67 protein-coding genes (1 of these 67 cut by a window edge) are annotated in these 115343 nt (G+C 73.3%); 34 read left to right on the top strand and 33 right to left on the bottom strand.

Going from position 1 to position 115343, the window contains the following annotated elements; translation table 11 throughout:
• From ACZ4QV_RS22045 to ACZ4QV_RS22060, 4 genes are all read right to left on the bottom strand, one after another.
• Nucleotides 1–5305: the 5' portion of an amino acid adenylation domain-containing protein gene (locus ACZ4QV_RS22045; protein ID WP_467763348.1), read on the bottom strand. 2246 nt of this gene lie to the left of the window's left edge; the window shows 5305 of its 7551 coding nt (coding positions 1–5305); its start codon is at nt 5303–5305; the stop codon falls past the left edge of the window.
• Between the two features lie 44 nt (nt 5306–5349).
• Nucleotides 5350–16254: a non-ribosomal peptide synthetase gene (locus tag ACZ4QV_RS22050; protein ID WP_467763295.1), complete on the bottom strand. Its 10905-nt coding sequence runs from the start codon at nt 16252–16254 to the stop codon at nt 5350–5352.
• A 215-nt stretch (nt 16255–16469) separates the two neighbouring features.
• The gene (locus tag ACZ4QV_RS22055) at nt 16470–17684 is read right to left on the bottom strand and encodes a sensor histidine kinase (RefSeq protein WP_467763296.1); all 1215 of its coding nucleotides are present in this window, start codon (nt 17682–17684) and stop codon (nt 16470–16472) included.
• A gap of 133 nt (nt 17685–17817) precedes the next feature.
• A complete protein-coding gene (locus tag ACZ4QV_RS22060; protein ID WP_361152491.1) occupies nt 17818–18471 on the bottom strand; it encodes a response regulator transcription factor in 654 nt (217 codons plus the stop codon).
• Nucleotides 18472–18640: 169 nt separating this feature from the next.
• Between ACZ4QV_RS22060 and ACZ4QV_RS22065 the strand changes: the two genes are divergently transcribed.
• Complete coding sequence (locus ACZ4QV_RS22065) at nt 18641–19168, top strand: hypothetical protein (protein WP_361152488.1); 528 nt, start codon at nt 18641–18643, stop codon at nt 19166–19168.
• 477 nt (nt 19169–19645) lie between these two features.
• Nucleotides 19646–21691, top strand: coding sequence for a transglycosylase domain-containing protein (locus ACZ4QV_RS22070; protein WP_467763297.1), 2046 nt, complete (start codon nt 19646–19648; stop codon nt 21689–21691).
• 102 nt (nt 21692–21793) lie between these two features.
• Here the strand turns inward: ACZ4QV_RS22070 and ACZ4QV_RS22075 are convergent, their stop codons facing one another.
• Both ACZ4QV_RS22075 and ACZ4QV_RS22080 read right to left on the bottom strand, forming a co-directional pair.
• Nucleotides 21794–23071: a polysaccharide deacetylase family protein gene (locus ACZ4QV_RS22075; RefSeq protein WP_361590983.1), complete on the bottom strand. Its 1278-nt coding sequence runs from the start codon at nt 23069–23071 to the stop codon at nt 21794–21796.
• 178 nt (nt 23072–23249) lie between these two features.
• The gene (locus tag ACZ4QV_RS22080) at nt 23250–24383 is read right to left on the bottom strand and encodes an amidase domain-containing protein (RefSeq protein WP_361590981.1); all 1134 of its coding nucleotides are present in this window, start codon (nt 24381–24383) and stop codon (nt 23250–23252) included.
• 245 nt (nt 24384–24628) lie between these two features.
• Here ACZ4QV_RS22080 and ACZ4QV_RS22085 point away from each other — a divergent pair, with 245 nt between their 5' ends.
• A complete protein-coding gene (locus tag ACZ4QV_RS22085; protein ID WP_361590987.1) occupies nt 24629–27019 on the top strand; it encodes an excinuclease ABC subunit UvrA in 2391 nt (796 codons plus the stop codon).
• Between the two features lie 112 nt (nt 27020–27131).
• Here ACZ4QV_RS22085 and ACZ4QV_RS22090 read toward each other — a convergent pair whose 3' ends face one another.
• The 4 genes from ACZ4QV_RS22090 to ACZ4QV_RS22105 form a co-directional block, all read right to left on the bottom strand.
• Complete coding sequence (locus ACZ4QV_RS22090; RefSeq protein WP_467763298.1) at nt 27132–28769, bottom strand: carboxylesterase/lipase family protein; 1638 nt, start codon at nt 28767–28769, stop codon at nt 27132–27134.
• 197 nt (nt 28770–28966) lie between these two features.
• Nucleotides 28967–30706: a glycoside hydrolase family 13 protein gene (locus tag ACZ4QV_RS22095; RefSeq protein WP_361590978.1), complete on the bottom strand. Its 1740-nt coding sequence runs from the start codon at nt 30704–30706 to the stop codon at nt 28967–28969.
• Nucleotides 30707–31009, bottom strand: coding sequence for a GNAT family N-acetyltransferase (locus ACZ4QV_RS22100; RefSeq protein WP_361590977.1), 303 nt, complete (start codon nt 31007–31009; stop codon nt 30707–30709).
• A 106-nt stretch (nt 31010–31115) separates the two neighbouring features.
• Nucleotides 31116–32066 carry a GlxA family transcriptional regulator gene (locus tag ACZ4QV_RS22105; protein ID WP_361590975.1) on the bottom strand — a complete coding sequence of 317 codons (951 nt, stop codon included), beginning with the start codon at nt 32064–32066 and terminating at the stop codon, nt 31116–31118.
• Between the two features lie 297 nt (nt 32067–32363).
• Here ACZ4QV_RS22105 and ACZ4QV_RS22110 point away from each other — a divergent pair, with 297 nt between their 5' ends.
• Both ACZ4QV_RS22110 and ACZ4QV_RS22115 read left to right on the top strand, forming a co-directional pair.
• Nucleotides 32364–32831 carry a hypothetical protein gene (locus ACZ4QV_RS22110; RefSeq protein ID WP_361590973.1) on the top strand — a complete coding sequence of 156 codons (468 nt, stop codon included), beginning with the start codon at nt 32364–32366 and terminating at the stop codon, nt 32829–32831.
• 2 nt (nt 32832–32833) lie between these two features.
• Nucleotides 32834–33142 (top strand): DUF3817 domain-containing protein, encoded by a 309-nt coding sequence (locus tag ACZ4QV_RS22115; protein ID WP_361152462.1) that lies wholly within the window; start codon nt 32834–32836, stop codon nt 33140–33142.
• A gap of 46 nt (nt 33143–33188) precedes the next feature.
• Here ACZ4QV_RS22115 and ACZ4QV_RS22120 read toward each other — a convergent pair whose 3' ends face one another.
• A complete protein-coding gene (locus ACZ4QV_RS22120; RefSeq protein ID WP_361590971.1) occupies nt 33189–33977 on the bottom strand; it encodes a phosphoribosyltransferase in 789 nt (262 codons plus the stop codon).
• A gap of 623 nt (nt 33978–34600) precedes the next feature.
• Here ACZ4QV_RS22120 and ACZ4QV_RS22125 point away from each other — a divergent pair.
• The 5 genes from ACZ4QV_RS22125 (at nt 34601) to ACZ4QV_RS22145 (ending at nt 38662) form a co-directional block, all read left to right on the top strand.
• Nucleotides 34601–35200 carry a hypothetical protein gene (locus ACZ4QV_RS22125; RefSeq protein WP_467763299.1) on the top strand — a complete coding sequence of 200 codons (600 nt, stop codon included), beginning with the start codon at nt 34601–34603 and terminating at the stop codon, nt 35198–35200.
• Between the two features lie 50 nt (nt 35201–35250).
• On the top strand, nt 35251–36087 hold the full coding sequence (locus ACZ4QV_RS22130; protein WP_361152454.1) for an AraC family transcriptional regulator: 837 nt from the start codon (nt 35251–35253) through the stop codon (nt 36085–36087).
• 97 nt (nt 36088–36184) lie between these two features.
• Entirely contained in the window at nt 36185–36874 is a 690-nt protein-coding gene (locus ACZ4QV_RS22135) for a class I SAM-dependent methyltransferase (protein ID WP_361152452.1), read from the top strand.
• A gap of 48 nt (nt 36875–36922) precedes the next feature.
• Complete coding sequence (locus ACZ4QV_RS22140; protein WP_361590966.1) at nt 36923–37915, top strand: GlxA family transcriptional regulator; 993 nt, start codon at nt 36923–36925, stop codon at nt 37913–37915.
• 123 nt (nt 37916–38038) lie between these two features.
• The gene (locus tag ACZ4QV_RS22145; RefSeq protein ID WP_361152447.1) at nt 38039–38662 is read left to right on the top strand and encodes a cysteine hydrolase family protein; all 624 of its coding nucleotides are present in this window, start codon (nt 38039–38041) and stop codon (nt 38660–38662) included.
• A gap of 129 nt (nt 38663–38791) precedes the next feature.
• Here ACZ4QV_RS22145 and ACZ4QV_RS22150 read toward each other — a convergent pair whose 3' ends face one another.
• On the bottom strand, nt 38792–39364 hold the full coding sequence (locus tag ACZ4QV_RS22150) for a class I SAM-dependent methyltransferase (protein WP_361152445.1): 573 nt from the start codon (nt 39362–39364) through the stop codon (nt 38792–38794).
• A 6-nt stretch (nt 39365–39370) separates the two neighbouring features.
• On the opposite strand from ACZ4QV_RS22150, the gene ACZ4QV_RS22155 reads away from it, so the two are divergent.
• Nucleotides 39371–40183 carry an AraC family transcriptional regulator gene (locus tag ACZ4QV_RS22155; protein ID WP_467763300.1) on the top strand — a complete coding sequence of 271 codons (813 nt, stop codon included), beginning with the start codon at nt 39371–39373 and terminating at the stop codon, nt 40181–40183.
• A 76-nt stretch (nt 40184–40259) separates the two neighbouring features.
• On the opposite strand, the gene ACZ4QV_RS22160 is transcribed toward ACZ4QV_RS22155, so the two are convergent.
• Complete coding sequence (locus ACZ4QV_RS22160; protein WP_361637687.1) at nt 40260–42899, bottom strand: SpoIIE family protein phosphatase; 2640 nt, start codon at nt 42897–42899, stop codon at nt 40260–40262.
• A gap of 158 nt (nt 42900–43057) precedes the next feature.
• Nucleotides 43058–43852, bottom strand: coding sequence for an ANTAR domain-containing protein (locus ACZ4QV_RS22165; protein WP_467763301.1), 795 nt, complete (start codon nt 43850–43852; stop codon nt 43058–43060).
• A gap of 267 nt (nt 43853–44119) precedes the next feature.
• On the opposite strand from ACZ4QV_RS22165, the gene ACZ4QV_RS22170 reads away from it, so the two are divergent.
• The gene (locus ACZ4QV_RS22170; protein WP_361637683.1) at nt 44120–44488 is read left to right on the top strand and encodes a helix-turn-helix transcriptional regulator; all 369 of its coding nucleotides are present in this window, start codon (nt 44120–44122) and stop codon (nt 44486–44488) included.
• Between the two features lie 130 nt (nt 44489–44618).
• Here the strand turns inward: ACZ4QV_RS22170 and ACZ4QV_RS22175 are convergent, their stop codons facing one another.
• Nucleotides 44619–45218 carry a TetR/AcrR family transcriptional regulator gene (locus ACZ4QV_RS22175; RefSeq protein ID WP_361637681.1) on the bottom strand — a complete coding sequence of 200 codons (600 nt, stop codon included), beginning with the start codon at nt 45216–45218 and terminating at the stop codon, nt 44619–44621.
• Between the two features lie 44 nt (nt 45219–45262).
• Nucleotides 45263–46225 carry a quinone oxidoreductase family protein gene (locus tag ACZ4QV_RS22180; protein WP_467763302.1) on the bottom strand — a complete coding sequence of 321 codons (963 nt, stop codon included), beginning with the start codon at nt 46223–46225 and terminating at the stop codon, nt 45263–45265.
• A gap of 442 nt (nt 46226–46667) precedes the next feature.
• Between ACZ4QV_RS22180 and abc-f the strand changes: the two genes are divergently transcribed.
• The 6 genes from abc-f to ACZ4QV_RS22210 all read left to right on the top strand — a co-directional run bounded on the left by abc-f (nt 46668) and on the right by ACZ4QV_RS22210 (nt 53113).
• Nucleotides 46668–48302, top strand: a complete 1635-nt coding sequence (gene abc-f / locus ACZ4QV_RS22185; protein WP_361637677.1) for a ribosomal protection-like ABC-F family protein — start codon at nt 46668–46670, stop codon at nt 48300–48302.
• Nucleotides 48303–48381: 79 nt separating this feature from the next.
• A complete protein-coding gene (locus ACZ4QV_RS22190) occupies nt 48382–50241 on the top strand; it encodes an ABC-F family ATP-binding cassette domain-containing protein (protein WP_467763303.1) in 1860 nt (619 codons plus the stop codon).
• A gap of 47 nt (nt 50242–50288) precedes the next feature.
• Nucleotides 50289–50852, top strand: coding sequence for a CGNR zinc finger domain-containing protein (locus tag ACZ4QV_RS22195; RefSeq protein WP_361152421.1), 564 nt, complete (start codon nt 50289–50291; stop codon nt 50850–50852).
• A gap of 184 nt (nt 50853–51036) precedes the next feature.
• Nucleotides 51037–51384 carry a hypothetical protein gene (locus tag ACZ4QV_RS22200; protein WP_361152419.1) on the top strand — a complete coding sequence of 116 codons (348 nt, stop codon included), beginning with the start codon at nt 51037–51039 and terminating at the stop codon, nt 51382–51384.
• A 419-nt stretch (nt 51385–51803) separates the two neighbouring features.
• On the top strand, nt 51804–51995 hold the full coding sequence (locus ACZ4QV_RS22205) for a hypothetical protein (protein ID WP_361152417.1): 192 nt from the start codon (nt 51804–51806) through the stop codon (nt 51993–51995).
• A 158-nt stretch (nt 51996–52153) separates the two neighbouring features.
• Nucleotides 52154–53113, top strand: a complete 960-nt coding sequence (locus tag ACZ4QV_RS22210) for an alpha/beta hydrolase family protein (RefSeq protein ID WP_361152414.1) — start codon at nt 52154–52156, stop codon at nt 53111–53113.
• Here the strand turns inward: ACZ4QV_RS22210 and ACZ4QV_RS22215 are convergent.
• From ACZ4QV_RS22215 to ACZ4QV_RS22225, 3 genes are read right to left on the bottom strand one after another with little or no spacing between them, the layout of a single operon-like run.
• On the bottom strand, nt 53029–53952 hold the full coding sequence (locus ACZ4QV_RS22215; protein ID WP_467763304.1) for a hypothetical protein: 924 nt from the start codon (nt 53950–53952) through the stop codon (nt 53029–53031). The genes ACZ4QV_RS22210 and ACZ4QV_RS22215 overlap by 85 nt on opposite strands.
• Nucleotides 53949–54749: a MerR family transcriptional regulator gene (locus tag ACZ4QV_RS22220; protein WP_467763305.1), complete on the bottom strand. Its 801-nt coding sequence runs from the start codon at nt 54747–54749 to the stop codon at nt 53949–53951. Before ACZ4QV_RS22220 ends, ACZ4QV_RS22215 begins: the two co-directional genes overlap by 4 nt.
• A 33-nt stretch (nt 54750–54782) precedes the next feature.
• Nucleotides 54783–55451, bottom strand: a complete 669-nt coding sequence (locus ACZ4QV_RS22225; RefSeq protein WP_467763306.1) for a 2'-5' RNA ligase family protein — start codon at nt 55449–55451, stop codon at nt 54783–54785.
• 134 nt (nt 55452–55585) lie between these two features.
• Between ACZ4QV_RS22225 and ACZ4QV_RS22230 the strand changes: the two genes are divergently transcribed.
• Both ACZ4QV_RS22230 and ACZ4QV_RS22235 read left to right on the top strand, forming a co-directional pair.
• On the top strand, nt 55586–55831 hold the full coding sequence (locus tag ACZ4QV_RS22230; RefSeq protein WP_467763307.1) for a YxD-tail cyclophane-containing RiPP peptide: 246 nt from the start codon (nt 55586–55588) through the stop codon (nt 55829–55831).
• A complete protein-coding gene (locus tag ACZ4QV_RS22235; protein ID WP_467763308.1) occupies nt 55828–57039 on the top strand; it encodes an FxsB family cyclophane-forming radical SAM/SPASM peptide maturase in 1212 nt (403 codons plus the stop codon). Before ACZ4QV_RS22230 ends, ACZ4QV_RS22235 begins: the two co-directional genes overlap by 4 nt.
• A gap of 6 nt (nt 57040–57045) precedes the next feature.
• Here ACZ4QV_RS22235 and ACZ4QV_RS22240 read toward each other — a convergent pair whose 3' ends face one another.
• The 4 genes from ACZ4QV_RS22240 to ACZ4QV_RS22255 all read right to left on the bottom strand — a co-directional run bounded on the left by ACZ4QV_RS22240 (nt 57046) and on the right by ACZ4QV_RS22255 (nt 61580).
• Nucleotides 57046–57804 carry an aminoglycoside adenylyltransferase family protein gene (locus ACZ4QV_RS22240; RefSeq protein ID WP_361637661.1) on the bottom strand — a complete coding sequence of 253 codons (759 nt, stop codon included), beginning with the start codon at nt 57802–57804 and terminating at the stop codon, nt 57046–57048.
• Between the two features lie 478 nt (nt 57805–58282).
• A complete protein-coding gene (locus ACZ4QV_RS22245) occupies nt 58283–59539 on the bottom strand; it encodes a multidrug effflux MFS transporter (protein WP_467763309.1) in 1257 nt (418 codons plus the stop codon).
• Nucleotides 59540–59832: 293 nt separating this feature from the next.
• Nucleotides 59833–60855 carry a helix-turn-helix domain-containing protein gene (locus ACZ4QV_RS22250; protein WP_361590936.1) on the bottom strand — a complete coding sequence of 341 codons (1023 nt, stop codon included), beginning with the start codon at nt 60853–60855 and terminating at the stop codon, nt 59833–59835.
• Nucleotides 60856–60917: 62 nt separating this feature from the next.
• Nucleotides 60918–61580, bottom strand: a complete 663-nt coding sequence (locus ACZ4QV_RS22255; RefSeq protein ID WP_467763310.1) for a DUF4328 domain-containing protein — start codon at nt 61578–61580, stop codon at nt 60918–60920.
• Between the two features lie 201 nt (nt 61581–61781).
• Between ACZ4QV_RS22255 and ACZ4QV_RS22260 the strand changes: the two genes are divergently transcribed.
• From ACZ4QV_RS22260 to ACZ4QV_RS22270, 3 genes are all read left to right on the top strand, one after another.
• On the top strand, nt 61782–62075 hold the full coding sequence (locus tag ACZ4QV_RS22260) for an ArsR/SmtB family transcription factor (RefSeq protein ID WP_361152387.1): 294 nt from the start codon (nt 61782–61784) through the stop codon (nt 62073–62075).
• Entirely contained in the window at nt 62072–62479 is a 408-nt protein-coding gene (locus ACZ4QV_RS22265) for a VOC family protein (protein WP_361152385.1), read from the top strand. The genes ACZ4QV_RS22260 and ACZ4QV_RS22265 overlap by 4 nt, the downstream gene beginning before the upstream one ends.
• 163 nt (nt 62480–62642) lie before the next feature.
• Nucleotides 62643–62987 (top strand): hypothetical protein, encoded by a 345-nt coding sequence (locus ACZ4QV_RS22270; RefSeq protein ID WP_467763311.1) that lies wholly within the window; start codon nt 62643–62645, stop codon nt 62985–62987.
• Nucleotides 62988–63040: 53 nt separating this feature from the next.
• Here ACZ4QV_RS22270 and ACZ4QV_RS22275 read toward each other — a convergent pair whose 3' ends face one another.
• From ACZ4QV_RS22275 to ACZ4QV_RS22300, 6 genes are all read right to left on the bottom strand, one after another.
• Nucleotides 63041–64039 carry a class I SAM-dependent methyltransferase gene (locus ACZ4QV_RS22275; RefSeq protein WP_361590928.1) on the bottom strand — a complete coding sequence of 333 codons (999 nt, stop codon included), beginning with the start codon at nt 64037–64039 and terminating at the stop codon, nt 63041–63043.
• A gap of 92 nt (nt 64040–64131) precedes the next feature.
• On the bottom strand, nt 64132–65202 hold the full coding sequence (locus ACZ4QV_RS22280) for a TauD/TfdA family dioxygenase (protein WP_467763312.1): 1071 nt from the start codon (nt 65200–65202) through the stop codon (nt 64132–64134).
• 28 nt (nt 65203–65230) lie between these two features.
• Entirely contained in the window at nt 65231–65461 is a 231-nt protein-coding gene (locus ACZ4QV_RS22285) for an MbtH family protein (RefSeq protein ID WP_361152375.1), read from the bottom strand.
• A gap of 102 nt (nt 65462–65563) precedes the next feature.
• Entirely contained in the window at nt 65564–72706 is a 7143-nt protein-coding gene (locus tag ACZ4QV_RS22290; RefSeq protein ID WP_467763313.1) for an amino acid adenylation domain-containing protein, read from the bottom strand.
• A complete protein-coding gene (locus tag ACZ4QV_RS22295) occupies nt 72688–95787 on the bottom strand; it encodes a non-ribosomal peptide synthase/polyketide synthase (protein WP_467763314.1) in 23100 nt (7699 codons plus the stop codon). The genes ACZ4QV_RS22290 and ACZ4QV_RS22295 overlap by 19 nt, the downstream gene beginning before the upstream one ends.
• Nucleotides 95788–96674: 887 nt before the next feature.
• A complete protein-coding gene (locus ACZ4QV_RS22300) occupies nt 96675–98129 on the bottom strand; it encodes an MFS transporter (RefSeq protein ID WP_361619917.1) in 1455 nt (484 codons plus the stop codon).
• Nucleotides 98130–98311: 182 nt separating this feature from the next.
• Here ACZ4QV_RS22300 and ACZ4QV_RS22305 point away from each other — a divergent pair, with 182 nt between their 5' ends.
• The gene (locus ACZ4QV_RS22305) at nt 98312–99148 is read left to right on the top strand and encodes a helix-turn-helix transcriptional regulator (protein ID WP_361152365.1); all 837 of its coding nucleotides are present in this window, start codon (nt 98312–98314) and stop codon (nt 99146–99148) included.
• A 101-nt stretch (nt 99149–99249) separates the two neighbouring features.
• Here the strand turns inward: ACZ4QV_RS22305 and ACZ4QV_RS22310 are convergent, their stop codons facing one another.
• The 3 genes from ACZ4QV_RS22310 to ACZ4QV_RS22320 all read right to left on the bottom strand — a co-directional run bounded on the left by ACZ4QV_RS22310 (nt 99250) and on the right by ACZ4QV_RS22320 (nt 101583).
• On the bottom strand, nt 99250–100023 hold the full coding sequence (locus ACZ4QV_RS22310; protein ID WP_361152362.1) for a phytanoyl-CoA dioxygenase family protein: 774 nt from the start codon (nt 100021–100023) through the stop codon (nt 99250–99252).
• A gap of 180 nt (nt 100024–100203) precedes the next feature.
• Nucleotides 100204–100818 (bottom strand): class I SAM-dependent methyltransferase, encoded by a 615-nt coding sequence (locus ACZ4QV_RS22315; protein WP_361590917.1) that lies wholly within the window; start codon nt 100816–100818, stop codon nt 100204–100206.
• A gap of 54 nt (nt 100819–100872) precedes the next feature.
• Complete coding sequence (locus ACZ4QV_RS22320; RefSeq protein WP_361590915.1) at nt 100873–101583, bottom strand: DUF5825 family protein; 711 nt, start codon at nt 101581–101583, stop codon at nt 100873–100875.
• A gap of 176 nt (nt 101584–101759) precedes the next feature.
• Here ACZ4QV_RS22320 and ACZ4QV_RS22325 point away from each other — a divergent pair, with 176 nt between their 5' ends.
• The 10 genes from ACZ4QV_RS22325 to ACZ4QV_RS22370 all read left to right on the top strand — a co-directional run bounded on the left by ACZ4QV_RS22325 (nt 101760) and on the right by ACZ4QV_RS22370 (nt 113653).
• The gene (locus ACZ4QV_RS22325) at nt 101760–102479 is read left to right on the top strand and encodes an SDR family oxidoreductase (RefSeq protein WP_361152714.1); all 720 of its coding nucleotides are present in this window, start codon (nt 101760–101762) and stop codon (nt 102477–102479) included.
• Nucleotides 102480–103035: 556 nt separating this feature from the next.
• Nucleotides 103036–104049: a DMT family transporter gene (locus ACZ4QV_RS22330; RefSeq protein ID WP_361620038.1), complete on the top strand. Its 1014-nt coding sequence runs from the start codon at nt 103036–103038 to the stop codon at nt 104047–104049.
• Nucleotides 104050–104302: 253 nt separating this feature from the next.
• Nucleotides 104303–105358: an iron-containing redox enzyme family protein gene (locus tag ACZ4QV_RS22335; RefSeq protein ID WP_361152352.1), complete on the top strand. Its 1056-nt coding sequence runs from the start codon at nt 104303–104305 to the stop codon at nt 105356–105358.
• Nucleotides 105359–105376: 18 nt separating this feature from the next.
• Nucleotides 105377–106078, top strand: coding sequence for a 2OG-Fe dioxygenase family protein (locus ACZ4QV_RS22340; protein ID WP_361152349.1), 702 nt, complete (start codon nt 105377–105379; stop codon nt 106076–106078).
• Between the two features lie 20 nt (nt 106079–106098).
• Complete coding sequence (gene dapF / locus ACZ4QV_RS22345; RefSeq protein ID WP_361152346.1) at nt 106099–107022, top strand: diaminopimelate epimerase; 924 nt, start codon at nt 106099–106101, stop codon at nt 107020–107022.
• Nucleotides 107019–109106, top strand: coding sequence for a molybdopterin-containing oxidoreductase family protein (locus ACZ4QV_RS22350; protein ID WP_467763315.1), 2088 nt, complete (start codon nt 107019–107021; stop codon nt 109104–109106). Before dapF ends, ACZ4QV_RS22350 begins: the two co-directional genes overlap by 4 nt.
• Entirely contained in the window at nt 109103–110092 is a 990-nt protein-coding gene (locus ACZ4QV_RS22355) for an aldo/keto reductase family protein (RefSeq protein WP_361589339.1), read from the top strand. Before ACZ4QV_RS22350 ends, ACZ4QV_RS22355 begins: the two co-directional genes overlap by 4 nt.
• Nucleotides 110093–110138: 46 nt before the next feature.
• The gene (locus ACZ4QV_RS22360) at nt 110139–111266 is read left to right on the top strand and encodes an aminotransferase class I/II-fold pyridoxal phosphate-dependent enzyme (protein ID WP_361152338.1); all 1128 of its coding nucleotides are present in this window, start codon (nt 110139–110141) and stop codon (nt 111264–111266) included.
• Nucleotides 111263–112195, top strand: coding sequence for an ornithine cyclodeaminase family protein (locus ACZ4QV_RS22365; protein ID WP_361152335.1), 933 nt, complete (start codon nt 111263–111265; stop codon nt 112193–112195). The genes ACZ4QV_RS22360 and ACZ4QV_RS22365 overlap by 4 nt, the downstream gene beginning before the upstream one ends.
• Nucleotides 112196–112504: 309 nt before the next feature.
• Nucleotides 112505–113653, top strand: coding sequence for a Glu/Leu/Phe/Val family dehydrogenase (locus tag ACZ4QV_RS22370; RefSeq protein WP_361639172.1), 1149 nt, complete (start codon nt 112505–112507; stop codon nt 113651–113653).
• Nucleotides 113654–113742: 89 nt separating this feature from the next.
• Here ACZ4QV_RS22370 and ACZ4QV_RS22375 read toward each other — a convergent pair whose 3' ends face one another.
• Nucleotides 113743–115317 carry an FMN-binding glutamate synthase family protein gene (locus ACZ4QV_RS22375; RefSeq protein ID WP_467763349.1) on the bottom strand — a complete coding sequence of 525 codons (1575 nt, stop codon included), beginning with the start codon at nt 115315–115317 and terminating at the stop codon, nt 113743–113745.
• Nucleotides 115318–115343 lie beyond the last annotated feature (26 nt).

Genomic DNA, 115343 nt, shown 5'->3' on the forward strand with positions numbered 1-115343 from the left:
ACGGGACCTGTGTGCCGGGTGCGACGGTGTGGGTGGTGGCGCACAGGGTGGTCTCCGTGGGCCCGTACAGGTGGTGCACCTCGGCCTGCGGGCAGGCGTCGGCCACCCGGGCGACCGCTTCGGCGGGCACCACGTCGCCGCCGGTCAGCACGTGCCGCAGCCCCGCGAAACACTCTGGGGTCTCCTGCGCCAGCGCCCGGAAGAGGCCGGCCGTCACGTGCACCGCCGTCACCGCGTGCTCCGCGACGAGCCCGGCGAGCGTCCCGCCGTCCATGTCCACGGCGGGCGCGACCACGACACAGCCCCCGTTCAGCAGCGGCACCCACAACTCGAAGACGGACGCGTCGAAGGCGTGCGGCGCGTGGAACAGCACCCGGCCCGTGCCGATGCCGCCCCAGCAGGTGTCGCGCGCGAGGGCCGCCGCACCGCCGTGGGTGACCAGCACGCCCTTGGGCGTCCCGGTCGAGCCGGAGGTGTACATCACGTACAGGCCGGACTCCGGTGCCACGCGCGCGGGAGCCGGGGACGCGGGGAAACCGTCGAGCGCTTCCCGCGTCCCGGCCTCGGTCACCACGAGCGCGGGAGCGGAGTCCTCCAGCAGGTGGCGCACCCGCTCGGCCGGATAGCTGGTGTCGACGGGGACGGACACCGCTCCCGCCTTGGCGATGCCGAGGAGGACGGTCACCAGCTCGGCGGTGCGCGGCAGCAGCACCGCCACCCGGTCCCCCGGGCCGACGCCCTGCGCGTGCAGGTGGTGCGCGTACCGGTTGGCGCGCGCGTCCAATTCCCGGTAGGTCAGGGTCAGCGCGCCGGACACGACGGCCGGCGCGTCCGGACGGCGGGCCGCGACCTCCTCGAACACGGTGGGAACCGTGCGGTCCGCGGCGCCGGTGCCCGGCCGCCCGATGTTCGCCCCCGAGACGAGGCGCTCCCGCTCCCCGGCCAGCAGGATGTCCAGATCACCCACCCGGACCCGGGCGTCGCCGGCGAGCCGGCCGAACACCTCCACCAGCCGGGTGGCCAGGGCCTGTGCGGTGGCGGGGTCGAAGAGGTCGGTGGCGTACTCCAGCAAGCCGTCGAGGCCGCCGCCGTCGGGGCGCTCGCGCAGCACCACCGACAGGTCGAACTTCGAGGAGGCCAGCCCGACCGGGACGGGCTCGGCGTCGAGCCCGGGTGCCGCGAACTCCGTGTCCGGGGCGCTCTGAAGGGCGAAGGCGACCTGGAAGAGCGGGTGCCTGGCCAGCGAGCGGACCGGGTTCAGGACGTCCACCAGGTGCTCGAAGGGCAGGTCCTGGTGGGCGTACGCGGCGAGGTCGGTCTCCCGTACGCGGCCGATCAGCTCGGTGAAGGAGGGGTTGCCGCCGACGTCCGTCCGCAGCACCAGCGTGTTGAGGAAGTTGCCCACGAGGCCGTCGAGGGATTCATCGGTACGTCCGGCGACGGGCGTGCCGAGCGGCACGTCCTCGGCGCCGCCGAGCCGGGACAGCAGCACGGCGACGGCGGCCTGCGCGACCATGAACAGCGTCGCGTCGCACTGCCGGGCGATCTCCATGAACCGCCGGTGCACGGCGGCGTCCACGGTGAACGGGAGCATCGCGCCCCGATGGCTGGCCGTGGCGGGGCGGGGCCGGTCGAAGGGCAGCGCCAACTGTTCGGGGAGGTCGGCGAGGGTGCGGGTCCAGAAGTCGAGCTGCTTGCCGAACAGGCCGTCCTCGGTGCCCCGGTCGAGCAGTTCGCGCTGCCACAGGGTGAAGTCGGCGTACTGGACGGGCAGCGGCGCCCAGCCGGGCGCGCGGCCCTCGGACCGTGCCGCGTACGCTGCCGACAGGTCCCGCATCAGGACGCCCATGGACCAGCCGTCGGCGGCGATGTGGTGCACCACGACCAGTAGGACGTGCTCGGCGGGCGCCACCTCGAACAGCGTGACCCGCCACGGCAGGTCCGTGTCGAGCCGGAACCCGTGGGCGGCCTCGGCGGCCAGCGCCGCGTCCACCGTCTCCGCGGCGACGGCGGTCACGGGTATCCGTGCCGGTACGGCTGCCAGGACTTCCTGGCGGGCGCTGCCGCCGTCCTCCGGGTAGCGGGTACGCAGCGTCTCGTGCCGGGCCACGACGTCGGCCCAGGCCGCCTCCAGCGCTGTGCCGTCCAGCTCTCCGTTCAGCCGGACGGCGAGGGGAATGTTGTTGGTGGCGCTCGGCCCTTCGAGGCTGTGCAGGAACCACATCCGCTGCTGCCCGAACGACAGCGGCAGCGGATCGGGCCGGTCGGCCCGGACCAGCGCCGGCCGTACGGCCTCGAACTCGTCCAGCCGCCCGGCCAGCCCGGCGACCGTCGGCGCCTCGAACAGCGCCCGCACGGAAATCTCCGCACCGAGCGCCCCCTTGACCCGGCTGGCCAGCCGCGTCGCCGACAACGAGTCCCCACCGAGATCGAAGAAGCCGTCGTCGATGCCGACCCGGGCCACCTCCAGCCCCAGCACCTCGGCGAACAACCGGCACAGGATCTGTTCCTGCGGCGTGCGGGGCGCGCGAGCCGATGCGTCTGCCGCCGCCGTGCAGTCGGGGGCGGGGAGGGCGGCCCGGTCGATCTTGCCGTTGACGGTGAGCGGCAGCACGTCCAGGACGACCGTCGCCGACGGCACCATGTGGTCCGGCAGCCGCTCGGCCGCGAACTCCCGTATGCGGGTGGCCTCGCCGACGACGTACGCGACCAGGCGCTTGTCGCCGGGCTGGTCCTCCCGCGCCAGCACCGCGACCTGCGCCACCCCGGGGCACTGCCCGAGGACGGTCTCGACCTCGGCCGGTTCGATGCGGAAGCCGCGGATCTTCACCTGGTCGTCGGCCCGGCCCAGGAAGAGGAGATGGCCGTCCTGGTCCCAGCGCACCAGGTCGCCCGTCCGGTACATCCGCCCACCGCCGTACGGGCACGCCACGAACCGCTCCGCGGTCAGCCCCGCACGCCCCAGATACCCTCGCGCAACGCCCCGCCCGGCCACGTACAACTCCCCGGCGACACCCACCGGAACCGGCCGCAGGAAACTGTCCAGGACGAACACCCGTACGCCGTCCCGCGGTCTTCCGACGGGGAGGGCGGAGGGCACCTTCGCGGCGGGTTCGACGGCGAGGGTGGTCGCGCAGAGGGTGGTCTCCGTGGGGCCGTAGAGGTGACGTACCGTCACTCCGGGGCAGGCGTCCAGGACGCTCGCCACGGTTTCGGCGGGCACCACGTCGCCGCCGGTCAGGACATGCCGCAGACCGGCGAAGCACTCGGGGGTCTCCTGCGCCAGCACCCGGAAGAGGCCGGCCGTCACATGGACGGCCGTCAGCGCATACTCCTCGACCAGACGGGACAAGGCGGCGCCGCCCAGGCCCATTTCGGGAGCCACCACCACACACCCGCCGTTCAGCAACGGCACCCACAGCTCGAACGTCGAAGCGTCGAAGGCATGCGGCGCATGGAACAGGACGCGGCCCGGCCCGATGTCACCCCAGCAGGAGTCCAGCGCCAGCCCCGCCACACCCCCGTGCGTAGCGACCACACCCTTGGGCACACCTGTCGACCCGGACGTGTACATCACATACAGCGCCGACTCCGGCGACACCCCCACCGGCAGCGGATCGGCCGAGAAGGACCCGAGCGCCGCCTCGCACACCTCCGACTCCCCCACCACCAGCACCGGAGCCGCATCCGCCAGCAACCACCGCACCCGCTCCACCGGATACGACAGATCCACCGGCACGAACACCGCCCCCGCCTTCGCCACACCCAGCAACACCACAACCAACTCCACCGACCGCGAAAGCACCACACCCACCCGGTCACCAGGAGCCACCCCCTTGGCACGCAGGTACCAGGCGAATCGATTCGCCCGGGCGTCCAGCTCCTCGTAGGTCAGGGTCTCCGCCGCGGACACCACCGCCGCTTCCCGCGCGCGCCGCCGCGCGGTCCGCTCGAAGAGGGCGGGGACGGTCGTCGGCGCGGGCCCCGGGGCGCCGGTGTTCACGCCGTGCAGCAGCCGGTCCCGTTCGCCGCCGACGAGGACGTCGAGGTCGCCGATCCGGGTGGCCGGGCCGGCGGCGAGCTGCCCGAGGACGCGCACGAGGCGGTCGGCGAGGAGCTGTGCGTCGGCGCGGGTGAAGAGGTCGGGGCGGTAGGTCAGCCGGAAACGTTCGGACATCGCGGTGAACGTCAGCGGATAGTGCGCGGCGTCCCGGCCGCCGACGCTCGCCAGGTCGAGGTCACCGGACACCGAGCGTGCGGTGGTCCCGGTCAGGTCGAGGAGGTCGACGGGGTAGTTCTGGAAGACGGTCAGGGTGTCGAACAGGGTCCGGGTCCCGGCGATGCTCTGCACCTCGGCCAGGCTCAGGTGTTCGTGCGGCAGCAGCGCCGCCTGTGCCTCCTGGAGGCGGGTGAGGAGCTGGGCGACGGTGTCGGTGGCCGACCAGCGGGCCCGTACCGGCAGGGTGTTGATGAACAGGCCGACGGTGGTGTCGATGCCCGGGATCTCCGGCGGGCGCCCGGCCGTGGTCCCGCCGAAGACCACGTCGTCGCGTCCGGTCAGCGTGCCGAGCAGCACGGCCCACGCGCCGCGCATCACGGTGCTCGGGGTCACCCCGTTGCGGCGGGCCAGCGCCGCGAGGTCCGTCACCAGCGGGGCGGGCAGTTCGACCCGTACCTCGTCGGGGTCGACCGGCGCGCGGTGGCCCGTCTCCGGTGCGACGAGGGTGGGCCGCGCCCCGTGCAGCTCCTGCCGCCATGCCGCGGCGGCGGCCGCGCCGTCGCGGCGGGCCAGCCAGGCGAGGTAGCTGCGGTACGGGGTGACCGGCGGGAGGGCGTGTTCGTCACCGCCGTTGCGGTACAGCTCGACCAGTTCGTTCGCGATGATCGACGTCGACCAGCCGTCGCAGAGGATGTGGTGGACGGTCAGCACGACGCGGGTGCGGGTGTCGCCGACACGGATGGCGGTCAGGCGCAGCAGGGGCGGTGCCGCGAGGTCGAAGCGCCGGGTCCACTCCGCGCGTACCGCCTCGTCCAGGGCGTCCGCACGCCGCCCGGCCGGGACGGGGCGCAGGTCCAGTTCCCGCCACGGGAGGTCCGCGCGCTGCGGGACGATCTGCACCGTGTCGCCGGACTTCAGGGTGCGGAACCCGGCCCTGAGGGTCGGGTGCCGGCGTAACAGCGCGTGTCCCGCCGACCTGAGGGCGTCCGTGTCGAGAGGGCCGTCCAGGTCCAGGACCACCTGGCCCCGGTAGATGTCCGTGGCCTCGGCGTCGTACAGGGCGTGGAACAACATGCCCTTCTGCATCGGCGCGAGCGGCCATATGTCGGCCAGTCCGGGCTTGCTCACGGCTACTTTCCCCATTCCGTTTCGAGCTGGTCGATGTCGTCCTGCGTCAGGGCGACGAGGTCGAGGTCCGACGGGGTACGGCCGCCCGCGTCCGCCTGCGCGGCGCACGCCACCAGGGCCTCGGCGGCCCGGAACCACGCATGGCCGAGACGCCGCATGTCGGCCTCCGAGACCATTGCCGGGTCCCAGGCCCAGTGGGCCGTCAGCCGGGGCCCGTCGTCGGTGTCCACGGTGCGGGCGTCGAGGTCGACCGGGTGGGTGCGTACGCCTTCGGGCGGGTGGGCGTCGCCGGTGGCGGTCCACGCGGTGGCGGCCGTCCGGCGCTCGTCCGCGGCGGGGACGCGGCCGAGGTAGTTGAACAGGAGCGGCGGGGTGGCGAGTCCGGCCAGGGCCGGGGCCGTCCGCGCGTTCAGGTGGCGCAGCAGTCCGTGGCCGATGCCGTGCTCGGGCAGTCCCCTGAGCTGCTCCTTGACGCGTTTGAGTACGGTCCCCGGGTCGGGGTCGCCGGAGCGGGCGCCGGGTTCGGTGCCGCCCGGGTCGAGCCGGACCGGGTGGACGCTGGTGAACCAGCCGACCGTACGGGACAGGTCGGTACCGGGTGCGAGGCCGCTTTCGCGGCCGTGCCGTTCGAGGTCCACCAGGACGGCTCCGGGACGGCCGCGCCAGTCGGCGACCGCGAGCACCAGCGCGGCGAGGAGCACTTCGGTGACCTCGGCGTGGAAGGCCGCCGGGACGGTGGTGAGCAGGGCTGCCGACGTGTCGGGGGCCAGGGTCATGCGCAGTTCCCCGGACCCGCCCGGCCCGGTGGGCGGGGTCGGCAGCAGCGGGGCGGCGGGCGCCCCGACCCGCTGCCAGAGCGGGAGTTCGGCGGTGCGGGCGGGGTCGTGGGCGGCCTGCCGCAGCAGTTCGGCCCAGCGGCGGAAGGACGTACGGACCGGTGGCAGGGCCGGGGTGGTGCCCGCCCGGACCGCCTCGCAGGCGAGCGCCAGGTCGTCGAGGAGGATGCGCCAGGAGGCGCTGTCCACGCACAGGTGGTGGGCGGCGAGGAACAGCCGTCCCGGCCGGTGCGAGCCCGCGTCGAACCGGACGGCTTGCAGGACGGTGCCCGAGCGTGGGTCGAGGCGGCCGGTCGCGGCGGCGCACTGCTCGCGGACGATCGTCGCCGTGATCTGCTCGGCCGGTCCGGGCAGCCGTACGGTCCGCAGCAGGTCCGCCGCCTGGACGGAACCCGGCGGCCGGATGTGCAGAGCGCCGGTGTCGTCGGGGCCGAGGCGGAGCCGCAGGGCGCCGTGGTGGTCCAGGACGGCTTGCAGGGCGGTGGTCAGGTCGGCGGCGGTCAGGCCGGTGGGGGTCCAGACCATGACGGTCTGGTGCAGCGGCCCGGCCAGGGCCTGCCGGTCGGCGAGCTGCCGCATGACCGGGGTGAGGGGGACGGGGCCGTCGCCGTCGTCGTGCCGGGTCTCCTCCTCCGTGACGGGGCGGGCGGCGAGGGCGAGGGCCTCCGGGGTCTTGTGCTGGAAGACGTCCGTCGCGCTGATCCGGTACCCGGCCCGGGCGGCGCGGGCGACGAGCTGCAAGGAGATGATGCTGTCGCCGCCGAGTTCGAAGAAGTTGGCGTCGGCGCCGACGGTCGGGGCCGGGGCTTCGGGCGCCGCCGGGGGCATGGGGGCTGCCGGGGGCCTCGGGACACCGGAGTCCGGGCCGGCCGGGCGCGGGACGACCGGTTCCGGCACGTCCGGACGGGGCACGTCCGGGGGCCGGACGTCCGGCCGCGGGACGGGCGGGCCGGTACGAGCGTCCGGCGTCACCAGCCCGAGGACGTCCGCGAAGAGGCCGCAGAAGAACGTTTCGAGCGGGGTGCGGGCCGCGCGCCTCCCGGACGCCGCCGCGTGGTCGGGTGCGGGCAGCGCGGCCCGGTCGACCTTGCCGTTGTCCGTGACGGGCAGCGCGTCGAGGGTGACGACGGCGCCGGGAAGCATGTAGTCCGGCAGCCGCTCGGCCGCGAACTCCCGTACGCCGTCTGCTTCTCCGACGACGTAGGCGACCAGGCGCTTGTCCCCGGGCCGGTCCTCCCGTACGACGACGGCGGCCTGGTCCACGCCGGGGCACTGGCCAAGGACGGCTTCGACCTCGGCCGGTTCGATGCGGAAGCCGCGGATCTTCACCTGGTCGTCGGCCCGCCCGAGGAAGACGAGGTTTCCGTCCCGGTCCCAGCGCACCAGGTCACCCGTCCGGTACATCCGCCCACCGCCGTACGGGCACGCCACGAACCGTCCGGCGGTCAGCGCCGCCCGGCCCAGGTACCCGCGCGCGACGCCCTCCCCGGCGACGTACAGTTCGCCCGCCACGTCCGTGGGCACCGGGCGCAGGAGCGGGTCCAGGACGAAGACGCTCACGCCGTCGCGTGGGCGTCCGATCGGCAGGACGGACGGTGCTGCCGTTCCGGGTGCGAGGGTGTGGGTGGTGGCGCACAGGGTGGTCTCGGTCGGCCCGTACAGGTGGTGGACGGTGACGCCGGGACAGGCTTCGGTGACCCGGGCGACCGCCTCGGCGGGCACCACGTCGCCGCCGGTCAGCACGTGCCGGAAGCCCTTGAAGCAGTCGGGCGTCTCCTGCGCCAGCACCCGGAACAGCCCGGCGGTGACGTGGACGGCCGACAGCGCGTGCGCGTCGGCCAGCCGGGCCACCGTCTCCCCGTCCAGGTCCAGCGGCGGCGCGACGACCACGCACCCGCCGTTGAGCAGCGGCACCCACAGCTCCAGGGTGGACGCGTCGAAGGTGTGCGGGGCGTGGAAGAGCGTCCGTCCGCCGCCGATGCCGTGCCAGCAGGGGTCGAGGGCGAGGGCGGTGACGTTCGCGTGCGTCGCGAGGACCCCTTTGGGCGTCCCGGTCGAGCCGGAGGTGTACATCACGTACAGCCCGGTGTCCGGCGTGACCTTCACGGGCGGCGGGACGGCCGGGAAGTACCGCAGCGCCTCGGCCACCTCGGCACGCGTCATGACCAGGACGGGTTCGGCGTCCTCCAGCAGGAACCGCACCCGTTCGACCGGGTACGCCGTGTCGACGGGCACGGCCGCCGCGCCCGCCTTGGCGATGCCGAGCAGTACGGTGACCAGCTCCGCCGAGCGGTCGAGCAGCACCGCGACCCGGTCGCCGGGGGTGACGCCCTTCGCGTACAGGTACTGGGCACAGCGGTCGGCCCGCGCGTCCAGTTCCCGGTAGGTCAGCGTGCCGTCGGCGGACTCCACCGCCACGGCGTCGCCGTGCCGGGCGACGACCCGTCCGAAGCGCTGGGGCACGGTCGTGTCCCGGGTGCCCGCCCGGTGTGCTGCTGCCGCCGCCGTGACGCGGTTCCGCTCGTCGGCACCGAGCACGTCCACCGCCCCGGCCCGTACGGCGGGGTCCGCGGTGACCTGGTCGAGGACCCGCAGCAGCCGGGCCACCAGCCGTTCCGCCGTGGCGGGGTCGAAGAGGTCGGTGGCGTACTCCAGGTAGCAGTCCAGGCCGGCGGGGGCGCCGTCGGGGTCCCGGCGTTCCCACATCAGGACCGACAGGTCGAATTTTGAAGTGGACATCTGCACCGGTACCGGACGGGACTCCAGCCCCGGGGCGTCGAAGTGCGTCTCGGGTGCGTTCTGGAGGGCGAAGGCGACCTGGAAGAGCGGGTGCCTGGCCAGCGAGCGGACCGGGTTCAGCACTTCCACCAGGTGTTCGAAGGGCAGGTCCTGGTGGGCGTACGCGGCGAGGTCGGTCTCCCGTACGCGGCCGACCAGTTCGGTGAAGGAGGGGTCACCGCCGACGTCCGTCCGCAGCACCAGCGTGTTGAGGAAGTTGCCGACCAGGTGGTCCACGGCCTCGTCCGTGCGGCCCGCGACGGGCGTGCCGAGCGGGATGTCCGCCCCGGCGCCGAGCCGGGACAGCAGCACGGCGACGGCGGCCTGCGCGACCATGAACAGCGTCGCGTCGCACTCACGGGCGATCTCCGCCAGGCGCCGGTGCGCCGTGGCGTCCACCGTGAAGGGCAGGAACGCTCCCCGGTGGGTCGCCACCGGCGGGCGGGGCCGGTCGAACGGCAGCTTCAGGTGTTCCGGCAGGCCCGCCAGGGTCTCGGACCAGAACGCGGCCTGCCTGCCGAACAGGCCGTCCGGGGTGTCCTGGGCGAGCAGGTCGCGCTGCCAGACGGTGAAGTCGGCGTACTGGACGGGCAGCGGCGTCCAGCCGGGCGCGCGGCCTGCGGCCCGTGCGGTGTAGGCGGTCGCCAGGTCGTCGGCCAGGACGCCCATGGACCAGCCGTCGGCGGCGATGTGGTGCACCACGATCAGCAGGATGTGCTCGGCGGGCGCCACCTCGAACAGCGTGACCCGCCACGGAAGTTCGTGTTCGATCCGGAAGCCCTGCGTGACACCGGCGGCCAGCGCCTGTTCCACCTCGTCCGCACCGATCCGGACGGTGGCGAGGTGTACGGGCACCTCGGCGGCGGCCACGATGTCCTGCCGGGCGCCGTCGCCGTGCTCGGGGTAGCGGGTGCGCAGCGTCTCGTGCCGGGCCACGACGTCGGCCCAGGCCGCCTCCAGCGCTGTGCCGTCCAGCTCTCCGTTCAGCCGGACGGCGAGGGGAATGTTGTTGGTGGCGCTCGGCCCTTCGAGGCTGTGCAGGAACCACATCCGCTGCTGCCCGAACGACAGCGGCAGCGGATCGGGCCGGTCGGCCCGGACCAGCGCCGGCCGTACGGCTTCGAACTCGTCCAGCCGCCCGGCCAGCCCGGCGACCGTCGGCGCCTCGAACAGCGCCCGCACCGGGATTTCCGCACCCAGCGCGCCCTTGACCCGGCTGGCCAGCCGCGTCGCCAGCAGAGAGTCCCCGCCCAGGTCGAAGAAGCCGTCGTCGATGCCGACCCGGGCCACCTCCAGCCCCAGCACCTCGGCGAACAGCCGGCACAGGATCTGTTCCTGCGGGGTGCGGGGCGCGCGAGCCGACGATTCCGTCGTTGCGTGATCGGGGGCGGGCAGCAGCGCCCGGTCGACCTTTCCGTTGGCCGTCAGCGGCAGCGCGTCCAGGACGACCGTGGCCGACGGAGTCATGTGGTCCGGCAGTCGCTCGGCCATGAAGTCCCGTGTCCCGGAGGCGTCCCCGACGACGTAGGCGACCAGACGCTTGTCCCCGGGCCGGTCCTCCCGCACGACGACGGCGGCCTGCTCGACGCCGGGGCACTGCCCGAGGACGGTCTCGACCTCGGCCGGTTCGATGCGGAAGCCGCGGATCTTCACCTGGTCGTCGGCCCGGCCCAGGAAGACGAGGTTGCCGTCCTGGTCCCAGCGCACCAGGTCGCCCGTCCGGTACATCCGCCCACCGCCGTACGGGCACGCCACGAACCGCTCCGCGGTCAGCCCCGCACGCCCCAGGTACCCCCGCGCAACGCCCCGCCCGGCCACGTACAACTCCCCGGCGACACCCACCGGAACCGGCCGCAGGAAGCCGTCCAGAACGAACACCCGCAGGCCGTCCCGGGGCGCGCCGATCGGCAGCACCGGCGGCACCTTCGCCCCCGGACCGATGACGTGTGCGGTGGCGCACAGGGTGGTCTCGGTCGGCCCGTACAGGTGGCGGATCTCGGCGCCGGGGCACGCCTCGGCCACCCGGGCGACGGCTTCGGCGGGCACCACGTCGCCGCCGGTCAGCACGTGCCGCAGACCGGCGAAGCACTCGGGAGTCTCCTGCGCCAGCACCCGGAAGAGGCCGGCCGTCACATGGACGGCCGTCAGCGCATACTCCTCGACCAGACGGGACAAGGCGGCGCCGCCCAGGCCCATTTCGGGAGCCACCACCACACACCCGCCGTTCAGCAACGGCACCCACAGCTCGAACGTCGAAGCGTCAAAGGCATGCGGCGCATGGAACAGGACGCGGCCCGGCCCGATGTCACCCCAGCAGGAGTCCAGCGCCAGCCCCGCCACACCCCCGTGCGTAGCGACCACGCCCTTGGGCACACCTGTCGACCCGGACGTGTACATCACATACAGCGCCGACTCCGGCGACACCCCCACCGGCAGCGGATCGGCCGAGAAGGACCCGAGCGCCGCCTCGCACACCTCCGACTCCCCCACCACCAGCACCGGAGCCGCATCCGCCAGCAACCACCGCACCCGCTCCACCGGATACGACAGATCCACCGGCACGAACACCGCCCCCGCCTTCGCCACACCCAGCAGAACGACCACCAGCTCCACCGACCGCGAAAGCACCACACCCACCCGGTCACCAGGAGCCACCCCCTTGGCACGCAGGTACCAGGCGAACCGGTTGGCCCGCGCGTCCAGTTCGCCGTACGTCAGCGAGGTGGCGCCCGCCGTCACGGCGGCGTCGGCACGGGACCGCAGCACGGTGGCGTCGAACTGGCCGAGGACCGTACGGCCGCCGGCGTCCGCCGCCCCGGCGTTGACGCCGGTGACGAGCCGTCGCCGCTCCTCCGGGGCCAGCAGTTCGACCTCGCCGACCCGCAGTCCCGGATCGGCGGCGACCTGGTCGAGCACCGCGAGCAGCCGGGTGACCAGGCTTCGCGCGCTGTCCGGGTCGAAGAGGTCGGTGGCGTACTCCAGGTAGCCGTCGAGGCCGGTGCCGTCAGGGCGTTCCCCCAGGCCGAAGACCAGGTCGAACTCGACCGTGGCCGGTGCGACCGGGACCGGTGCCGCACCGAGGCCGGGCAGGTCCCACGCGGGGTGCAGCTCGTCCTCCAGCACCAGCAGCACCTGGAACAGCGGGTGCCGGGCGGGCGAACGGGCGGGCTTCAGCGCCTCCACGAGGTGTTCGAACGGGAGGTCCTGGTGGGCGTAGGCGGCGAGGTCGGCGTCCCGGGCTCGTGCCACCAGTTCGGCGAAGGTCGGATCGCCGCCGGCGTCGGTCCGCAGCACCAGGGTGTTGAGGAAGAACCCGACGACGCCGTCCAGGGACTCGTCGGTGCGGTCCGTGACGGGGGTGCCGAGCGGGATGTCCTCGCCCGCGCCGAGCCGGGACAGCAGGAGGACGACCGCGGCCTGCGCGACGGTGAACAAGGTGGTGTCGCACGCGCGGGCGACGGCGCCGAGCCGCTGGTGCGTCCGGGCTTCGACGGTGAACGGCAGCGCGGCACCGCGGTGGCTCGCCGTGGCCGGGCGCGGCCGGTCGGTGGGCAGTTCGAGCTGGTCCGGCAGACCGGCCAGGGTCTCGGTCCAGTGGGCGAGCTGGGTGTCGAGCAGGCCGTTGCCGCTGTCGAGGAGTGCGTGCTGCCAGAGGGTGAAGTCGGCGTACTGGACGGGCAGGGGCGCCCAGTCGGGCGCGCGCCCCGCGCTCCGCGCCGTGTACGCCGTCGACAGGTCGCGGGCCAGAATGCCCATCGACCAGCCGTCGGCGGCGATGTGGTGCACGACCACCAGGAATACGTGGGCGTCGGCGGACAGGGCGAACAGGGTCGCCCGCCGGGGCGGCGCCGTGTCGAGGGCGAACCGGCGGCCGATGTGCTCGGCCAGTACGGTGTCGAGTGACGCCTCGTCGGCGGGGAGGACCGGCAGGTCCGGAGTGCCAGGTGAGTGTCCCGGCTCCGTCCGGTCACCGTCCAGGACCAGTTGGCGCGGTATGCCGTCCCGCTCGGGGAAGACCGTGCGCAGCGGCTCGTGGCGCGCGATCACGTCCGCCCAGGCGGCGCGCAGCGCGGGCAGGTCCAGGCTGCCGGTGAGCCGGACGGCCATGGCCATGTTGTAGGCGCCGGTGTCCTCCAGCCGGTTCGCGAACCACATGCGCTGCTGCCCGAACGACAGCGGCAGGATCTCCGGCCGCCGCGCCGCGACCACGCGCGGGCGCCCGGTGCCCAGTTCGCTCAGCAGCCCGGCCAGACCCGCGACCGTGGGCGACTCGAACAGCACGGTGAGGGGGATCTCGACGCCCAGGGCGGTACGGGCCCTGCTGATCAGCCGCATGGCCAGCAGGGAGTCGCCGCCCAGGTCGAAGAACCGGTCGTCGATGCCGGTCCGGTCCAGGCCCAGGACCTCGGCGAAGAGCCGGCACAGGGTCTGTTCCTGCGGGGTGCGGGGCGGGCGGTCCGAGATGGCGGCCGCGTGGTCGGGGGCGGGCAGCGCGGCCCGATCGACCTTGCCGTTGGCCGTCAGCGGCAGGGCGTCGAGGGGGACGACGGTGCCGGGGACCATGTGGTCGGGCAGGTGCTCGGCGGCGAAGTCCCGTACGCCCGACGCGTCACCGACGACGTAGGCGACGAGGCGTTTGTCGCCGGGCCGGTCCTCGCGGACGACGACGGCTGCCTGGTCCACGCCGGGGCACCGGCCGAGGACGGCCTCGACCTCGGCCGGCTCGATCCGGAAGCCCCGGACCTTCACCTGGTCGTCGGCGCGGCGCAGGAAGACCAGGCGGCCGTGGCGGTCCCAGCGGACCAGGTCGCCGGTGCGGTACATCCGCCCGCCGCCGTACGGGCAGGCGACGAAGCGTTCCGCGGTGCGCGCGGGGCGGTTCAGGTAGCCGGGGGCGACGCCCCGCCCCGCGACGTACAGTTCACCGGCGACGCCGGGTGGTACCGGGCGCAGGACCCGGTCCAGGACGAAGACCCGTACACCGTCGCGCGGGCCGCCGATCGGGAGCACCGCAGGCGCCCGCGCTCCCGGGGGGACGGTGTACGTGGTGGCGCACAGGGTGATTTCCGTCGGCCCGTACAGGTGGTGCAGCGTGACGTCCGGGCACGCTTCGGCGACGCGGACGACGGCTTCGGCGGGGACCACGTCGCCGCCGGTCAGGACGTTCCGGAGGCCAGTGAAGCAGTCGGGGGTCTCCTGGGCCAGCAGCCGGAACAGCCCGGCGGTGACGTGCACGGCCGTCAGCGCGTGGGCGGCGACCAGCCGGGCCAGAGTGCTCCCGGTCAGCTCCGTCTCCGGTGCCACCACGACGCACCCGCCGTTGAGCAGCGGCACCCACAGTTCGAACGTGGCGGCGTCGAAGGCGTGCGGGGCGTGGAAGAGGACGCGCCCGGTGCCGATGTCGCCCCAGCACGTGTCCAGGGCGAGCGCCGTGACGTTGCCGTGGGTGGCCGTGACGCCCTTGGGTGTGCCCGTCGATCCGGAGGTGTACATCACGTACAGGCCCGATTCCGTCGGTATCCGCACCGGGAGCGGCGCGGCCGAGAAGTCCCGGAGGAGGGGTTCCCGCGGCGCCTCCTCCCCGCTCACGACCAGCGTGGGGGCGGAGTCCTCCAGCAGGTACCGCACCCGCTCGGCCGGGTAGGACGGGTCCACCGGTACGGCCAGCGCTCCGGCCTTGGCGATGCCCAGCAGGGCGACGACCAGTCCGGCGGAGCGGGGCAGCACGACGCCGACGCGGTGGCCCGGCGCCACTCCCCCGGCGCGCAGGTACCGGGCGAACCGGTTCGCCTGTGCGTCGAGTTCCGCGTACGTGAGGGTGTCCGCGTCCGAGACGATCGCGGCCGCGTCCGGGAAGCGGGCGGCGACCTCCGCGAACCGTGCGGGGACGGTCGTGTCCGGGGCGGCCGCCCGGCCGGTGTTCACCTCGGTGAGCAGCCGCGCTTCCTCGCCGTCGAGCAGGACGCCGGTCTCGCTCACCCGCAGCGCCGGGTCCGCGGTGAGCCGGGCGAGGACCGCGGTCAGCCGGGCGGCCAGCAGGGCGGCCGTCTCCCGGTCGAAGAGTGCCGCGTTGTGCCAGAGCCCGCCGTCGATGCCGCCGGGCCGGCCGTCCGCGTCGTGGCGTTCGGTGAGGTTGAGGTAGAGGTCGAAGAGGCCGAACGTCAGGTCGTCGCGCGCCGCCTCGATGCCGACCCGCTCCGGTACGGCGGTCAGGCCGGGCAGGTCCCAGGCGGAGCCGGGCGAGTCCTCCATCACCAGCAGGACTTGGAACAGCGGGTGGCGGGCCAGCGAGCGGTCCGGGTTGAGCACGCCGACGAGGTGTTCGAAGGGCAGGTCCTGGTGGGCCTCGGCGGCCCGGCCGGTGGCGCGGACCCGCCGCACCAGGTCGGTGAAGGCGGGGTCTCCGGTGAGGTCCGTCCGCAGGACCAGGGTGTTGGCCACGAACCCGACCAGGTCTTCGAGCGTCGCGTCGGTCCGTCCGTCGACCGGGGAGCCGATGGGGATGTCGTCCCCCGCGCCCAGACGCGAGAGCAGGACGGCGAGCGCGGCCCGTACGACCATGAGCGGGGTGGCGTCGCAGTCGTCCGCGATCCTCAGCAGGGCCCGGTGGGTGTCCGGCGGAATGCGGACCGGCACCGCACTCCCCTCGTGCCGGGGCTCGGCGGGACGCGGCCGGTCGCAGGGCAGGTCCAGTTGGGCGGGCAGGCCCGCCAGTGCCTGGCGCCAGTAGGCGAGCTGCCGCCCGTACACACTCTCCGGGTCCTGCCCGGCGCCGAGCAGTTCCTGCTGCCGCCGGGCGACATCGGTGTACGCGACGGGCAGCGGCGTCCACTCCGGCGCCCGGCCCCGCGACCGGGCGGCGTAGGCACGTGACAGGTCGCGGGCCAGCACCTCCAGGGACCGCCCGTCGACGGCGATGTGGTGCACCACCAGCAGCAGAACGTGCTCGCGTGGGGAGAGGGCGTACAGCGTCGCCCGGCACGGCGGCTCGGCCCGCAGGTCGAACTCCCGGCCCGCCTCGGCGGCGAGGACGGACGCCAGCTCCTCCTCGCTGACACCGCGGTTCCCGAGCCCGGCCGGCGGTTCGTCCCGCACCCGCTGCCGGACCTCCCCGTCCGCCTCGGCGAAGACCGTACGCAGCGCCTCGTGGCGCCCGACGACATCGGCCCACGCCGCCTCCAGCGCCGCCGTGCGCAGCCCGCCGACGAGCCGGACGGCCATGGCCATCGTGTACGCGGCGCCCGCGTTCTCCAGCCTGTTGACGAACCACATCCGCTGCTGGCCGGACGACAACGGAATCCCCGTCGGTTCCGACCGGTCACCGCGGTTATTCCGGTTTCCGCGCACGCCGAGCTCCCCCCGAAGAATTACAACGCCGCGCGGCCACACCGTTATCCGGGGCGCGCGGCGGCAGCTCTTGCGGCGAACATACCCGTAACGCGGCGGGCCCGCGCAGTGTCCAGACAGCGGAATATTGACGTCCAGAAGAAGGGGAATTCCCTGCGGCGTCAGTGGGCGACGGGCGGGAATTCGACGCGGATTTCGAGACCGCCTTCCGGCAGCGCCTCGGCATGCAGCTCCGCGTCGTGGGCGGCCGCGATGGCGGCGACGATCGACAGGCCGATGCCCTGGCCGTCGTGGCCGCCGAGCCGGGTCGCGCGCAGCCGCTGGAACGGCTGGAAGATCAGTTCGACCTGGGACGGGAGGACTTGGGGCCCGGTGTTGCGGACGCTCAGCGCCGGCCGCCCCGCGCACCGGCCTGTCCACACCCGCACCTGCCCGTCGGGCACGTTGTGCCGGACCGCGTTGTCGACCAGGTTGACGATCAGCCGCTCGACCAGCGGCGGGTCGCCTAGCACGGCGGCCGGCGCCAGCTCGCCGCCGATCCGCACACCGGGTGGGCCGTCGGCGTCCCGCGGCCGGTCCAAGTGGTCGGCGGCCAGCGCCGCCAGGTCCAGCGGCACCCGCCGGTCCAGCCCGCGCTGGCTGCGGGCCAGCGTCAGCAGCGCCTCGATCAGCTTCTCCTGCCGGGCGTTGCTGCCCAGCACGCGGACGCACGTCTCCCGCAGTTCGGCGGCGCTCGCCCGCGGGTCGGCGAGGGTGATCTCCAGCAGGCTGCGTTCGAAGGTGAGCGGGGTGCGCAGCTCGTGGGAGGCGTTGGCGACGAACCTGCGCTGCGCCTCGAAGGCGGCCTCCAGGTGGTCGAGCAGCGCGTCGAACGTGTCGGCCAGGTCCTTGATCTCGTCGGACGGGCCGGGCGCGCCGAGCCGCCGGTGCAGGTCGCTGGCCGAAATGTCCTTCGCGGTGTCCGCCATGGTCCGCAGCGGCCGCAGCGCCCGGCCTGCCATCAGCCAGCCCAGCCACACCGACAGGAAGGTCAGCAGGACCAGCGCGATTCCGGAGGAGGTGAGCAGCTTCCGCAGATAGTCGCTGCGCTGTTGTTGGAGATACGGCTCCAGGTCCACCGTCGGAGCCGGTACGTCGGCGCCGAGGCCGCTGGGCGTCACGGAAGCGGCCGGCGGAGCGGGCGGCTCGACACCGGCCCACGGTGGCCGCCCGGCCACCAGCAGGTAGACCACGGTGAGCAGCAGCACGCCGGTGACCAGGAAGAGGGCGCCGTACAGGAGGGTCAGCCGGAGCCGGATGGTCCAGCGGACCTTGGCCAGGGGGCCGGAGGCGCGATGGCCGGAGGCGGGACGGCCGGAGGCGCGATGGCCGGACATGGGGCGGTCGGACGCCGAACCACCGGACGTGGGACGGCCGGGGCCCGGCCGGCCGCGCCCCGGGTCGCCGGGCGGACGGCCGCCGGACGTGCGGCGGACCGGACGGAGTGTGCGGCGCATCCCCGGCCTCCCCTCAGATCCGGTAGCCGGCCTGGGCGACGGTCTCGATGAGCGGCGGATCGCCCAGCTTGCGCCGCAGCCGGCTCACCGTGACCTTGACCGTGTTGGTAAACGGGTCGGCGGCCTCGTCCCAGGCCCGCTCCAGCAGCTCCTCGGCGGAGACCACCCGCCCGCCGGCCGCCAGCAGCAGTTCGAGCACCGCGAACTCCTTCGGGCTGAGGTCGAGCCGGGTGCCCGCGCGCTGCGCGGTGCGCTTGCCCGGGTCCAGCTTGAGGTCGGCGTGGCACAGGACCGGGGGCAGCGCGGGCTGACTGCGGCGGCTCAGGGCCCGGATCCGGGCGACCAGTTCGGCGAAGGCGAACGGCTTGGGCAGGTAGTCGTCGGCACCGCTGGTCAGGCCCTCCACCCGGTCCTCGATCGTGGCGGCGGCGGTCAGCATCAGCACCCGCGCCGGGTAGCCCTCGGTGATCAGCGTCTGGCACACCTCGTCGCCGTGCAGGCCGGGCAGGTCGCGGTCGAGGACGACGACCTCGTACCGGTTGACCGCGGTGCGTTCCAGCGCGGCCGTCCCGTCCAGGGCGACATCGACCGCCATGCCTTCCCGGCGCAGGCCCGCGGCCAGCGTCTCCGCGAGATCGCGATGATCCTCCACCACCAGAATCCGCATGGCCCCCACCGTCGGTTCGGCACTGTTGTCCGTGATCTTGCGCGGCGGGCGGTTACAGCGGGGTAAGGGCTGGTCGGGGTTACAGACGCCTAACACCCGATGTTCCGCCGCGGTAACCGCCCGGTTGCTGAACTGGCTTCCAGACGTCCAGCGTCCCAGAGGAGTTGACATGTCGGCACCGTCCGAAGAAGAAACACCACCCCGTAGGAAGCGCAGGCTGTTCGCCGTCCCGCTGCTCGTCGCGGCGCTGGCGGCCGGCGGGACCGCCCTGGTGCTCCAGACCTCGTCGTCCGCGGCCCCGGCCGCTGCGTCGCGGTCCGTCGCCGGTGCGGCGCAGGCTGCGTCCTCGACGTCCGCTTCGGGCGGTACGGGCAAGGCGGCCGCCGGGGACTCGGCGACGCGGGAGCGGCAGGCCGAGGCGTTCACCCAGTGCATGAAGGACAACGGGATCAAGGACTTCCCGGGGATCACCGTCAAGGAGAACGGGCAGCTCCAGCTCAAGGCCGGCGGCACCGTCAACCCGGTCTCCAAGGCGTACCGGACCGCGGCCAAGGCATGCGCGTCGAAACTGCCCGAGAACAGCAGCCTGCCGAAGGAGCCCGCGGCGGTGACGCCCGAGACTCCGGCGCTCGGTTTCACCTGCACCGAGGACTGCCCGGCGGCGCCCAAGGCACCGAGTCTGCCTTCCGAGTTCTGACCTTCCGGCAGTACGTCCAACCGCCCCCATTGGGCGGTTGGACATTCTCGGCACGCCCTTATTCCACGGAATCCGGCCTGTAACCACGGCGTAACCGCAGGACCGGCATCATGGAAGATTCGCACTACGCCCAAGAATTCCGGCCGTTGTTCGAATAACCGGCTCCATTCGCTTCGCCGAGCCCGGTGGCCGCCGAATTCGATGTCCTCCCCCAGGGCCGCCGGAGACCACGCGGCCGCCCCGGCCGTCCCCCGTGCGCACGACGACCGGCCGGGGCGCCGCACCTCGGTCTCCGGCGGTCCGCCCCGCCGCCGGCCGTCCGGACCCGCGCCACGGCCGGCCGGCGGCACCACCGCCCGCCCCGTCGCCCCGTCGCCCCGTCGCCCCGTCGCCCCGTCGCCCCGTCGCCAGGGAAACGTAACGTTTTCGTGGCAGAGCAGAACATTCGTACGGGGAGTAATCCCATAGGGTCGAGCAGTGATCGAACGTCGAAAAGGGGCACACGCCCGGGCCACCGCCGCCGCGGGCGGCCGATGGTCCGTCCTCAACCGGTGGTGGGCCGCCAACCGCCGCAGTCTCCGGCTCCGCCGCCCGGCCTACCCGCGCCCGGGGCGCACCGGCTTCCGGCGCTGGGTGCCGTCCTGGCGCCAGACGCTGGGGCTGACCGGCTCCTGCTTCGGCGTCCTGGCCATCCTCGTGGCGATCATGTACGCGCGCACCGAGATACCCGCCGACCTCAACGCCTTCGCCACCCAGCAGGACAACGTCTACTACTGGGCCGACGGCACCGAGATGGCCCGTACCGGCGACATCAACCGGCAGGACACCCCGCTCGACGCCGTTCCCGAACACGTCCGCTGGGCCGCGCTCGCCGCCGAGAACGAGACGTTCTACTCCGACAGCGGCATCTCGCCCAGCGGCATCCTCCGGGCCGCCACCAGGATGGTCATCGGCGGCGACACCCAGGGCGGCTCCACCATCACCCAGCAGTACGTGAAGAACGCGTACCTCAACCAGGACCAGACCTTCACCCGCAAGCTCAGCGAGATGTTCATCGCGATCAAGCTCGACAACAAGATGACCAAGGACGAGATCCTTGAGCGGTACCTGAACACGAGCTGGTTCGGGCGCGGCACCTACGGCATCCAGCGCGCCGCGCACGCCTACTACGGCAAGGACGCCGCGCAACTGAACGCCAGCGAGGGCGCGTTCCTCGCCTGCCTCCTCAAGGGCGCCGCGCTCTACGACCCGGCACTCGGCGCCGAGCCCCGCAAGCGCGCCGTGGAGCGCTGGAACTGGGTGCTCGACCGGATGGTGGCCATCGGCAAGCTCTCGCCCGAGGAGCGGGGCCGCTACACCCGCTTCCCCGAGCCGCAGGCCCCGCCCAAGCCCGCCGGGCTGACCGGCCAGAACGGCTACCTCGTGGAGACCGCCCGGGCCTACGTCGGCGCGCACACCGACGTCTCCGAGAAGGAATTCGCCCTCGGCGGCTACCAGATCCACACCACCTTCGAGGCGCCCCGGACGACGGCCCTGACCAAGGCCGTCGAGTCCGTACGGGCCAAGCTCGACCCGGTCGGCCGCGCGGCCGACCGCCACGCGCGGATCGGCGCGGCCTCGGTGACCACGGACGGGCGGATCGTCGCCCTGTACGGCGGCCCCGGCTACCTTGAGCAGGGTTTCAACGACGCCAACTCCTCGGTGGTGCCGGCGGGCAGCGCCTTCACGCCGTTCGTCTACGCGGCGGCGCTGCGCGACGGTGTCGAGCGCGAGCGCGGCAAGCCCCGTACCCCGGTCACGCCGGCCACGGTCTACGACGGCAACAACAAGATCACGCTGCGGACGCCGGAGGGCCCGTACTGGGACCGGGCCGGAAAGATCGCCAAGGCGGAGAACGACGGCGGCAGGTCCTGGGGCCGGATTCCCCTCAAGAGCGCGGTCGCGCAGTCCGTCAACAGCAGCATCATGCAACTGGGCATGGACGTGGGCCTGGAGCGGGTCGGCAAGGTGGGCGTGCAGACCGGGCTGCTGGAGAGCAGCCTCGGCGAGAAGCTGCCGTCCTTCGCCCTGGGCACCGCCACACCCAGCGCGATCCGCATGGCCGACGCGTACGCCACGTTCGCGGGCCGGGGCAAGCACAGCGAGCCGTACTCGGTCGGCAAGCTCATGCGCAACGGCAGCGACGTGCCGGTCGAGAAGCCGGCTGCCGCGCAGGTGCTGCCGCAGGACGTGGCGGGTGCCGTGGACGACGCGCTGCGCGAGGCCGTCAGCCGGGGCTCGGCCACCGCGGCGAAGGCGGCGGGTCCGGGAGCGGCCGGCAAGACGGGCACCGAACAGGAGAACAAGTCGGCCTGGTTCGTCGGCTACCGCGGCACCGTGTCGACCGCCGTCTCGCTCGCCCGCATCGACCCCAAGAGCCAGGAGCTGCTGCCGCTGGACGGCATCGGCGGCCGGGCGAAGGGCGCGGTCGGCAGCCCGTACCCGACCGACATCTGGACGCGCTACATGGCCGCCACCCGGTAGGGCGCCCACCGGGAAAGCCCCCGGCCCGCGATTCCCTTCGGGGGGCGCGGGCCGGGGGCTTTGGCGACTCCTGGCGTACCGGCGGCCGGGGCCGTGGCCGGGCTACTTGACCACCGACGACCAGTCCGTGATCTGCGCCGGGTCGAGTCCGCGCATCCGCTCCAGGACCGCGGGGTCCTGGGCGTCCAGCCAGTCGGCCACCTGCTTGAAGGTGACACAGCGCACCCCGTCCCGTTTGCAGACCGACTTCACGAGGTCTTCGATGGCTTTCATGTAGATGCCGCCGTTCCAGTCCTCGAAGTGGTTGCCGATGAACAGCGGCGCCCGGCTCCCGTGGTAGACGCGGTTGAATCCGTTGAGGTATCCGTCCCGGGTCAGCTTCCGCCACTGCGCGTACTTCGCCGGGTCGCCCTTGGTGTTGTCACCGGACTGGTTGTAGAGGAAGTTGAAGTCCATGGACAGGACCTGCTTCTCGCTCTGCGGATAGGGCAGCAGTTGCAACGGGAAGTTCCATATGCCGTTCTTCTTCGACGGCCATATCTGGAAGTCGCCGGGCGAGCTGGCGTCGTAGCGCCACTTGAAGTCCTTGGCCGCGGTGAGCAGGTTCTCCTGACCCTCCAGGCACGGCGCACGTCCGCCCACCAGCTCCTTCTTGTAGTCGAAGGGCAGCGGGGGCAGGCTCGTGTACCCGGTGTTCGTCTTCCAGTTCTGGACGAAGGAGTACGCCTGCTCGATCTCGCTCTTCCACTCCGCGACGCTCCAGTCACCGCCGCCCTTGGCCCCGCAGAAATGGCCGTTGAAGTGGGTGCCGATCTCGTTGCCGTCCAGCCACGCGCCCCGGACCTGGCGCAGGGTGTCCTTGATGTGCTCATTGGTCGCGTACGAAATCGCCGAGGCGCCCGGCTTGTGCTGCGGCGGCTTGTACATCGTCGCCTTCGCTTTCGGCAGGAGATAGGTGCCGGTGAGGAAGAACGTCATCTTGGCGTTGTTCTCCTTGGCCACCTCCCGGAAATGCGAGAAGAGATGGTCGTCGCCCTCCAGCGCGCCGTCCCAGGAGAACACCACGAACTGCGGCGGCTTCTCGCCGGGCTTGAGCTTCGCGGGCTTGGGCTGGTGGGGCTGGGGGCCGGTGTACGACGTCGAGCCGTCCCCGAGCACCTTGACCTTGCCGTCCCACTTCTCCTCGGGCTTCGGCTTCGGTGTCTCCTTGCCCTGGTCCGCGCCGCCCTCCGGCGGGGCCGGCCTCGGCTGGGCGGCGTCCTGCGACGGCGCCGCCTTCGTGTCCCCACCCTGGTCGTCGGAGCCGCAGGCCGTCAGGCCGAGGGCGAGAGCCGCCACGGTGACCAGCGCCGGCGCGCCGAGCACGCTCTTCTTCGACATTTCCCTACCCCCTGGCACCAAAACACGTGTTCTGGCCCAAGTATCACAGAGGAGTCATGCCACTCATCAGCCCCGGGCGCTGTATTGCGCCACACCGCGGGCCCGGCCGGTCCGCCGGGTCCGCGGCCCGCCGCGTGGACGGCGGCCGGGCGGCGCGACGGGCCGCCCGGCCCTGCCGTCAGGTGCGGTAGGCGTAGTAGACCGAGTCCGGGTAGGACGCGATGATGCTCGCCACCGACTTCCGGTAGGTGTTGGTCGAGTGGTACGTCAGGTACGGCACGCCGTAACTGCTGCGGTACGTCGTCATCATGGAGTGGTCCTTGGACCCGTCCCCGTCGAAGTCCATCTGCATGACGTCGCCGACGTCCATCTGGTAGACGTTCGACAGGCTGGTCACGCGCCGGGAGTTCAGCGCGTACCAGGACCACTCGTTGGCCCCCACCCAGCTGTCGGACTGGTGGTTCGCGTCGTACCACCACTTGCGGTAGTCCGAGGCCGAGCCGCCCTCCGTCTTCCAGCCGCCCGCCTTCAGGGCCTGGCTGAGGAAGTTCGTGCAGTCACCGCCGGCCGCGTTGAACTTGCGGTACTCGGGGTTGTAGTTCCGCCAGTACTTCTCCGAGTACGCGGCCATCGCGGCGTAGTCGAGACCGCCGGTCACCTGCTTGCGGGGGAACGGACGCGCGGGCCGCGAGATGCCGGCGGCCGGCGCGCTGGGCATGGTGTTGCCGTCGTCCGCGACCGCCGCCGTCCGCAGCGTGGGGGCGTTGATCGCGCCGGGGCCCTCGTCCCGGGACCTGATCCCGGTCAGCTCCCAGGTGCCGCCCGGGACCGCGGTGAAGTCCAGCTCGTGGCGGGCCTTGAAGCCGGTGGTGGCCGGCTCGTCCCCGCGGATCTTCTTGTACGTGAGCGTGGTGCTCTCGGTGACCTCCACCGTGGCGCGCCGGCCGGTGAGCCGGGTGCTGTCCACGGTGACGCGGGTGTCGGCGGCGGTGTACGCCTCCCCGAGGCCGGCGAGCCGCTTCTTGCGGGCCCGCAGCGAGGACACCCCGGCGTCCTCGGCCCGCGCCAGGCGCGCCGACAGGCGCACCTGCTTGCGGGGCAGCTCGGCTATTCGGCCCGAGCGGTTGTCGAGCAGCGCCGCCGTCCGCTGTGTCAGTACCGCGTCGGCGGTGCGGGTGAAGGTCTGCGTCGTCGCCTGGTCCGCAGCGGCGGTCCGCGGCGCGGCGGCGGCGGACGAGGCGGGCAGGCACACGGCCACCGCGGCCACGGTGAGCACCGTGCCGACGGCGGACCTGAGGATCGTTGATGTCACGAATTTTCCCCTTGTCACCCCGGCCCACCCGGGCCGGGCAGGGAATCTTTGCACAAAATACCCAACAGTGGATCACTGGTCCGAAGAAGGCCGCGCCCACCGCCCGCCGGGCCCGGCGAAGCCGGCCGATTCGATCACGAATCGAGAAGCGCCGGACCCCGTCCCCGGCTAGCGTCATGGCCGTGGACAGCATCGTCCGCACCGGCGAGACCGCGCAGGCGGACCGCGTGACCGAGGGAGACCCGATGAGCAAGGCCGTACGACCGGACCCGCAGTCGCCTGCGCCGCACGTCGCCGACCGGCACGACCTGATCCGGGTGCTCGGCGCGCGGGAGAACAACCTCAAGGACGTCAGCGTCGAGATCCCGAAGCGCCGGCTGACGGTGTTCACCGGCGTCTCCGGTTCGGGCAAGAGTTCGCTGGTGTTCCACACCATCGCCGCCGAGTCGCAGCGGATGATCAACGAGACGTACAGCGCCTTCGTACAGGGCTTCATGCCGGCGCAGCCCCGGCCCGAGGTGGACGTGCTGGAAGGGCTGACCACCGCGATCATCGTCGACCAGCAGCGGCTGGGCGCCGACCCGCGCTCCACCGTCGGCACCGTCACCGACGCCAACGCGATGCTGCGCATCCTCTTCAGCCGGCTCGGGCAGCCGCACATCGGCTCGCCCGGCGCGTTCGCCTTCAACGTCCCCTCGGTCCGGGCCAGCGGCGCGATCACCGTCGAGCGCGGCGGCAAGAAGGCGGTGAAGGCCACCTTCAGCCGGACCGGCGGCATGTGCCCGCACTGTGAGGGCCGGGGCGCGGTCTCCGACATCGACCTCACCCAGCTCTACGACGACACGAAGTCGCTCGCCGAGGGCGCGTTCACCATCCCCGGCTGGAAGTCGGACAGCTTCTGGACCGTACGGGTCTACGCCGAATCGGGCCTCCTGGACCCGCACAAGCCGATCCGCGACTTCACGGAGCAGGAGATGCGGGACTTCCTCCACCGGGAGCCGACCAAGGTCAAGGTCGAGGGGGTGAACCTCACCTTCGAAGGACTGATTCCCAAGATCCAGAAGTCGTTCCTGGCCAAGGACCGGGAGGCGATGCAGCCGCACATCCGGGAGTTCGTGGACCGGGCGGTCACTTTCCGGGCGTGCCCCGAGTGCGACGGCACCCGGCTGAGCGAGGCTGCCCGGTCGTCGCTGATCGACGGGACCAGCATCGCCGACGCCTGCGCGATGCAGATCAGCGACCTGGCCGCCTGGGTGCGCGGCGTGACCGGACCCTCGGTGGCGCCGCTGCTCACCACCCTCGGGCGCACCCTCGACTCGTTCGTGGAGATCGGCCTCGGCTACCTCTCGCTGGACCGGCCGTCGGGCACCCTGTCGGGCGGCGAGGCCCAGCGCGTCAAGATGATCCGCCACCTCGGCTCGTCGCTCACCGACACCACGTACGTCTTCGACGAGCCCACCACCGGTCTGCACCCGCACGACATCCAGCGGATGAACGACCTGCTGCTCCGGCTGCGGAACAAGGGCAACACGGTGCTCGTCGTGGAGCACAAGCCGGAGACCATCGCGATCGCCGACCACGTCGTCGACCTGGGCCCCGGTGCCGGCCCGGCGGGCGGCACGGTCTGCTTCGAGGGCACCGTCGAGGGGCTGCGGGCCGGCGGCACCGTCACCGGCCGCCACTTCGACGACCGGGCCGCCCTGAAGGAGACGGTGCGCGAGCCCACCGGCGCGCTGGAGATCCGCGGCGCCACGAAGCACAATCTGCGGAACGTCGACGTGGACCTGCCGCTCGGGGTGCTGTGCGTGGTGACCGGCGTGGCGGGCTCCGGCAAGAGTTCGCTCGTGCACGGCTCGCTCCCGCCCGGCGCGGGGGTGGTGTCGGTCGACCAGACGCCGATCCGCGGGTCGCGGCGGAGCAACCCGGCGACGTACACCGGGCTGCTCGACCCGGTCCGCAAGGCGTTTGCGAAGGCCAACGGCGTGAAGCCGGCGCTGTTCAGCGCCAACTCCGAGGGAGCCTGCCCGCACTGCAACGGTGCCGGAGTCGTCTACACCGACCTGGCGATGATGGCCGGCACCGCCTCCACCTGCGAGGAGTGCGAGGGCAAGCGCTACCATCCGTCGGTGCTGGAATACCGCCTCGGCGGCCGTGACATCAGCGAGGTGCTCGCGATGCCGGTGACCGAGGCCGCGGAGTTCTTCGGCGACGGCGCGGCCCGGACCCCGGCGGCCCTCCGCGTCCTCGGCCGGCTCGCGGACGTCGGGCTCGGCTACCTCGGCCTCGGCCAGCCGCTGACCACACTGTCCGGCGGCGAGCGGCAGCGGCTCAAGCTCGCCACGCACATGGCCGAGAAGGGCGGCGTGTACGTCCTCGACGAGCCGACCGCCGGGCTGCACCTCGCCGACGTCGAGCAGTTGCTCGGTCTGCTCGACCGGCTGGTCGACTCCGGCAAGTCGGTGATCGTCGTCGAACATCACCAGGCGGTCATGGCGCACGCCGACTGGATCGTCGACCTGGGACCGGGCGCCGGCCACGACGGCGGCCGGATCGTCTTCGAGGGCACGCCCGCCGATCTCGTGGCGGCCCGTTCCACCCTCACGGGCGAGCATCTGGCGGCGTACGTCGGCGCCTGAGCAGGGCACACGGGGCGGCGGGGCGGGCGAGGACACCGTCCCGCCGCTCACCTTCCGCACACGGAATCCGGTCCGTTCACGGAAACCGGTCCGTTCACGGAAACCGGTCCGTTCACGGAATCCGGTGCCAGAATTCCAGAGCGTGCTCCCCGGCGTAATCGACCGGTGCGATCCGGTCGGTCGCCAAGGAATGGGTGTACGGACGCGCGTCGGCGTTCCGGTACGGGCGCCACACCGGCAGCCGGGGGCCGTTCGGCGTCCCGGTGCGGGCGAAAGCCGCCCAGTGGTCCGTCATCGTGTCCGAGAGCCATCGCTGCGCCGCCGTGAAACGCCGCTGCGCCGCCTCCTCCTCGAACAGGTAGGGCGTATCGCCCGCGTGATAGGCACCAAAATCGAAACGGCCGGGCAGGGGCAGGTACATGGGGGCGTTCCGGTCGGCGAATTCATAGGCGTAGGTCGGTACGCGCCGGGCCAGTGCCGTGTGCTGCGTGTACGTCCCCCTGGCCCACATCCGGTCGGTGACGACCGCGGACCACGCGATGGCCGGAGAAGGGTATTCCGACAGCGGGTACTTCGCGCGCACCCGGCCCGCTCGGCCGCCGAACGCGGTCACGAGAGCCTGCCGGTAATTCTCGCTCGTGAAAGGCTTGTTGATGGCGTCGTACTGGAGGCCCACGAAGGTCCGGTGTTCGTCACGGGTCGCGCCGGAGAGCACCGGTACACGGTGGAAACGGCCCGCGCGCAGGGCCTTCGGCGGGAGTGCCGGAAGCGTCGCGTTGCCGTATCCGAACGCCTGGAAGGCGTTCATGATGTACGGCACCTTGAGGATTTGCTTGACCGGCAGGGCCCGCAGGCACCGCAGGGTCCGTGCGGGATCGGGCGCCGCACAGCCGAGCGGCGCGGTCATCTCCGCGCTGATCTCCTCCATCTGCCGGGCCGGGCGCCAGACGAACCACGGGTAACCGGGCACGCCGGGCCCCATGGTCCCGGCGGGCATGTCCATCATGCCCTCACCGCTGGACAGCGCGGCCCGGTGGAACAGCCCCCGGGCGCCCGGCGAGGTGAGGTGCCCGGTGATGGCCGAGGCACCGTACGAGGAGCCCGCCACCGTCACGTTCCCCGCGTCGCCGCCGAAGACGCCCGCGTTGCGCCGCACCCAGCGCAGCGCGGCCTGCTGGTCCTGGAGGGCGAAGGTCCCCGAGCCCTTGAGGCCCGGGTGGGCGAAGCCGCCGAAGACCCCCAGCCGGTAGTTGACCGTGACGACCACGAGGCCGCGGTCCGCGAGCCGGCGCGCGTCGAAGAAGCTGCCGCCGCCGACCGACCCGTCCCCGTGGATCCACACCAGTACGGGGGCGCGCTCCCGTACCCGGGCGGGCGCGGTGACGTTGAGGACCAGGCAGTCCTCCTCCTCGCTGGACACCTGCGCGTACGCGGACGGGACCTGCGGACACAGCGGCCCCGGCCGGGTGGCGTCCCGGACCCCGCGCCACGGCGCCACCGGGCGCGGAGCCGCCCAGCGGTAGGCGCCTTCGGGAGGTCCGGCGTACGGGATGCCCTGGAAGGTCCGGTGCCGGGCGGTCCGGACGCCCCGCACCGGACCGGTGTCGGTCCGTACGGTGACGCGGTCCGGCCCGGCGCCCGGCTCCGCCCGCGCGCCGACGAGTGCGGCCGGGACCGTCGTCCCCGCGCACAGGAACGCCACGATCACCGTGGCCCCGGCCCTCCTCTTCGGCCCTCTGCGACTCCTCATGAGCGGTCTCCTCCCAGAAGCGGCGCCGGGACGCGCGCCCGCGCGGCGCGCACCGGTCGTGGAGGAAACGGCGGCAACGGCCCCACGGACACGGCAGGACAGGGCCGGATACGGCAACACGGCCGGACACGGATGCGCGCCCACACCCCGCCCGACGGAACCCCGGTGTCCCCGTCCTCCGCTGTCCTCCGCTCGGCTCAGTCCGTCGCCACCCGGACCCAGGCCGTCGTCCACGGCGGCAGCCGGTCCCCCGTGACGGGCGCGGAGGACAGCAGCAGGGTGCCGTCGGGCAGTGGCCGCGGGGTGTCGGACAGGTTCGCCAGGCAGTGCCAGCCGCCCGAGCGCCGGAAGTGCAGCAGTCCTTCGGCGGCCGCGGTCGGACCGCTGACCCATTCCAGGGCCTCGTCGGCGAGCAGTTCGCGGCGCAGACGCAGTGCGGCGCGGTACAGCTCCAGGGGTGCGGCGGGGTCGCCTTCCTGCGCCTCGACGGACAGTTCGCCCCAGTACGACGGCTGCGGCAGCCAGGAACCGCCGCTGCCGAAGCCGTACGAGCTGCCGCCGCGCCGCCAGGGCAGCGGCACCCGGCAGCCGTCCCGGCCCTTCGACCGGCCCTGACTGCGGACCCACACCGGGTCCCGCAGGTCGGCGCGGTCGAGGTCGGCGACCTCGGGCAGGCCCAGTTCCTCGCCCTGGTAGACGTAGGCCGCGCCGGGCAGCGCCAGCATCAGCAGGGTCGCGGCGAGCGCGCGGCGCAGCCCGTACTCCCGGTCGAGGGCGGGCGCCAGGCCGTCGGACAGCAGCCACGCCTCCTCGTCGCAGCCGTCCGGCAGGCCGTGCCGGGAGGCGTGCCGGATCACGTCGTGGTTGGAGAGCACCCAGGTCGCGGTGGCTCCGGCGGCGCGGGCGTCGGTGAGCGCGGTGTCGATGGAGGCGCGTACCTCGCCGGCGTGCAGGGACGCCGTCAGGAAGTCGAAGTTGAAGGCTTGGCCGAGTTCTTGCGGGGTGGCGTAGGCGGAGCGGCGGGAGTTGCGTACCCATGCCTCGGCGACCGCGATGCGCGGCGGGTCGTACTCGTTGAAGACCTTGCGCCAGTCGCGGAAGATCTCGTGCACCTCGTCCCGGTCCCAGAAGGGGTGACTGCCGTCCTCGGGCAGGTCGTCCGGTTCGTATGCCTCGACGCTGCCGATGTCGCGCAGCGGCGCGGCCAGGTCCTTGGCCAGGCCGTGGGCCACGTCGACGCGGAAGCCGTCCACCCCGCGGTCGGCCCAGAAGCGCAGCGTCGTACGGAACTCGGCGCGCACCTCGGGGTGGTCCCAGTTGAAGTCGGGCTGCTGCGGGGCGAAGAGGTGGAGGTACCACCAGCCGTCGGGCAGCCGGGTCCAGGCGGGCCCGCCGAAGCAGGAGATCCAGTCGGTGGGCGGCAGTTCGCCGTGCTCGCCCTTGCCCTCGCGGAAGACGTACCGTTCCCGCGCGGTGGACCCGGGGGCGGAGCGGAGCGCCTCCTGGAACCAGGCGTGCTGGTCCGAGGAGTGGTTGGGGACGATGTCGACCATGACCTTCAGGCCCCGCCGGTGCGCCTCGCCGACCAGCGTGTCGAAGTCGGCGAGGGTGCCCAGGCGCGGGTCGATGTCGCGGTAGTCGGCGACGTCGTAGCCGCCGTCGGCGAGCGGGGAGGGGTAGAAGGGGCTGAGCCAGACGGCGTCCACCCCCAGTGCGGCGAGGTGGCCGAGCCGGGAGGTCACGCCGGGCAGGTCGCCGACGCCGTCGCCGTCGGAGTCGGCGAAGCTGCGCGGGTAGACCTGGTAGACGACGGCCTGCCGCCACCAGTCGCGGGTGTCACGGCCGGTGTTCCCGGTGCCTGCGGCGGAGTGCTGTGCGGTCACGTGGCTGCCTTTCGGTTCGTGGTACGGAAGGAAGGAGCCTCCGGAGACACGCATTCACCCGGGTGTGCGGCGCCCGGTGGCGCCGGCTCCCGGAAGTCGCGGGCCCGGGCAGCGGTGGATGAGTTCGGGGTCTCCCTCGTCGAACCCGTGGAGCAGGCCCGCCGGGCGCCGGCCGGCGCGTCGCAGCAGGTGCTGCACAGGGTGGTTGGAGATGTGGGTCGAGGTGAACAGCTCGGCGGTGGTGCATGCGGTCTCGACGGCCGTGAGGAGACATGGTCCCACGCCGCGTCCGCGCGCGCCCGCTGCGACCGTCAGCAGGGTGCCGAAGCCCCGCGCGAAGAAGCTTTGCTCCGGCACGCCGTGTCCCAGGGGCCCGGCAGCGCCTCGGGCCACCTGGAACTCACCGCGGTCTTCGGGTCCATGGGTGCATCGTGACAGCGTACGAGGGGTGGGGGGCGGTTCTTCAGGGCGTGTGGGAGCGAAAGGCGGAACGGTAGGACTGCGGTGTGACGCCGACGACGCGCTTGAACCGTTCACGGAACGCGGTGGGCGAGCCGAAACCGGCCTGGGAGGCGATGCGTTCGACGCCGTGCTCGGTGGTCTCCAGCAGGAACTGCGCGCGCCGCACCCGGGCCCGCAGCAGCCATTGCAGCGGTGTGGTGCCCGTCTGTTCCCGGAAGCGGCGGCTGAACGTCCGCTCGCTCAGCCTGCTGCGCGCGGCCATCTCCGCGAGCGTCACGTCCTGGGCGAGATGGTCCTCGATCCACGCCAGCACCGGTTCCAGCAGGGAGCCCTGGGGCACGGGCGGCCTGGTCTGCACGATGAACTGCGCCTGCCCGCCCTCCCGTTCCAGCGGCACGACCGACAGCCGGGCCGAGTCGGCGGCGACCGCCGAGCCGAGGTCCCGCCGGATGATGTGCAGGCACAGGTCCGTTCCGGCGGCGGCCCCGGCCGAGGTCAGGATCTGGCCGTTGTCCACGTACAGCACGTCCGGCCGCACATCCACGAGCGGGAACCGCTCGGCCAGCCGGTCGGCCGCCACCCAGTGCGTGGTCGCGCGCATCCCGTCCAGCAGACCGGCCGCGGCCAGGACGAACGCGCCCGTACAGATGGAGACGACACGGGTGCCGGCGGCCGCTGCCGCGCGCAGGGCGTCGAGCACCTCCCTACCCGGGGGCGCGGCGTCCTCGGAACAGCCCGGCACGACGACCGTGTCCGCCTCCCGCAGCGCCTCCAGGCCGTGCGGAGCGACGAGCGTGAAGGTCTCGGTGGCGACCTGGGGCCGCGGTGCGCAGACCTGGACCCGGTACGGCCGGCGCCCGTCCGCCAGCCGGGCGCGCCCGAACACTTCGATCGGGGTCGCCAGATCGGCCGCCACCACATGGTCCAGCGCCAGTACCGCCACCGTATGCATGGAGGCCACGGTAAGCGAGAACCCGCCGGTCGCAAATACCCAGGCCACAGGGGTTCGAGGAGCTTGAGCGCAGACACGGGCGGGTGGCGGGAACCCGTTGGAAATTGTCGTTTCAGCCCATGGGGCCCCGTCGCGGGCCCGGCCTAGCCTGACGCTGCAAGATCCCGGGCGGTGGCGCAGGAGTGGCTGCCGCCCTCCCCGAACGGAAGAAAGAAGCACCCGTCCCATGCCTGTCGCCCCGTCCCGCCCTGCCGCCGCTCCCCCGGCAGCGCCGCCCGCCCGGTCCGGAGCGGGCCGGTGACGAAGTTCCTCCTCGCCGTGCACGTCCTGGCAGCGATCGTCGCCATCGGCCCGGTGACCGTGGCGGCCAGCATGTTCCCCGCGGCGGTACGCCGCGCCCAGGAGTCCGGCCCGGACGCCGCCACGCTCTCCGGGGTCCGGCTGCTGCACCGCATCTGCCGCGTCTACGCGGGCCTCGGCCTGGCCGTACCGGTCTTCGGCTTCGCGACCGCGAGCAGCCTGGGCGTCCTCGGTGACGCGTGGCTGATCGCCTCGATCGTCCTGACCGCCGCCGCGGCCGGGGTGCTCGCGCTCCTGGTCCTCCCCGGACAGGAGGTGCTGCTCGGCCGGCTGGACGGTGCCGGGGCCTCGGTGGAGCGTGGCGCCACCGCACGGCTCGCGATGCTGACCGGCGTCTTCAACCTGCTGTGGGCCGTGGTGACCGTCCTCATGATCATTCGCCCCGGCTCGACCACGGGAGTGTGACCGTGCGCCGCGACAGACACCTTCTCCGCATCGCAGCGGCCGTCGAACTCGCTTCTCTGGTCGTCCTGTTGACCAACCTCGCGACCGTGCACCTGCCTGCCGTCTCCTCCCTGGCAGGCCCGGTCCACGGCTGCGCCTACCTCTTCACCGTCGTCGCCACCGCACGCGACCCGCGACGCTCCGCCCCGGCCGTGGGCCTGTCCCTGCTTCCGGGCATCGGCGGCCTGCTGGCCGTACGACGCCTGACACGGACCACGGAACACACCGGCCGTGGCGGGACCTCTCTCCGAGAGACGCCCGGGAGGCGCTGAGCGCGCAAGGAGCCCGAGAACCCCACCGGTTCGACGCGGCCCGGTCTCACCTGGCGGAGGACGCGGCGCGCAGCACAGCGATCACCTCGTCGTCGCCGACCTGGTCGAAGTCCTCGTACCACTCGCCGACCGCGCGGAAGGGGTCCGGCTGGTGCAGGACGAGCACGCGGTCGGCCTCCCCGGCCAGTTTCATGACGGCGTTGCGGGAACCGACCGGTGCGGCGAGCGCCAGATGCGCGGGCCGTCGGCGGCGCAGGTGCCGCAGGGCCGCGAGGGCGGTCAGGCCGGTCGCCAGGCCGTCGTCGACGAGGAGTACGGGCCGCCCGGAAACGCGGGGCTCGGGACGGCCCTCGCGGTAGAGGTCCTCCCGCCGGTGCAGTTCGGCGCGTTCGCGTGCGACGGAGGGAGCGAGTCCGTCCTCGGCCAGGCCCAGGAACCGCAGGGCCCGCTGGTCGAAGACGGGCTGTTCCTCGCCGACGAGGGCGCCGATGCCGGTCTCGGGCGAACCGGGTACGCCGATCTTGCGGGCCACCAGTACGTCGAGCGGCGCCCGGAACTCCCGGGCGACCTCAGCGGCCACGGGCACACCGCCGCGCGGCAGGGCCAGGACGAGCGGGTCGGCGGCCCCGTACGGCCATGCCGCGGTGTCGGGTGCGTCGGATGTGCCGGACGACGTGCCGGACGCGGCGGGCGTGTCTGACGGGGCGGTCGTGCTTGTCGGGCCGGACGCGCTCGACGGGCCGGACGTGTCTGACGGGGCGGTCGCAGTGCCGGTCGGCGCGCGCAGCCACTGGGCGAGTGCCCGGCCCGCGTGCCGGCGGTCGGTGAAGCGCATACATGCTCCTTGTCCTCGGGCGCCGAGAGGGGGTTCGGGACGTACCGCGGCGACCGGGACAAGCCGCCTCTGCCTGCCACCAGGGTGATCAGAAGTGCGCGTGGGGGCAGGGCTTCGGCCGGATAGACAGTACCGCTGGACCCCACCATGAAGGGTGCGGGGACACGACACCGAAGGGAGGGAAGAGCCCTGATCCGCGTGATCATCGCGCTGGCGTCCTCCCGGGGTACGGACCGCGTCTGCCCCCGGAGCGGACGAGCGCCTTCACCGGACCGCGCCTCGACCGTGCTGACGAACGATCCGCCCCTGTGCCCGGTCACCGGGCGCGACGAACCCGCGCGGTGACCGCCATTGACGGCGGGGAGCTCGTGGCACCGGTGGCATCGGCCACGGACGGGACGCCGGACGCCGCAGCCGTGCCGGCCTGGCCGGATGTCCGTGCACGAAGCGGCCGTGGAGCACTACGCGGACGAGCGAGTGCGCCACCCGAGCTTCCGGGGCTGGTGGCGCGTCGCGATCCTGCCTGCTCACCGAGCAACCCCCAGCCCGCCCTTGGGGCACGACGGGGTACAACCAGGGATGTCCCGGATGAAGTCGCAGGCCGTCGTCACGACCCTTGAGGCATGACAACAACAGCACAGCGCTCGCTTCTCTTCGGCCCCCTCCTGTTCGGCGCCTACGGAGTGATCCGTCTCCTCGACGGGCTCGACGGGATCAGGGGGCCGGGGCTCGCCTGGACGACAGGGCACCTGTGCTTTCTTGTCGGCCTGTTCTTCTTCGCCCAGGGGTTCGCCGCCATGCGGAAGGCAGCGGGAAGCGATCTGTGGTCCTCGGCGGGGTGCTGGGCCGGCGGCGCAGGAGTCGTCGCGCTCGCGGTCCAGTTCAGCGTCGACATCACGACGGGACTGATGGCGGACAGTCATACGGAGATGGCCGGGCTGACGCGTGCCTTCCAGTCCGTACCGGGCGTCGCATTCGCCTTCTACCTCGTCGGCCCGCTGCTCTTCTTCGTCGGCCAGTTGCTGCTGACCGGCCGGCTGGCCGCCCTGCGTACCCTCGCACCGTGGGCGCCGGTCCTCGTCCTCGCCGCCGCTCCGCTCACCTTCGCGTTCATGGACCTGATCCCGCTCGGTGCCGTACTGCTTCTGCTCGCCTGCTCCCCGCTGTGGCGGACCGGCGCCTCCCTGGCCGCGGCCGTGTCCTCCTCGCGCGCACGGGCCTGAGGCGGCGGCCCCGCCGGTCCGGAACGCTGGTGCGCCTTCATAATGTCGGCATGTCCACCGCCGACGGCTGGGTGCGGTACTGGCGCGACGGCGACCGCCCCGTGGAGGCCATGCACGCGCACTTCTTCGACCACGTCTACCCGCCGCACAGCCACCACAGTTACTCCTTCGGCATCACCGACGCCGGTGCCCAGAGCTTCCACTGCCGGGGCGGCATCCACACCAGCGGCGCCGGCATGGTGATGGCCTTCAACCCGGACGAGGTGCACGACGGCTGGTCGGCGGCCGACCTGGGGTACCGCTACCGGATCGTGCACATCGGCCCGTCCGTGGTCAGCGACATGATCAGCGACGCCACCGAGGGCCGCACCGGCGCGCTGCCCCTCTTCCCGCACCCCGTGCTGACCGACCGTGTGCTCACCGACGCCCTCGCCCGGCTGCACGCCGCGCTCGTCGGCTCCACGAATCCGCTCGTCCGCGACGAGCGGCTGACCGCCGCCGTCACCGCCATGACCCGCCGCGGCGCGTCCGGGACGGCGTCCCCCGTACGGGCCCGGACACCGGCCGACCGAGCCCGCCGCCAGGCGGCCCACCGGGCCAGGGAGGTGCTGGACGAGGCGTTCTGGGAGCCGATGACCGCGGAGCGACTGGCGGCGGCCGCCGGGTGCAGCCGGTTCGCCCTCTACCGTGCGTTCCGCGCCGAGTTCGGTCTCGCGCCGAGCGACTACCAGCGGCAGTTGCGCCTGCGGCACGCGCGTGCGCTGCTCAGGTCCGGTGCCGCACCGGCCGACGCGGCCTCGGCCACCGGCTTCGCCGACCAGGCACACTTCAGCCGCTGGTTCCAGCGGGTGTACGGCATCACACCCGGCGCTTTCCGACGCGCGTGACGGGCCTCCCGACCGGGCCTGGACGCACCCGGCCGCCCCTGCCCGCGCCCGACGGTGGCCGGCGCGGCCGGCGGGCCCGGTCTGATGAACTGGCGGCATGACGTCATTGCTGCCCCGTCTCCTCCGGGCGCTCGACCGGTTCAACGCCACGCATCCCTGGGACCACAACGCCCACTTCCACCCGTGGATCCTGCGGCAACTCCCCCGGCGCCTCGGCAGTGCTCTGGACGTCGGGTCCGGCAGCGGTGACCTGGCCAGGCTGCTGGCCACCCGTGCCGCCACGGTGCACGGCATCGACCCCGACCCGGCGATCGTCGCCCGCGCGCGGGAGCTGACTCCGCCCGCGGACGCGGCCACCGTGACCTTCACGGTCGCTGACGCGCTCACCGGAATCCCTGGCGGACCGTACGACGTCATCACCTGCGTCGCCGTCCTCCACCACCTGCCGCTCGCCGACGCGCTCGCCGTCTTCCGCGACCACCTGGCTCCCGGCGGCACTCTGGTCGTCGTCGGTCTGGCCCGTCAGCAGACGCCCGTGGACCATCTGCTCGCCGCCGTGTCCGCCCCGCTCAACGCCGCCACCGGCCGGCTCAAGCACCGCGGCCGTACGGCACCCGCACCCCGGCCGGTCGCGATGACCGCCCTGACCCGCCCCGCGGACACCGGCTTCGCGACCATCGCCCGCGAGGCCCGCCGCCTCCTGCCCGGCGCCCGCCTGCGCCGCCGGCTGTTCTGGCGGTACACGCTCGTATGGCACGACCGCCCGCACGACCGTGTCCGGATGTGACAGGTAATCGTCATTGCGGTCACCGGCGGCTGCGGTGAGGATCGCTTCATGCCCACTGCGCACCGTGTCGTCATCGCGGTCTTCCCCGATGTCGATCTTCTCGACGTCACCGGCCCGGCCGAGGTCTTCGCGCTGGCCAACCGGGAGACCGGGGGCCGCGCCGGCTACCAGGTGCGCCTCGCCGGGCCGGCCGCGGGCGCGGTCCGCACGTCGGCGGGTGTGCGGCTGCTCGCCGACGTGGCCTTCGCGGACGTCGGCGAGCAGGTGGACACGCTGGTCGTACCGGGCGCGGTCGACATGACCGACGACGGCCCGGTGGCCCGTACCGATCCGGCTGTCGTGGCGTGGGTGCGGGAGACGGCCCCGTACGCCCGGCGGGTCGCGTCGGTGTGTGTGGGCGCGCATCTGCTGGCCGCGGCCGGGCTGCTGGGCGGGAAGACGGCGACCACCCACTGGTCGACCTCCGCCCAGCTCGCCGCCGACCACCCGGACGTCACGGTCGACCCGGACCCGATCTTCGTCCGTTCCGACTGCGGCCGGCTGTGGACCGGGGCCGGGATCAGTGCCTGCCTGGATCTCGCGCTGGCCCTGGTGGCCGAGGACCTGGGCGAGCAGACGGCCCTGGCGGTCGCCCGGCACCTGGTGATGTACCTCAAACGGCAGGGCGGTCAGAGCCAGTTCTCCGTACCGCTCAGCCGTCCGGCCGCCGAGCGCCGGGACATCGACGAGCTACGGCTGTGGATCTCCGACCACCTCGACGCGGACCTGTCCGCACCGGCCCTGGCTGCCCGGATGTGCCTCAGCGAACGGCACTTCGCCCGCGTCTTCAAACAGGAGACCGGCAGCAGTCCCGCCGCCTATGTCGAGGCGGCCCGGGTCGAGCTGGCCCGGCGCCTGCTGGAGACCACCGACTGCCCGCTCGACCAGGTCGCCGCCGCTGCCGGACTCGGCTCGGCGGAGACCCTGCACCGGGCGTTCAGGCGGCAGCTCGCCACCACTCCGGCGGCCTACCGCCGCCGCTTCCGTACCCGGGTCGGCTGACCCGCCACACCGTCTCACCCTCCGTTTCCCTCCCTGGCACGGCGAGGCGGAAGACGTCGCCCTGCCCTGCCCTTCCCTGCCGTCCCTTTTCCTTACCTGCCATGTCCTGACGAAAGGTTCCCGATGAACGCCAACACCCCGTCCACGCCCCTGCGCGACGTGATCGGGCTGGACGGCCGGCCGCCGCGGCTGAGCGAGTCCGCCCTGCTCATGATCGACTTCCAGAACACCTACCGCACCGGCGTCATGGCTCTGGAGGGCGCCGAGGAGGCCCTCGGGGCGGCCGCCCGCCTGCTGGAGCGCGCCCGTGCCGCGGGCACCCCGGTCGTCCACATCGTCAACGACGGCGGTGAGGGCACCCCGTACGACATCCGCGCCCACATCGGCGCCATCAGCGACCAGGTCGCGCCCGCCGAGGGGGAACCGGTCGTGGTCAAGCGATTCCCGAACGCCTTCCACGCCACCGAACTGGAGAAGACCCTGTCCGGCCTGGGCTTCGGGCCGGGCAGCGGCAAGGATCTCGTGCTGGCCGGCTTCATGACGCACCTGTGCGTCACCTTCACCGCACAGGGCGCCTTCCACCTCGGGTACCGGCCCACCGTCGTCGCCGACACCACCGCCACCCGCGCCCTCGCCGCGCCGGACGGCACCGTGCTGCCGGCCGCCGCCCTGCGGACCGCGGCCCTGACCACGGTCACCGACCTGTTCGGGCTCGTCGTTCCCACCGTGGACGGCCTGCCTGCCTGACCTTCGGTACGCGCGGTCGTACGGTCCCCACCCCCGTTCCCCGATCGGGGACCGTACGACCGCGCTCCCCCGTCCCCCGTACCTCCTTCCCCCGTCCCCTCGGACCGCCGTTCGCGTTACCGGCGCGGCTCACTCCCGTACGGCGCGGAAGCGGAACCTTCCCTTCCCGAGGGTGACTTCGGCCGGACCGAACCCGGCGGCACGCAGCCGCCGCGGCAGGGTCTCCGGCGGGACGGGCACACAGGTGTCGCCCAGGTGCAGCAGACGGAAGACCGTACTCGCACAGCCGTCACAGCCGGCGAAGACGCCACCGGGACGCAGCACCCGCCGGGCCTCGGCGAAGAGCCGGTCCTGCTGCTCCGGGGACGGCACATGGTGCAGCATGGTGAAGCACACGACGGTGTCGAAACCGCCGTCGGGGAACGGCATCGACGTCCCGTCGCCGTGCACGACTTCGACCCGCCCCGCGTAGACGTCCTGAAGTTTCTTGGCGAACTCCGCGTCGACTTCGAGGACACTGAGGTGACCCGGTGCGCGGCGCGCGAGGACGCGCGTGGTGGCACCGTAACCGGGACCGATCTCCAGGGTCTCGGTGCCGAGTTCGACTCCGTCGAGGGCCCAGGGCAGCAGATTCTGCTCAACCCCTCGCGCCCACCTGCCGGAACTGCAGATCCACTGGTGCAAGCGATTCATGGAGGCCATGCGGCGATGCTAGGAAGCGCGGACGACGTCCACCACGAGGTAGGGGGACACATCCTGTCGCGATACGGACGTCTCGTCCCCGGGGTCGGGGGCCCGGAAGCGGCGGTGGTCGTCGGCACTTTCGTGGTCCCCGACGGCCAGTGGTACGGGCGGCACTGGCATACGACGCACCAACTGGCCTGGGCGGAGAAGGGAGTCATCGCCGTGCGCGCCCGGGGCAGCACCTGGGTCCTGCCACCGACCATGGCGCTGTGGATACCGGCCGGCGTCGAGCACGCGACGGGGGCCACGGGTCCGGTCGCGGGCCACAGCCTGTACTACGTGCCGGACCGCTGCCCGGTGCGCTGGACGGCCCCGACCGTCGTCGGCGTCTCGCCCCTGCTGCGCGAGTTGATCGGGTATCTGGCGGACGACAGCCTGACGGCGTGCGCCCGGGAGCGCGCGGAAGCGGTCGTCCTCGACCAACTGCGGCCGGTGTCGGTGGCGACGGTGCTGGCGCCGCTCCCCCGCGACGACCGGGCGCGCCGCGTCGCGGACGCCCTGCGCAGGCGTCCGTCGGACGGCCGGACCCTGGCCGAGTGGGGCGCGGAGGTCGGGGCCAGCGCGCGGACGCTGGCCCGTGTGTTCGCCGCGGAGACGGGGATGCCGTTCGGCCAGTGGCGTACCCGGGCCCGTCTGCAGAGCGCGATGCCGCTGCTGGCGGGCGGTGCGACGGTGGCGGCGGTGGCGTGCCGGGTCGGGTACGCGTCACCGAGCGCGTTCGTGGCGGCGTTCCGGCGCGTGGTCGGGGTGCCGCCCGGGGTCTATTTCTCGCCGTGAGACGGGCGGATTCTCGCTGTGAGACAGGCGGGTCTCCGCCGTGAGCAGGCGGTTTCTCGCGGCCCGGCGACGGGGTTCAGTCGCGCGGTACCGGGCGGAAGGCGAGCAGGGCGATGTCGTCGGCACTGTCGGCGCTCAGCGCGATGAGCAGTTCGTCGCAGAAGACGTCGAGGGGTTCGTCCGCCAGGGCGGCGGCGTGCCGGCGGAGCCGGTCCATGGCGTGGTCGAGGGACTCGTCGCGGCGTTCGATGAGGCCGTCGGTGTAGAGCAGGACGGTGGCGTGCGCCGGGATCGGGTCGATGGCGCCCGGTCGGGGCATGTCCGGTTCCATGCCCAGCAGCAGTCCTGAGCCCGCGTCGAGGTAACGCGTGTCGCCCTCTCTGGTCGTCAGCAGCGGTGGCAGGTGCCCGGCGGAGGAGTGGTTGAGCTGCCAGGGCCCGTCGGCAGGGCCGGTCACCAGGCCGTAGATGCAGGTGGCGGTGGCCTCCTCGGACAGGCTGTGGTTCGCGATGTCCAGGCGGCGCAGCACCTCGTCGGGCGGTTCCTGGCGGTCGATGGCGATGCCGCGCAGCATGCTGCGCAACTGGCTCATGGCGACGGCGGCCTCCAGGTCGTGGCCGGTGACGTCGCCGATGACCACGGCGGTCCGGTCGCCGGGGACCACGAAGCTGTCGTACCAGTCGCCGCCGATCTGCGCGGTGGTGGACGAGGGCGCGTAGCGGGCGGCCATCCGCAGGTGTGCGATCTCGGGGAGTACGGGCAGCAGGGAGCGCTGGAGGCGCTCGGCGATGTGCCGGGTCTCCTGGTAGAGGCGGGCGTGTTCCACGCCGAGGGCGAGGCTGCGGACCAGGTCGCCGATGAGGGGCAGCGACTCCTCGGTGAACGGCCGTTCCCCGTCGGTGCGGATCAGTGTCAGGGCGCCGAAGACGGCCCCGCGGGTCCGCAGCGGGGCGATGACCGCGCTGTTGGCCCCGACCCGTTCGAACAGTTCGCGGTCGTGGACGTCGAGCGGGCTCTTGACCTGGCTCGGCTCCGGGCCCTCGGTGAGCAGCAGCGGTCCGGCGCCGCGCAGCACCCGGGCCAGCGGCCCCCGTGCCGCGCCGGTCACCGGGGGGAGCCTGCCCGCGTACGCCGCGGCGGGCAGCTCCGTGGAGCTGTGGTGCGCGACGCAGAACCGCTCCAGCAGTTCACCGTCGTCGAGCAGGTCCACCAGGCACCAATCGGCCAGCCGCTGCGTGAGGATTTTGCAGACCCGCTGGAGGCCCTCGTCCAGGTTCGGGGTGCTGCTCAGCGACTCGCCGATGTCGGCCAGCAGCCGGCGTTCCCGGGCCGGTCCGTCGGGCTCGTCACCGCCCGCTCCCGTGACGCGCTCCGGATCGTCCGGCAGTTCCGGTCCGCCGGGCGGCTGCGGGAAGATCGCCTGGCTCTCCCCGGAGGCGGCGAGGGGCGCGGGGACGGGCGGGGCGGTCCTGGGGGCGAGCTGGGCGACGTAGACGGTACGGCCGTCAGCCGTCACCTGGGTCTGGATGAACAGCCGGACAGGGACCTGCCTGCCGTCCCGGTGGAGCGCCGGAAGCGGTACCGAGCGGCCCAGGATGCGGGGCTGACCGCTGAGCAGCAGGCGGGTGAAGGCCGTCACGTGACGGTCCCTGAGGTGCTCCGGGATCAGTACGGTGAGCCGTTGGCCGACCAGCTCGTCCTCCTGCCAGCCGAGCATGTCGGCGGCCGGTCCGTTGGCCACGATGATCCGGTTGTCGTCGTCGGCCGCGATGGTGGGCACCCTGCTCGCCCATACCTGGCTGGCGTCCCAGGGCACCAGTTCCGAGGGGCTGGCGCTCGGCTCGCGGGGCACCATGGTCCACGCGGTGGGCGGGCCGCCGGTGAGCTGGCCGGTGATCTGGTCGAGCAGCCACCGGCGGAAGGCGCGGTTCTGGGGAAGCGACGGCCAGGTGAGGAGGCGTTCGTCCCGGGCCGCCTCCTCGGCCGCGTCGAGCACCCGGCCCAGGATGCGTACCGCCCGTACGACGCCCGCCGGGAGGGAGACGCTCAGGGAGTGGACGTGGGCCACCGACGTCTGTCCGGCCAGCCCCGCCGACACGCCCGCGCTGATCGCGTGGTTCGCGTCGTGCGCGGCGGCCAGGTCTTCCGGGTCCACCCCGGTGTCCGCGCCGGCGAACGCGGCCAGGGTCAGCTCCCGCAGCAGTGCGTGCCGGTGGTGCTGGGACGCGAGGTACAGCGTGCCGGGCAGGTCGACGAGCGTCACCGTACGGGTCGGGCCGCAGGACGGCGCGGCGGTCGCCCAGGTGGAGGGCGGTGGGGTCCGCCCGTCGGGCCACAACTCGAACCACACCGTCTTGCGCTCGCCCCCGGCGTCGACGCCGTACCGGGAGGCCAGGTGCCCGACGACCGCCAGTCCCTGTCCCGGACCGGCGTACGGGGCGGACTCCCCCGGCACCGGCCGGTGGCGCGGCCGGCCGTCGCCGACGCCGACCCTGACCACGCGGTCGCGCACCCGGGCCGTCACCTCGGCCTCCGTGCGCGCGTGCAGCACCGCATTGGTCATCAGCTCGCTGACCAGCAGCTCGGCGGTCTCCACCGCGTCCGGCGCGCTGTCGGCCAGGACGGCCCGCACGAAGTGCCGGGCCCGCCCCACACTCTCCGGCCGCGGCGGGAACCGCCGCGAGGACGCCGCCCCCGGCTGACTGATGTGGTCCATGCCGTCAGTGTGCGGTACGCGGCTGCCCGCGGTGCTGCGCTTCGGAGGTATCTCGTCAACGTGCGTGCCGGAATCCATCAACTGGGCGAGGGGGCGCCTGACCGCCTGCCGGGTCCGCGGAGTCGGGCGGGGGCGCCGACGCCGGGCCGGCCCCGTGGCTACTCGCCGGGCGCCGTACGCCACGGCTCGGGCACGGTGTTCCGGACGGTGGCCGTACCCGACTGCGCCGGAACCGTCGGGGCCGCCCTCGCCTTGGCGACCGCGGCCCCCAGTTGCCCCTGTACCGCTTCGGGCAACGCAGCCCCCTGAACGCTGTCGACCAGGTCTTGAGCGAGACGGTGCAGTTTGATGTTGGTGTTCTGGGAAGCGCTGACCAGGACGGACCAGGCGGCCTCCGGACTCAGGGTGAAGGTGGCCATCAGGATGCCCCGGGCCAGGTCGATGGCCGGGCGGGTCTGCATCGCACGGCGTAGCTGCGCGACCTCCGTGGGCAGGTTCCGGGAAGCGTCATCGTGCGGTGCCGGGGCATCGATCGCGGAGAACGTCGGGTGTCCGCCGTCCGGAGCAGGATGCGGGGCGCTGTCCGAGGCGGCGTGCGGGACATGGTTCGAGTCGTGGCCCGAGTGGGGATGCGGGACAAGGGCCAGGCCGGGAGCCGGGGGCGGCTGCGGAGCCGGGTCGGGATGCGGCTCCGGCGAGACGAACAGGCCGCGCGCCTCCGTCAGCTCCAGCAGCCGCTCGACCGCGCGGCTGCTGGCGACGATGACGACGGTCTTGCCCTGCGCGGCAGCCCGCCGGCGCAGCCTCAGCAGCATGTTGAGACCGGAGCAGTCGCAGAACGTCACCGCGCCGAGGTCGAGGTCCACGCCCCGGGACGAGCGGTTCAAGACGTCGTGCAGTCCGCTTTCGACCTTTCCGCAGGCGGCCAGGTCCAGTTCTCCGTGCACCGCCACCGCCGCGCGGTCGCCACAGTGCGAGGCCTCGGTCCGCGACAGGCTCGGGGTCCACGCGGCCGGCGGGCCGCCGTTCCCGTTGCCTTCAGCGGGGCCCTCGGGGAGGCGCGCCCGGTGAGCAGCTTCCCGCATGGCCTTCCCTCCCATCGTCATCGGCTCGTCCGCCGTCCATCTCAGGCTCACCCATCGACAGACACACGTCAACTAATACACGAAAATCCTTGCGTGTATCGAGACGCGTGAATGTTCGGTCGGTAGAGTTGGGGCATGGATGGACTGACCGAGTCGAACAACGGGGTGCCCGAACCGCACAGCGGCTGGACATTTGTGACCAATCACGCCCGAGTACTGGCCGCTATCGCCGACAATCCCACCGCCCGTATCCGTGACATCGCGGCGCACTGCCGGTTGACCGAACGTGCCGTCCAGAAGATCATCTCTGACCTGGAGGGCGACGGTTACCTCTCGCACACCCGCGAGGGCCGCAGCAACACCTACCGGATCGACCCCGGCAAGGTGCTGCGCCACCCGGCCGAAGCGGGCCTGACCGTGGCGTCCCTGCTGTCCCTGCTCGTCCAGGACGAGCAGGACCGCACCCCGCGACCCGAGGACCGCCGCCACCCCAGCACGGCCTGACGGACGGTGGTTAGGAGGACCGCCGGCCGGGGCGCAGCGGCCGGCGAGCCGACGGGCCGTCCGGCCGGGGGACGCCGCAGCGTGGAACAGCGGTCGCGCAGCGGTCGCGGCGGAGCCCGCGTACAGAGCCCTACGCCTTCGCCGCCGACCGGCGCAGGAACTCGATCCCCTGGTCCAGGGCCGCTTCCAGGTGCTCCAGGCTCCCGGTCGTGAGGTGAATCAGCACGCCCCCCTGAATACCGGCCAGCAGGGCCCGTGCGCCGCGCTCGGCGTCCAGGGCGGGGTCGATCTCACCCTGGTCCTGCATGCTGCGGATGCCGGCGGCCAGCTCGGCCTGCCACCGGGCGTAGAGTTCCCGCACCACGGCCCGGGCCCCCTCCGTCGTCGGGCCGAGCTGCCCCATGACGGCGTTGAGCGGACAGTTGGGGCCCTGCCTGCGGTAGCGCTCGACGACCTTGTCGCGCCAACTCCGCCAGGCGATCCAGGAGTTCAGCGACGCCAGTTCCGGCTGCTGGTCGCTGAGCACGCCGGACGCCTCGTAGCGGGCCACGGCCAGCAACAGCTCGTCCTTCCCGCCGGGAAAGTAGTGGAAGAGCTGGCTCTTGCTGGTCGCGGTGCGCTGCATGACGTCGTCCAGCGTCAGGGAGAAGACGCCCAGCCGGCGCATCTCGGACGCCGCGCCCTCGACGATGCGCTGCCGGGTGGCGGCGCCCTTGCGGGTCAGCGGCATGGCGGTACTCCCTGTCGTCGGAGGCCGGATGGGGGGGGCGGCAGTCAGGGTACGAGCAGGAGCTTGCCCGTGGTCCGGCGGGATTCGAGGTCGGTGTGGGCCCGCGCGGCGTCCGACAGCGCGTAACGCCCTCCGATGCGAGGAGTCAGCCGTCCCTCCCGTACCAGGTCGAAGACCTCCCCGGTGTGCTGGACCAGGTCCGCACGCGTGGGGACATGGTGATGCACCACGGGGTACGTCAGAAAGATGCTGTCGGGGAGGTCGGTCGGAGCGATGGACGGGACGCCCATGAACGGCCCGTAGTAGGCATGGACTCCGTGGGGGCGCAGCGCCCGTTGCGAGGAGCGGAACGTCGCGGTACCGCCCCCGTCGTACACCACGTGCGCGCCCTTGCCGTCCGTCAGATCCCTGACCCGGCCTTCGAAGCCCTCGCCGCGGGAGACCAGGACATGGTCCGCGCCGGCTTCCCGCGCCGCGGCCGCCTTCTCCTCCCGGGACACCAGCCCGATCACCCGGCCACCGCGAGCTTTGATCATCTGCGTCAGCAGCAGTCCGACACCGCCGGCCGCGGCGTGCACGACAGCGGTGTCCCCCGGCCCGACGCGGTAGGTCCCGGTGGTGAAGTGGTGAGCCGTCAGGCCCTGCATCATGACCGCGGCCGCGGTCTCGTCGGACACCTCGTCGGGCACCTTGACCAACGAATCCTGCGGAACGGCGAGCAGTTCGGCATAGCTGCCCGCGTGGTAGAACCAGGCGACGCGGTCACCTGGGGCGAAGCCCTCGACGCCCGCTCCGAGGGCTGTCACCCGGCCCGCGCCCTCGACGCCGAGAATCGCGGGAGCGGCCCAGCCGGGTCCGCCGGCCGTCCGGGCTCCGACGTCCATGAAGTTCACTCCGGCGACGGCGAGCCGCACGAGCACCTCGCCTTGCCCAGGGGCCGGGTCCGGTAATGCGGTCCACGTCATGACCTCGGGGCCGCCGTGCCGGTCCATACGGATCGCGTGCATGCGGATGTCCTTTCTCGCGGGTGGGGAACTCGCGGGCGGTGAAGGGGAATCGCTCACGGGCGGGGCGGGATGCCCGCACCGTCGACCGTCAACTGCGGCGCAGCGTAGGACGGTGAAAATGGACCCGCAAGTCCAGTTTTGCGGGCGGTGGCCCCTGCGCGGCAGGCCCGGCGCCGGTTCGGCGGTGTACGGCGGTCCGGCGCCCGCCGGGCCGGTCGTGCACGCCTGCCGCGTACGGGTGTTAGCCTCGCGATGAACTGATCTCGGATCGAGGAGACGTAGCTGTGGCGGGTGACGACGACATCTCCGGGTGATACCCGGACCTGACGGCCGCCGGCCGGTGCGCGGACGCACCGCCGTGGTGGCTGCCTTGTCGTGCCCTCCTGCCCGCTCTCCGGGCACCGGTGTCTGCCGGGCCCGTCGTGTTTTCCGAGGTATCCCCATGTCCGACGCTTCCGTCGTCTGCTCGAACCTGTCCTTCTCCTGGCCCGACGACACCCCCGTCTTCCAGGACCTGTCCTTCACCGTGGGCGCCGGCCGTACGGGGCTGGTGGCGCCCAACGGCTCCGGCAAGAGCACCCTGCTCAAGCTGATCGCCGGTGAGCTGCGCCCCGCCGCCGGGTCGGTCACCGTCTCCGGCACCCTCGGCCACCTCCCGCAGAGCCTCCCGCTCGCCGCCGGCCTCACCGTGGCCGAGGTGCTGGGCGTCGCCGAGGTGATCCGGGCCCTGGACGCCGTGGAGTCCGGCGACGTGGACGAGAAACACTTCGCGACCATCGGCGACGACTGGGACATCGAGGAGCGCACCCGCGCGCAGCTCGACCGGCTCGGTCTCACCGAACTGACCCTGGACCGCGGCCTGAGCACCCTCAGCGGCGGTCAGATCGTCTCGCTCGGCCTGGCCGCGCAGTTGCTCAAGCGGCCCGACGTCCTGTTGCTCGACGAGCCGACGAACAACCTGGACCTCGACGCGCGGCACAAGCTCTACGACGTGCTGGAGGACTGGAACGGCTGCCTGATCCTGGTGAGCCACGACCGGGCGCTGCTCGACCGCATGGACCGCATCGCCGAGCTGGAGCCGGGCGCCCTGCGGCTGTACGGCGGCAACTTCACCGCGTACGAGGAAGCCGTACAGGCCGAACAGGAGGTCGCCGAGAAGAACGTCCGCAACGCCGAGCAGGAACTCAAGCGGGAAAAGCGGGAGTTGCAGCAGGCCCGGGAGCGCGCCGACCGCCGTGCGAGCAACGCCTCGCGCAACCTCAAGAACGCGGGGCTGCCGCGCATCTTCGCCGGGAACATGAAGCGCGGGGCCCAGGAGTCGGCGGGCCGGGCGGGCCAGATGCACGCCTCCCGGGTCAGCGAGGCCAAGGCCCGGCTGGACGAGGCGGGCCGTGCCGTGCGCGACGAGCAGCGCATCACGCTGGATCTGCCCGACACCAACGTGCCCGCGGGGCGCAACCTGTTCCTCGGTGAGGGCCTGCGCGTCAGCCACGGCGAGCGGCAGCTGTTCGCCGACGGCGGGGTCGACCTGACGATCCGGGGCCCCGAACGCATCGCGCTGACCGGCCCGAACGGCGCCGGCAAGACCACGCTGCTGCGCCTGTTGCAGGGCGGCCTCGAACCCGACGCGGGCCGGATCAAGCGGGCCGACAGCCGGATCGCGTACCTCTCGCAGCGCCTGGACGTGCTCGACCTCTCCCGGACCGTGGCCGAGAACTTCGCCGCGTTCGCGCCGCACCGTACGGCGGCCGAACGGATGAACCTGCTCGCGCGCTTCCTCTTCCGGGGCTCCCGGGCGCATCTCCCGGTCGATGTGCTGTCCGGCGGCGAGCGGCTGCGCGCCACCCTGGCCTGTGTGCTGTGCGCCGAACCGGCCCCGCAGTTGCTGCTCCTGGACGAGCCGACGAACAACCTCGACCTGGTCAGCGCCGGGCAACTGGAGAGCGCGCTGGCGTCCTACCAGGGCGCGTTCGTGGTGGTCAGCCATGACGAGCGGTTCCTCGCCAGGATCGGGATCGACCGGTGGCTGCGGCTGGCCGGCGGCGAGCTGCGGGAGACGGCGGCCCCCGAGGTGTGAGGCGGCGGAACGGCCTCGGCCCGCGTCCGAGGTGTCCACCCGGCGGGCCGCCCACCGCTCCCACTTCAGGAGGACCACCATGCCCCGCGCCGCTCTGCTCGCCCACGACCTGGTCCGTACGCTGGGGACCCGCCGGGTCCTCGACGGCGTCTCGCTCACCGTCTCCCCGGGCCGGTGCGTCGGCCTCATCGGCGAGAACGGTGTCGGCAAATCGACCCTGCTGCGCCTGCTCGCGGGCGTGGACCAGCCCGACGCCGGCCAGGTCACCCGCCCGCGGGACCTCGGCTTCCTGCACCAGGAAATGCCGTTCGACGGTGCCACGACGATCGCGCGGGTGCTGGACGACGCCCTGCGGGAGACCCGCGCCGACCTGGCCGAACTGGACCGGCTGACCGGGCTGCTCGCCGGCACACCGGACGACCACCCCGGCCACGCCGAACTGCTGGACGCCTACGGGAAGCAGCTCGAACACGCCCAGGAGAGCGAAGCCTGGGACGCCGACCGGCGGGCCGCGATCGTCCTCGACGGGCTCGGTCTCGGCGGGCTGGGACACGACCGGACGCTCGGTTCGCTGTCCGGCGGGCAGCGCGGCCGGCTGGCACTGGCCGCGCTCCTCGTCCGCCGACCGGCCGCGCTCCTGCTGGACGAGCCGACCAACCACCTCGACGACGAAGCGGCCGCCTTCGTGGAGGAACAGATCCGCGCGCTGCCCGGCGCCGTCGTGGCGGCCAGTCACGACCGGGCGTTCCTCGACGCGGTCTGCACCGACCTGATCGATCTCGACCCGGCGGTGAAAGGTCCGGTTCGCTTCGGCGGCAACTACAGCGCCTACCGTGCCGAGAAACGGGCGGAGCGCGAACGCTGGGAACAGCGGTACGCGGCGGAGCAGGAGGAACTGGAGGCGCTGCGCCGCTCGGCCGGGGTGACCGCGCGCCGCGTCGCCCCGGACCGCGGGCCGCGGGACCACGAGAAGATGGGGTACGGCCACCGGGCCGGCCGGGTGCAGCAACAGGTCTCCCGGCGGGTACGCAACGCCGCCCGCCGGCTCGGCGAACTGGAACGGACGCAGGTCGGCAGGCCGCCGAAGCCGCTGCGCCTGCACGCCGGGGCGCTGACCGGCGTGCCGGTGGACGGTGCTCCGGCGGAGAGCGGTCCGATGGACAGCGGTCCGGCGGAGAGCGGTCCGGCGGAGAGCGGTCCGGTGAGCGGCGGTCGTCCGCCGGGCAGCGCTCCCGTGGACGATCCGCTCGTCGCGCTGCGGGACGCGCGGGTGCCCGGTCGGCTGGACATCGCGCGCCTGGACGTCCTCGCCGGGGACCGGCTCCTGGTCACGGGAGACAACGGGGCCGGGAAGTCGACCCTGCTGTCCCTGCTGGCCGGACGGCTCGACGCCGAGGGCGGGGGCGCGGTGCGCAGACGGCCCGGCCTGACCGTGGGCCTGCTGGCGCAGGACACCGTGTTCGAGCGCCCGGACCGCTCGGCACGCGACACGTACACCCACGTGCTCGGTGCCGAGCGGGCCGAGGCGGTCCCGCTCGGCGCGCTGGGACTGCTGGGCGTCCCGGAAGTCGACAAGCCGGTGGGGCAGTTGTCGGTCGGCCAGCGCCGCAGGCTCGCGCTGGCCCTCCTGGTGGCACACCCGCCGCACCTCCTGCTGCTCGACGAGCCGACGAACCACCTCTCGCCACGTCTGTGCGACGAACTGGAGGACGCCCTCGGCGCCGGGCCGGGCGCGATCGTCGTGGCCAGCCACGACCGGTGGCTGCGCGGGCGCTGGACCGGCCGCCGGCTGCGCCTGCGCTCCGGCCGCCCGGCGCCCTCGGACGGCACGGAGAGCAGGGACGGCACGGAGAGCAGGGTCGACACGGACGGCATGCGCGGCACGGGAAGCACGTACGACACGGAAGGCAGGTTCCGGCCCGGTGCCTGCGACCGGTGACGCGACGCGCCTTGCCGCACCGCTCGTCACCCGCCAGGATGGTGACCGTGAACACCGACCACGTCTTCGTCTGCGGGCATCCCGCCCTCGACTTCGCCGCGACGCTCCGCGCCCGGCGCACCGTGCGCTTCGAGATGTTCGCGACGCCGGAGCGGCTGGCCGCGTGGTGCGTGGAGTCCGGGCTGGTGGATTCCGTGACGCCTGCCCGGCCGTCCGACGTGGAGCGCGCGAAGTCCCTACGGGAGGCGGTCTACGAGCTGATCACCGCGCGACGCCTCGGCGAGCCGTTCGGTGCCCGGGCCTTGGACGTACTGAACAAGGCCGCACGGAAGCCCTCCGCGGCGCCACAGCTGACGAGCGCCGGCCGCCGCACCGACGCCACCCCCGAGGAAGCGCTGTCCGCCGTGGCCCGCCTGGCGGTGGAGTTGCTGAGCGGGCCGGACGTGCCGCTGCTCAAGGAGTGCGGGAACCCCGAGTGCACGCGTGTCTACATCGACCGTTCCCGGGGCGCGCGGCGGCAGTGGTGCGGCATGGAGTCCTGCGGCAACAAGATCAAGGCCGCTGCCTACCGGGCGCGCAAGAGGGGCGCGCCCGCCACTACCGCACGCTGACGGCACCAACCGCTGCCCAACAGTGCCCGGATGGGCAGCCCGTCAGGTCTCAGCTCCCCCAAGGTCCCGCCGACACCGCCGCCCGACCCGTACCGGCACACTTCCCCCGGAGGACGGTCTGCTGCGGGTCGCTGCGCTGCCGCACGACATCGGCCACCTGCCGACGAGTCACACCTTGGAAGGCGTGACGGGGCTCAACCACCACGCCGTCGGCCTGGAGTTGCCGCGGGCCGCCCTGGTCCGGCCGGTCCTGGAGCAGCACGGAATCGACGCCGAAACCGTCGTCGCCACACCGGGCGGGCGTCCCCCGTCGTCCCTCACCCACCGTTCCGGCATCCAGGACGGAGCGGTGTCGACCGACCGTGGGGCCGCCGTGCTGCTCGTCGGCCTGGTGTGCGCGGAAGCGCGGCTGCACACCTCGTGGGACAGCGTGGGCCCGGTCTCGGTGGTCCGGCGTCCGGCCCGCCGGCTGCTCGACAGTACGGGCCTCACCCCCGTGCGGCTGGCCCGCATGACGGACCCGGAGCTGTGATCCGCGTTCGACTCCTGCCCGGCCACGCGGTCGGAGAGCATCATGATCCGGTATGAGCCGCATCGGTTGCGGGTCGGGACCGGGCCGGGCACTCAGGAACGTTCGGGACGGGCTTCACCTTGCGCAAGATCTACAATTCGGCGCCCGTGGTGGCGGGGCAGCGGGTCGTGGCGGCCGCGCCCGAGCTGGACGCCCTGCGCTCGTTGCCCCTTGCGTTCCACGTCGGGTGGAGCTGAGCACCGGCTTCGGCGCACGACCCACCGGCCTTACCAGGCACCCGAGTTGCCGGGTGCACCCCCGGCTCCGTTCAGCCCCACCCGACACCGCCGCACCCGTCACACCCTTCCACCGTCACCCTCTTGACCGGTGACGCGACGCCTGCCAGAGTCGTTCCACACCCGCCCCTACGGAGGCCCGCGATGAACACCGGCAACACGACGGACACCTCGACAGCGGCCCGGCAGGCCAAGTTCGGCACGCTGCCCGAGCGCATCCCGTTCGAGGACATGGTCACGGAGCAGCCCTCACCGGAGAGCCGCGCGCAGCACACACACCACCCCGAAGGCTCGTGGAACCACTTCTCGTGCCTGGCCCTGGACCTCGGCCTGTAGGCGCCCGACCTCCGTTGACAAAGCGGAACGCCGTTCCATATCGTAAACGGAACAGCGTTCCGCTTCGGTTGGTGCCGTAGCCGGACGCGTCCGCCCGCCTCTTCCCGTGTCCGCCCGACGCGGCCACCGGCAGCGGCTCTTGAAGGGACATGCGCCTCATGAATGCAACGAGTTCCCCGGTCGGCACCTCCGGCTCCCCCGCCCCCGTCCTCTCGGTCGGCCCGGTGACGCTGCCCGTACCCGGCCGGGCCGTGGACCTCCAGCTACGGATCTCCGCGCCGGTGACCGGGAGCGACCTGCCGGTCGTCCTCCTCTCGCACGGCCAGGGCCCCTCCCACCACCTTTCCTCGCTGAACGGCTATGCGCCGCTCGCCAACTTCTGGGCGGCGCACGGCTTCGCCGTGATCCAGCCCACCCACCTCAGTTCCAGGACACTGAACCTGGACCCCGCCACCCCCGGCGCGCCCCTGCACTGGCGCTCGCGGGCCGAGGACATGCGGCACATCCTCGACCGGCTCGACGTGCTCGAAGCGGCGGTCCCGCAGCTTCCCGGGCGCCTGGACCGCGACCGGATCGCCGTGGCCGGGCACTCGATGGGCGGGCACACCGCGAGTCTGCTGCTCGGCGCCCGGCTCACCGACCCGGACGACGGAACGGTGGTCGACCTGAGAGAGCCCCGGATCACGGCGGGTGTCCTGCTCGCCGCACCCGGCAGGGGCGGCGACGCCCTCACCGAGGCCATGGCCGAGGCGCTCCCGTTCCTCGCGTCCATGGACTTCTCCGGGATGACGACGCCCGCCCTCGTGGTCGCCGGCGACCAGGACGACTCCTCCCACCTGACGGTCCAGGGCCCCGACTGGCACGCCGACCCGTACGTCCTCGCCCCCGGCCCCAAGTCCCTGCTCACCCTGTTCGGCGCGGAGCACGGGCTCGGCGGGGTCTCCGGGTACGACGTCGCCGAGACCACGGACGAGAGCCCCGAGCGGGTGTCCGCGGTGCAGCGGCTCACCTGGGCCTACCTGCGGTCGCAGCTCTACCCCGGGGACTCCGCCTGGGAGGCGGCGTGCGAGGCGCTGGCGTCCGGCCCTGACGCGTTCGGACGGGTCGAGGCCAAGTAGCGGGACGGTGCGCCGGCTTTCAGCGCGGTGACGACGGCCGCGGGGTCCTCGGCGTAGAAGCGGAAAGCGCGGGCCTCGGCGGGTTTGCTCAGGGCGCGTACGAAGCGCACCGGTTCGGTGAGTTCGACGAGGACCGTCGTCCGGCCGGCCACGGCCATGTCGGCGACACCGTTCTCGTCCACGACGGCCAGCTTGCCGTCCGGGAACTTCTGTTCCCGGCGGACGGCTGCCACCCGGCCGGCGGGTATGCGGATGTCCAGCAGGGCACCGTAGCGCAGGCGCAGCGAGCCGTCGGCGCCGACCACGTGCGGGCGCACCACGCACGAGGCGTGCAGGGCGATGACGAAGTAGCAGCCCCAGATGTCGAGGACGAGCGTCACGGCGTGCACCACCGGCCACGGGATCAGGAAGGCCAGCCCCACGGTCTCGACGACGCAGACGAACAGGAAGCCGTACATGGTCGCCGTCTGCCCCGGCGCGTACGGGACGGGCAGGTCGCCGTCGCGCACCCCGTGCGGGCCGCGGCGGGTCACCCAGCGCAGGAAGCTGGTGGAGAGGAACACCTCGTGGGCGGTCAGCTTGCGCACCGCCGCCGGGACGGCGTCGGCGATCGCGGCGACGAAGGCGGCGCGGTGGCCGAGCCCGGCGCGGCGGTGGCGGCGGTGGTCGAGGGCGATCAGCGCGGCGGCCGCGGCCGCGAGCGTGAGCACGGCCAGCTCGGTGGCCAGCCGGACGGCGGGGGCGATGCGCACCCCGCCGGCCACGCACAGGACGAGTATCAGCTCGCCGGGCACGAGCGCGGCGAAGGACCGGCGCACAGCCTTTCTCAGCGTCTTCACCCGGCACGCTCCTTGAGCAGTTCGATGGCGCGGTACACGGCGGCGGCCTGGGCGGGGGTGAAGTCGGAGAAGAAGGCGTCGGAGAACCCGTCGCCCTCCTCCGCGTCGCCGTCGGCCGGCAGGCTCATCGCCCGCAGCGCCTCGTCCGGGATGCTGTCGACGATGGCCCGCGCGGTCAGCTCCACCCGCGGGTCGTTCTCGGCGGCCCCGGCCAGCTCGTCCATCCGGGCATAGACCTCGTACGCACGCCGCATCGCCGCCGGATCGGCCCGGAAGGCATGCATCAGGCCGTCGAACCAGCCGCGGTCGTCGCCGCCCGGTGCTCCGGTCTCCAGCAGGGCGAGGAGCTGCCGTTCCTTGGCCGCCATCGCCGGCTCCGGTCCGGGTACCTGCGCCGAGGCGCGGGCCATGGCGTCGAAGACGGCCGCGAGCTCGGGCGAGACGGGGGCCTCGTCCGGCAACCGGCCGGTCCGCTCGGCCTGTTCGAACAGCCGGGCCAGGCGGGCGCGGCGCTGCCGGATGGCCTCCTCCTGGCGCGCCAGGTCGGCGTCCAGCTCGGTGAGGATCTCGATGAGGTCCTTGCCCGCGTCGTCCGCCAGCACGTCCTTGACCTCGTCCAGGCTCAGGCCGAGCTCGACCAGCCGCCGGATCCGGGCCAGCTCGATGGCGTCGCGCAGCGAGTACTCGCGGTAGCCGTTGGGCTGCCGCGGCGGCTCCGGCAGCAGCCCGGTGCGGTGGTAGTGCCGTACGGCACGGGTGGTGACGCCGACGATGCCGGCGAGTTCTCCGATGCGCATGGCTTCAGTAGAAACGTTGTCGCTGCGACAAGGTCAAGCGGCGCGGTACGGCGCGCCCAGACGGTACTCCGCCCGGTCCTGCCAGCGCCGCCCGTCCCAGACGATGAGCTGGACCGCGCGTACGGAACAGCTCAGCGGCAGCGCGGGGGCCAGCTCGGCCTGCAACGCGCCGTACGCGGCCTCCTGGGTCGCGGGGCCCTCGTGGTTCGCGATCGTCAGGTGCGGGGCGAGTCCCGCGCCGAATATCCCGCGGTACGGCACGGCTTCCGGCCAGCGCCGGGTGAGGTCCTTGGTCAGCGCGGTCACGGGGTCGTGGGGCCACGGGTCGAGACAGAGCACGCCGGGGTAGCGGCCGAACGAGTCGAAGGTCAGCGTGAAGGCGTCGTGCCCGGCGAAGAGGCGGGTGAGGTCGTGCCGCGTCGTGGCGTCGATGCGGCTCTCGTCCACGAACGGGTACAGCACGGTCACGTGGGCGGGGAAGCCCGTACGGACCAGCGGGTCGGCTTCCGGGACCTTGATCGTGAGGGCGGTGTCGCCCGGTATGTCCGGCCAGCCGGTCGCCGCGGGCTCGCTCCCGGACTGGTCCGCGTCTGCCGCGGCCGGCGTATTCACCTGCGCCTGGGCCGGTGGCTCCCGCCGCGCCTCTGCCTCTGCCTCTGCCTGCGCCTGCGCCTGCGCCTGCGCTTCCGCCTCTGTGTTCATCACGCGTCATGATCCCATCGGCGGGACGCCTCTCCTCCCCCGGGCGGCTGCGGGCGTTGGCCGGAACGATGTGCTGGATTCGCCGACGTGCCATGGAAACCTTGGGAGGACCGACGAGCGAGAGAGGCCCTGGCATGACCAAGACCCGCCTGCCCGTGGAGCCGCTGCCCGCAGAGCCGTCGCCCGTGGAGCCGCCGTCTGTGGAGCTGCCGTCTGTGGAACCGAGCGATGCGCGGCTTCCCGATCTCACCGGCCTGCCGCTCGGCGAGTTGTCGGCCCGTACCGGGCGCCCGGTGCTCAGCACGCTGCTGCCCGGCGTGCGCGAACGCATGGACAGCTCGGACGTCGTCGCGTTCTACGACGACGCGCCCCCTGAATGAGGGAAGCGGGCCGGCCCGTTCCCTCCCGGCGGCGCGTACCGTTCCGGCAGTTCGTGCTCAAGGTGCACAGCAGGTGCAACCTCGCCTGTACCTACTGCTACGTGTACGAGGGGCCTGACCAGAGCTGGCGCGAGCGCCCTGCCCGGGTGGCCGAGGAGACCGTACGCCGCACCGCGGAACGGATCGCCCAGCACGTCACCACCCACGGGCTGCGGTCGATACGGGTCGATCTGCACGGCGGGGAGCCTCTTCTCCTCGGCCCCGCCGCGCTGATCGGCCACGCGCGGGCCGTCCGGGACGCCCTGCCCGGAGACTGCGCCGTCGCCGTCTCGGTGCAGACCAACGGCACGCTGCTCACCGCGGACGCCGTGCGGCGGTTCAGCGCGGCCGGCGTCACCGTCGGACTGAGCCTCGACGGCGGCAGTGCCCGGCTCAACCACCGGCGGGTCGACCACGCGGGCCGGTCCTCCTGGCCCGCGGTACGGCGGGCAGCCGGTCTGCTGGCCGGCGCGCCGGCCGCGTACGGGGGCATTCTGTGCACCATCGACGTGGAGACCGACCCCGCCGAGGTCTACCGGTCGCTGATCGCGCTGGAGCCCACCACCCTCGACTTCCTGCTCCCGTACGGGAACTGGAGCGAGCCGCCGCCCGGCATCGGCCCGTTCGCCGGGCCCGCGGGCCGGGCGGCGCGTGCCGTCCCGTACGGCGCCTGGCTCACCCGGGTCTTCGACCTGTGGTGGGACACGCCTTCGGGCCGCCGGCCCGTCCCGGTCCGCCTGTTCGGTGAGATCGTGGCGCTGCTGCTCGGGGCGGCGAGCAGGTCCGAGACGGTGGGGCTGTCCCCGCTGGCCGTGGTGGTGGTCGACACCGACGGTTCCCTCCAGCGCCTCGATTCCCTCAAGACCGCGTATGCGGGCGCGCCCGACCTCGGGATGGACGTCTTCCGCCACGACTTCGAGGACGCCCTGAACCACCCGCACACCGTGGTCGCGCAGGCCCGGGGGCCGGACACGCTCTGCGGAAGCTGCCGCCGCTGCCCCGTCGTCGGCATCTGCGGGGGCGGCAGGTTCACCGACCGGTATCTGCGCGGCTCCGGTTTCGGTCACCCTTCGGTGTACTGCGCGGATCTGGAGTTCCTGATCCGCCACATCGGCGAGCGGCTTCAGGAGGAGGTACGAGGGGTGCCGGGCGAGCCGATGCGCCGGTGAACCCCCTCATGCACACGGCAGTTCACCGATCTCGGCGAGCACGTGGTCCACGTGCGGACGTACCCGCGCCCTCAGGTCGTCGCTCCAGCTCTCCTCGGAGTACCGGCGGGTGAGGTACAGCTCCCTGGCGTGGCGCAGGACCGGGCGGTGCCGGGGCGGGAGGTGGCCGAGGGCCCAGTCGGCGGCGGCGTCCTTCGTCCTGATCGTGCCGGTGGCGAGGGTGGTCCAGATGCGCGCGAGGGTCAGTACGACGTTGCGGGTGTCGCTGTCCACGTCGTCCAGCAGGCCGGGGATGCCCTGCACGCTCGCCCGTGCCACGTCCGCCCACGGTACGGGGTCGAGAATCTGTGCCGGGGGCGGGCCCGCGAGGGGGTGGTCGCCGGCCAGCGTCATGGTGACGAGCAGGGCCAGATCCGGCATCGGTTCCGGCTCGGGGACCGCACCGGCCGCGTACGCGTCGCGCAGCCACTCGCCGTAGAGGAAGTCGCCGGTCGGCGGGTAGCGCCACGGGCGTACCTCGTCCTGGACGACGACGGTGAGTTCGACCGGGCGGGCCCCGCCCGTGAAGCCCGAGATGCCGCGCAGCCCGTCGAGGAGGGCGCGCCGTTGCCGTGCGGTCGTGCGCCGCCGGGAGACGACGAGGACGTCCAGGTCGCTGGCCGGACGGAGGCCGCCGAGCACGGCGGAGCCGTGCAGGTAGCTGCCGACGGCCGCTGGGCCGAGGACGTCACCGATCAGTGCCACGATCTCCCGTTTCTGGTCCATGGCCGCAGTATCGACGCCGGGGGCGGCCGCGATGGCGCGCCGGCGCCGAGTGGCCGGAAACCGCCTGCCCGAGCCCCCCGTCCTCGGGCAGGTTCTTCCTCACCGGGGCTGCTGTCCGCGAGCGGTTGTGCCGCTCCGCCGAGCAGGCGGCCGGCCGGGCCCTCCGCATGCGGGCCGAGGCGGCGGAAGCCGGACTCCGGGCCGCGGACCTGTTTCGCGAAGCCGACTGCCCGGACGTCGGGGCATCGGGGCGCCCCTGGCCCGTCCCGGAGCGGATACGCCACGACGTCACCATCCGTCACGGTCTCGCCCGGGACTGCGAGAAGGAGCTCCACGATTCCGATCCATCACGAGGCGTGCGACTGGCCGCACAGCGAGATGGTCGCCCTGCTGCGGTTGAAGGTGCTCGCGTTGTCGTACGAACTGCACCGGCGGTGGCGGGAGGACACGAGGGGGCGGCCGCGGTGCTGTGCGCGGCTCACCCGGGTGAGCCGGCGGGCTCGCCGTGGCCCTCCCACGGCCGGGCGAGCGTGAACAGGGCTGTCGCGGACAGCAGTACGCAGCCCAGGACGACGACCGCCGTCGACATGGCGGTGGTGTCCCCCAGCACGCCGGGCAGGGGCGCGGCCGCGGCCCCGAGGACGAACTGGGCGCCGCCGAGCAGCCCGGAAGCGGCTCCGGGAGCGTCGCTGCCGACCGCGAGGACGATGGTGGTCGACGCGGGCAGCAGCAGCCCGAACCCGGACGTCAGGCCGAACAGGCAGGCCCACGTGGTGAGGAACGTGCTGACGCCGACGGCGAGCAGGATCACCAGCGTGACCAGGGCGAGCACGGTGACGGCCACACCGACGGTGAGCAGGACGTTCAGACGTACCCGGCCAGCCAGCCGTCCGAAGACGGTCCCGGCCAGCACCGTGCCGACGGCGTTGGTCGCGAAGACGAAACTGTACTCGGTGGGCGACAGCCCGTAGACGGTCTCGAAGACGAAGGGCGAGCCGGTGATGTAGGCGAACAGGGCGGCCAGTCCGCATCCCATGACCAGGAGGTGACCGGCCATCTCCCGGCGCCGCAGCAGGCCGCCCATCGCGGCGAGTACGGCCGGCAGGCCGCCGGTCCGGCGCCGCTCGACGGGCAGTGATTCGGGCACCCACGCCCAGATCGCGGTCAGCAACAGCAGCCCGGTCACGGCCAGCGCCACGAACACCAGCCGCCACGAGCCGACACCGAGGACGAGGCCGCCGGCCACCGGAGCCAGCACCGGCGCGGTGGACCCGATGACGCTCAGCGTGGTGAGCCGGCGGGCCGCGGGGGCGCCGGTGAACAGATCACTGACGACCGCCCGTCCGATGACGATGCCCGCGCCGCCCGCGACCCCCTGCAGCAGCCGGGCCGTGTCGAACACGGCGATGGACGGGGCGCACGCGCAGACCAGGGACAGCACGCTGAACGCACCGGAACCGGCCAGGAGCAGGCGCCGCCGCCCCGTCGCGTCGCTGACCGGGCCGAGGACGAGCTGTCCCACGGCGAGCCCGACGAGGCACGCCGTCAGGGAGAGCTGGACGGCCGTCTTCGAGGTCCCGAACGACGTGACGATCTCCGGGAAGCCGGGCGCGTACATGTCGATGGCGAACGGCGACACCGCCGAGAGTCCGCCGAGGACCATGATCAGTAGCCCTGTTCCGGTCCGTGGGGGGACGGCGTTCCGTGGGGGTGCGGAAGCGGTACGGACGGTCATCGGTCTCCCTCCGAGGGTGCCTGCGGTGCGCCCATCGTCGGCGCCGCGGACGCGCCGTGGTGTGGAGCGCCGGGCCCCGGGATGTGGAGCGCGGGGCCGCGTCGGAGGGCGGCGCGGGAGGTCCGTCCGTCCGCAGGGCAGCGCGCGGACACCTCGGCGGACGGCACCAGGAGGGTGCCCCGCCCGTGGACCGGACCGGCGGTGTCGGGGGTGCGCCCGCCCATGGCCCAGGCCGACGTTGCTCGCGACCCGGACGGACCATTTCGGAACGGGCCGTGTCGGGACGAACTGAGTCAGGAGCGCTCCCGCCTGAAGCGGGCGGGGGACGTGCCCCGGTCGCGCCGGAAGGCGTAGCCGAAGTTGCCGGCCGAGGCGTAGCCGACTTCGTGTGCGATCCGGGAGACCGGCCAGTCGGTCTCGACGAGCAGCGCCGCGGCCCGGTCCAGGCAGTGCCGCCGGTGGTACTCCATCACCGACGTCCCGTACAGCGCGCGGAATCCGGTGGTGAGGCGCCGTACCGACATCGACGACGCCCGGGCCAGCTCGGCGAGTGTCGGCGGTGCGTGGCGCTCCCGCCACAGCAGCTCGGGTACCCGGCGCAGCGCGGCCGTCTCGTGGTCGGCCAGAGCCGGCTCGGAGCGGTCCCGGGCCTCGGCGGGCGACGCGCCGGCCGAAAGCCCGTCGATCAGCGCGGCGAGTGCCGCCACGAGCCGTGACTCCATGAACAGCAGGCGTCCCGGGGAGGAGCGCCGGTGCAGGAAGATTTCCTCCAGCGGGCCGGCGGCCGGGCGCAGCGCGGCGGACCTGCCCAGATACCGCTCGCGGGCGACGCTCTCCGGTCCGGTGGGCGGCAGGGCACCGGCGCCGAGACCGCCGAGGTAGGACTCCAGCCCGGACCAGGTTCCGGTGACCGACACCGCGCGGTACCGCTCGCCGTCGCCGTGCGCCACGACACCGTCGAGGGCCCCGCGGGGACTGAGCGCCACCGAGCGGGCGCGCAGGTCACCCGCGCCGGCCCCGGTCTCGCTGATGTGCATGCGCCCGTCGACGCAGTGCTCCAGCTCGAAGTGGTTCCCCGGGAACCGGAACCCGACCCGGTGTCCGCCGGCGAACGCGACGTCGTAACGGACGATGTCGAACCCGCTGCGCAGCGACGTCACCTCGATGGTGCCGTCGCCGACCTCCGGCCGCAGCCGGTGCCGTACCGTGCCGTCGCCGCTCTCCTCGGTCTGCGCGATCGAGGCGTAGTACGCCGCGGCCGTCGCCTCCGACACGGCCGAACCGGCCGCGCCGGTGAGCTGATGCACCCTGGTCACAACTCCGCAGGTTAGCTCCCGTGCGGCGCCTCGGTCATGCGCGCCCGGCGGTCGGGGCGGGGTCAGGCCCGTACGGAATCGGTGCCGCGTCGCCGCTGTGCCGTGGTGAGGGCGCGGACGACGAAGACGCCGGCCACCGCCGCCGCCACGACGGCCGCGTCGGCGGCCAGCAGCGGGTACACGTTGTGGTAGGCACGTTCGATGACATGGTCCGTGGGGACGGCGTACATCAGGCCCGTCCCGCTCAGCATCCCGGCGAGCCACAGGCCCCACCACCAGTTCACGGCGTGCGGCAGGCGCTCGCCCGGGGCGCTCGCCCGGTGGATGTCGGCCACGATTCCGCGGGGCACCCACAGGTTCGCGACGGGCACGATCCAGCCCGCGTAGATCCACGGCCAGGCGTAGCGCGGCGGCTGTCCGGAGAGGGTGTGGGCGTTGTCCCGGACGCGCGACAGCCAGATCAGGAAGGTGATCGCGCAGAGCACCGTGGCCGCGCTGCCCAGGGTGGTGACGAGGTGGTAGCCGTCCTCCAGCGAGGTCAGCGGGCGGTGCTGTCCGTCGCCCTGGTCCGGCGGCCCGGAAGTCGGCATTCCGGTGGTGGCGAGACGGATCTGCCACAGGGCCCGGGCCGCCCAGGCGACACCGGCCAGGACGAGGGCACCCGCGGCCCCACGGGCCGCTCCGCGGACGGGACGCAGGGGCGACGGCGCTATTCGATCTTCCATCCGGGCATTGTTCCGCACGGAGGGGCACCTACGCCAAATGCCGCCAACCCCCTTACATTCAGGGCCAGTTGCCGCTTTACGTCTCGGGGTGCCGAACAGGACATCACCCACCGTCCGACACGAATCCGACAGTATCCCTCCCCCGGCACCGCCGGAGCCCCCGCATTGTCAGGCAAGTCCCCACTTGCCTATGGTGAGGTCATGGCAGAGGATGTTTTCAAGGCGCTGGCCGACCCCACCCGTCGGCGCATCCTCGACGAGCTGGCGGAGCGGAACGGCCAGACGCTGTTCGAGATATGCGCCCGGCTGGTGACGAAGCACGGCCTGGGACTGTCCCGGCAGGCGATCAGCCAGCACCTGGCCGTTCTCGAATCCGCCGGCCTGGTCCGCTCGCGGCGCCAGGGCCGCTACAAGTTCCACGACCTGGACACCGGACCCCTTGAGCACGTCATGACCCGATGGCTGAGCACCGACACGCCGGAGAGCACCCCATGAGAATCCACGTGACCAGCGTCTTCGTCGACGACCAGGCCAAAGCGCTGCGCTTCTACACCGACGTGCTGGGCTTTGTGAAGAAGCACGACGTCCCCCTGGGCGAGGAGGCCCGGTGGCTGACCGTGGTCTCCCCCGAGGATCCGGACGGCACCGAACTGCTGCTGGAGCCCTCCGGCCACCCCGCGGTGCAGCCGTACAAGACGGCACTGGTCCAGGACGGTATCCCGGCCGCCTCCTTCGCCGTGGACGACGTGAAGGCGGAGTTCGAGCGGCTGCGCGCGCTCGGCGTGACCTTCACCCAGGAGCCCCTGGAGATGGGCCCGGTCACCACCGCGGTCCTGGACGACACCTGCGGCAACCTGATCCAGATCGTGCACAGCGCGGAGATCCCGCGCAGGACGTGAACCGCGCACGGCGGGGTACGGGCCGGGCCCGCTCCCCGGCATGTCGGTGGCGTCGTGGATGCCGATCGGCACCGCCGGCAGGCACCTGGCAGACTCGTCCTACGGGAGGCGACCGGGCGGGGACACTCCGGGTCGGTCCGGTCACCGGGGCAGGGGAGGACCCATGGACGGGAACGATCCGCACATCCACGTTCCGGCGAAGGCGGTTCACGACGACGCCGCTGCCCGCAACCTGATGGCCGCCACGTTCGGTCTGGTCGGTGACCTGCCGAGCGTCGTCACCACGGGATGCGGGCTGCGGGTGCCGTACGCGATGGCCTCAAGGCGTCCGGACCGTGTCACCTGCCTCGCCTGTCGTGAGCACGCACGGCAGGAACACCTGCGCTTCGCGGCGGAGGTGGAACGGATGAGCGGCATGGTGGGATCGGTCTTCACGCCCGCCCAGAGGAAGTTGGCCGCAGACCGGCTCCGCGGCCTCGCGCGGCAGTTCTCCGGCGACGAGAGTTGAGGGGCGGGAAGCGGGAGCCGGAAAGCGGGAACCGGGTGCCGGGAAGGCGCGTTTCAGGCCGCTGCCCCCGGCTTGCGTCCGCAGACCACGAGTGCCTCCCTCGGCATCGTCACCGACCACACGTTCTCCTCCGCGGCCAGGGACGTCTCGACCTCGCGGGGTACGCCGTCGGCGTCCTCGTAGCGGAAGATGTCGCAGACCAGCTCGAACGTACGGCGGTGGGTGTCCCGGGGCCCGAGTTCGGCGTAGAGCCTCGTCAGGCCGTACATGTCGGCCATGTACCGGCCCAGTTCCTCCCGCGCCGCGTCCTTCGTGGCGCCGGTGACGACGAAGGAGTCGTCCATGAGCCGGGTACCGACCTTCTCGAAGCCGGCCGACCGCAGGTAGGAGGCGGCCTCGTCGCGTGCGAAGTGGGGGTGGTCGTGGCCGGTGGCCGCGTACACGTCGACGACTTTCCTGAACCACACGTCCACCGGGGAGTCGGTGAGGAAGTCGTGGAGTACGAACACCCCGCCGGGCTGGAGGACCCGGAACGCCTCCCGGGCCACCGTGCCCCGCCGGGCGACCGGTATGTGGTGGCTGCCGTAGGCGAGCAGCACACCGCCGACCGACGCGTCGCGGAACAGCAGCGACTCCGCGCGCTGCCGCACCGCCGGAATGCCGCGCGCCCACGCCTGCTCCACCATGAAGGGCGAGGCGTCGCAGGTGGCCACCACGGTGTCCGTGCGGCCGGTCAGCTCCGCGACCCGGCTGACCAGCCCGTCCCCGCCCAGCAGGTCGAGGACGAGCCGGGACGTGGCGCGGCGGTCGGCGGCGACCAGGTCGAGGAGCCGGCCGATGCCCCGGGCCCGGGTCATGACCGAGCGCTGCGCGACGACGTAGCTCTCGCCCCGGCCGCCGCTGCCGGCGTCGCCGAAGTCGTCCTGCTGATGCAGGAGTCCGGTGGCCCGGCGGTGCTGGTCCGCGACGCGTTCCGGGTCCAGGCAGGCGGCGATCTCGGGGTGTTCCGCGGCCAGCGCCCGGACCTGCGCGCTCATGTCCGTGCCGATCACTGCTGCCTCCGGAGTGCTGGTCGGTCCGCCGGACGTCGGTGTGCCCGGCCGAGGGCCTGCGGCCGCCGTGGCGGCGGCGCGGCGGTCCGCCGTCACGGCCCGCCCACCGCCTTCAGCGGCGCGCACACCTGGGAGCCGGGGGCCCGGGCGGCACGGGACGGGCGCAGGTCGGCGACCGCGAAGCAGCGCCGCAGCCACCGGTCCTGCCCGTCGTAGCGGGGCCGGAAGGCGGTGCGGCCGTGCACCGCGGTGCGGTTGTCCACGACGATCAGGTCACCGGCTTCGAGGACCGCGCCGTCGAGGACGGCGAGCATGGCGTCGCGCAGTTCGCCGAACGCGCGCTCCGCGGTCTCGTCCAGGGGTTCCATGGCGTGGAAGTCGGCGACGATCTCGGGGTCGCTGTCCGGGCCGGACAGCACGGGCAGCGGCGGTGAGACGACGCCGGTACCGGTACCGGTCCCCTGCTTCCCGGCGCCGGGGCCGCCGAAGGAGCTGCTGAGGTGGATCCGGAACAGCGGGCGGCGCAGTACGCGGACGCACTCGGCGGACAGGCGGGGCAGCGCCCGGGTGACGGCACCGTAGGTGGTGCGGGCCCGGCGCTCGTGGTCGGCGCGCAGGCACAGCAGCGTCACGAAGTCCGGTTTGTACGGGTGGAAGCCGTCCTCGGTGTGCAGTTCGAGCAGTACGCTGCCGCTGTTCTCCTGGCACTCCTCGGCGCCGCTGACCGGGACGATGTCCTGGATCAGCCGGCCGGCCTTCTCGTCGGCGTAGGCGATGACGTCGCCGAGCCAGGAGACCACGGCGAGCTGGCCGACCGTCGCGGTCCCGAGCCGCGACCAGGCGGGTGCGGCGCCGTCGGCGGGGGTCGGGGGCAGATCCTCGTCGAGCGGTACGTTGCGTACGAGCAGGACGCCGTGCGGGTCGCCCTGCCTGCGGAAGCGGCTGAGCGCGCGGGCCAGGCGGGGCGGGAGCCAGCGCGCCGCCACCTCGATCTCCGCGAGCAGCCGGGGGTCGTCGAGCTGGTCGGGCCCGGCCGGCTTCCCGTGCGGCAGCATGCCGGTGATCTCGTCGGCGACCTTGCGGAACTGCTCGGCTTCCTGCGGCGTCAGCTCCACCGTCTCGGCCCCGGCGCCGCCGGCGGGGGGTTCCTGGTACGTCAGCACAGCGGTGTCTCCTCGCGGTCCGCGGCGGTCAACGGGCGGACGGCGACCCGGCTTCGTCCATGGTGCGGACGAGGCTCGTCGGGCGCATGTCGGTCCAGTGTTCCTCGACGTGGGCGAGGCAGGCGTCCCGCGTGTCCTCGCCGTGCGCGACCGTCCAGCCGGCCGGGACTGCGGCGAACGACGGCCACAGCGAGTGCTGGCCCTCGTCGTTGACCAGCACCAGGTAGGTGCTGTCGGGGTTCTCGAAAGGATTGGTCATGGCGTGGTCCTTCTTCTTCGGGGCTTCGGGGCTTCGGGGCTTCGGGGAGGGAAGCGGGGGGCTGGGGTGGGCGTTCGGCAGGTGGGGGCGTCTGCGGGCGGCTTACCGGGTGGGGCCGTCGTCCGTGCCGGGCAGGCACTCGGCGACCACCCGGCCGATGTCGGCCAGCGGCTCGGGGCGGCACATGTCGTGGTGGGTGCAGTCCACGGCGTACCGGCGTACGCGTCCGGTGACGAAGGGCTCCCAGACGGCCGCCGTGGGCGCTTCGTCCGGGCGGCCGGCGGTCGCGGTGAAGTGCAGGAGGTCGCCGTCGAACCGGCCGGGCGCATGCGCCGACGCGAGTTCCGCGCTGTTGACGAAGACGTCGGCCAGGGCCACGACGCGGCGTTCCTCGATGTCCGCCAGGGGGCCGCCGCCGCGCCGCAGGATCTCCATGACGTCCTCGACGCGCAGCCGTTCGGCATCGCCGGCGTCCTCGCCGTGGCCGGCGAAGTCGAGCAGCGTCGCCAGGACGTCCCGCTCCGCCACGGGCGGGGCCGCGGCCTCGGGGTCGCGGGGGTAGGAGTCGAGCAGGGCGAGGAAAGCGACGTTCTCGCCCTCGGCCTGGAGGCGGACGGCGATCGCGTGGGCGGCGAGGCCGCCGAAGGACCAGCCCAGCAGGTGGTAGGGGCCGGTGGGCCGGACCGAGCGGATCTGCTGGACGTAGTCGGTGACCAGCTCGTCCATGGCGGTCGGGTACGCCTCGGGGCGCGCGAGGCCGCGGGCCTGCAGCCCGTACACGGGCCGGTCGGGGCCCAGGTGCCGCAGCAGTCCGGTGTAGGCCCAGCCGAGGCCGCCGGCGGGGTGGACGCAGAACAGCGGCGGCAGTCCGCCGGAGTCGCGCAGCGGGAGCAGGACGTCGAAGGCGTCGCCCCGGACGCCGAGGCGCAGCCGGTCCATCAGACGGCTGACCGTGGGCGCCGCGAACAGGTCGCTGACCGACAGCTCCACGCCCGCGGCCTCCCGAATGCGGCGAACCAGCCGGATGGCCGCCAGCGAGTCCCCGCCGAGGTCGAAGAAGTCGTCGTCGATCCCGGTCCCGGTCAGGCCGAGGACGTCGGCGAACAGGCCGCAGAACACCTCCTCCTCGGGGGTGCGGGCGGGCCGCTTGGATGTGACGGAGAGCGGGCCTTCCGGCTCCGGAAGGGCGCTCCGGTCGAGCTTGCCGCTGGTGGTCAGGGGCAGGGCGGCCAGTACCACCACGACGGCCGGCACCATGAACTCCGGCAGGTGCCGCGCCGCGTGGCGCCGCAGGTCGGCGGGGTGCGGAGCGGTTCCCGGCGCGGGGACCACGTACGCCACCAGCCGCTGGTCACCGGGCCGGTCCTCACGGAGGACGACGGCCGCCGCGGCGACGGCCTCGTGCCGGGCCAGGGCGGCCTCGATCTCGCCGGGCTCAACGCGGAACCCGCGCAGTTTGACCTGGTCGTCGGCGCGCCCGGCGAATTCCAGCACCCCGCCGGCGGTCCAGCGCGCGAGGTCGCCGGTCCGGTACATCCGCTCCCCCGGCGCCCCGAAAGGGCAGGCGATGAACCGTTCCGCCGTGAGTCCGGGCCGCGCCAGGTAGCCACGGGCGAGCTGGACACCGGCGAGATACAGCTCCCCGGTCACGCCCGGCGGGACGGGCCCCAGAGCCGCATCCAGTACGTACGCCCGGGTGTTGCGGACGGGACGGCCGATGGGCACCGGGCGGACGGCCGTGGTGTCCTGTGCGGCGGCCGGGGACCGCCCGCAGGACCAGGTCGTGGCGTGGATGGTGGTTTCCGTCGGGCCGTACAGGTGGTTCAGGGTCGCGCCGAGGAGGCGCACGGCACGGTCACGCAGCTCCGCGGAGAGCGGTTCGCCGCCTGTCTGGACGCGCCGCAGGGTCGTGCAGCGGGCGGTGCCGGGTTCGTCCAGGAAGGCCCGCAGCATCGACGGCACGAAGTGCACCGTCGTCACGGCGTGTTCGCGGATCAGCACGGCCAGGTACGCCGGGTCCCGGTGTCCGTCGGGGGCGGCCACGACGATGCGTGCGCCGGTGATCAGCGGCCAGAACAGCTCCCACACGGAGGCGTCGAAGGCGGCGGGCGCCTTGTACAGGCAGATGTCGGAGGGTTCGAGGCCGAACTCCTCCTGTATGCCGAGGAGCCGGTTGACGACGCCCGCGTGCGGGACGACGACGCCCTTGGGCGTGCCGGTGGAGCCCGAGGTGTAGAGCACGTAGGCCGGATGCGACGGGGAGAGCGGTACGGTACGCGCGGCGCTCGCCGCCTCCGGCCGGGGGTTCCGCACGCCGTCCACGTCATCCAGGACGCACACCGGACGTGCCTCGTCGAGCAGGATGCGGACGCGTTCGGCCGGGAGGGCGGGGTCGACCGGCAGGTAGGCCGCGCCGCTCTTGAGCACCGCCAGCAGCGCCACCACCAGCTCCACCGAACGCGGCAGCACCACGGCCACCACCCGCTCCGGCCCCGCACCCCGTCCGGTCAGAGCGCGCACCAACTTAGCTGCCCACGCGTCGAGTTCCGCGTACGACAGGGTGACACCCTCACCGGCCACCGCCACCGCATCCGGTGTACGGGCCACCTGCGCCTCGAACAGCTCCGGCAGCGTGGCCGGGGGCAACGGCCGCTCGGTGGCGTTCCACCCCGTCAGCACCCGTTCCCGCTCGGCCGGGGGCAGGATGTCGAGCCGCCAGATCCGCCGGCCGGGGTCGGCGGCGACGGCGTCGAGCAGCCGCTCGAAACGGGTGACCAGGCCCTCCGCCGTGCTCCGGTCGAACAGGTCGGTGCTGTACTCGACGCCGCCTTCGAGGCCGCCGGGCCCGCCGTCGGGGGTGTTCCGCTCGGCCAGCCGGAACAGCAGGTCGAACTTGGCGGAGCGGGACCGCGTCTCCTCGGCGCGGACGCGCAGTCCGGGCAGCTCGACCGGCAGGTCCGCGGCGTGGTGGAGGGACAGCAGCACCTGGAACAGCGGGTGCCGGGCCGCCGAGCGGGCCGGGTTGAGCACGTCCACCAGGTGCTCGAAGGGCACGTCCTGGTGGCTGTACGCGGCCAGGCCGGTCCGGCGGACCCGGTCGAGCAGGTCCGTGAAGGACGGGTCGCCCCCGGTGTCGGTGCGGAGCACCAGGGTGTTGACGAAGCAGCCGACGAGGTCGTCCAGGCTCTCGTCGGTACGCCCCGCGACCGGTGTGCCGATCGGGATGTCGGTGCCCGCGCCTTCACGGGTCAGGAGCGCCGCGAGGGCCGCCTGGACGACCATGAACAGGCTCGCGCCGTGCGCCCGCGCCAGCCCGGCGAGCCGGGCGTGGGTGGCGTGGCCGACGTGCAGCGGCACCGTCCCGCCACGGTGGCCGGACACCTCCGGCCGGGGCCGGTCGCGCCGCAGCTCCAGCTCGGCCGGCAGTCCGTCGAGCGCCGTCCGCCAGTACGCCACCTGGCGGGAGAGCGCACTGTCCGGGTCGCTCTCCTCGCCGAGGAAGTCGCGCTGCCACAGGGTGTAGTCGGCGTACTGGACCGGCAGCGGCGCCCAGACCGGGGCCTCGCCCGTACGGCGGGCCGTGTAGGCGGCGGACAGATCGCGGGCGAGCGGGAGGTTGGACCAGCCGTCGCCCGCGATGTGGTGCAGTACGAGCAGCAGGACGTGCTCGTCGGGGCCGAGCGCGAACAGCTCGGCGTGCAGCGGCGGTTCACGGGTGAGGTCGAAGGGACGCGCGTACGCGTCCGCGAGGGCCGCCGCGAGGGCGTCCTCGGCGACCGTCCGCACGGGCAGCGGCGTGGGTGCTTCGGCGGGCTCCAGTACGTGCTGGCGCGGGGTGCCCCCGGTGTCCGGGTACACGGTGCGCAGTACCTCGTGCCGGGTTGTCACGTCGTTCAGGGCGGCGCGCAGGGCCGCGATGTCGAGCCCGCCGGTCAGGCGCAGCGCGAACGGCATGTGATAGGTCGGCGCGGGGCCTTCCATCTGGTGCAGGAACCACAGGCGCCGCTGGGCGAAGGACAGCGGCAGTTCGGCCGGGCGCTCGTCGGCGGGCCGCAGCGGCGGCCGTCGCCGGGCGTCCTCGCGCGGGGTGCCGAGCCGGGCCGCGAGCCCGGCGGCGGTCGGTGCCTCGAAGACGTCCCGTACGGCGAGTTCCGCGCCGAGGGCCGCACGGACGCGCGAGACCAGCCGGGTCGCGAGCAGGGAGTGGCCGCCGAGGGTGAAGAAGCCGTCGTCGACGCCGACCCGGGGCACGCCGAGGACCTCGGCGAACAGGCCGCACAGGATGTCCTCGACCGGGTCGCGCGGCTCCCGGCCGCCGGTGGTGCGCGCGCCGGGGGCGGGCAGGGCGCGGCGGTCCAGCTTGCCGCTGGGGGTCATCGGCAGGGCGTCGAGCACGACGATCCGGGCGGGAACCATGAACTCGGGCAGCGTCCCGGCGCAGAACTCGCGCAGTTCCCCCGTGTGCGGCCGGGCGCCGGGCGCGGGCACCACGTAGGCGGTCAGGCGCTGGTCGCCGGGCCGGTCCTCGCGTACGGCGGCGGCCGCGTGCGCGACGGTGGCGTGCCGGGCCAGCACCGTCTCGACCTCGCCGGGTTCGACCCGGTAGCCGCGCAGTTTGACCTGGTCGTCCGTCCGCCCGGCGAAGGCCAGCAGTCCGTCGGCCGTCCAGCGGGCGAGGTCTCCGGTGCGGTACATCCGCGTGCCCGGCGCGCCGAACGGGTCGGCGACGAAGCGCGCGGCGGTCAGGCCGGGCCGGGCCAGGTAGCCGCGGGCGAGCTGGATGCCGGAGAGGTAGACCTCGCCCACCACGCCGGGCGGCACCGGGCGCAACCGCGCGTCGAGCACGTACGCCCGGGTGTTGGCGACCGGCCGGCCGATCACGGGCCGTGCGTTGTCGCGTGTCCGGGCGCCGACGACGTCCACCGTGCACTCGCTCGGCCCGTAGTAGTTGTGCACCTCGGTCTCCGGGTGGGCCCGCAGCGTCTCCCACAGCGCCGCGTCGACGGCCTCCGCGCCGAGGAGGATCACCGCCGGGCGGTGTCCGGGGCCGTCCAGGAGCCCGAGCGCGGTCAGTTCCCGCATCAGCGAGGGGGTGATGCCCAGGTAGTCGACGCTCCGCTCGCGTACGTAGGCCAGCAGCGCGGCGGCGTCGCGGCGGGTGTCCTCGTCCACGACGTGCAGTTCGTGGCCGGCGACCAGGCCGGCCAACTGTCCCATGGAGGCGTCGAACGACACCGACGCCGTGTGGGCCACGCGCAGGCGCCGTCCGGACGACGCGGCCACGGCGTCGGCAGCCGGGTCGAACACCCGGTCGCGGTGGTCGGCGTACAGGTTCGCCAGGCCCAGGTGCGTGACCACGACGCCCTTGGGGACGCCCGTGGAGCCGGAGGTGTAGACGATGTATGCGGCATGGTCGCCGTGCAGGGGCGGGGTACGGAAGGCAGCACCGGCTTCGGACGGATCGTCACCGTCCAGCAGCACCAAGGACGCCGCCCGGTCCTCCCCGAGGCGCCCGGCCAGCTCCCGTTCGGTCAGGACCAGCGGTACGGCCGCGTCGGCCAGCATGAACGCCAGCCGCTCCGCCGGGTAACCGGGGTCCAGCGGTACGCACACACCGCCGGCCTTCCAGATGGCCAGCACGGCGGCGATCATCTCCGCCGACCGGCGCACGCACAGCCCCACCAGGACGTCGGGCCCGGCGCCCCGGGCGGCCAGGCGCCGCGCGAGGCGGTCCGCGCGCGCGTCCAGTTCGGCGAACGTCCAGGACACCTCGCCGCAGACGAGGGCCACCGCGTCCGGTGTCGTCGCCACCCGGGCCGCGAACGTCTGCGGCAGCAGCTCGGCCGGCGGCTCGCCGGCCGAGCCGCTCCACTCCCCCAGCACCCGGGCCCGTTCGGCCGGGGTCAGGATCTCCAGCGCGTCGATCCGCCGGCCGGGGTCGGCGACCAGGTTCTCCAGGACCCGGACCACCCGCGCCATGATCGCCTCGGCGGTGTCCCGGTCGAACAGGTCGGTCTGGTGGTCCAGCCGCAGCCGCAGCGGCCGGCCGGGCATCACCATGAAGTTGAGCGGGTAGTGGGTGACGCCCTGGCTCCGGCTCGCCGTCACCCGCAGTCCGCTGCCGTGCGCGGTGGCGGCGAGTCCGCTCTCCCCGGCGGGCAGGTTCTCGAACACGGTCACCGTGTCGAACAGTTCGCCCGAGCCGAGCGTGCGCTGGATGCCGGAGAGCCCCACGTGCTGGCAGGCCAGCAGGTGCGTCTGTTCCTCCTGGAGCCTGGCCAGCATTCCGGTCAGCGGCTGCTCCGGGCCGAGGCGGACGCGTACCGGCAGCGTGTTGGCGAACAGGCCGATCATCCGCTCGACGCCGGGCACCTGGGGCGGGCGGCCGGAGACGGTGGTGCCGAAGACCACGTCGTCCTTGCCGGTCAGCCGACCGAGGACGACGGCCCAGGCGCCCAGGAAGACGGTGCTCAGGGTCAGCCGTTCGCGGCGGGCGAGGGCGTCCAGCGCGGCGGTGAGGCCGTCCGGCAGGTCGCGCAGGACCTGGCCGGGCAGGGCCGGTTCCCGGGACGGGTCGGCGGGCGCCACGCGGGTGGGTTCCTCGACGCCCTTGAGCACCCGGCGCCACACGTCCTCGGCGGCGGCCCGGTCCTGCCCGGCCAGCCAGGCCAGGTAGTCGCGGTAGCGGGCCACCGGCGGCATCCCGTCCTCCCCGCCGCCCCGGACGTACAACCGGAACAGCTCGTCCAGCAGCAGGTGTACGGACCAGCCGTCGAGCACCAGGTGGTGCGCGGTGACGACGAACCGGTGCCGTGCCGGGCCGAGCCGCAGGAGCGTGAAGCGCAGCAGGGGCGGGCGGGCCGGGTCGAAGCGGCGGAGCCGGTCCTCGGACGCGATGCGCTCCGCCTCCGCCGCCCGCTCTTCGGGGGCGGTCGCGCTGAGGTCGGCCTGGCGCCACGCCAGGGCGACGTCGCGCGGGACGATCTGCACCGGTTCGTCCAGACCTTCGTGCCAGAAGCCGGCGCGGAGGGCGGCGTGGCGCCGCAGCAGCGTGCGCGCGGCCTCGCGCAGTGCCGTCGCGTCCAGGTCGCCGTCCAGGTCGTACGCGCTCTGCAAGGTGTAGAGGTCGAGCGCTGCCGTGTCGTACAGCGCGTGGAACAGCAGCCCTTCCTGGAGTGGTGCCAGGGGGAGGATGTCCTCCAGTTCCGCCTGCGGCCCGGCCTGCGTCATTGTGATCGCCTCCATGCGGCTTCGAGCTGTTCGAGCTTGTCCTGGCTGAGCCGGACCAGCGGTACGTCGGACGGGGTGCGGCCACCGGCGTCGGGACGGGCGGCGTGGGCGGCCAGCGTTTCGAGCGCGCGGGTCCAGGCAGTGGCCAGGTCGTTCAGGTCGCGGCCGGTCAGGGGCGCGTGGGCCCGGCGCCAGGTCGCGGCCAGCCGTGGCCCGCCTGGGCCGTCCACGGCGGTGATGTCCACCTCGGCCCAGTGGCGCGCCGGTTCGTCGGCCGGGTCCGGACCGGACGGGACCTGCGGCAACTGCCCGAGGTAGTGGAACGCGAACCGGGGTGCGGGCAGGGCCGCCAGCCCGGGAGCGGTGTCGGGGTTGAGGTGGCGCAGCAGGCCGTGCCCCAGGCCGCCGTCCGGCAAGGACCGCAGCTCCTCCTTGACGCGTTTGAGGGCCGTCGCGGCAGCGTGCCCGCCGTCCTCCCGCAGCGCTTCCCCTGCCGGGTCGCCCAGGTCGAGGCGGACCGGGTGGGTGGTCGTGCAGCGGCCCACGGTGCGGGACAGGTCGATGCCCTCGCCGAGGGGTACGCGGCCCGGGCGCCGTACGTCGGCGAGCACGGTGCCGTCGGCGGAGCCGCTGCGGCGCTGCCAGTCGCTCACCGCCAGCGCGAACGCGGTCAGCAGTACGTCCTCGGCGTCGGCGTGGAAGGCCGCCGGTACGTCGGTGAGCACCTGCCCGGTGCGTTCGGCGGACAGGAGGGTCGTCAGCACACCGTCGCCGGCCGCCTGTGCCGGGAAGGCGGCCGTGTCCTCGGCCGGGTGGCCGGGCCCGGCGAGAATGACGGCCCACCGGGACACTTCTCCGGCCCGCCGGGGGTCCCGTGCCTGGGTGCGCAGGTGCTGGGCCCAGCGCCGGAAGGACGTGCCGACCGGGGCGGGTTCGGGACGCCGTCCCCCGGCCGCGTCCTCGCAGGCGTCCGTGACGTCCCGCAGCAGGACGCGCCAGGTCTGCGGGTCGGTGACGAGGCGGTGCAGGACGAGCAGCAGCAGGCCGGGGCGCCCGGGGCGGGCGTCGAAGCGGACCGCTTGGAGCAGCACCCCGGACTCCGGCGCCAGGCGGGCCGCGGCGGCCCGCTCCTCCTCGGCCACGGCGGCCTCGTCCGGCGCGGTACCGGCGCGGCGCACCTGGTCCGCGGCCCGGACGGTGCCGGGCGGCAGCACTTCGAGCAGCCATCCCGGTCCGTCCGCCTCGGCGGGCCCGCCGGAGGTCAGGCGTGCCCGCAGCATGTCGTGGTGGTCGAGGACCGTCTGGAGGGCGGTCTCCAGCGCGTCGTCACCGAGCCCGGCCGGGACCGGTACGGTCATCGCCTCGTACCCGGTGCCGGGGTCGGCGTCGCGCTCCCGCAGGGCGTGCAGGTCCGGGGTCAGCGGCACCACGCCGATGCCCGCCTGCGGTGCCTCCGTGGTGGCAGGCGCCGCGTCCGGTGTTCCGGCGGCCACGGCCAGGGCCGCCACGGTCTTGTGCCGGAAGACGTCCTGCGGGCCGATGGCCAGCCCGGCGGCCCGGGCCCGGCTGACCACCTGGATGGAGACGATGCTGTCGCCGCCGAGTTCGAAGAAGTCGGCGTCGGCGCCGACGGACGGGCGGCCGAGCACGTCCGCGAAGATGTCGCAGAGCAGCCGTTCCCGGGCGGTGGCCGGGGGGCGGCCCGCCGTGGCCCCGGCCGTCGTCTCCGGCGCGGGCAGCGCCGTGCGGTCGGCCTTGCCGTTCGGGGTCAGCGGCAGGACGTCGAGCGGAATGACCACCGAAGGCACCAGGTAGTCCGGCAGGCGTCGGCGCAGCCAGGCGCGTACCGAGGAGCCCAGGGCCGCGGGCGGCGCGACGGCCGCCGCCGGGTCGTTGGTGAAGGACGGCGGTGCGGTGCGGTCGGCCGCCGGTACGTACACCCCGGTGACCGGGGCGCTGCCGTACGGAGCGGCGGCGTCCGGTGCGGCGGCGCCCTGGGCGGCGAACAAGGCGTCGAAGCAGTCGTCACCCGCCGTGCCCGACCAGGTGACGGCCGTCCAGAACCCCAGCCGCTCCCCGGTCGCGCACAGCGTCTCGGGGTCCACGGTCACGGGGTGCCCGGCGGCTGCCTCGTCCGCCAGCCGCGCGTTGGGGATGCCGGTGAGGCGCAGCCGGTCCGGCCGGCGCTCCGCCAGCAGCGCGGCGATCTCGGCAGCTCCGCCCAGGCCCGGGTGCCAGGGCAGGGTGGGCGCGTCGGCGAACGGCCGGGCCGGTGCGGGCAGCGGTGCGCGGCGCAGGACGACGTCGTAGCGGTACCGGGACAGTTCGTTGTGGTACGCCCCGCGCTTGAGGCGCAGGTCGACGGCGCCGATGTCGGGGACGGTGGCGGGCAGGGCCGGGAAGAAGTCCGGGTCGACCAGCAGTTCCCGTTCGGGTGCGGTGGCGCCGGTGGCCGCCCGCAGGCTCGGCAGCAGCCGCAGGTTGCGGAGGTCGCCGAGGAACAGGGCGCCGCCCGGCGTCAGCAGCCGCAGCGCGGCGCCGATCACGTCGGTCAGATAGGCGGCGTCCGGGAAGTACTGGGCCACGGAGTTGAGCACGACGGTGTCGAAGAAACCTTCCGGCAGTCCGGTGAGGTCGTCCGCTGGCTGGGCCCGGAGCACCACCCGGCCGGCGAGCGCGGGCCGTTCGGCGACCTGCGCCGTCAGCGACTCGATCACGGCCGCCGACAGGTCGGTGCCCCAGTACGCCTCGCACTCCTCGGCGAGCCGCGACAGGAGCAGGCCACGGCCGACGCCGATCTCCAGTATCCGCCGGGGCCGCAGGTCCCGGATGCGCGCGACGGTGGCGTCCCGCCACTGCCGCATGTCGTCGACGGGCAGGGGCTCCCCGTCGTAAGTACTGTTCCATCCGGTGAAGTCCTCACCGAACGGGGCGGTCTGCGACGTCCCGTACAGGGTGTCGTAGAGCTGCCGCCATTCCCCGAGGATCCGTTCCGGCGCGCCGCCGGGGGCCTGTGCGGGCCCAGGGCCGCCGACGGCCTCGGTGGGCTGTCGCGGTCCGTCCGCCGCCGGGACCACGTACCCGACCAGGCGGGTGCCGCCCGGGCCGTCGTCGCGGACCGCCGCGACGGCCTGCGCCACCTCGGGGTGGGCGGCCATCGCGGCCTCGACCTCGCCGAGTTCGACCCGGTGGCCGCGGATCTTGACCTGGTCGTCGGTCCGCCCGGTGAACTCCAGCTCGCCGTCGGCGTTCCACCGCACGAGGTCCCCGGTGCGGTACATCCGGGTGCCCGGCGCGCCGAACGGGTCGGCGGTGAACCGCTCGGCGGTCACCCCCGGCCGCCGCAGGTAGCCCTGGGCCAGACCCGCGCCCGCCAGGTACAGCTCGCCCGCCACGCCGGTGGGCACCGGACGCAGCGCCGCGTCCAGCACGTAGGCGCGGGTGCCGGTGACGGGCGTGCCGATGGGTGCGACGGCGCCGTCGCCGGTCAGCGGCCGGCTCATCGTGCCGCAGACCGTCGATTCCGTCGGGCCGTAGGCGTTGACCATCCGCCGGCCGGGGGCGAAGGCCGCCGCCGTCCGGGGCGGGCAGTTCTCTCCCGCGACCACCAGGCAGGACACCGGCGCGAGCTGGTCGGGCGTCATGACGCCCAGCGCCACGGGCGGGACGGTCAGGTGGGTGACGTCGTGCCCGGCCAGCACGGCGGCGAGGTCGGGCCCTGGCAGGAGGCGTTCGGCCGGGGCCACCACCAGGGCCGCACCGGTCAGCAGCGCCATGCACAGTTCCCAGAACGCGGCGTCGAAGCTCGGGGAGGCGAACTGCAGGACCCGGCTGCCCGGCCCGGCGCCGAAGGCGTCCGTCTGGGTCGCCGCCAGGGCGGCCGCGCCCGCGTGGGTGACGGCCACGCCCTTGGGCACGCCGGTCGAGCCGGAGGTGTAGATCACGTAGGCCGGGTGTGCGGGGTCGGGCCGTCCGGCCTGCCCCCTGTCAAGGCCGGACCGTCCGGCCTGCTCCGCGCCGGGGTCGGTGTCCGGCTGCCCGGCCAGGTCGCGGGCCGGCTGTCCGCCGCCCTCGTCCAGGTCGAGCCGGGGCAGGCGGCCGGAGCCGGGCACGTCCTGGCCCGCGACGCCCGTCAGCAGCAGCGACGGGCGGGCGTCGTCGAGCATGAAGGCCAGGCGTTCGGCCGGGTATCCGGTGTCGAGGGCGAGGTAGGCCGCGCCCGCCTTGAGCGTCGCGAGGACGGCCACGACCAGGTCGGCGCCCCGGGGGAACGCCAGGGCGACGACGTGTCCGGGACCGATGCCGCGGGACAGCAGCAGGTGGGCCAGGCGGTTGGCCCGGGCGTTCAGCTCCTGGTAGGTCAGCGTGCCGGACGCGGACAGCACCGCCGGGGCTCCGGGGCGCCGGGCCACCTGGCGGGCGAACAGCTCGGGCACGGTGGCCGGCGGCACCTGCGGACCGTCGGCCCCCGACGTACGGGCGTGTTCGGCGGGGGTGAGGACGTCGGCCTCGCCGATGGGACGCGCCGGGTCGGCGGTGACCGCCTCCAGCAGCCGTGCCCACCGCTCCACCAGCGCCTGGACCGTCCGCCGGTCGAACAGGTCGGTGCTGTACTCCAGCGTCCCGCGCACGCCCCCTGAAGAGCCGCGTTCGGTGACGCTGAAGAACAGGTCGAACCGTGAGGTGCCGGAGGCGGCCGGTTCGGGCGTCACCTCGACGCCGGGCAGCGCGAGCCCGGCCTCCGGGGTGTTCTGCAGCACCATCGCCACCTGGAACAGCGGATGCCGGTTCGGGGAGCGGACCGGGTTGAGCGCCTCCACCAGGTGCTCGAAGGGCACGTCCTGGTGGGAGTAGGCGTTCAGAGCCGTTTCCCGTACGCGCCGGAGCAGTTCGCCGAACGACGGGTCGCCGGAGGTGTCGGTGCGCAGCACGAGCGTGTTGACGAAGAGGCCGACCGCGTCGTCCAGCGCCTCGTCGTGGCGCCCGGCGACGCCGCTGCCGATCGGCAGGTCGGTGCCCGCGCCGAGCCGGGTCAGCAGGGCGGCGAGGCCGGCGTGCAGCACCATGTGCAGGCTGGTCCCGGTGTCCCGGGCGAGGTCGGCCAGCCGGCGGTGCAGGGCGGGGTCCAGGTCGAAGCCGAGCGTCTCGCCGCGGTAGCTGGAGACGGCGGGCCGGGGGCGGTCCGTGGGGAGGGCGAGTTCCTGGGGCAGGTCCGCCAGGGTTTCGCTCCAGTAGGCGACCTGCCGGGCGAACGGGCTGTCGGGGTCGGTCTCGTCGCCGAGCAGCGCGCGCTGCCACAGCGTGTAGTCGGCGTACTGGACGGGCAGTGGCCTCCACGACGGCGCCCGGCCCCGGGCCCGGGCTGCGTATGCGGTGGCCAGGTCTCTCGCCAGGGGGGCCATCGACCAGCCGTCGCCGGCGATGTGGTGCACCACCAGCACGAGGAGCTGCTCCCGCTCGCCCAGGTCGAACAGTTCGGCCCGTAGCGGCAGGTCGGCCGCGAGGTCGAAGGGGTAGCGCGCCGCCGTCTGGACGGCCTCGCGCAGCCCGGTCCCGTCGGTGTGCCGTACGAGCAGTTCGGGGCGCGCGCCGTCCGCGTCGAGGACGAGCTGGCGGGGCACTCCGCCCGTCACCGGGAAGACGGTGCGCAGGCTCTCGTGCCGGGCCGCCACGTCGGCCAGCGCGGTGCGCAGTGCCGTACGGTCCACGGCGCCGCGCAGGCGCAGGGCGATCGGCATGTTGTAGGTGGCGTTCGGGCCCTCCAGGCGGTGCAGGAACCACAGTCGCTGCTGGGCGAACGACAGCGGCAGGGTCTCGGGGCGGGCCATCGGCCGCAGAGCGGGCCGTGTCGCGTCCCGGTTCTCCTCGTCGTCCAGCCGCGCGGCCAGTCCGGCGACCGTGGGGGTCTCGAACAGGGCGCGGACGGGCAGTTCGGCCCCCAGGGCGGTACGGATGCGGCTGATGAGCCGGGTCGCCAGCAGCGAGTGTCCGCCGAGGTGGAAGAAGTTGTCGTCGACGCCGGCCGCCGCCAGGCCCAGTACCTGCGCGAACAGGTCGCACAGCACCCGCTCGCGCGGGGTGGACGGCGCGCGCGTACCCGCGACGGTCCCGAGGTAGGGGGCGGGCAGCGCCGCCCGGTCGAGCTTCCCGTTGCCGGTCAGCGGGAGTTCGGTGAGGACCAGTACGGCGGCGGGCACCAGGTACGCGGGCAGTTCCGCGCGGAGCGACGCGGTGAGCGAGGCGACGAGTTCGCCGCGCTGCCGGGAGGCCGCCGGGTCGTTGGCGAGCGTCTGCGACGGCTCGGTCACGGCGGTCGCCGCCGGGCGGTGGACGCCGTCCAGGGCGGTCGCCGCCGGGTCCGTGAAGAGTACGTCGAGGAGTTCGGCGGCGTCGCCGGAGCGGGTGACCGCGACCTGGTAGCCGGCGTGTTCGCCCAGGTCGTGGAAGGTGTCCGGGCCGAGGTCCGGCGCGGTCGGCTGCTCGGCGGGGCCGAGGAGGGCGAGGACGTCGGCCAGCGGCCGTCCCTCGTCCAGTCCGCGCGCGGCACCGGCTTCACCCGCCAGCCGTTCGTCGGGCACCCCGGTCACCCGCAGCGCGGGCACGCGCTCGGCGGCGAGGCGCCGGGCGAGGTCGTCGGGCCCGGACACGTCGTGGCCCCAGCGCAGTTCCGGTGCGGCCGACAGGTCCGTCGGTCCGGCGGCGGACCGTTTGTGCAGGACGACGTCGTACCGGTAGCGGTTCAGCTCGTTGACGTACGCGCCACGCTTGACCCGCAGGTCGACGCCCGCGATGTCCGGGTGCCGCGCCGCGAGCGCGGTGAAGAACGCGGGGTCGAGCAGGAGTTCCTTCTCCAGCGGGACGGCCTGTTCCACGGCGCGGCGTACGGCATCGGGGTCGGCGGACGGCGTGGCGCGGCGCAGTTGCACCGCCGTGTGCAGGCACCGCAGCAGCCGGAGGTCGCGCACGTCGCCGAGGAACACGGCCCCGCCGGGGGCGAGCAGCCCCAGTGCCGTGCCGAGCACGTCGGTGAGGTGGTCGGCGTCCGGGAAGTACTGGGCGACCGAGTTGATCACGACGGTGTCGAAGGAGCCGGCCGGCAGGCCGTCCGCGTCGGCGGCGGCCCGCACCCGCAGCTCCACCCGCCCGGCCAGCTCCGGCCGTCCGGCCACCTGGGACCGCAGCCGGTCGATGGCGTCGGCGGCGATGTCGGTGCCCCAGTAGGTCTCGCAGTCGGGGGCGATCCGGGAGAGCAGCAGTCCGCTGCCCACGCCGATCTCCAGCACCCGGCGCGGGCGCAGCTCGCGGATGCGGGCGACGGTCGCTTCCCGCCACCGGCGCATCTGCTCGACCGGCAGGAGCCGCCCGTCGTAGCTGCTGGTCCAGCCCCTGAAGTCGGCGCCGAACGGCGCGGGTTCCGCTTCCTGGTGGCCGACGCCCCCGTACAGGGAGTCGTAGACCTGCTGCCACTCGTCGAGCTGGGCCCGTGCGGCCGCGTCACCGCGCTGCTCGCCGGGCTCCGGAACGACGTAGGCCACCAGCTGCGTGCCGGACGCCCGGTCCTCCCGCGCGACGACGGCCGCCCGGGAGACGGCCGGGTGACGCAGCAGCGCGGTCTCGATCTCGCCCGGCTCGATGCGGTGGCCCCGCACCTTGACCTGCTCGTCGGCGCGGCCGGCGAAGTGCAGTTCGCCCGCGGCGGACCACCGGGCCAGGTCGCCGGTGCGGTACATGCGCCCGCCCGGCGCGCCGAACGGGTCGGCCGTGAACCGTTCGGCGGTGAGCGCGGGCCGGTTCAGGTAGCCGCGCGCGAGCTGCGCGCCCGCCAGGTACAGCTCGCCCGTCACCCCGGGCGGTACCGGCCGCAGCCGCTCGTCCAGCACGTACGCCCGGGTCCCGGGCACCGGCCGGCCGATCGGCAGCGGGCCGTCCCCGGCCGTGGCGCCCGGCGGCAACCGCAGGACGACGCAGCCCACGGTGGCCTCGGTCGGCCCGTACTCGTTGACCACGGCGGCCTGCGGCTGGGCCCGCCGCCAGGGCGCGAGCTGTTCGCCGGTGAGCTGTTCGCCGCCCGCGACGAGGTCCGCGACCGCCGTCCGCGGCCCGGGCGGGGTGGTGCCGAGCAGCGCGAGGTGGCTGGGCGTCACCTTGAGGAAGGTGTACGGGCCCGGGTCCGGCGCGTCGGCGGAGAGGTCTCCGGTCAGCACCCGGCCGCCCGCGGTGAGCGGCGCGTACAGCGCGGTGACGGTGAGGTCGAAGGAGACGGGCGAGTGCAGCAGGGTGGTGCCCGCGGTGCCGGGGTACGCCTCGCGGGCGAACGCCAGGTAGGCGGCGAGCGCGCGGTGTTCGACGAGTACGCCCTTGGGTGTGCCGGTGGAGCCGGAGGTGTGGATGACGTACGCGGGGTGCTCCGGGCACAGCGGCGCGGTGCGCTCGGCGTCCGTCACGTCGTGCTCCGGCTGTTCCCCGGCCCCTCGCCGCAGCTCGTCGCTGTCGGGCGTGAGCCAGCGGGTGTCCGTCGCGGGCAGGCCGGCGGCGAGGGCGGAGCTGGTGATCCCGTGTGCGGCGCGGGCGTCGCCGAGCAGGAAGCGCAGCCGTTCGGCCGGGTGCGCCGGGTCGAGGGGCAGGTAGGCGGCGCCGGTCTTGAGGACGGCCAGCAGTGCCGTCACCAGCTCGGCCGAGCGCGGGAGGGCGACCGCGACGAACTGTTCCGGGCCGATGCCACGGCGGATGAGCAGCCGCGCCAGCCGGTTGGCCCGCGCGTTCAGTGCGGCGTAGGTGAGGTGCGTGGTGCCGTCGGTGACGGCCACCGCGTCCGGCGTGCACCGCGCCTGCGCCTCGAACGCCGCGGGCAGCGTCACCGGCGGCGTGGTGAGGGCGGCGCCGTTCCACGTCTCCAGCAGCCGCTCGCGTTCGGCGGCGTCGGTGAGGTCGACGGTGCCGATCGGCCGGTCGGGTGCCGCCGCCACGGCGTGCAGCAGCCGGACGAAGCCTGCCGTGAGGGCTTCGGCGGTGCCGTGGTCGAACAGGTCGGCGCTGTACTCCAGCACCCCGTCGACCCGGTTGGGGGCGCCGTCCTCGGTGTAGCGGTCGGTGAGGCTGAACAGCAGGTCGAACTTGGCCGCGGCCAGCTCGGCGACGTCGGGCGTCACCCGCAGGCCGGACATGGCGAACTCGGGCGCGTCGTTGTTCTGGAGTGTCAGCATCACCTGGAAGAGGGGGTGCCGGGCCGCGGAGCGGGCCGGATTGAGCAGCTCCACGAGGTGTTCGAAGGGCACGTCCTGATGGGCGTAGGCGGCCAGGTCGGTTTCGCGGGCCCGCTCCAGCAGGGTGCTGAAGGCCGGGTCGCCGGAGGTGTCCAGGCGCAGCACGAGGGTGTTGACGAAGAAGCCGACGAGGTCGTCCAGGGCCGCGTCCGTACGGCCGGCGACGGCGGAGCCGAGGGGGATGTCGGTGCCCGAGCCGAGCCGGGTCAGCAGGGCGGCCAGACCGGCCTGCACCACCATGAACAGGGTCGCGCCGTGCTCACGGGCCAGCCATGCGAGCCGGGTGTGCAGCTCCGCGTCGAGGACGAAGACCACCCGTCCGCCCCGGTGGGCGGAGACCGCGGGGCGGGGGCGGTCGGCGGGGAGCGCCAGCTCCTCGGGCAGGCCCGCCAGCGCCTCGGTCCAGTGGGCGACCTGGGCGGACATCAGGCTGTCGGGGTCGTTCTCGCTGCCGAGCAGGTCGTGCTGCCACAGCGCGTAGTCGGCGTACTGGACCGGCAGCGGCGCCCACGTCGGGGCGTGTCCGGCACACCGGGCCGTGTACGCGGTCGACAGGTCCCGCGCGAACGGGACGTTCGACCAGCCGTCGCCGGCGATGTGGTGGAGGACCAGGAGCAGGACGTGGTCGTCGGGTCCGACCTCGAACAGGTCTGCCCGCAGGGGCAGTTCGGCGGTCAGGTCGAAGCGGTGCCCGGCCGCCTCTGTCAGCGCCTCGGTGAGTCCGGCCTCGTCGGTGCGGTGGGTGCGCAGTTCCACGGCGGCCTGGTCCGGGCCGAGTACGACCTGCCCGGGGCCGCCCTGGATCTCGGGGAAGACGGTGCGCAGGGCCTCGTGCCGGGCGACCACGTCGTCCAGGGCGGCGCGCAGGGCGGCGGTGTCCAGCGGGCCGGACAGCCGCAGTGCGAAGGGCATGTTGTAGGTCGGGCTGGGGCCCTCCAGCCGGTGCAGGAACCACAGCCGGCGCTGCGCGAAGGACAGCGGTACGGCGTCCGGACGGTGCGCGGCGGGCCGGAGGGCGGGCCGTCGGCGGCCCCCGGTACCGGTACGGGCGGCCAGACCGGCCACCGTGGGCGCCTCGAACACGTCGCGTACGGACAGTTCCGCGCCGAGGGCGGCCCGGATGCGGGAGACGAGCCGGGTGGCGAGCAGCGAGTGTCCGCCCAGGTCGAAGAAGCCGTCGTCGATGCCGGGCAGGGGGCGGCCCAGTACGTCGGCGAAGATTCCGCACAGGATCTCTTCGTGCGGGGTGCGCGGAGCGCGTCCGGGGGCCTGGGCGGTGGCGCCCGGGGCCGGCAGGGCGCGGCGGTCCAGCTTCCCGTTCGGCGTCAGCGGCAGCATGTCCAGGACGACGATGTCAGCCGGCACCATGGGGTCGGGCAGCGTGCGGGCGACGGACTCGCGCAGCTCTCCCGGCTCCGGTCCGGCTCCCGGCACAGGTGTCACGTACGCCACCAGCCGCTGGTCACCGGGCCGGTCCTCGCGGAGGACGACGGCCGCCGCGGCGACGGCCTCGTGCCGGGCCAGGGCGGTCTCGATCTCGCCGAGTTCGATCCGGAACCCGCGCAGTTTGACCTGGTCGTCGGCGCGCCCGGCGAATTCCAGCACCCCGCCGGCGGTCCAGCGCGCGAGGTCGCCGGTCCGGTACATCCGCTCCCCCGGCGCCCCGTACGGGCAGGCGATGAACCGTTCCGCCGTGAGTCCGGGCCGCGCCAGGTAGCCACGGGCGAGCTGGACACCGGCGAGATACAGCTCCCCGGTCACGCCCGGCGGGACGGGCCGCAGGGCGGCGTCCAGCACGTACGCCCGGGTGTTGTGGACCGGGCGGCCGATCGGCACCGGGCCCGGCCGGTCCGCGCAGTCCCAGGAGGTGACGTCGACGGACGCCTCGGTCGGCCCGTAGAGGTTGTGCAGCTTCGGGCCCAGGACGTCCCGGCCGTGTGCGGCCAGTTGGGCGGGCAGCGCCTCGCCGCTGCACAGCACCCGCCGCAGGCCCGTGCAGTGGGCGGCGGCGGGCTCGTCCAGGAAGGCCCGCAGCATCGACGGCACGAAGTGCACCGTCGTCACGGCGTGTTCGCGGATCAGCGCGGCCAGGTACGCCGGGTCCCGGTGCCCGTCCGGCCGGGCGACGACGAGCCGGGCGCCGGTGATCAGCGGCCAGAAGAACTCCCAGACGGACACGTCGAATCCGTACGGGGTCTTCTGCAGCACGGCGTCGGAGGCGTCCAGCCCGTACTCGGCCTGCGCCCACAGCAGCCGGTTGACGACGCCCGCGTGCGGGACGACGACGCCCTTGGGCGTGCCGGTGGAGCCCGAGGTGTAGAGCACGTAGGCCGGATGCGACGGGGAGAGCGGTACGGTACGCGCGGTGCTCGCCGCCTCCGGCCGGGGGTCGCGCACACCGTCCACATCGTCCAGGACGCACACAGGGCGCGTCTCGTCCAGCATCGCCCGGGTGCGCTCGGTGGGGTGCCCGGGATCGACGGGCAGGTAGGCCGCGCCGCTCTTGAGCACCGCCAGCAGCGCCACCACCAGCTCCACGGAACGCGGCAGGGCCACGGCCACCACCCGCTCCGGGCCGGCGCCCTGCTGAACGAGGGCACGAGCCAACCGGTCCGCCCAAGCGTCCAACTCCGCGTACGACAAGGTGCCGCCCTCGCCGACCACGGCCACCGTATCCGGCGTACGGGCCACCTGCGCCTCGAACAGCTCCGGCAGCGTGGCCGGGGGCAACGGCCGCTCGGTGGCGTTCCAGCCCGTCAGCACCAGTTCCCGCTCGGCCTCGTCCAGTACCGGCAGGTCTCCGAGCGTCCGGGCCGGGTCGGCCGCCACCGCCTCCAGCACCCGCACGAAGCGGGCGGCGATCCGGTGCGCCGTCTCCGCGTCGAACAGGTCGCTCGCGTAGTCGAGTTCGCCGAGGAGTCCGGCGGCCTCGCCCCGCGGGCCGGTCCGCTCGCTCACCGTGAACGCCAGGTCGAACTTCACCGCCGTGGGGTCCACCGGCACCGCGCTCACCGCCAGCCCCGGCAGGCCCAGCGGTGCCTCACCGGTGTTCCGCAGCGCCAGCATCACCTGGAAGAGCGGGTGGCGGGCCGGCGACCTGGTCGGCTCCAGGTGCTCCACCAGGTGCTCGAAGGGCACGTCCTGGTGGTCGTAGGCGGCCAGGGCGGTCTCGCGGGCCCGCGCCACCAGACCGGTGAAGGCGGGGTCACCGCCGGTCGCGGTGCGCAGCACGAGGGTGTTGACGAAGCAGCCGACCGCGTCGTCCAGAGCGTCGTCGGTGCGTCCCGCCACCGGTGTGCCGATCGGGATGTCGTCGCCCGCCCCGAGCCTGCTGAGCAGGGCGGCGAGTGCGGCCTGCACGACCATGAACAGGCTCGCGTCGCAGGCGCGGGCGAGGCCGGTGAGCCCGGCGTGCGCGGCGGCGTCCAGGGTGAACGGCACCCGGCCGCCCCGGTGGCGGGCCACGGCAGGGCGGGGCCGGTCGGTGGGCAGCGGCAGTTCCTCGGGGAGGCCTGCGAGCGTCTCGGTCCAGTACGCCGTCTGCCGGGCGATCAGGCTGTCCGGGTCGGCGGGGTCGCCGAAGAGCCGGTGCTGCCAGAGGGTGTAGTCGGCGTACTGGACCGGAAGCGGCGCCCAGGACGGGGTCTCGCCCGCGTGGCGGGCGGCGTAGGCGGCGGTGACGTCCCGGGTGAGCGGCACGTTGGACCAGCCGTCGCCCGCGATGTGGTGCAGCACGAGCACCAGGACGTGGTCGTCGGGGCCGAGGGCGAGCAGTTCCGCGTACAGCGGAGGCTCGGTGGCCAGGTCGAACGGATGCCCGGCCGCGGCGGCGACCGCCGCCGCGAGGCCGGTCCCGTCCACGGCGCGGCACGGCAGCCCGGGCGCGGCCCGGTCCGGCGCGAGCACGACCTGCTCGGGGGTGCCGGCGGTGTCGGGGTAGACCGTGCGCAGGATTTCGTGCCGGGTGACGACGTCGGCGAGCGCGGCGGCGAGCGCGGCGCGGTCGAGGGCGCCGCGCAGGCGCAGCGCGAGCGGCATGGTGTACGCGGCGCCGGCACCGTCCAGCCGGTTGAGGAACCACAGGCGCCGTTGCGCGAACGACAGCGGGAGCGTGCCGGGCCGTGCGGCTGGGCGCAGGGCGGGCCGCGCCGTGCCTCCGGCGTCGAGCCGCGCGGCGAGGGCGGCCACCGTGGGCGCCTCGAACACGTCACGTACCGTCAGTTCCACGTCCAGTACGGCACGGACGCGGGACAGCAGCCGGGTCGCCAGCAGGGAGTGCCCGCCGAGGTCGAAGAACACCTCGTCGATGCCGGGCCGTGCGCAGCCGAGCACCTCGGCGAAGAGCGCGCACAGGATCTCCTCACGGGCCGTGCGCGGCGCCCGGCCGCCCTGGGGCACGGCGGAGCCGGGGGCGGGCAGGGCGCGGCGGGCCACCTTGCCGCTCGGGGTGAGCGGCAGGGCGTCCAGCGGCACCACGGCGGAGGGGACCATGAACTCCGGCAGCGTCCGGGCGGCGTGGGTACGCAGCCCGGCCGGGTCCGGCACGGCGCCGCGCGCCGCGACCGTGTAGGCGACCAGCCTGCGGTCGCCGGGCCGGTCCTCGCGGACGACGGCCACGGCGTGGGCCACGTCCGGGTGCCGCGTGAGCACCGCCTCGACCTCGCCGAGTTCGATCCGGAACCCGCGCAGCTTGACCTGGTCGTCGGCCCGGCCCGCGTACTCCAGCGTGCCGTCGGCGGTCCACCGGGCGAGGTCCCCGGTCCGGTACATCCGGGCGCCCGGCACGCCGCTGAAGGGGTTCGCCACGAATCGTTCGGCGGTCAGGACCGGCCGGTTCAGGTAGCCCCGGGCGAGCTGCGCGCCCGCCAGGTACAGCTCGCCCCGTACGCCCGGCGGCACCGGGTTCAGCCCGGCGTCGAGCACGTACGCCGCCATGCCCGCGACCGGCCGCCCGATGCGGGGCCGTTCACTGCCGGAGACGGTGGCGCCGACCGCGTCGACCGTGCACTCGCTGGGCGCGTAGTAGTTGTGCACCTCGGTGCCGGGCAGGTCCCGCAGCCGCTGCCAGAGCCCCGGGCCGGTGGCCTCGGCGCCGTGCAGGATCGCGGCGGGCTGGTGCCCTTCCGCGCCGAGCAGGCCGAGGCCGAGCAGTTCCTGGGTGAGGGTGGGGGTGATGGACAGGTAGCCGATGCCGTGGGCCCGGACGTACGCGCCCAGCGCGGCGGCGTCGCGGCGGGTGTCCTCGTCGATGACGTGCAGTTCGTGGCCCGCGAGGAGCGCGAGGAGCTGCCCGACGCACAGGTCGAACGACAGCGACGCGGTGTGCGCCGCCCGCAGCCGGCCGCCCGCCGCCCGGGCCGCCGGGGCGAAGACGCGCTCGCGGTGGTTGGCGAACAGGTTCGCGATGCCGCCGTGCCGTACGGCCACGCCCTTGGGCACGCCGGTCGAGCCGGAGGTGTAGACGATGAAGGCGGCGTGGTCGGCGCGCAGGGCGGGCATCGGGAACGGTTCACCGTCCGCGTCCGGCCGTTCTTCCGCACCGAGAAGGACGGTTTCCGCGGCGTGGTCCGGCAGCACACCGGCCAGGGCGGGCTCGGTGACGAGCACCCGCACCCCGGAGTCGGCGGCCATGAACGCCAGGCGCTCGGCCGGGTAGTCCGGGTCCAGGGGCACGCACGCCCCGCCGGCCTTCCAGATCCCCAGCATCGCCGGAACCATCCACGCCGACCGGGACACGCACAGCCCGACCAGCGTGTCGGGGCCTACGCCGCGCTCCGCCAGCTTGCGGGCCAACCCGTCGGACCGCGCCCGCAGTTGGGCGAACGTCAGCGTCGTACCGGCCGCGACGACGGCGGGCGCGTCGGGGGTCAGCGCCGCCTGCCGTTCGAACAGCTCGGGGACGGTGCGGGCGGGGGCGTCCTGCGGGGTGCCGGCCCAGTCGCCCAGAATCCGTGCCCGTTCCGGCGGAGCGAGGATGTCCAGTTCCCCGATGCGCCGACCGGGCCCGTCGGCCGCGGCGCCGAGCAGCCGGACGAAGCGGGCCACCAGCTCCTCGGCGGTCGCGTGGTCGAAGAGGTCGGTGCTGTACTCCAGGATGCCGCCGAGGCCCGCGGGCTCACCGGCCGGGCCGCGCTCCTCGACCAGCCCGAAGGACAGGTCGAACTTGGCGGTACCGACCTCGGCCATGTCCGGGCTCACCCGCAGCCCGGGCAGGTCGAGCCGGGGACGGGCGTTGTTGTGCAGGGTCAGCATGGTCTGGAACAGCGGGTGCCGGGCGGCCGAGCGGGCCGGGTTCAGCACCTCCACCAGGTGCTCGAAGGGCACGTCCTGGTGGGCGTAGGCGGCCAGCGCGGTCTCCCGCACCCGCCCCAGCAGCTCCTCGAAGGCCGGGTCGCCGGAGGTGTCCAGGCGCAGCACGAGGGTGTTGAGGAAGAACCCGACGAGGTCGTCGAGCGCGTCGTCGGTCCGCCCGGCGATGGCACTGCCGAGCGGGATGTCGGTGCCTGCGCCGAGGCGGGTGAACAGGGCGGCGAGGCCGGCCTGCAACACCATGAACAGGCTCGCGCCCGAGGTACGGGCCAGCTCCTCCAGGCGGGCGTGCAGCCCGGCGTCGACGGAGACGGTCACGACGCCGCCGGCGTAGCCGGGAACCGCCGGACGAATCCGGTCGGCGGGCAGGTCCAGCTCCTCGGGCAGTCCCTCGAGCGTACGGGACCAGTAGGCGATCTGCCGGGCGGCCAGGCTGTCCGGGTCGTCCTCGCGGCCCAGCAACTCCTGCTGCCACAAGGTGTAATCGGCGTACTGGACCGGCAGCGGCTCCCAGCGCGGCGCCTGCCCGGCCCGGCGGGCCGCGTACGCCTCGGACAGGTCCCGGGCCAGCGGGCCGTTCGACCAGCCGTCGCCGGCGATGTGGTGGACGACCACGACCAGGACGTGCAGGTCCGGGCCGAGCGCGCACAGCTCGGCGCGCAGCGGCAGCTCACGGGTCAGCTCGAAACGGTGGGCCGCCGCCGCGGCGACGGTCCCGGCGAGTGCGTCCTCGTCCGCGACGTGCCGTACCGGCAGCTCGACGGAGGCGGCGGCCGGACCGGCGTCCAGGACGGCCTGCCGCGGTGTGCCGCCGCTGTCCGGGAAGACCGTGCGCAGGCTCTCGTGCCGGGCCACGACGTCACCGAGCGCGGCGGTGAGCGCCGCACGGTCGAGCGGGCCCTCCAGCCGTACGACGAAGGGCAGGTTGTAGTTGGGGTTCGCCCCTTCGAGCTGGTGCAGGAACCACAGCCGGCGCTGCGCGAACGACAGCGGCACCGTCTCCGGACGCCGGGCGAAGGGGCGGAGCGGGGGACGCCTGCGGCCGGACCCGTCCTTCAGCCGGGCCGCGAGCCCGGCCACCGTGGGCGTCTCGAACACGGCCCGTACGGGCAGTTCGGCGCCGAGCACGGTCCGCACCCGGCTGACGAGGCGGGTGGCGAGCAGAGAGTGGCCGCCGAGGGCGAAGAACCCGTCGTCGACACCGGCCCGGGGGACGCCGAGCACCTCGGCGAACAGGCCGCAGAGGATCTCCTCCTCCGGGCTGCGCGGCGGGCGGCCGGTGCTCGCCGGCGCCAGTGCCGGGGCGGGCAGGGCCCGCCGGTCCACCTTGCCGTTACGGGTCAGCGGCAGCGCGCCGAGCGTGGTGAACAGCGCCGGGACCATGGGCTCGGGCAGCCGTCGCGCCAGGTACGCGCGCAGCTCCGCCGGGTCCACCGGTTCCGCGCCGGCCCCGTCGGCCGGTACGACGTACGCCGCGAGCCGCTGGTCGCCGGGCCGGTCCTCCCGTACCACCACCACCGCCCGCGCCACCGAGGGGTGACCGGCCAGCGCGGCCTCGACCTCGCCGGGCTCGACCCGGTGGCCCCGGATCTTGACCTGCTCGTCGGCGCGGCCCGCGAAGACCAGCACGCCGTCCGCGGTCCACCGGGCGAGGTCACCGGTCCGGTACATCCTCCCCCGGCCTTCGGCCGGGGGGACCCCCATGCCCGGCGCGAACGGGCAGGCCACGAACCGCTCCGCCGTCAGGCCGGGACGGCCGAGGTAGCCGCGCGCGAGCTGCGGCCCGGCGACGTACAGCTCCCCTGCCACGCCCGGCGGCACCGGGCGCAGTCCGGCGTCGAGGACGTACGCCCGCATGCCCGTCATCGGCCGGCCGACGGGAACCGTGGCGCCGTCCGTCGTCGCATTGGGGGCCAGGTGGAGGTCCAGGCACCCGACGGTGGCTTCCGTCGGTCCGTAGTGGTTGACGACGGCCACCTCGGGGTGGCGGGCGCGCCACTCCTCGAGGTGGGCGGCGGGCAGTGCCTCACCGCCGAGCACGAGCTGCCGCGTCGGGGCGAGTTCGGCAGGCAGCGCGGCCAGCAGGCCCAAGTGGCTCGGGGTCGCCTTCATGAACGTCGCCGGGGTGCGGGACAGCAGCGCCGACAGCCAGGGGTCGTCGTCCAGCCCGGCCACGACCGCGCAGCCGCCGGAGGTCAGCGCCCCGTACAGGCCGGTGACGGCCAGGTCGTAGGCCAGGGAGGTCGGGACGAGGACCGTCCCGTCCAGGCCGGTGTACACGCGCCGGGCGCGGGCCACGTAGTGCGCGAGGCCGCGGTGGGTGATCACCACGCCCTTGGGGCGGCCCGTGGAACCGGAGGTGTAGATCACGTACGCGGGGTGGTCCGGCAGCGGCGGGGCGCTCCGGTCGGCTTCGGCGGGACGGGCAGCGGGCTGCCGCTCCAGCGCCCGTACGGTGTCCGGGTCGTCGAGCAGCAGGCGGGCGGTGCCGGTGTCGTCGGGGAGCAGAGCCGCGGCCTGACGGCTCGTCACCAGCAGTGCGGGTGAGGCGTCGTCGAGCAGCCCGGCGATACGGGCACCGGGCTGTGCCAGGTCGAGCGGCAGGTAGGCGGCGCCGGTCTTGAGCACCGCGAGCAGCGCGACGACCAGTTCGGCGGAGCCGGGCAGCGCGACGGCGACGACCCGCTCCGGGCCGATGCCCCGGGAGAGCAGCAGGCGGGCCAGGCGGTCGGCCCGGGCGTCGACCTGCGCGTAGGACAGTTCGGCGTCGGGCGCGGCGACCGCGCGGGCCTCCGGGGTGGCAGCGGCCTGCCGCTCGAACAGCTCCGGCAGCGACGCGGCGGGCGGGACGTCCCCAGCAGCGGCTTCGGTACCGTTCCACTCGGTCAGCAGGCGGTGGCGCTCGGCCTCGCCGAGGATCTCCAGGGCGCCCAGCGGCAGGTCAGGGTCGGCCGCCGCTGCCTCCAGCAGCCGTACGAAACGGGCCGCCAGCGCCTCGACGGTGCCCCGCTCGAAGAGGTCGGCGCCGTAGCCGACGTACCCCTCGACGCCACCGGGGCCGCCCCCGGCTCCCACGGCCTCGGTCAGGTTGAACGTCAGGTCGAACTTGGCGGTGCCCGACTCCACCCGCTCGGCCTCGGCCCGCAGGCCGGGCAACGCGTCCGGCGCCGCCGTCCGGCCGGTGAGCGTCAGCAGCACCTGGAACAGCGGGTGACGGCTCAGGGACCTGGCGGGGTTGAGCACCTCCACGAGGTGTTCGAAGGGCACGTCCTGGTGGGCGTAGGCCGCCAGGTCCGTCTCCCGTACACGGGCGAGCAGTTCGCCGAAGCCCGGGTCGCCGGAGGTGTCGGTGCGCAGGACCAGGGTGTTGACGAAGCAGCCGATCAGGTCGTCCAGGGCGTCGTCGGTGCGTCCCGCGACGGGCGAGCCGAGCGGGATGTCGGTGCCGGCGCCGTGCCGGGTCAGCAGCGCGGCCAGCCCGGCCTGGAGGACCATGAACAGGGTCACCCCGTGCGCCTCGGCCAGCGCCGCGAGCCGCGCGTGCAGGGCGGCGTCGAGGCGCAGCGGCACGGTTCCGCCGCGGTGGCTCGCCACGCCGGGGCGGGGGCGGTCGGCGGGCAGGGCGAGTTCGTCGGGGAGCCCGGCCAGCGTGCGGGCCCAGTACGCCACCTGCCGCGCGATGAGACTGTCCTCGTCGCGCTCCTCCCCCAGCAGGTCACGCTGCCACAGCGTGTAGTCCGCGTAGGTCACCGGCAGCGGGGCCCAGGACGGCTCCGCGCCGCGCAGGCGGGCCGCGTAGGCGACGGACAGGTCGCGGCCCAGGGGCACCATGGACCAGGCGTCGCCCGCGATGTGGTGCACCACCAGCGACAGCACGTGCCGGTCCGGGCCGAGCGCGAACAGCGCCGCGCGCAGCGGCAGTTCGGTGGTCAGGTCGAAGCCGGTGGCGGCGCCCCGCGCCAGGACCTCCGCCAGCTCGGCCGCGTCGACGTCGCGCACCGGCAGGGTGACGGCGGCGGCGCCGGGGCCGCGCACCACCTGCCGTGGTACGCCGTCGATCTCGGGGAAGACCGTCCGCAGACTCTCGTGCCGCACGACGACGTCGGTGAGCGCCGCCTCCAGCGCCGCCCGGTCGAGTGCGCCCTCCAGCCGCAGGACGAACGGCATGTTGTAGTCGGCCCCGGCCTCGCGGCCCTCCAGCCGGTTGAGGAACCACAACCGCCGCTGGGCGAACGACAGCGGCAGCGCCTCGGGACGTTCCGTGTGCCGTACCACCGGCCGGGCTTCCGCACCCGCCTCCCGTACCGCCGTGGCCAGTCCCGCCACGGTCGGCGTGTCGAACAGGACCCGGATCGGCAGTTCGGCGCCGAGGACGGTCCGTATCCGGCTCAGCAGCCGGGTCGCCAGCAGCGAGTCCCCGCCGAGGTCGAAGAAGCCGTCGTCGACGCCCACCCGCTCCACGCCGAGCACCTCGGCGAACAGGTCGCACAGCACCCGCTCGGCCGCGTCGCGCGCCGGGCGCCGGGCCGTACCCGGGGTGTACTCCGGGGCCGGCAGGGCGGCCCGGTCCAGCTTGCCGTTGGCCGTCAGCGGCAGTCGGTCCAGGACGACGACGGCCGCCGGGACCATGTGTCCCGGCAGATGCCGTCCGGCGAACTCGCGCAGTGCGGCGGCCTCGGGACGAGGGCCGTCGGCGGGGACCGCATAGGCCACCAGCCGCCGGTCGCCGGGCCGGTCCTCGCGCAGCAGCACCACGGCCCGCGCCACCGCCCCGTGCCGGGCCAGTACGGCCTCGACCTCTCCCGGCTCGATACGGAACCCGCGCAGCTTGACCTGGTCGTCCGCGCGCCCGGCGTGGTCGAGCCTGCCGTCCGCGTGCCTGCGCGCCCGGTCCCCGGTGCGGTACATCCGCTCCCCCGGCGCGCCGAACGGGTCGGCCACGAAACGCTGCGCGCTCAGGCCCGGGCGCCCGAGGTAGCCGCGGGCGAGGCCGGGGCCCGCCACGTACAGCTCGCCGGTGACGCCCGGCGGCACCGGACGCAGGGCGTTGTCGAGCACGTAGGCGCGCAGGTCGGGTATCGGTTCGCCGATGACGCTGCGGGGCGGCTCGGCGGCGGCGTCCCGCTCGTCCAGCGGGGCGTGGGTGACGTGCACGGTGGTCTCGGTGATGCCGTACATGTTCACCAGGCGCGGTGTGCCGGCCGGATGGCGCCGGTACCACTCGCGCAGCCTGCCGGGGTCCAGCGCCTCCCCGCCGAGGACGACCGTGCGCAGCGCCAGCCGCGCGGACAGCTCCGGGTGGTCGTGGTCGGCCCGTATCAACGGGTAGAAGGCGGACGGCGTCTGGTTGAGCACCGTCACCCGGTGGCGTACGAGCAGGTCGAGGAAGCGCTCGGGGGAACGGCTCACGTCCTGCGGGACGACGACCAGCCGGCCGCCGTGCAGGAGCGCCCCCCACAGTTCCCACACGGAGAAGTCGAAGGCGTAGGAGTGGAACAGCGTCCACACGTCGTCGGGGCCGAAGCCGAACCACGCCTCGGTCCGCCGGAACAGCCGCACCACGTTGTGGTGCGGGACCGCCACGCCCTTGGGGGTGCCGGTCGATCCGGAGGTGTGGATGACGTACGCCGGGTGCGCGGGGTCGAGCCGCCCGGCCCGCTCGGTGTCGGTCAGATCGCCTCCGGGCCCGTCGGCCAGGGCCCGGACGGTGGCGTCGTCGTCCAGCCGCACGGCGTCCGCTCCGTGCGGAGTCCCGTCGGCCGGTGCGCCCGCGGTGACCAGGCACACGGGGTCGGCGTCACGGAGCACGAGCGCGATCCGCTCCGCCGGGTGGCCGGGGTCGACCGGCAGATACGCGGCGCCCGTCTTCACCACCGCGAGCAGCGCCACCACGAGGTCGGCGGAGCGCGGCAGCGCCACGGCCACCAGCCGCTCCGGGCCCGCGCCGCGCTTCAGCAGCAGGCGCGCGAGGCGGTTGGCGCGGTCGTTCAGTCCGGCGTAGGTCAGCTCGCCGTTCTCGGTGACGACGGCGACGGCGTCGGGGGTACGCGCGGTCTGCGCTTCGAACAGCGCCGGCAGGGTCGGGCCGGGGACACCGGCCTGGAGGGTACCGGTCCCGGGGGTACCGGCCTGGGGATCACCGGTCCGGGGAGTGTCGGCCTCGGGGCCGTCCGCCGCCGGCCGTACGGGCAGCACCTCGGCGCGCTCGCCGGGCAGCAGGAAATCGATACGGCCGACGGGACGTTCCGGGTCGGCCGTGGCGAAGCTTTCCAGTACGCGCAGGAAGCGCCGCTGGTGCGCGGCGGTCTCCGCCGCGTCGTACAGGGCGGGGTTGGCGTCGACGTCGAGGTGCAGCGCGCCGCCGCCCAGGCGGTCGTCGAGGCGGAAGGAGAGGTCGGTGACGGGCCCGACGGACAGGTTGTGCGCGGTCGCCCGCGCCTCGCCGAAGGTCAGCTCGGAGGCGTAGGACATGATGTTGACGGTCGGGCCGAAGAGGCGGCGCTCGCCGCCGACCGTCCGCAGGTCGCGGACGATGTCCTCGTACCGGTACCGCTGATGCCTGAGCAACTGCCGCGCCCCGTCGGACACGTGCCGTAACAGGTCCCGGCCGCTCGTGCCGGGCCGGACCTCCACCCACAGCGGCAGTTCGTTGGACATCGGCCCGCGGATGTGCCGGCCGCCGCCGTTCCGCGCGGTCACCGGGATGCCGAGGGCCACCTCGTCGGCGCCGGTCATCCGGCCGAGGTAGAGCGCCGTGGCGGCGATCACCGGGACCGGCAGGCCGACGCCCGACCGACGTGCCAGTGCCCGCAGGCCGTCGGCGGTCGCGTCCGGTACGCGGGTGCCGTACCGCAGGAAGCTCCGTGCGACGCGGGCCGTCCGGCCCGCGAGGTTCACCGGCTCGGGACGGCCCGCCAGCCGGTCCAGCCAGTGGGCCCGGTCCCGCGCGAAGTGCTCCGACTCCCGGTACGCGGTGTCGTCGGCCAGCAGCAGGTCCAGCGAACCGCTGCCGTCCTCGCGCTGCGGCGCCCCGGTGACCAGGGCCGTGTAGACCTCCGCCACCCGCTGCGTGAACAGCGCGCACATGTAGCCGTCGGTGACGAGGTGATGGGCGCGCAGGTAGAAGAAGGCGCGGCCGACCCCGGCCCGCAACAGCGCCAGGGTGACCGTCCGGCCCGCCTCCAGGCCCCCGGGCCGGGCGGTCTCCGCCCGCATCCAGGTCTCGGCGGCCGCACGCGGGTCCTGCTCCGCGCCGACGTCGAGTACACGGAACGACCAGTTGTCCACGGGCTCGATCGTCTGGCGCGGCCCCTGGCCGTCGTCGGCGAAGCGGACGTTGAGCACATCGGTCTCCGCCACCGCCCGCCGCACCGCGGTCTCGAACGCCGGCAGATCGAGGGGGCCCTCGATCTCCACGTACTCGGCGGTGTGGTAGCTGGGGCTGTCCGGGTCGAGTTGCTGCGCGAACCAGATGCCACGCTGCGCCGACGACAGGGGCCGGCTGTGGTGCGGAGTACCGGGCACTACCCTTCCCATCTTCTTCCGAGGCCCGCCGGGCGGCGGAGCAGGTGGAAACCGCGCCGCCGCCCTGGCACGGCCGGCCCGTGGGCGTGCGGGGACACCGCATGCCGTGGCGAGTCGTGCGGGCTCGGGGTGCCGGTACGGGCCGCCGACGGGACGGCGCGCCCTGTAGGCCGCCCCAAGAGAGCGGCAGGGTGAGGTTCGAATGAGCGGATTTCGGGTCGGAGGGGCATAACCTGCCCGACACGAAGGACGATACAGAGGTTCAACATTCGAACACCACGTGCCACACGTCACGTTTGGTCTCACCCGACACCGTGCCGCGAGACGCCTTCGCTGGTCAGGGCGACAGACGTGAAACCGGTTACACGGTTACCCACGGCACGAATCGAACGATCATGACGAAAACAGACCGTCCGTCCCATGCGATTTCAGTCATTGCGCCGACGCACCCGGCAGGTGCCATTCCGGTCGCCGCGGAGCACCGGGGAGCACCACGGAAGCGGCGCCCCCCGGCGGCACCGACGGGCCGCGACAGGGAGGGCAATTCCGGTGCGCGGGAAGGGCGATGCCGGTGCACGCGGAGGGCACTTCCGACGTATCGAAAGGGCAATCGCGAGGTCGGGGAAGGGCAATTCCGGTGTACGCGGGGGTACCCCACCGTCCGCACCGCTGGACCGGCCCCCGGCACATCAACCCACGTAGCACCCCATGGCGCCTCCGACGCCCCAATCAAACCTCAACGCCCCTCACATGCCGGAAAGTTAACGCCGAAGAAACAACTTTTCGGCCGCACCGCACGGCCTCCCGCACCCCTGTCCCAACCACCCCGGCACAGTCCTGCGAGCAGCTTGCTCTCGTGACGGCCGGGATGCCGGCGCACGCGAACATCAGCTCGCCTTGGAAGTGCCGGCGCGGGCCGACGTGGCAGCCGAGCGGGAGCCGGGCCCGGCAGCCCCGGTGACGGGCACGCTACGGCGTGTGGTGGCCAGGCTGAGTACGACGATGACCAGGCCGCAGGCGGTGACCGTCCAGTATCCCGGGAGCACCGCCCGGGTGAACGGCGTACCGGAGCGCAGACCGGCGGTGAGGAGCGCGCCGAGCACCGCGACCCCCAGCGCCTGACCGACCTGGCGGCTGGTGGCGACGATCGCCGCGGCCACGCCGGCCTGTTCCCGCGGCATGCCGGACATGGCCGCGTTGGTGACCGGGGTGTTGGCCAGTCCGACGCCGACGCCGATCAGGACGTACGCGGTGAAGAGCAGGGCGTCCGTCGTGAGAGCGCCGCCGGTGGCGAGCAGGACCCCGCCCGCGGCGGTGGCGATGCCGGCCAGGAGCAGCGGCAGCCGGGGGCCGCGGGTGGCGGTCAGCCGTCCGGAGAGCGGCGAGGTGACGATGTTCATGACCGCCATGGGCAGCAGGTACAGGCCCGCGGCCAGGGCCGACAGGCCGCGTACGTTCTGCAGGTAGAGCGTGTTGAGGAAGAGGAAGCCACCGAGTACGAAGAACGAGCAGACCGCCATGACGCTGGCTCCGCTGAACCCGGCGCTGCGGAAGACCCGCAGGTCCACCAGCGGTTCGGTGCGCCGCCGCTCGTAGAGGACGAGCGCGAGGAGCGCGGCCGGTGCGGCCAGGGCGCAGGCGAGGGTACGCGGGGCTGTCCAGCCGGTGCCGGGCCCCTCGATGATCGCGTACGTCAGGCAGCCCAGCAGCACGACGACCAGGACCTGTCCGACCGGGTCCACCCGGCGCGGCCGGGGTGCGCGGGACTCCGGTACGAAGCGCGCGGCACAGGCGAACGCGGTCAGGCCGATCGGCAGGTTGAGCCAGAAGATCGACCGCCAGCCCAGGCCCTGGACGAGCACCCCGCCCACCATCGGGCCCACCGCCATCGCCACACCCATCACCGTGCCCCAGACACCGATCGCCCGGGCACGTTCGCGTGGCGCGGTGAAGGTGTTGGTGACGATGGACATGGCCATCGGGTTGAGCATCGACGCCCCGACCGCCTGGACCATGCGGAAGGCGATGAGCCGGTCCAGGTCGGGGGCGAGTCCGCACAGGAGCGAGCCGAGGGTGAACAGGGCCAGGCCCGTCTGGAAGACGCGTCGGCGGCCGAGCCGGTCCCCGGCGGATCCGGCGAGCATCAGCAGGGCGGCGAGCACGATCAGGTAGGCGTCGGTGGCCCACTGCAGTCCGGAGAGCGGGCTGTGCAGATCGCGTTGCATCGCCGGCAGCGCCACGTTGAGCACCGTGTTGTTGAGGCTGCCGAGGAAGACGCTCGTGCAGCAGACCGCCAGGACGAGATGGCGTCCCCGGCGGGTGAGTTCGGCTTGAGTGGTCACAGCCGGGCCCACCGTCCTTTCCTCGTGGGCCTCCGCGCCGCCCCGTCACCTTGCCTGTCCGCCGCGCGCAGATCTCCGCGGTGGGTTCAGCGTGCCCCGGGAGCCCGGCCGCAGGGAGACCCTGGCAGGGCCCCCCTCGGCCGGCCCGGTACCTGCATACTGCGGCTGTGAGCAACGTGCCGATGGGGAACAGAACGGAGCTGGGTGACTTCCTGCGCAGCCGACGGGGCCGCGTCGCGCCGCAGGAGGCAGGTCTGCCGCCGTCGGCGGGCCGTCGGCGTACGGCCGGGCTGCGGCGTGAGGAGGTCGCGATCCTGGCCGGCGTCAGCATCGAGTACTACCGGCGCCTTGAGCAGGGCAAGCAGCAACGGCCGAGCCCCGCGGTGCTGGAGGCGATCGGGCAGGTGCTCAAGCTGACCGACGACGAGCGCCGCCACCTCGCGGAGCTGAGCCGCGGCCGGACGTCGGCGCCGGCCACCGGCGCGCGGACGGGCAGGGGCTCGCGCACGGTCCGGGAGGAGGTCCGCCGGATGGTGGAAATCGCGCACCCGTACCCGGCCTGTGTGCTGAGCCGGTCCAGTGACCTGCTGGCCGCCAACCAGGGCGCGATGCGTCTCTTCCGCGGCATCGAGGACTGGCCCGAGGGGAAGCGCAACACCGCGCGCTACGCCTTCGTCCACCCCGTCGCCCGGGAACTGTACGCCGACTGGGAGGACGTGGCCCGCGGCGTGGTGGCCCATCTGCGCGCCGCCGTGGTGGTGCACCCGGAAGCGCCGGACATCCGCGACGTCGTCGACGAACTGTCGGCGTGCAGCACCGAATTCGCTTCTCTGTGGCAGCGTTACGACGTCCGGGCGCGCACCAACGGGCGCAAGGTGTACCACCACCCGGAGGCGGGCCGGCTGACGCTGACGTACGAGGCGTTCGACGTGGCCCGAAGCGAAGGCCAGCGGCTGATCGTCTACCAGGCGCCGCCGGGGACACCGGACCATGAGGCGCTGCTGCGTCTGTCGGCCTGAACGGCTGGGGGCTCCCCGCGCTCTCCCACGACGCGCGGTGACGCACGGTGACGTGCGGTACGGAGGCGAGCCGCCGCGTCGTCATCGGCCGCCCCGGTCCCTCACCTGTCCCGCCCCAAGCCCCGGCGGATCGCGGTCTCCACGGGTGAGTACGCGCCGTCGGCCCGCTCCAGTTCGTACGGCGCGGCCGGCATCAGCGGCGGCTGGGCCATGAAACGCGGCCGCCTCCCGTGGTGCGGCTGTGCCGCGTGCACCAGGAACGGGTGGCACAGGAAGACATCGCCCGGGGACCCGGTGGCCAGGGCGAGCGGTCGGTGGTCGGACGCCGCCACCAGATCGGGCGCCAGGGCCAGCCCGTTGGCTCCCTGCTCCCCGTACCCCTCCAGCACCTTCGGCACGTCGAGGTGCGAGCCGACCCGGATCCGGGTCGGGGCGTCCTGGTCACCGACCTCGCTGAACAGGAACAGCATCAGCAGCGCCCGGCCCCGGGAACGCAGATTGGTGAAGGACCAGCTCTCACCCTCCGGCAGATAGCTCCCCTCGATGTGCCAGCCCGCGTCGTCCGGCTCCTCCTGGTGCGGGAAGCGCAGCGGAAAGGTGCCCAGCGAATAGCGCGGCTCCCAGCGCCCCGCACCGACGAGCAGGTCGTACGCGTGGTGCAGGAACGGGGCGTTGGGCGCGGCAGCGAAGGGGCCGTGCGCCATGCCCGGCACCCAGTGCACGGGCTGCGTCCACGTCGTCGGGTCGTCCGGGTCGCAGCCCGTCTCCCGCCACAGCAGTCGCGCACAGTCCGCGGCCACGCGCGGCGCGACGGCACCCTCCAGCTTCACGAAGCCGTCGCACAGGAAACGGGTTATCAAGGTCGAGTCGTCCATGCCCCCATCGTGCGGCGCCACCGGCCCCGGTCACCCCACATTTCCCGCACCGCCTTTGTCGGGCGTTCACCGAGCCCGCTTGGGCAAGGGGCTGCGGAAGACACCCGTAGCCGCCCAGTGCGACCGACCTGGGTGGGGCCGTTCTCCCAGGGCTCGGTTCTCCCTTCTCCGGAGCACGACCTACCGGGCCGGCCAGTCCGTGACACCCGGCTGCCCGCCGAAATCGGCGATCCGAAGATCGAGCACGGTGAACCACGCGCCCACTGCGTCGAGGAAAGTCTCCTCGGTGGTCCAGGACGGTCCGCCGGACTGGTGCAGGGCCTCCTCTTCGCTGAGCGCGGCGGCACCGACATGTACCCACAGTCCCCCGGGCCGGCACATCCGGGCCATCGCCGCGGCGAACGTCCGACGCTCACGATCAGTGGGGCAGGTGTGCGGTGCACCACGGTCGAGGACCACCGGGAACGGGTGCACGGGCACGTGGGAGGTGACGTCGAGAACCTCGTACCGCACCGCCGAACCGACCGGTGTCCGGCGCCGGGCCTCTTCGATCGCCTGGGCTGAGAAGTCGCAAGCCGTGACGGTGCAGGAGCGGCCGGCGAGCCACCGCGCGGTGGTGCCGAGCCCGCAGCCGGCATCCATCACCCGGGCCGGGGGTGGAGCGTGCTCGGCGAGGAGTTCGCCGAGCACCGGGGGTGGCTCCTCGTCCCACCCGGCGATCGCGGAATCGTATGTGCGGTCCCATTCAGCCGCGTTGAGGGAGCGCAACGGCGAGGTGGGCCTGCCATGGTCCACGGCTCTTGATTCCTTTCCGTGCTGTGTTCCGACGCCTGCCGTCGCTCCTTCCCGTCACCCCACGACCGGCCAGCGGGTGATACGGGAGGGCAGCCACCACAGGAGGGAACCGACCTGGTGAACGAAGCCTGACTCCGTGAACGCCTCTCTTTCCTGGCGCCGGAAATCAGCGGCAGGGGCACCGTCCAGCAGCGACGCCAGCTTCCCTTGGTTCACCTTGCGCATGACGACGCGCCGTTGTGTCCCCCGGCGCAGGTCGGTGACTTCGACGAAGCCCACGCCACGCCGGTAGCCGCAGTTGTTCATGCGGAACGTGGTGCGCCACTGGTCCAGGACGGCTTCGCCGTCGGGGCAGGTCACCGAACGCGGGGGACACAGGTGGCTGAACAACCGCCGCTGTCCGATCTCGGCGCCGAGGTCCGGATCCCATTCGACGGAGAGACCGTGCCCGGTCAGCTCCCGCACATGGGTGAGCCCTCGGACCGCTCGCCGGTCACTGCCGCCCTCGTCATGGCCGAGGATCACGGGCTCGGGGAGGGCGACATGCTGGACACCCCGTGCGACCAGGTCCGACACGGTTCGTACAGGGGTGTCCTCGTACTGCCCCTCTCCCATGGAGATGCCGTCCCACTCGCGCGCCTCTTCGTCGCGTTCCCGCCAGCACCGGAGCGCCGCTGTCGCGCCTGCTTCCGGAGTGCGGCCCGCCGAGCCGTGGAGCAGGGCGGGCACCAGCGCCGGACTGCCGTCGTGGGTCACCCAGCGCATGAGGTCCAGTCCCCTGTCCGGAATTCACCACCCGCTGCCCACCAGCAAGATCACATTTGACAGTGTCGGTGAGGTGAGGTGCCTGCGCTCGCACGGGTGGAGACCGGCGAAGCCCGCGTGAGCCGTCGGCACGACATGGAACGACGAGCGAAAGAACGGTGAGCAAGGTGAACGGCATCTCAGAGGCACCGCGGGTATTGGTCACCGGCGCCGGCAAAGGCATCGGGCTCGCGATGTCCCAGCGGCTCGCGAAGGAGGGGTACGAGGTGATCGGCGTGGCCCGGAACGCGCCCGCGGAGGAGTTTCCCGGCACGTTCCTGCGCTGCGACCTCTCCGACGCCGACGCCACCGCGCAGATGCTGGAGGAGGCCACTCGGGAACGCGTGGTCTGCCGGGTCGTCAACAACGCCGGGATCGCTCAGCCCCAGCCCCTCCAGGACCTCGACCTGGCGACCCTGCAACAGGTGGTGGACCTGAACCTGCGGGCATCGGTCCAGGTCGTCCAGGCCCTGCTGCCGGGTATGCGCGCCCAGCGCTTCGGCCGCATCGTCAACATCACTTCGCGGGCGACGTACGGGGCCAGGGACCGGACCTCCTACGCGGCGGCGAAGAGCGCGCTCGTGGGATGCACCCGTACCTGGGCCCTGGAGCTCGCACCGGACGGCATCACCTCCAACGCGGTCTCCCCCGGCCCCACCGCGACCGAACTGTTCCGCCGCGCCCGCCCCGTCGGCAGCGAAGCGGAACGCCAGGCCGTCGCCTCGATCCCGCTGGGACGCCTGGGCACTCCCGACGACATCGCCGCGGCCGTGGCCTTCCTGCTGTCCGACGACGCGGGGTTCATCACCGGCCACGTCCTCGACGTCGACGGCGGAAGCAGTCTCGGCGGACGGTAGAACACTTCCGGGTTCCGGCAGCAAACGCGTACGGCCGCGGCCGATCCCAACGGCTTGAAGCCGACCGGCGGCCATGCCGGGCACCGGGGCAGGTAGCGCCGGCATCGCTCGGTCCACGTATCTCGGCGAGCGGCGACCATGTCCCCAGAAGCAGCCCCCATGGGCTCGGCTTTGATACGGCCCCGGAAGGGACGCTTGTGCCACCGGCCGCGACACCGCCGCGAGTGCTACGAGGAAGCCGACGGCCGCAAGGGCGCCGAGGAACCGCCGGGCGGCGCCCTCGTCCATGAGCTGATGGACCCGGCTCCCGCCGCCGCTGGCCGAGACGCACGAGGTAACGGCCGCTGTCCGCGGCCGGATCGACCGTATCCGGCCGGATGCGGCGCGCCCCGGGACACCGGTACCTGCGCTGGGTAGGGTGCCCGCATGTATCTGCTGAGGCCTCCGCCACCCGCCGCCTGAGGCGGGCAGTCTCGCAGCCGTCCCGGGATGCCGGGGTGGCCGCGTGGGTTGCCCACGAAGACTTCGTGCCGGCAATCGACCGAGGAGACCTCCCTTGCAGCCCTCTTCCCCCCTGCCCGTGTGGCGGGGCATCCTCTACGTCGCGATCGCGGCCACGGCCTGGGGCACCGGCGGCGCCGTGGCCGTCGCCATGTACGACACCGGCGGGATCGGTCCCGTCGCCGTTTCCTTCTGGCGGTTCCTGGCCGGACTCGGGCTGCTCCTGGCGGTCCACTCCGTCTGGCGGGTCCGGCGGCCCGAGACGGTGAGCTCACTGCGCGCGATGTACGCGGCGGACCCCCGGCGGGCCCTGATCACGGGCTTCGGGATGGCGGTGGCCCAGGCCGCCTACTTCGCCTCCGTGCAGCAGGCCGGGCTGGCCGTGGGAACCGTGGCGACCCTGGGCTCGGGCCCGGTACTGGTGGCCGTCGGCGCCCGGCTGATCCTGGGTGAGCGCACCGGCGTCGCCGGAACCGCCGCGGTGGTGAGCGGAGTTGCCGGTCTGGCGCTGCTGATGGGGGGAGCCGACGGAAGCACCGGCCCCAATCCCTTCCTGGGCATCGGATACGCCCTGCTCTCCGCCGCCGGTTACGCGGGCGTGACCCTGCTGGGCCGCTTCTTCGGCCGGAACAGCGCCGGTGGCGCTTTCGAGTCCACGGTGCCCGGCGTCACCGTGGGCATGGTCTGCCTCCTGCCGATGGCCGTGTGGGAGGGCTTGGTGCCCGACATGGGCCGTCCGGCGTGGACCATCGGCCTGATCCTCTATCTGGGGGCGGTGCCGACGGCACTGGCGTACATCCTGCTCTTCATCGGCCTCCGGGTGGTCCGGGCGACCACCGCCTCCGTGATCGCTCTGGTCGATCCGCTCACCGCGGCGGCCATCGGCGTCCTGGTCTTCGGTGAGCGGCTGAACGCGATCGTCCTCACCGGCACGGCGCTGCTGCTCTTCGCCGTGCTCTTCCTCGCGGCCCGCGAGGGGGCCAGGCAGCCGAGCGCTCAACAGAGCCCTGAGCTGGACCGCGGCCGTGCGAGGCATGCCCCGCATCCGTCCGCACGCGCCGAGGAGTGATCGCGCGAGCCTGACGAAAAGGCGACGGGCGGTGAACCGTAGCGGTTCACCGCCCGTCGCCTTTTCGTCAGGCTCGCTGACGGGTATTGCGCCACGCCATTTCGGCGTGTTCACATCTCCATACAAGGAGCGTCAAGCCCCGTCTTCACGCCAACCTCGCGATGCGATATAGCTCCTGGGGCGAAAGAGCATTATTGTTCAACAGGTGGCCATACCATCAGCACGGGACTCCGTCATATGGCAGGAGACGGGCATGAACGCTGAACCCCACTTAATCGATCAGAAGTCAGATCTGGACAGCTTTCCGGTGGTGGAGGAAGTATCCTCGCTGCTGAAACGTCCGGCAGAAGACCTTGACGCATCGATGACCACCCATGAACGGGCGGCGCTCCGGGCGGCCGTCAGTGATCTCAACACACGGTCGGCAGCCGGCGACCCCGCCGCGTTCCACGGCCAGCAACTGTTGCTCTCCCGTATCTACGGGCTGTTCACCCAGCTCCCCGAGGGGCCCACCGCCGAAGGCTCCACGCTCGTCCACGAGGTCCTTCGCCTGCTGGAACAGGCCACCGCGGCCGTCGAGGACGCCGCGCTGGAGCCGGGTGTTCTCGACTCGGCGCCCACCGAGCCGGCCGCGTACCTGTCCTGGCTGAAGAGACTCGCCCGTGAACACCGGGTCTACAAGCACCCGTACTACCGGGACTTCATCCGGAATCAGGCCACAGCCGAAGACCTGCGGCATTACGTGATCCAGGAATCGGTCGTCGACGGCCGATTCGACGATCTTCTCGCGATGATGCAGGTCGGCACCAGCGACGGCGCGAAGATGGAGATCGCCGAAAACTTCTGGGACGAGATGGGAAATGGTGACCCTTCACAGGTGCACACCCATCTCTTCAATCAGATCTTCCAGGTTTTCGACATTCAAGCCCGGGAGCTGGAAAGGTCACTCACCGCCAACGCCCTGCTGTCCGGAAACCTCGCCGTGCTCCTGTGCCGGTACCGGCACCTGTATCCGGAAGCCGTCGGATTCCTCGGCATGACCGAATGGCTGGCGCCCGAGCGCTTCGTCCACGTCGTGCACGCCTGGGAACGGCTCGGACTGCCCGACGTCGGCATCGTGTACCACAAGCTGCACATCACCATCGACTCCCGGCACGCCGCCGGCTGGTTCCACAACGTGGTCGTCCCCGCCGCCACCACCGAACGCATGCGGCGGGCGATCGCCCGGGGAACGCTGTGGCGGCTCAACTCCTCCGCCCGCTACCTCGACGAACGCATGCCCGATCTCGCCACCCTCCGACCGGTCTGACAGGAAGGGCTCAGCGCCATGGCAATCGGCCCTCAGGGATTCTCGATCATCGACTTGCCTCCGGCGGCGCCGGAGACGTTGGACAGCTACGACAACCTCCCGATCGACCCGTTCATGGGCAACGGCACGCGCTACAAACGGTTCACGCAGTACCGGCTGTCGCCGGAACCCGACAGCGACCGAGGCTGGGTCTACGAGAAGCTGCCGCAGCGCGACTACATCATCTCCAAGAGGTACAACAACGTGGCCGGCGGCATCCGCCGCCCCTACGAGCCGATCGAGGTCGACTTCACCCCGCTGGTCACCATCGGCGCCGACGCGATCGGTCTGGACCGCAGCCATGACTGGCAGATCAACATCCACCAGAACCGCAGCAGGGCCGAGAGCGAGAACGCCGCACCGATCACCCCGGAGGGCGTGCACAGCGACGGACACGAGTACATCATGATCGCCGTGCTGCGGCGGCACAACGTCGCCGGCGGCGAGACCCGCCTGTGGCTGCCGGATGCCGACGTGCCGACCTGGACGGGCACACTGGCGGCGGGGCAGGCCGTCCTGCTGGACGACAAGGCGATCAAGCACGAAGCCACCGACGTCACCTCCGCCGACGGCGGCTCCGGCCACCGGGACATCATCATCGTCGCCTACTCCACCTGGGACAAAGGGTGGTACGGCGAGGAGTACGAAGCGGCGGCCCTCTCCAACCGCCCGCTGAACTGACCTGCTGCGGCGGCCGGCTCATGGGCGACTTCGTGAAGTACCAGGCACTCGGCAACGACTACCTGATCGTCGATCCCCGGGGCGGCGGTACGGCCCTGGGCACGGAGCCCGCCCCCGGAGCGGTCCGGCTGCTCTGCGACCGGCACCTCGGAGTCGGCGCCGACGGCCTGCTCTTCGGGCCGCTGGACGCGCCCCGGCCCGGCACCGCCGCAGCACTGCGCATCTTCAACGCGGACGGCAGCGAGTGCGGGATGAGCGGCAACGGACTGCGCATGTTCGCGCTGTACCTCGGCGAGCACTACGTGCCGCAGTGGCGTACGGGGACGCCGTTCACCGTACGCACGCCCGGCGGCGACGCGGAGGTCCGGATCGCGGACGTCACCGACGGGCGGGTGTCCGTGGACATGGGCCGGGCGCGCTTCGTCACCGGCGAAGGCACGGACGACGGTGACGCGGCAACCACCGTCGTCCCGCTGGCAGGAACCGGGCCGAGCGAGGTCACCGTCACCGACCTGCACCTCGGCGTCCCCCACACCGTCGTCCTCAGGGACACGATCGACGGTGAGCTGGTGCGGCGCCTGGGCCCCGCCCTGGCCTGGCACCCCCGCCACCCCGAGGGCACCAACGTGGAGTTCGTGCGCGTCCACGACGACCGCACGCTGGACGTCGCGGTCTGGGAGCGGGCCGCCGGCCCCGTACCCGCGTCGGGAAGCGGCGCGTGCGCCGCGGCGGCCGTGGCCCGCGCCCGCGGCCTCGTCGGTCCCGACGTGACGGTCCGCATGTCCGGTGGCGAGGTCGATGTGAGCGTGGCGCGGGACGGCCGGATCAGCTCGGCCGGCACCGCGCGGGAGGTGATGACAGGAGTGCTCTCGCGGTCACTGCTCACGGAACTGGCCCAGCGGGGCACGATGCCCGGCGAGCCGTCGGGAAGGAGGGGCACATGAAGGACACCCAGGTCGCCGGAGCGTGCCCGCTGGACTGCGCGGACGCCTGTAGCTGGCAGGTGACGGTCCGGGACGGCGAAGCCGTAGCGCTGCGCGGCACCCCGGACCACCCCTACACCCGGGGCACCCTGTGTGTGAAGGTCAACCAGTTCCTGGAGCACACCCGCGCCCCCGACCGGTTGCTCCACCCCCTGCGGCGTGTCGGCCGCAAGGGGGAGGGCCGGTTCGAGCGCATCGACTGGGACAGCGCCCTCGACGAGATCGCCCAGCGGCTGAAGCAGACGATCGAGCGCCACGGCGGCGAGGCGATCTGGCCGTACCAGGGCACCGGCACCCTCGGCTTCCTCCAAGGACTCCAGGGGCGCGCCGGCAGCCGGCTGTGGAACGTCCTGGGCGCCTCGCGCCACGACATGACGATCTGCTCCATCGCCGGTCTGGTCGGCCTCCGGTACACCCTCGGCGTCAGTACGGGGATCGATCCGGAGAGCCTGGCGTACTCCCGGCTGGTCCTGCTGTGGGGAAGCAATCCCCTCACCAGTCGCCACCACCTGTGGAAGGTGATCCAACGCGCGCGCGGGAACGGCGCGCACATCGTCGTCATCGACCCGATCCGCAGCCGTTCGGCGGCCCAGGCCGACGAACACATCGCGCCCCTCCCGGGCTCGGACGCCGCACTGGCCCTGGGCCTGCTGCACGTCGTGCTCCAAGAGGGCGCCGAGGACCGGGAGTACCTGGCCGCCCGCACCGTGGGGTGGGCGGAGTTCCGGCAGCGGGTGCTGGAGTTCGATCCCGGTCGCACGGCGCGGGAGACGGGTGTGACCGAGGAGGAGATCGTCCGACTCGGCCGGCGCATCGCCCGCAGCAGGCCCACCGCCGTGGGAGTGTCGCAGGGCATCCAGCGCCACGCCGGCGGCGGCGCCGCCCTGCGGACCCTCGCCTGCCTGCCCGCCGTCACCGGGGACTGGCAGCGTCCCGGTGGCGGTCTGCTCTATTCGACGGACGGCTACTTCGGCGCGAACCGTGAAGCGCTCTACCGGGACGACCTGCTGCGCGGCCCCGTACGCACCCTCTCCATGACGCGGCTCGCCGAAGGGCTGCTGGAGGTGGACGACCCGCCCGTCGAGGCGCTGATCGTCTACGGAGCCAACCCGCTGGCCAGTTCCCCCGACCAGAACCGGATCCGCCGCGGCCTCGCCCGCGACGACCTCTTCACCGTGGTCATGGACCACTTCCAGACCGACACCGCCGACTACGCCGACATCCTGCTCCCCGCCACCATGCAGACCGAGCACCTGGACGTGCACGACGGCTACGGCCACCTGTACGTCAACTGGAACGAACCGGCGGTCGCCCCTCCAGGGGAGTGCCTGTCCACCACCGAGACCTTCCGACGCCTGGCCCGGGCCATGGGGCTGACGGAACCGGCGCTCTACGCCGGCGACGAAGAGCTGGCGAGCGACCTCCTCGACTCCCCGCACCCGTCCTTGGCCGGTATCACCGTCGACACGCTGCGCGCCGAGGGGTGGGCCCGGCTCGCCTACCCGGACGGGTTCGTGCCCTTCGCGAACGGCTTCCCCACCCCTTCGGGGAAGCTGGAGTTCGTGTCGGAGACCGCCCGGGCGGACGGCCACGACGCCGTGGCCGGATACGTTCCGGCGAGCGAGACCGAGGACACCGAACGGGCGCGGTCCTTGCCCTTGGTCCTCCTCTCCGTCGCCAACCACTTCTTCCTGAACACCGTCTTCGGGAACAAACCCGAACTGCGCCGCCGGGCCGGCCCGCCGTACGTGGTACTGCACCCGAAGGACGCCGCGGCGAGCGGCATCGCGGCCGGCGACCGCGTACGGATCAGCAACGAACGCGGCGCCTTCGAAGCCCTGGCCAGGATCGAGGACGTGGTGCGCCCGGGAGTCGCGATGACGACGAAGGGCCACTGGCTCAAGTTCACCGGCGGCTCCGGCCCCAACGCCACCGTCGACGAACGGGACGCGGACATGGGCGGCGGAGCGGTCTTCCACGACAACCGTGTACGGATCACGCCCCTTGCCCGGCGCGAGGACGACAGCAGTGAGGACGGCGGATGAAGTACCGACGACTGGGCCGCAGCGGGCTCCAGGTCAGTGAGATCGCCTACGGCAACTGGGTCACCCACGGTGCCCAGATCGACGACGGCCGGGCCGCGGAGTGCGTGCACGCGGCCCTGGACGCCGGCATCACCACCTTCGACACGGCCGACATGTACGCGGGCACGGCCGCCGAGGCCGTGCTCGGCAAGGCGCTGCGGGGCCAGCGCCGCGACTCCCTGGTGATCTCGACCAAGGTGTTCTTCCCGACCGGCCCCGGACCGAACGACGGCGGTCTGTCCCGCAAGCACCTCACCGAGGCCGTCAACGGCTCGCTGACCAGGCTCGGGACCGACTACCTCGACCTGTACCAGGCTCACCGCTTCGACGAGCGCACTCCGCTGGAGGAGACGCTCAGGACCTTCGACGACCTCGTGCGGCAGGGCAAGGTCCTCTACATCGGCGTCTCGGAGTGGACCGCCGACCAGATCGCCCGGGCCGTGCGGCTCGCCGGCGACCTCGGTCTGGAACGGTTCGTCTCCAACCAGCCCCAGTACTCGATGCTGTGGCGTGTCATCGAACCGGAGATCGTGCCCCTGTGCGAGCGGGAAGGGCTCAGCCAGATCGTCTGGTCGCCCCTCGCCCAAGGTGTGCTCACCGGCAAGTACCTGCCCGGACGGCCGCCGCCCGCGGGTTCCCGCGCCACGGACGAGGCGGGTGCCCGCTGGGTGGAGTCCTTCCTGCGCGACGAGGTGCTGGAGCGGGTGCAGCAGCTCGTCCCGATCGCCCGCGAGCTGGACCTGACCCCGGCCCAGCTCGCCGTCGCCTGGACGCTCCAGAACCCGAACGTCGCCGCGGCCATCGTGGGCGCCTCCCGGCCGGAGCAGGTCCGCGACAGCGCGCAGGCGGCGGGCGTCCGCATCGACCCGGCGGTGCTGCGGCGCATCGACACCGTCCTCGGCCCGGTCGTCGAACGCGATCCCGCCAAGGTGGACAGTGCCGCGTAGCACCCGCCCTGCCCGCCTCCGTGCCGCCGAGTATCTGGGGAGATCCATGACCTTCATCCCGTTCGAACTGCTGGAGTGGCTGCACAAGCGGGGCGCCACCGCCACCTACAGCCTGGCCGACAGCGGCTGCCGGCCGATCCGGATGCGCGAGCTGGTCGACGACGAACAGGCGCTGAGCCGGCTCCTCGACAGCGAGCTGAACTACCCGCCGACATGCGGCACGGACCACCTGCGTGCGCAGATCGCCCACTGGCACGCCGGGAGCACCGACCACGCGTCGGAGGTCCTCGTCACCGCCGGGGCGGCCGAGGCCAACACGGTCGCCGTCGACACCCTCGTCCGCCCCGGGGACCACGTGGTGACGATGTCACCCGGCTACCGGCAGATCTGGGGTGCGGCCCAGAACCGGGGCGCCACCGTCGACGACGTCCCCCTGGACCCGGAGCGCGGCTGGCGGCCCGATCCCGACGCCCTGGCCCGTGCCGTCCGCCCCGACACCCGGGCCATCGTGCTGACCACCCCCAACAACCCGGCGGGCACCGTCCTGACCGAAGAGGAGATACGAGCGATCGTCTCCGTCGCCGACCGGGTCGGTGCCTGGATCCTCTCCGACGAGGTCCACCGCGGCACCGAACTCCGCACCGACGAGCTCAGCCCCACCTTCTGGGGCCGCTACGACCGCGTCGTGTGCGTCGGCAGCCTCTCCAAGGCGTTCGGCATGCAGGGACTGCGCCTCGGCTGGCTGATCGCGCCACCCGCGCTCCTCCCGGAGCTCCGCCAACGGCACGAGTACGCCACCCTCTCCGCGTCCGGGACGGCGATGGTGCTGGCGGAACTGGCGCTTGAGCCACCCACCTGCGCCCGACTGCTCGACCGCTACCGCGGCTTCCTGCGCGAGAGCTGGGCCCAGATGCAGCAGTGGATCGCCTCCCACGACCACCTGCTCTCGGTCGTGCCGCCCCAGGCCACCTCCCTGGCCTTCGTCCGCTACCACCTGGACCTGCCCAGCACCGATGTCGCCGAGGCCCTGTACGCCCGCGGCAAGGTGCTGGTCGGCGCGGGCGCCCACTTCGGAACCGAGCACCACCTCCGGTTCACCCACGGGCAGGAACCGGCCCAGCTGGCGGCCGCACTGGAGAAGACCTCGCACGTCCTGAAGGAACTGAGCTCGTGAATCCCACCAAGCTGCCCCTGATCGACGCCGAGGAACTGGCGCGCCGCCTGCCCATGCCACGGGCGATCGCGGCACTGGACGGGGCCCTGCGCGCCGGCCTGGACCCCGAGGCCGACGTCCCGCGCACCGTGCTCGACGTCCAGGCAGGCCAGCTCCTGCTGATGCCCGCCACGTCGTCCTCGTACGCCGGAGTGAAGATCGCCGCGGTGGCGCCCGACAACCCCGCCCGCGGTCTGCCGCGCATCGTCGCCTCCTACCTCCTCATGGACGCCGCCACGCTCTGCCCGGTAGCCCTGATCGACGGCTCCGCCCTCACCCTGTTGCGGACGCCCGCGGTCTCCGCCGTGGCCGTGGACCACCTGGCGGCCGCGGACGCCGAACGGCTCGTCGTCTTCGGAACCGGACCGCAGGCATGGGGCCATGTGGAGGCCGTCAGGGCCGTACGCCCCATCTCCTCGGTCGGAGTCGTCGCGCGCCGTCCGGAGCGTACGGCCGAACTGGTCGAGCGCTGCCGGTCGACGGGGCTGCCCGCGGAGGCCGTCCCGCCGCAGGCCGTGGCGACCGCCGACGTCATCGCCTGCTGTACGACGGCGCGGACGCCGCTGTTCCCGGCCGCGGCGGTCGCGGACCACGCGGTCGTCGTGGCGATGGGAGCGCACGAACCGACGGCCCGCGAGGTGGACGGCGCCCTCGTCGCCCGCGCCACCGTCGTCGTCGAGGCGCGCAGCGCGGCGCTGCGGGAGGCGGGCGACCTCTTGATCCCGCTGCGCGCAGGCGAGATCGACACCGGGGTGATCGCGGGCAACCTGGCCGAACTCGTACGCGGAGCGGTGGACATCGCGCCCCGGCGGCCGAAGCTGTTCAAGGGCACGGGCATGGCGTGGCAGGACCTGGTGGTGGCCGCTGCCGCCGTCGACGGGCCCCCGTGAGCGCCGAGGGCGACCGGAAACCGACGGCGATTTCCAGCCATGGGTCGCGACGCGTCGCGGCCAAGCGTGAGGAACCGGTCCTGCTGCCCGCCGTACGCGCGGCCGCCCCGGACACGTACGTCTCGCCGACAGCTTCAGCCGCCGTGCCCGGACCGCCCAGCAGACCGACCGCACCGCCACACACGTCGCACAGCGCATCGCCCGCGCACCCCACCCGGCCGACGCTCACCGGCCTCGACCACTGCTGGCAACTCCGCCCGCATCTCTGCCAGGCATCTCTGCCGACGTCTCTGCTGACAAGGACCTTCCGTGACTGATGCCCTTTCCCTTGTCGACGACTGGGGCCCCGAGAAGATCGTCGTCGTCTCCCACCGGCGCACCGGTATGAAAGGTGTCCTGGTCATCGACAACACCGCCCGGGGCGTGGGCAAGGGCGGTACCCGGATGAGCCCCACCGTGACCGTCGGCGAAGTGGCCCGCCTGGCCCGCGTCATGACGTGGAAGTGGGCCGGCGTCGACCTCTTCTACGGCGGTGCCAAGGCCGGCATCGTCGCCGACCCCGCCGCCCGCGACAAGGAAGCGATCCTGCGCGCGTTCGCTCGTGCCCTGTCCAACGAGGTCCCCCGCGAGTACGTGATGGGCCTGGACATGGGGCTGACCGAGAGCGACGCGGCCTTCATCCAGGACGAACTCGGTGACCGCGGCGCCGCCGTCGGCACCCCCGAACACCTCGGCGGCGTCGCCTACGACGAACTCGGCGTCACCGGCTACGGCGTCGCCGAGGCCGCCGACGCCGCGGCCCAGGACCTGGGTCTGTCCCTGACCGGTTCCCGCGTCGTCATCCAGGGCTTCGGCGCCGTCGGCAGCGCGGCCGCCCGGCGTTTCGCGGAACTCGGCGCCACCGTCGTGGCGGTCTCCACCCTGCACGGCGCCCTGCACGACCCGGCCGGCCTCGACGTCGCGGACCTCCTCGCGGCCCGCGACGAGCACGGTGACCACTTCGTCACCCGCCACCCCCACGGCACCCCGCTGCCCTGCGGCAGCGAACTCACCGTGGACTGCGACATCCTCGTGCCCGCGGCGCTCCAGGACGTCATCCGTCGCACCACCGCGCAGCACATCAAGGCACGACTCGTCGTCGAAGGCGCGAATCTGCCCTCGTCCCCCGATGCCCAGGGCCTGCTCGCCGAACGCGGCATCACCCTGGTCCCCGACTTCATCGCCAACGCCGGAGGCGTCGTCGCCGCCGCCTTCGCCATGGACTCCCGCTACTCCGGCTTCCGCCCCCACACCGCCACCATCTTCGAAACGATCTCGACCAGGCTGCGAGCCAACACGCTCACCGTCCTCGACGAGGCCCGGCGGCGGAGGACCACCCCGCACGCGGCGGGCCGCAACCTGGCCGAAGAACGCGTCCGCACCGCGATGCGGAGCAAGGGGCGGATTCCTCCCGACTGAGCGACAGCCGCGATGATCCGTTCGTGCCGAGACCACTGGGGTCACACGGTGCTGAGGTCATACGGTGCCGCGTTCACACGGTGCCGCGTTCATACGGTGAAGTGGTCGGGGTCCGCCGCCGCCCAGTCCGCTGCCCAGTCCTCCGGCGGCCCGTCGAGCAACTGCCCCGGTTCCAGCCAGGTGTAGAGCTCGGCGTAGGAGCGGACCGTGTCCGGGCCGACGCGGCTGCGCAGCATGTGCGGGCGCAGCTCGCCCGGCTCCCGTACGCCCATCGCCGCCATGATCTGCAAGGCGCTGCGGACCGTAGCGCGCTGGTAGCGGTGCACGCGCTCGGACTTGTCGGCGACGACCAGCGCGCGGGTGCGCCGCGGGTCCTGTGTCGTGACGCCGACCGGGCAGCGGTTGGTGTGGCAGCGCTGTGCCTGGATGCAGCCGACGGCGAACATCATGGTGCGGGCCGCGTTGGTGTAGTCCGCACCCTGCGCGATGCGTTTGACGATGTCGCTGCCGGTGGCGACCTTCCCGCTCGCGCCGATCTTGATGCGGTCCCGCAGGCCGGTGCCCACCAGCGCGTTGTGCACCGTGATCAGGCCCTCGGTGAGCGGGCTTCCCAGGTGGTCGGCGAATTCCAGCGGCGCCGCGCCGGTGCCGCCCTCCGCGCCGTCGACGATGATGAAGTCCGGGGTGACGCCCTCGGCCCGCATGGCCTTGCACACGGCCAGGAACTGCTGCCGGGAGCCGACGCACAGTTTGAAACCCACCGGTTTGCCGTCCGCCAGCTCCCGCATCCTGGCCAGGAAGCCGACCAGTTCCCGGGGCGTGCCGAAGGTCCGGTGATACGGCGGCGAGACGACCGTCCGGCCTTGCGGCACCTCACGGACCCGGGCGATCTCCGCGTTGACCTTGCCGCCCGGCAGGACACCGCCCAAGCCCGGCTTGGCGCCCTGCGACAGCTTCAGCGACAGGCACTTGACCTGGTCGTGCGCGGCCTTGTCGGCGAACTCGTGCGCGTCGAAGTTCCCGTCGCGGGTCCGGCAGCCGAAGTAGCCGGTGCCGATCTCCCACACGAGGTCGCCGCCGTGCCGCAGGTGGTATTCCGACAGCCCGCCTTCTCCGGTGTCCTGCGCGAAGCCGCCCAGTGCGGCGCCCTGGTTGAGGGCCAGGATCGCGTTGGCGGACAGCGAGCCGAAACTCATCGCGGAGACGTTCAGCAGCGCCATGTCGTACGGCCGGGTGCAGTCGGGGCCGCCGACGCGCACGGTCGGCGCCTCGTCCGGCACCGGCTGCGGCGCCATGGACGGGACCAGGAACTCGTAACCGCCGCCGTACATGTCCCGTTCGCTGCCGAACGGCGCCTCGTCCTCGGTGCCCTTGGCGCGCTCGTAGACGATGTTGCGGACATCGCGGTCGTACGGGCGGCCGTCGTAGTTGCGCTCGATGAAGTACTGCTGCATCTCGGGGCGCACGCTCTCCAGCAGGTAGCGCAGCCGGCCGATCAGCGGATAGTTGCGCAGCACCGAATGGCGGCGCTGCAAGGCATCGCGCACGCTCAGGGCGGCGAGCGCCAGTACGGGGACGGCGGCCACCCACCACCAGGGCGAGGCGAGCAGGGCGGACGCCGTCAGGACGGCACCGGCCAGGACGAGGACGAAGACAACAGACAGTCGTAGCACGTCTGTCAGTCAACCGG

The organism is Streptomyces sp. NPDC026394, assembly GCF_055567735.1.

What these genes read in the sequence shown, in the direction of transcription:
- ACZ4QV_RS22105 (WP_361590975.1), bottom strand. Translation starts at nt 32,066, where the DNA reads ATGCATACGGTGGCGGTACTGGCGCTGGACCATGTGGTGGCGGCCGAT.
- ACZ4QV_RS22065 (WP_361152488.1), top strand. Translation starts at nt 18,641, where the DNA reads ATGTCGGCACCGTCCGAAGAAGAAACACCACCCCGTAGGAAGCGCAGG.
- ACZ4QV_RS22360 (WP_361152338.1), top strand. Translation starts at nt 110,139, where the DNA reads ATGACCTTCATCCCGTTCGAACTGCTGGAGTGGCTGCACAAGCGGGGC.
- ACZ4QV_RS22225 (WP_467763306.1), bottom strand. Translation starts at nt 55,451, where the DNA reads ATGAACACAGAGGCGGAAGCGCAGGCGCAGGCGCAGGCGCAGGCAGAG.
- ACZ4QV_RS22290 (WP_467763313.1), bottom strand. Translation starts at nt 72,706, where the DNA reads ATGGAGGCGATCACAATGACGCAGGCCGGGCCGCAGGCGGAACTGGAG.
- ACZ4QV_RS22170 (WP_361637683.1), top strand. Translation starts at nt 44,120, where the DNA reads ATGGATGGACTGACCGAGTCGAACAACGGGGTGCCCGAACCGCACAGC.
- ACZ4QV_RS22210 (WP_361152414.1), top strand. Translation starts at nt 52,154, where the DNA reads ATGAATGCAACGAGTTCCCCGGTCGGCACCTCCGGCTCCCCCGCCCCC.
- ACZ4QV_RS22220 (WP_467763305.1), bottom strand. Translation starts at nt 54,749, where the DNA reads ATGCGCATCGGAGAACTCGCCGGCATCGTCGGCGTCACCACCCGTGCC.
- ACZ4QV_RS22270 (WP_467763311.1), top strand. Translation starts at nt 62,643, where the DNA reads ATGGACGGGAACGATCCGCACATCCACGTTCCGGCGAAGGCGGTTCAC.
- ACZ4QV_RS22095 (WP_361590978.1), bottom strand. Translation starts at nt 30,706, where the DNA reads ATGCGTGTCTCCGGAGGCTCCTTCCTTCCGTACCACGAACCGAAAGGC.
- ACZ4QV_RS22190 (WP_467763303.1), top strand. Translation starts at nt 48,382, where the DNA reads ATGCCCCGCGCCGCTCTGCTCGCCCACGACCTGGTCCGTACGCTGGGG.
- ACZ4QV_RS22205 (WP_361152417.1), top strand. Translation starts at nt 51,804, where the DNA reads ATGAACACCGGCAACACGACGGACACCTCGACAGCGGCCCGGCAGGCC.
- ACZ4QV_RS22140 (WP_361590966.1), top strand. Translation starts at nt 36,923, where the DNA reads ATGCCCACTGCGCACCGTGTCGTCATCGCGGTCTTCCCCGATGTCGAT.
- ACZ4QV_RS22350 (WP_467763315.1), top strand. Translation starts at nt 107,019, where the DNA reads ATGAAGGACACCCAGGTCGCCGGAGCGTGCCCGCTGGACTGCGCGGAC.
- ACZ4QV_RS22285 (WP_361152375.1), bottom strand. Translation starts at nt 65,461, where the DNA reads ATGACCAATCCTTTCGAGAACCCCGACAGCACCTACCTGGTGCTGGTC.
- ACZ4QV_RS22060 (WP_361152491.1), bottom strand. Translation starts at nt 18,471, where the DNA reads ATGCGGATTCTGGTGGTGGAGGATCATCGCGATCTCGCGGAGACGCTG.
- ACZ4QV_RS22240 (WP_361637661.1), bottom strand. Translation starts at nt 57,804, where the DNA reads ATGGACCAGAAACGGGAGATCGTGGCACTGATCGGTGACGTCCTCGGC.
- ACZ4QV_RS22120 (WP_361590971.1), bottom strand. Translation starts at nt 33,977, where the DNA reads ATGCGCTTCACCGACCGCCGGCACGCGGGCCGGGCACTCGCCCAGTGG.
- ACZ4QV_RS22175 (WP_361637681.1), bottom strand. Translation starts at nt 45,218, where the DNA reads ATGCCGCTGACCCGCAAGGGCGCCGCCACCCGGCAGCGCATCGTCGAG.
- ACZ4QV_RS22150 (WP_361152445.1), bottom strand. Translation starts at nt 39,364, where the DNA reads ATGGCCTCCATGAATCGCTTGCACCAGTGGATCTGCAGTTCCGGCAGG.
- ACZ4QV_RS22245 (WP_467763309.1), bottom strand. Translation starts at nt 59,539, where the DNA reads ATGACCGTCCGTACCGCTTCCGCACCCCCACGGAACGCCGTCCCCCCA.
- ACZ4QV_RS22130 (WP_361152454.1), top strand. Translation starts at nt 35,251, where the DNA reads ATGTCCACCGCCGACGGCTGGGTGCGGTACTGGCGCGACGGCGACCGC.
- ACZ4QV_RS22085 (WP_361590987.1), top strand. Translation starts at nt 24,629, where the DNA reads ATGAGCAAGGCCGTACGACCGGACCCGCAGTCGCCTGCGCCGCACGTC.
- ACZ4QV_RS22265 (WP_361152385.1), top strand. Translation starts at nt 62,072, where the DNA reads ATGAGAATCCACGTGACCAGCGTCTTCGTCGACGACCAGGCCAAAGCG.
- ACZ4QV_RS22260 (WP_361152387.1), top strand. Translation starts at nt 61,782, where the DNA reads ATGGCAGAGGATGTTTTCAAGGCGCTGGCCGACCCCACCCGTCGGCGC.
- ACZ4QV_RS22235 (WP_467763308.1), top strand. Translation starts at nt 55,828, where the DNA reads ATGAGGGAAGCGGGCCGGCCCGTTCCCTCCCGGCGGCGCGTACCGTTC.
- ACZ4QV_RS22160 (WP_361637687.1), bottom strand. Translation starts at nt 42,899, where the DNA reads ATGGACCACATCAGTCAGCCGGGGGCGGCGTCCTCGCGGCGGTTCCCG.
- ACZ4QV_RS22155 (WP_467763300.1), top strand. Translation starts at nt 39,371, where the DNA reads ATGCTAGGAAGCGCGGACGACGTCCACCACGAGGTAGGGGGACACATC.
- ACZ4QV_RS22075 (WP_361590983.1), bottom strand. Translation starts at nt 23,071, where the DNA reads ATGTCGAAGAAGAGCGTGCTCGGCGCGCCGGCGCTGGTCACCGTGGCG.
- ACZ4QV_RS22145 (WP_361152447.1), top strand. Translation starts at nt 38,039, where the DNA reads ATGAACGCCAACACCCCGTCCACGCCCCTGCGCGACGTGATCGGGCTG.
- ACZ4QV_RS22340 (WP_361152349.1), top strand. Translation starts at nt 105,377, where the DNA reads ATGGCAATCGGCCCTCAGGGATTCTCGATCATCGACTTGCCTCCGGCG.
- ACZ4QV_RS22355 (WP_361589339.1), top strand. Translation starts at nt 109,103, where the DNA reads ATGAAGTACCGACGACTGGGCCGCAGCGGGCTCCAGGTCAGTGAGATC.
- ACZ4QV_RS22125 (WP_467763299.1), top strand. Translation starts at nt 34,601, where the DNA reads ATGACAACAACAGCACAGCGCTCGCTTCTCTTCGGCCCCCTCCTGTTC.
- ACZ4QV_RS22230 (WP_467763307.1), top strand. Translation starts at nt 55,586, where the DNA reads ATGACCAAGACCCGCCTGCCCGTGGAGCCGCTGCCCGCAGAGCCGTCG.
- ACZ4QV_RS22090 (WP_467763298.1), bottom strand. Translation starts at nt 28,769, where the DNA reads ATGAGGAGTCGCAGAGGGCCGAAGAGGAGGGCCGGGGCCACGGTGATC.
- ACZ4QV_RS22310 (WP_361152362.1), bottom strand. Translation starts at nt 100,023, where the DNA reads ATGGACGACTCGACCTTGATAACCCGTTTCCTGTGCGACGGCTTCGTG.
- ACZ4QV_RS22305 (WP_361152365.1), top strand. Translation starts at nt 98,312, where the DNA reads ATGGGGAACAGAACGGAGCTGGGTGACTTCCTGCGCAGCCGACGGGGC.
- ACZ4QV_RS22055 (WP_467763296.1), bottom strand. Translation starts at nt 17,684, where the DNA reads ATGTCCGGCCATCGCGCCTCCGGCCGTCCCGCCTCCGGCCATCGCGCC.
- ACZ4QV_RS22335 (WP_361152352.1), top strand. Translation starts at nt 104,303, where the DNA reads ATGAACGCTGAACCCCACTTAATCGATCAGAAGTCAGATCTGGACAGC.
- ACZ4QV_RS22320 (WP_361590915.1), bottom strand. Translation starts at nt 101,583, where the DNA reads ATGCGCTGGGTGACCCACGACGGCAGTCCGGCGCTGGTGCCCGCCCTG.
- dapF (WP_361152346.1), top strand. Translation starts at nt 106,099, where the DNA reads ATGGGCGACTTCGTGAAGTACCAGGCACTCGGCAACGACTACCTGATC.
- abc-f (WP_361637677.1), top strand. Translation starts at nt 46,668, where the DNA reads ATGTCCGACGCTTCCGTCGTCTGCTCGAACCTGTCCTTCTCCTGGCCC.
- ACZ4QV_RS22255 (WP_467763310.1), bottom strand. Translation starts at nt 61,580, where the DNA reads ATGGAAGATCGAATAGCGCCGTCGCCCCTGCGTCCCGTCCGCGGAGCG.
- ACZ4QV_RS22135 (WP_361152452.1), top strand. Translation starts at nt 36,185, where the DNA reads ATGACGTCATTGCTGCCCCGTCTCCTCCGGGCGCTCGACCGGTTCAAC.
- ACZ4QV_RS22180 (WP_467763302.1), bottom strand. Translation starts at nt 46,225, where the DNA reads ATGCACGCGATCCGTATGGACCGGCACGGCGGCCCCGAGGTCATGACG.